The sequence below is a fragment of the Perlucidibaca piscinae DSM 21586 genome (assembly GCF_000420045.1).
Taxonomy (GTDB): domain Bacteria; phylum Pseudomonadota; class Gammaproteobacteria; order Pseudomonadales; family Moraxellaceae; genus Perlucidibaca; species Perlucidibaca piscinae.
Genome location: NZ_ATUE01000008.1, coordinates 111,969 through 227,311, shown reverse-complemented (window position 1 = coordinate 227,311; position 115,343 = coordinate 111,969). Strand labels below are relative to the sequence as shown.

The following is a 115,343-nucleotide window of genomic DNA, read 5'->3' as shown; positions in this document are numbered from 1 at the left end:
CTACAGCCGGCAAGCGGATGGCAAGCTGGCCCAGGCCACCCAGCTGACCAGCCTGTCGCTGCTCGACGGCCTCAGCGAGAGCCGGCCAGGCTACCTGCTGGCCACCAGCTATCCTTCCCTGATCGGCCTCGGGCTGCACTGGCAGCGTCAGCGCTCGCGCGCACGCACCGTGGTCCACGAGGTCAACACGCAAAGCGGCAGTCACCGCATCGTGTTCTCCGACCCGGGTACCGGCATCAACGCCGTCAGCAGCGCCCGTCGCATGGGCGATCGCCTGTATCTCGGCCAGCTCTTCGATCCCTACCTGCTCAACTGCCCGTGGCCAGGCAGCAACGGCAACCCCGCCGATTCACGCGACGACAAGCCCGCTGCCAACAACTGAGGCGACGCTGTCACCGCCTCGCGAGACGCTGTGCTATGGTCGACCGGACAGTTCTTCTGCCGGATCCCGCCACATGCTGCTGCGCCCGCTCCCCTTGCTGGTTCTCGCCCTGGTCCTGACTGCCTGCGACTCCTCTGAGCCCCCTTCTGCGGCAGATGAGCGCAAGCCGGTGCGCGTGCTTGTCGCCGGCACGGAAACAGCAGCCGCGCACATACGTGCCACCGGGCTGGTGGCCAGCCAGGAGGAGGCTCGCCTCGGCTTCAAGACGGGGGGAGTGATCACGGCCATGCTGGTCGACGCTGGCGATCGCGTGCAACGCGGCCAGACGCTGGCACGGCTGGATGCCACCGAGCTCGAAGGCGCCGTACGCCAGGCGGCAGCGCACCAGGAAAGGGCCGCCCGCGATGTGTCGCGTGCCGAGAAGCTCTATGAACAGGGCGTGATCGCCGAACAGCAGGTGCAGGATGCCCGCACCCAGCTTGCCGTGCTCAATGCCACGCTGGCCAGTGCCCGCTTCAACCGCCAGCAGGCGACGATCACCGCACCCGGCCCGGGCATCGTGCTGCAGCGGCTGGCAGAAGCGCGCGAAGTGGTTGCCCCTGGCGCCCCGGTACTGGTGGTCAGCCGCGATGATCTGGGCTGGACACTCAAGGCCGGCCTGGGCGAGCAGACAGCGACCCGCATCCGCGTCGACGACCCGGCCGAGATCGTGCTCAAGGCCTATCCGGAGCGGCGCCTGACCAGCCGCGTGCAGGACATCGCCGGCGCCACGGATCGCCAGACCGGTACCGTCAGCATCACCCTGCCCCTTCCCGCCAGCGCCGGCGTGCAGTACCGGGCGGGACTGGTCGGCGAGGCGATACTGCGACCGACCCCGATCCGTGGCGAACAGCTGAGCCTGCCGCTGGGCGCCCTGCTGGAAGCGGATGGTCGCCAGGCGCGCATTTTCGTGATCGGTCCCCGGCAGACCGCAAGCCTACGCACCGTGACGCTGGGTGACATCAACGCGGATCGCGTGGTGATCCTGGCCGGCCTGAAAGCTGGCGAACGTGTCGTCAGCGAAGGCGCCGCCTGGCTGAATGCCGGCGATCACGTGCGCATCCTGCGCTGAGGCCGCCCGATCATGCGCCTGGCAGCCTTCTCGGTTCGCAACTTCCAGTTCACCCTGGTGCTGTTCGCGCTGCTGTCGGCGGTCGGCTGGCATGCCTGGCAGAACATCCCGCGCGGCGAGGATCCGCACTTCCCGATCCCGGTGGTCACCGTGGTGGCGGTCTATCCCGGTGCCGATCCGGCCGACATGGAGAAACTGGTCGCCGATCCGCTGGAAGACGCCATCAACCGCATCGATGACGTCAAGAACATCTGGAGCGACAGCGAGGACGGACTGGCCATCGTCCGTGTCGAATTCGACTGGAGCAAGGATCCGGAAAAGAAGTACGACGAGGCCCTGCGCGAGATCAATGCCGTGCGTGCGGAGCTGCCGGACGGTCTGGCCAGCCTGGACATCACCAAGGCCAGCCCGGGCCTGGTCAACATCCTGCAACTGGCGCTGGTCGGACCCAACGGTGATCCACGCGCCATGCGCGAGGTGGCAGAGCGTCTGCAGGATCGCCTCGAGCAGGTCAAGGGCATACGCGAGGTCGAACTCTGGGGACTGCCGGAAGCCGAGGTGCAGATCGCGCTGGACCTGGCACGGCTTGCGCAGTACCGCATCCCGGTCAGCCGCGTTGCCGACATCCTGGCCAGCGAGAACCGCAACATACCCGGTGGCGCCATCGAGGCCGGCAGCCGTCGCCTCAATGTGCGCACCACCGGCAGCTACCAGTCGCTGGACGAGATCGCCGACACCGTGATCAGCAGCGATGGCGGGCGCATCCTGCGCCTGGGCGATGTCGCCAGCGTGACCTGGGGCTATGCGGAAGAGACCCACCGCACCCGCTTCCAGGGCCGCCAGGCGCTCTTCATCACCGTCAACCAGAAGGATCAGCAGAACATCTTCGCCGTGCGCGATGCCGCCATGGCCGAGATCGAGAGTTTCCGGAAAACCCTGTCGCCGGACTACCGTCTGGAAGTCGGCTTTGACCAGTCGCGCAATGTCGACAAGCGCCTCGGCCGCCTCGCCACCGACTTCATGATCGCCATCGGCCTGGTCATGATCACCCTGCTGCCGCTGGGACTTCGCGCGGCCGGCGTGGTCATGGTGTCGATCCCGCTGTCGATGGCCATGGGCATGGCGATGCTGCACTTCAGCGGCTTCTCGCTGAACCAGCTGTCCATTGCCGGCTTCGTGCTGGCCCTGGGCCTGCTGGTCGACGACTCCATCGTGGTGACCGAGAACATCGCCCGCCACCTGCGTCTGGGCTACAGCCGCAGCCAGGCCGCGATTGTCGCGACACGGCAGATCAGTCTCGCCGTGCTCGGCTGCACCGCGACCCTGCTGTTCGCCTTTCTGCCCCTGTTCTTTCTGCCGGAAGGCGCCGGCAAGTTCATACGCTCGCTGCCTGCGGCCGTTGCCTACACCGTGCTGGCCTCGCTGCTGGTCTCGTTCACCATCATTCCCTTCCTCGCCAGCCGCTGGCTGAAACGCGACGAGCACCCCGACGGCAATCGCCTGCTGCAGGCCGTGATGCAGGGCATCCATCGTGTCTACCGGCCGTTGCTGCACTGGTCGCTGACGCATCCGCGCAAGACCCTCGGGCTGGCCGGCACCGGCTTTGTCGCCACCCTGGCGCTGGTGCCCGGACTGGGCTTCAGCCTGTTTCCGAACGCCGACGTGCCGCAATTCCTGATCACCGTGGAAACGCCACAGGGCAGCTCGCTGGAAGAGACCGACCGCGCCGTGCGCCACGTCGAATCGGTGCTGCTGGCCGCGCCGGAGGTGCAGACGGTGTTCGCCAATGCCGGACGCGGCAACCCGCGCGTGTTCTACAACGTGTTTCCGCGCGAGACCCGGGCCAACGTCGGCGACCTGTTCGTGCAGTTGAAGCGCTATGACGGCACGACGACACCCGGTTTTCATCAGAGCCTGCGCAAGACATTTGCCGACTATCCCGGCGCACGCATCATCGTGAAACCCTTCGTCAACGGTCCGCCCATCGACGCGCCCATCGCCATCCGCCTGATCGGACCGGAGCTGGATACCCTGCGCGAACTGGCCCTGCAGCTGGAACAGACCATGGCCGCGCTGCCGGGCACACGCGACGTGGTGAATCCGGTTCGTCTGCTGCGCACCGATCTGGATCTGGGCATAGACAGCACCAGGGCCTCGCTGCTCGGCATTGCCTCGGCCGAGGTTGACCGCACCGCGCGCCTTGCCATTGCCGGCGAGACCGTGGGGGACTTTCGCGAAGCCGACGGCGACGAATTTCCCATACGCCTGCGTCTGCCCTTGCAGGACGGTCATGCGCGTCTCGCCAACCTCGAGCAGATCTACCTGAACTCGGCCAGTGGCGCGGCCGTGCCGCTGCAGCAACTGGCCAGCCCGGCCTTTGCCACCGCCCCCAGCCGCATCGCCCATTACCAGCGCCAGCGCTCGGTCATGGTGAGCAGCTACGTCAGGGACGGCTACAACACCGAGAAGGTCACCGCCGCACTGATCGAGCGGCTGGATGCCATGACCTGGCCGGAAGGCTATCGCTACAAGGTCGCCGGTCAGGTCGAGGCTCGCGAGGAGAGCTTTGGCGGCATCGAGACGGCTGCCCTGGTGGCGGTGTTCGGAATCCTTGCCGTGCTGATCCTGGAGTTCGGCAGCTTTCGCAGCACCGCCATCGTGGCGGGCGTGATTCCGCTCGGCATCATGGGTGGCCTGATCGCCCTGTTCTGCGCCGGACTGACCATCTCCTTCACCGCCATGATCGGCTTCATCGCCCTGATCGGCATCGAGATCAAGAACTCCATCCTGCTGGTCGACTTCACCAACCAGCTGCGTGAACAGGGCAAGGGATTGCTGGAGGCCATCCAGGAGGCTGGCGAGATCCGCTTCCTGCCCATCCTGCTGACTTCACTGACCGCCATTGGCGGCCTGCTGCCGCTGGCCCTGCAGGGCTCGCCGCTGTATGCCCCGCTGGCCTGGGTGATCATCGGCGGTCTGCTATCATCCACCTTCCTCGCGCGTCTGGTGACGCCGGTGATGTATCTGGTGATGGCGCCACCGCTGCGCCCGCCTGTCGATGACGAGACTGCCTGATGAGCGCTGAACCCCTGCCGAGCCATGACGACGACCAGCAACGCCGCTTCGTCGGGGTCGCTCGCGTCTATGGCGAACAGGCCTTGGGCCGCCTGAGCACCTCGCATGCCGTGGTTGTCGGGCTTGGCGGGGTCGGATCCTGGGCGGCCGAGGCACTGGCCCGCCAGGGACTGGGGCGTATCACCCTGATCGATCTGGACGTGATTGTCCCGTCCAACGTCAATCGCCAGCTGCATGCCCTGACCGAGCACTTCGGACGCGGCAAGGCCGAGGCCATGGCAGAGCGTCTGCGTGGCATCAACCCGCGCGCCGAGATCCGCGTCATCGATGACTTCCTGACCCGTGACAATGCCGCCGACTGCCTGAGCCCTCAGCCGGACATCATTCTCGACTGCTGTGACGATGCCAAGGCCAAGCTCACCCTGGTGCTGCATGCGCGCCGGCATCGCAACGTCCTGGTGGTCTGCGGCGCCGCTGGCGGCAAGATCGATCCGACCCGCCTCGCCGTCGAGGACCTCGCGCGCACCGAACAGGATCCCTTGCTGGCGCGCCTGCGCAAGCGACTGCGCAAGCATCACGGCTACCCGGAAGAGCCTGGCAAGTCGTTCGGCATCACCTGCATCTATTCGGACGAACCCATTCACGCGCCGGATGGCGTCTGCGACACAGGGGCAGCGCTGTCATGTGCCGGCTACGGATCGGTGGTGACGGTCACGGCCAGCATGGGACTGCTCGCCGTCAGCACCGCCATTGCCCAGCTGCTGAGGCGAAGCCGGCGCACCTGAAAAAACGAAGAGGCCCGCAGGCCTCTTCGCGCATCACGACATCAACGACGTGACTTATTTAGCCGGTGCGCAATCCGCCATGGCGCCTGCATTTTCAGCCACGGCAGCCGCCGTGCCGGCCACTTCAGCACTGACACCCGGCACCATGCCCGACTTCAGCATGTTGCCCGCCATCTTGCCGAACATGCCGCCCAGGCCAGCCGTTTTCGACTGCGCCGGCTGGCAGGGGGTCGTGGCAGCAGCTGGCGCCTGGGCAGACACCTGGGCCTGGGCTTGTGCCTGAAGCTGAGCCTGGGCCGCTGCCAGTGCCTGCGCCTGGGCTGCCTGGTACTGCGCGCGCTGGGCCGATGTCATGGCATTCACGCGTGATTGCGCCAGTGCCTGCAGCTGTTGCGGCGTCAATGACGGTGCCTGCGACAGGACCTGGAGCTGCTGGGCCGTGATGCCTTGCTTGATCAGGGCCTGCTGCTGGGCAACGCTCAACTGGGCCGACACGCCATAGCTGCCAGCCGATGCCTCGGCATAGGCCTGTGCCAGAGCCTGCTGCTGAGCTGGTGTCAGCGTGGTGCCGCTGGCCTGGGCGCGTGCCTGCAGAAGCAGGCCAAGATTCTTCTGGATGGTCGCCGGATCACTGCCCAGGTTGGCCTGGGCCTGCACCGCCGCCTGGGCCGATGCATTCGCCGCAGCCTGTGCAGCCGCCTGCTGAGCAGCCTGGGTTGCGGCTTGCTGAGCTTGCGGAGTCGTCACGCCAGCCTTCTGGGCCGCAATGTTGGCCGCCGCGTTGATCAGACCGCTCCAGTCAGCCCACAGTGCCGGAGAGGCCAGCAGAATGGCCGATGCCAGCAGAGTCTTCTTCATCATGATTCCTTCTCCGGGAAACGGAACACAAAAAACAAAGGGTATTGGTGCTGCCACCAATACCCTTTGCGTGAAGCGCTTGCAAGCAGTCCGGGCGCTTAGTGACCGCCGCCCGTCACGCCCTTGACCATGTCCTCGAGCACCTTCTTGGCATCGCCAAAGATCATCATCGACTTGTCCATGTAGAATAGGTCGTTGTCGAGACCGGCGTAACCGGCAGCCATCGAGCGCTTGATCACCATGACGGTGCGTGCGCGATGGGCTTCCAGGATGGGCATGCCGTAGATCGGCGAGCTCGGGTCATCCTTGGCAGCCGGGTTGACCACGTCGTTGGCGCCGATCACCAGCACCACGTCGGTGGACGCGAAGTCGCTGTTGATCTCTTCCATTTCGCAGACGTCCTCGTAGGGCACGTCAGCTTCGGCCAGCAGCACGTTCATGTGACCCGGCATACGACCGGCCACCGGGTGAATGGCGTAGCGCACGGTGACGCCCTGCTCCTTGAGCACGGTGGCCAGTTCCTTGACGGCATTCTGGGCACGGGCCTGGGCCAGGCCGTAACCGGGCACGATCACCACGGAGTCGGCGTTGGCCATCATGAAGGCGGCATCTTCCGCGGAACCGGACTTGTAGTTCTTTTCCTTGCCGTCACCCTCGCCGCCGGCAGCCGCGGAGGCCGTGCCGAAGCCGCCGAACAGCACGTTCAGCAGCGAGCGGTTCATGGCCTTGCACATGATGTAGGACAGGATGGCACCCGACGAACCCACCAGCGAGCCGGCGATGATCAGCATCGAGTTGCTGAGCGTGAAGCCGATGCCGGCAGCAGCCCAGCCCGACAGCGAGTTCAGCAGCGACACCACCACCGGCATGTCACCACCACCGATCGGCGCGATCCAGAAGTAGCCGAACACCAGCGCGATGGCGGTCATGATCAGGAAGGAGCTGACCGATTCAGTGACGAAGTAGTGCACGCCGAAACCGATCATGGCCAGGAAGAGGGCAGCCTGAACCGGCTTCACCCAGGCGCCCTTGAGCGGCTTGGCACCCAGCTTGGCGGACAGCTTGCCCCAGGCGATGACCGACGCGGTGAAGGTCACGGCACCGACGAAGCAACCCACGAACAGCTCGAAGCGGTGCACGCCGTCCTTGCTGAAGTCCGGGTTGAACACGGCCGCGATGGCGATCAGCACGGCAGCCAGACCGACCAGCGAGTGCATCATGGCCACGGTTTCGGGCATCTGGGTCATCGGCACGGTACGTGCGCGATGGATGCCGATGATGGCACCCAGCACCATGGCACCGACGATCAGGCCCAGGGCCGGGCTCGGCGCCACGAAGAACGTGGTGGCGATGGCCAGCGCCATGCCGATCATGCCGTAGCGGTTGCCCATGATCGCGGTCTTCGGACCGGACAGGCCGCGCAGGGTCAGAATGAAGAGAACCGCACCGACCAGGTAGGCCCAGTCAGCGTGTTGCGCGAGGCTGTTGACGAGAGAATCCATCGAATCGGCTCCTTACTTCTTCTTCTTGAACATGTCGAGCATGCGTTCGGTGACCGCGAAGCCGCCGAAGATGTTGATGCTCGCCAGAAGAACGGCGACAGCGCCGAGAATGGTGGTCAGGGTGATCTCGCCATCAAAGGTGACGGCCTGCAGCATGGCGCCGACAACAATGATGCCGGAGACGGCATTGGTAACGGCCATCAGCGGCGTGTGCAGCGCCGGGGTGACGCTCCAGACCACGTAGTAGCCGACGTAGATCGCCAGCACGAAAATGGTGAAGACGCTGACGAAAGGAACGCCGGCGGCATGTTCAACGGCCTCGACGGCCTGGGTTGCAACAGTCATGTCCATGTCGGAACTCCGGATCAATTCGGCTTCTTGTAGACGACGGTGCCGGCATCGACGACCAGCGTCGGCTTGACCATGTCGTCCTCGCGGGCCAGCACCAGCTCCTTCTTCTCCTTGTCGAACATGGGCGACAGGAAGTTGAGCATGTTGCGGGCATAGAGTGCGGAGGCCTCGGTGGCCACCAGCGCCGGGATGTTGCCGATGCCGACGATACGCACGCCGTTCTCGGTGACCACGGTCTGATCCAGCGCGGAACCTTCGACGTTGCCGCCGCTGCCCACCGCCATGTCGACGATGACCGAGCCCGGCTTCATCTTGGCCACGGTATCGGCTTTGACCAGCACCGGTGCCTTGCGACCCGGAATCTGGGCGGTGGTGATGACGATGTTGGCTGCAGACACGGCCTTGTCGACGACAGCGGCCTGGTCACGAATGTACTCCGGCGACGGGGTCCAGGCATAACCGCCGGTACCCAGGGCCTTGGCCTTCTCTTCATCGGACATCGGCACATCCAGCCAGCGACCGCCCAGCGATTCGACCTGGTCACGGGTAGTCGGACGCAGGTCGGAGGCTTCCACCACGGCACCCAGGCGCTTGGCGGTTGCAATGGCCTGCAGACCGGCCACGCCGACGCCGAGAATGACAACCCGGGCCGGCTTGATGGTACCGGCAGCGGTCATCATCATCGGGAACAGGCCGGCATACTCGTTGGCGGCCATCAGCACGGCCTTGTAGCCGGCGAGGTTGGCTTGGGAGGACAGGATGTCCGAGCTCTGCGCGCGGGTGATGCGCGGGATCAGCTCCATCGCCACGCAGGTCAGGCCACGCGCGGCATAGGCATCAAGATGCGGGTTGGCGTGCGGGGCAAAAGCCGCCAGTACAGTGGCGCCCTGCTTGATCAGGGCAGCCTCGTCGGCGGTCGGCGCAGTCACGCGAAGCACGAAGTCAGCATTGCCGACAGTGTCGGCGGCGGTGGCGGCAATCTTTGCACCAGCGGCCTCGTAGGCGGCATCGGTGCAGCTGGCAGCGAGGCCGGCACCGGCCTGCACCACCACATCCAGACCCATGGCCACGAACTTCTTCACGGTTTCCGGGGTGGCTGCGACGCGTGTTTCGCCGGCCAGCGTTTCCGCGGGAATACCAATCTGCATGGTCAGTCCTCTTGTAATGGCTTCCATTCGCCCCGGGGCAAACGGACTTGAACGGTGCAGGCACGAGGGTGGGTGCCCGCACAAACCGGCGGATTGTACGGCATTCAATACGCCTTTTGTCGAGTGACCGACGGGTTTTTTGCCATTACAAAGAACCAACAAATCTTGTCAAAACACGCGCTAATGACGGTCACCGTTTACAAAACTCGTGCTAAATTCAGACCCAAACGGATTGATTAGAAAAAGAACTTTCACGAGGGAATGCCATGACTACATTCAAGCAGAAGCTGTTGTGCAGCCTGATCTGCGCCCTGCCCCTGCAGGCAATCGCCGAAGAAGCCGCCACGCCACCAGCTGCCGGGCTCTACCACATCTACATGGGTGCGCTGTACAGCCACACCGACAACAGCCGCGACCTGGTCAAGTACGGTCGCGGCTTCACCGGTGCACTGGGCATTCCGCTGAACTTCCTGCCCGGCCTGCACCTGGAGCTGGGTGGCAGCACCCAGACCCTGGTCACCGATGACAGTCTCGCCACCAACTTCTTCCGTCACGAAGTGACGGGCTCGCTGATGTACTCCTTTGGCGACCGGGACCACCTGACCCCGTTCGTGCGCGCCGGCATCGGCATGGTTCGCCTGGATACCGACATCGAGAACACCAACGACTTCACCGCACACATCGGTGCCGGTCTCACCCACCTGCTCTGGAACGGCGTGCGTGGCCGCGCCGAACTGCGCGGTGTCTATGACGAGAGTGATCCGGACTCCGTATTCGATGGCGTGATCAGCGTGGGCGTTGAAGTGCCGTTGGGCCGCAAGGAAATCGTCGAGGTAAAGTCCCCGCCCCCACCGGCTGAAATCATCGAGCGCCAGGTTGAGGTGATCAAGGAAGTTGCGCCGGTTGACAGCGATGGCGACCGCATCGCCGATGCCGACGACAAGTGCCCGGGCACCTTGGCCGGCATCCGCACCGACAACACCGGCTGCGCGATTGCCCAGAGCATCACCCTGGGCAACATCCAGTTCGAGACCAACAAGGCCGTTCTCACTGACGCCAGCATGGAAACCATCCGCAGCGCGGCATCCTTCTTTGCCCAGCAGCCCAACCTGCGCGCGATCATCGCCGGCCATACCGACGATGTCGGTGCCGACAAGCACAACCTGCGCCTGTCCCAGGCACGCGCCGAAGCGGTTGTTCGTGCACTGGCCACTGAAGGCCTGGACGCATCCCGCTTCCGCCCGGTCGGGCTGGGTGAAAGCATGCCGGCTGTCGCCAACGACAGCGTCGAGAATCGCGCCCTGAATCGCCGTGTCGAGTTCATGCTCAGCACGGGCGCATCGGGCGCAGCAAGCAACTGAGTCTGCCACGGGAAGGACAACAGACCATGAACATCAAACACGGAAAAGTCCTGCTGCTGGCAGGCTTTGCAGCGGTCTCGCTGACATTGGCGGGCTGCGATGATGCGAAGAACGGGAGCCGAGACAACGGCTCGCCGACACAGCCGGAAATCGACAACGACGCCGACAATGACACGGTGCTCGACAACGTCGACAACTGCCGCACTGTCTTCAATCCCCTGCAGGAAAATGCTGATGGCGATGCTGCCGGCGATGCCTGCGACTCGGACGATGACAACGACGGCACGCCGGACGGGGAAGACAGCTGTCCGCTCGTTCAGGGCACAGGCGCTGTCTGCGCCAATGACACGGATGGTGACACCATCCCTGACAGTACTGACAACTGCCGTGCCATCCGCAACACCAACCAGCTCGACAGCGACAGCGATGGCTTGGGCGACGCCTGTGACGACTCCGACAGCGACGGCTTCGTCGATGCGGCGGACAACTGCCCGCTGGTGGCGAACCCCAGCCAGCTGGATACCGATGGCAATGGCGAAGGCGATGCCTGCGACGGCGATCTCGATGGCGACACCATTGCCAACGACAGCGACAACTGCCCGCTGATTGCCAATACCAGCCAGCTGGATGCCGACAATGACGGACGCGGCAACGCTTGCGATACCGACAACGATGGTGACGGCATCGATGACACCAGTGACAACTGCCCGAATGTCGCCAACCCGGATCAGAAGAACCTGTTCGGTACCGCGAAGGGCGATGCTTGCGAAGACTCTGACAACGACGGCACCAATGACAACATTGACTTGTGCCCCGGCATCAGCGCGCCGCAGATCGACACTGACGGTGACGGCCGCGGCAACGACTGCGACGACGACAAGGATGGTGACACTGTCCTGAATGGTGCTGACAACTGCCCGCTGGTGGCGAATACCAATCAGGCCGACCTGGACAATGACGGCATCGGTGACGCCTGCGACAGCAACTTCGATGGCGACAACGTCGGCAACGAAACGGACAATTGCCCGTTCGTTCCGAACAACGACCAGGCCGACCAGGACAAGGACGGCATCGGTGATGCCTGCGACAGCACGTTCACCTGCGGTCCGGACACCGAGTTCGGCGACTGCCCGACCACGCCCGAGATCCGCACCGGGTACACCTGCACCTCTGGCGCTCCGGCCGGCAGCACCGTGACCGCGATCAAGACCGGCGGGCTCTGCCAGCTGGGCAGCCTGCTGCTGAACGGCTCGCTGGTCGACATCTGCGGCGTTTCTTCGCCGGCCTCGGCCGCCGATGGCAATCTCGACACGTTCTCCGGCGTGACAAACTCGGTGGCGCTGGCTGACGGCCTGTTCACCGACGGCGCCCTCACCGGCCAGGTCGGTGTCGAAGTCAGCTTCGCCAGCCAACAGCCGGCGAATTCGCTCGCAGCCTTCGTGGTGCGCGTACCGCGCAGCCTGGTCGAGCTCAGCCTCGGCAAGGGCATCACGGTGACCACCGATGGCGGTGAGCAGTTCGGCGGCCTGGAACAGACGGGTGGTTTTGCCCTGGAGCTGCTGAACAACGGCTATGACGGCAACACGGATCCGCTGGGTGTCGACAACCTGACCAGCCAGACTCCGAAGTACGTGATCGGCGGTTACGCCACACGTCCCTTCAGCAAGCTGTCGATCACCGTGGGCGGCGCGCTGTCGGTTGATCTGGGAACCTCCATCGAGGTCTATGACACCTGCAGCGATCTGACCACAGGTGCGCCGGCACCGGGCATCAGCGATGGCGGCCTGCCGCTGCCTGGTGCCGATGGCGGCCTGCCCATCCCGATGCCGGAGGGTGACAATCCTCTGGCAGATGGCCTGGCACTGGTCACCGAACCATTGGGCGATGCACTGGCACCGCTGACCAGTCAACTGGATCCGGTTGCCGACCCGCTCACGGAGGCGCTCAGTGACAATCTGGGCGACACCCCGCTGGGCTTCGTGGCCGACGCCGCTGACAGTCTGCTGAACGGGGCTTCAGATGAGCCTGGCAGCGGACCCGAAGCCATGATCATTGAGCTCTTCGAGCCGTTTATTGCGGCCTTTGAAAGCCTCATGCCGGAGGGTGGCATACCAGAAGCACCGCAGACCGCCTTTGAAGAGCTCATCGACAGTTTCATGGAGTTCGCTGGTCAGGAATTCCTGGTAGAGCCGGGTACGGTAGGTGGCTTGCTGGGCTTCTCGTTCAATGGCGGTGCGTGACACATTCGCCCGTCATGTCATGCATGAAAAAAGCGCCAACTGGCGCTTTTTTCATGCATCACAAGAAGGTCATCGTGGTTGCCGGTACAGACGATAGATACCATGCAATGGCCGCCAGACTGCCCAGGCAATGACCACGGCACGCAACACTGAACGGAGCTCGCCCTCAAAACACAGTCGGATCATCAGCAAGAACACGAAAGTGATCACCAACGTGATCACCTGACTGATGCCATGTTGACGGTATGGCGGAGCACCGCATCGCCACAACCAGAGCGCAAGACCACATGCCACCATTGCCACCGGTCCTAGATACAGTCCGACCAGCAGACTGGCATACCCGGCAAACGCGATGTGCCGGCTGTGGCGATGCACGACTCAGCTCTCCGGACGCATGTGCGGGAACAGGATCACATCGCGTATAGACGGCGCGTCGGCGAACAGCATCACCAGGCGGTCAATGCCGATACCCTCGCCCGCCGTCGGCGGCAGGCCGTATTCCAGCGCACGGATGAAGTCGGCGTCGTAGTGCATGGCCTCGTCGTCGCCGGCATCCTTCTCGCGCACCTGCTGCATGAAGCGCTCGGCCTGGTCCTCGGGATCGTTGAGCTCGGAGAAGCCGTTGGCGATCTCGCGACCGCCGATGAAGAACTCGAAACGGTCGGTGATGAACTCGTTGTCGTCGTTTCGGCGCGCCAGCGGCGACACCTCGGCCGGATACTCGGTGATGAAGGTCGGCTGACGCAGCTGGGTCTCGACGGTCTCCTCGAAGATCAGCGTGTGCAGCTTGCCGATGCCCCAGATCGACTTGACCTCCATCTTCAGCTGCTCGCGCACGACCTTGGCGGCCTGCTCATGATCCCAGAGCTGCTCGCGGGTCAGGTGCGGGTTGTACTTGAGGATGGCATCCACCATCGAGAGACGGGCAAACTTCGCGCCGAAATCGAAGGTCTCGCCCTGGTAGTTCACCAGCGTGGTGCCGAGAATGTCCTGCGACAGCGTGCGCAGCATGTCCTCGGTGAGGTCCATCAGGTCGCGGTAGTCCGCGTAGGCCTGGTAGAACTCGATCATGGTGAACTCGGGGTTGTGCCGTGCCGACACGCCTTCGTTGCGGAAGTTGCGGTTGATCTCGAACACGCGCTCGAAGCCGCCCACGACCAGGCGCTTGAGGTAGAGCTCGGGAGCGATGCGCAGGAACAGCGGCATGTCCAGCGCGTTGTGATGGGTCACGAAGGGCTTGGCTGCGGCGCCGCCGGGAATGACGTGCATCATCGGCGTCTCGACTTCCATGAAGTCGCGCGCGGTCATGAAGCGACGGATGCCGTCAATGACCTGGGAGCGGATGCGGAAGGCGCGCCGGGTGTCTTCGCTGACGATAAGGTCGACATAGCGCTGACGGTACTTCATCTCCTGGTCGGCCATGCCGTGGAACTTGTCCGGCAGCGGACGCAGCGACTTGGTCAGCAGGCGCAGCGTGGTGACGTGCAGCGACAGCTCGCCGGTGCGCGTGCGGAAGACATGGCCGGTGGCGCCGAAGATGTCGCCGAGGTCGGACTGCTTGAAGGCCGCGTAGGTCTCCTCGCCCACCGCGTCACGCGAGATGTAGAGCTGGATGCGGCCGCGCATGTCCTGCACGGTGGCAAAGCTGGCCTTGCCCATGACGCGCTTGAGCAGCATGCGGCCGGCGATGGAGAAGGTGTGCTTTTCGGCTTCCAGCGTCTCGGCATCCGTCTCGGCAAAGCGCGCCTGCAGATCAGCGGCATAGGCGTCACGACGGAAATCGTTGGGGAAGGCATTGCCCTTCTCGCGCAGGCCAGCAAGCTTCTGCTTGCGCTCGGCAATCAGCTTGTTTTCATCCTGGGGAGCAGCGGTTTCCGGGGTGATGTTCTGGTCGGTCATGGTCGGCAATCCGCTTACAGGCCCATCTTGAGCGAGGCTTCGATGAATTCGTCGATATCGCCATCGAGGACGGCGTTCGGGTTGGAGTTTTCGATGTTGCTGCGCAGATCCTTCACGCGTGACTGGTCGAGCACGTAGGAACGGATCTGGTGACCCCAGCCGATGTCGGACTTGGTGGCCTCGAGTGCCTGCTTGGCCTCGTTGCGTTTCATGATTTCCAGCTCGTAGAGCTTGGCGCGCAGCATCTTCCAGGCACGGTCACGGTTGGCATGCTGCGAACGCTCGTTCTGGCAGGCCACCACTGTGTTGGTCGGAATGTGCGTCAGACGCACGGCTGAGTCGGTCTTGTTGATGTGCTGACCGCCGGCACCACTGGCCCGGTAAGTGTCGGTGCGGACATCCGACGGATTGATGTCGATCTCGATGTCGTCGTCGATTTCGGGCGACACGAACACGGCCGTGAAGGAGGTGTGGCGACGGTTGTCGGAATCGAACGGCGACTTGCGCACAAGTCGATGGATGCCGGTCTCGGTGCGCAGCCAGCCGAAGGCATACTCGCCCTCGATGCGCAGCGTGGCCGACTTGATGCCGGCAACTTCACCATCCGAGACTTCCATGACTTCGGCCTTGAAACCGTGCTGGTCGGCCCACTTCAGGTACATGCGCATGAGCATGCTGGCCCAGTCCTGGGCCTCGGTACCACCGGCACCGGCCTGAATGTCGAGGAAGGCGTGGCTGGCATCCATCTCGCCAGCGAACATGCGGCGGAACTCGAGGTCGGAGACCAGCTTCTCGAGACTGTCGAGCTCGCTCTGGACATCGCCCAATGTGCCTTCGTCGTCTTCCTCGACGGCCAGATCGAGCAGCTCGCGGGCATCAGCCAGACCCGAGGTCATGGTGTCGATGGTGACCACGATGCCTTCCAGCGTGGTGCGTTCCTTGCCGATGGCCTGGGCCTTCTTGGGGTCATTCCACAGCGTGGGATCCTCGAGTTCGCGCAGGACTTCCTCCAGGCGCTCCTTCTTCAGATCGTAGTCAAAGATACCCCCGGAGCGACTCGGTGCGCTCGGTGAGGTCTTTCATGCGGTTCAGGTACGGGTTGATTTCCATGGTGCAGGCGGCCCGGCAGGCAATGTCAAAGCGCAAAATTATACCGTAAAAGCGGTAACCGTGGTCGCGCCGAGAGGATGTCCGCTGGCTGGACATCCTCTCGGCGCAATCACATTCGTGCGGATTTGCGGCCAGACCACGCGGAGGACGAGGGTGAGCTTGCTGAGTAGCGGACCGTCACACGCCATGGATGGCGTGTGCGAGCCCCCATGGACGGGTTCACGGCGTGTCCGAGACTCAGCAAGCTCACCCTCGTCCTCTACCGCTACTGCCTCTGAGTCCTCACGCCGGCTGCAGATCCTCGACTCGCAACTGCAGCGTCTCCATGCCGCGGAACTGGTTCAGATCCAGCCGGTAGGCCAGGCGCACGCGCTGGCAGCCGGTGCGCGGCCACACGCTGCGATCGACACCGAAGGCGATGGCATCCAGCACCCGGTTGCTGTCAGGGTGGCAGACGCTCATCTTGAGGTGGCGCTCCTTGAGCAGACGCTGTTCAAGCAGCAGGAACTCGCCAACGAACAAGGGTTCGGGGAAGCCCTGTCCCCACGGGCCGGCGTCACGCAACAGGCGGGCGGAGGCATCGGTGATCTCCGCCGGCCCCAGCTCGCCGTCATGCAGCAGCACGGCTTGCAGGAGCTCGGGACTGACCCAGTCGGCGAGCACCCGGGTGAAAGCCTCGCGGAACGCCGCCAGATTCTCCGATGGCAGACTCAGGCCAGCTGCCATGGCATGACCGCCAAAACGCGTGATGAGGCCGGGATGACGCGTGGCAACGGCATCCAGCACGTCACGGACATGGACGCCGGGGATGGAACGTGCCGAACCCTTGAGCTCGGCAGGCATCTCGCCATGTGCCGGCGGCTGCGCCGGTGCGAAGGCGATCACGGGCCGGTGGTAGCGCTCCTTGATGCGCCCGGCGAGGATGCCGATGACACCCTGGTGCCAATGGCGGTCATAGAGCACCAGACCGTCCGGCAGCGTGTCAGCGGTGAACTGCAGGGACTGCAGCACGGACATGGCTTCCTGCTGCATGCCGCCCTCGATGTCGCGACGCGCCAGATTGAGGGCATCAAGCTCGCGGGCCATGCGCAGGGCCTGGTCCGGGTCGTCACTGAGCAGGCAGTGAATGCCCTCTGCCATGTCATCCAGCCGGCCGGCGGCGTTCAGGCGCGGCGCCACGACAAACCCCAGGTCGCTCGCCACCAGACGCGAGGGGTCACGCTCGGCCACCTTGAGCAGCGCCGTGATGCCGGGGCAGCAGCGTCCGGCACGCATGCGCGCCAGCCCCTGCTGCACCAGGAGACGGTTGTTGGCATCGAGACTGGCGACATCGGCGACCGTGCCCAGTGCCACCAGGTCGAGATGATCGGCCATGTTGGGCTCGGCCAGACCGCGCTCGACAAACCAGCCCTGCTGACGCAGACGCGTTCGCAAGGCCGAGAGCAGATAGAACACCACCCCCACACCGGCCAGATGCTTGCTGGGGAAGTCGCAGCCAGGCTGATTGGGATTGACGATGGCATCGGCTGCCGGCAGCGTGTCGCCAGGCAGGTGGTGATCGGTGATGAGCACGCGCACGCCGGCCGCCTGCGCCGCTGCCACGCCGTCATGACTGGCGATGCCGTTGTCGACGGTGATGATCAGATCTGGCCGCTTCTCGCGCAGCGCCTCAGCAACGATACCCGGTGTCAGGCCGTAGCCCCAGGTGAAGCGGTTGGGCACCAGAAAATCGACATGCCTGGCGCCCAGCGCGCGCAGGGCGCGCACCGACAATGCCGTGCTGGTGGCACCGTCGGCATCGAAATCGCCAATGATGAGGATGCGCCAGTCCTGGCGCAGAGCCTGTTCGAGCAGCGACAGCGCCGCATCCAGGCCGCGCAGCGCGGCGGCCGGCGCGAGACCGGCCAGTCCGCCAGCCGGCAGCGAGTCAGCCGTCACGCCGCGCGCGGCATACAGGCGCGCCAGCAGTGGCGGCAGGCCGGGAAGCGCCGCCGGGGCGGACAGTTCCCGGGCTTTCCAGACGCGTTGCATCAGATCCTCCGAGGCAGCATCAGGACGACAGTCAGAACCAGGCTCAGCAAGACGAAGGCCGCCCGAAGGCGGCCCTGGTCACGGCGACATGGCGCGCTGCTCAGAGGCTCATCGCCTGCAGGATGCTGTCGCGAACCTGGTCGAGACGAGCATCGATGGTCTTCACCACGGCGCTCTGGCACTGGCCGATGGCCGTGTCCGGGTCCTTGAGACCGTTGCCGGTCAGCGTGCAGACAATGGTCGAGCCTTCCGGGATCCGGCCCGACTTGATGTCGCGGATGGCGCCGCCCAGCGAGGCCGCCGAGGCCGGCTCGCAGAACACGCCTTCGCTCATGGCAAGCAGACGCTGGGTATCGAGGATCTCCTGGTCACTGAGCTCGTCGAACCAGCCGCCGGATTCGCTCATGACCTTGAGCGCGGCGTCATAGCTCTGCGGATTGCCGATGCGGATGGCGGTTGCCACGGTCTCCGGATTGGCCACCGGGCCGCCGCGCATGAACGGAGCGGAACCAGCGGCCTGGTAACCGATCATCTTCGGGCGGCTGCCGATCACCGGGCCGCCGGCATAGCGGCAGTGGCCCTTGCAGAACGAGCAGGACTCGGTGACTGTCTGACCGGCCGGCGTCGAGTACTCGCAATAGCCGATCCAGTGCGCGGTGATGTTGCCGGCATTGCCGACCGGGAGGCAGTGGTAGTCCGGGGCGCGACCCAGCTCCTCGACGATCTCGAAGGCAGCGGTCTTCTGACCCTGCAGACGGTACGGGTTCACCGAGTTGACGATGGTCACCGGAGCCTGCGAGGCCACCTGCTTGACCAGCTCCATGCCGTCGTCGAAGTTGCCGCGGATCTGCAGCGTGATGGCGCCGTACATCATGGCCTGGGCCAGCTTGCCCATGGCGATCTTGCCTTCCGGGATCAGCACGAAGGCCTTGATGCCGGCACGCGCGGCATAGGCGGCAGCGGCTGCCGAGGTATTGCCGGTGGATGCGCAGATGATGGCCTGGCTGCCCTCTTCCACGGCCTTGGTCACGGCCATGGTCATGCCGCGGTCCTTGAAGGAGCCGGTCGGGTTCAGGCCTTCGTACTTGACGTAGATGTCCACGTCCTTGCCGATCAGCTTGGGAATGTTCTTGAGGCGGATCAGCGGCGTGTTGCCCTCGCCCAGCGAGATGATGCGGGTGTCATCGGACACCGGCAGGTGATCGCGATAGCGGTTGATGAGGCCGGTGTAGCGGTTGCCGAAGGTCATGCCAGGGACTCCATGCGAATGCGGGTGACGGGGCCGGCGATGTCGCTCAGCGCCTCGAGTTCGGCGATGGCGCGATTCATTTCGCGCTCGACCACCGGCTTGGTGAGAAGAATGACGGACACGGCATCGCCATCCTGCGACGGCTTCTGCACGATGGCCTCGATGCTGATGCCGTGGCTGCTCAGGATGCGCGTCACGTCAGCGAGCACGCCGGGCTTGTCCAGGGCCTGCAGGCGCAGGTAGTACGAGGTCACCACCGACTCCATCGCGAGAATGGGCGTGTCGGCGATGGCGTGCGGCATGAAGGCGAGGTGCGGCACGCTGGGCGCCGATTCGGCAGTCAGCGCACGCACCACGTCGACGATGTCGGCCACCACGGCCGAGGCAGTCGGGCCGGCGCCGGCGCCGGCACCGTAGTACAGCGTCGGTCCGACCGCGTCGGACTGCACCAGCACGGCATTCTTGACGCCGTTGACGTTGGCGATCAGGCGATCGGCCGGAATCAGCGTCGGGTGCACGCGCAGCTCGATGCCGCTGTCGGTGCGGCGGGCGATGCCGAGGTGCTTGATGCGGAAGCCCAGCTCCTCGGCATAGGACACGTCCTCGCGAGTCAGCTGGGTGATGCCCTCGGTGTAGGCCTTGGCGAACTGCAGCGGAATGCCGAAGGCCAGCGAGGCCAGGATGGTCAGCTTGTGGGCGGCGTCGATGCCTTCCACGTCAAAGGTCGGATCAGCCTCGGCGTAGCCCAGCGCCTGCGCTTCGGCAAGCACGTCGGCAAAGGCGCGACCCTTGTCACGCATCTCGGTGAGGATGAAGTTGCCGGTGCCGTTGATGATGCCGGCCAGCCAGTCGATGCGGTTGGCCGCGAGGCCTTCGCGCAGCACCTTGATGATGGGCACGCCGCCGGCCACGGCAGCCTCGAAGGCGACATAGACGCCCTTGTCCTCGGCAGCGGCGAAGATCTCGTTGCCGAACTCGGCGAGCAGCGCCTTGTTCGCGGTGACCACGTGCTTGCCGTTGGCGATGGCCTTGAGCACGACCTCGCGTGCCGTGGTGGTGCCGCCGATGACTTCGACGACGATGTCCACGGCCGGGTCGTTGACCACGGCAAAGATGTCATTGCTGACGGTGATGCCGGTCAGTTCGAGATCCGGCTTGGCACGACGGATGCCGACATGCGAGACCCGGATGTCGCGGCCGGTACGACGCGACAGCTCGGCCGCGTTGTTGCGTAAGAGATTGAGCGCACCGCCGCCGACGGTACCCAGACCCACGATGCCTACATTGACCGGTTTCACAGCACCACCTGAAGCGCAAGATGCCTTGGCGGCCATGAACCGCCAGGGCAAGGAATTGGGAGCGGCATTATAGCGGGCAGCGCCCGGAAGTCGAACCTCCGTGCGCAGCGACACACGATCCGTCAGCGCAGGCCAAGCACCTTGCCGAGCTGGGCTGCCGTCATGTAGCCGCCAAGCTGCTCGCCCTTTTCACTGAACACCGCTGGCGTGCCACGCACCCCGAGCTCACGGCCAAGCGCGAACTGGGCAGCGATCGGCGCCTTGCAGCCCGCCTTGCCTTCCGGCAGGTCACCCCCCTGCTTGGCCAGCGTCATGGCCTGCTCGCGATTGGGGCTGCACCAGATCCGCCCCATCTCGCGGCTGGTGCCGGCATTGAGGCCGGCACGCGGCAGGTCACGCGGATAGGCCAGGTAACGCACCTCGACACCCATGCGGTTCATGGCCGGAACCTCCTGGTGCAGCTTGCGGCAATAGCCGCAGTCGGTGTCGGTGAACACGGTGATCACCGCTTTCGGCTTGCCCTGGGCCGGAAACACCACGGCCTGGCGAGGATCGACAGCCTTCAGCAAGGCGGCACGACGCACCGACAGCGACTTCTCGGAGAGATTGACCACCGACTTGCCCTGCAGATGCAGCAGATCGCCCTGCACCACGAACTGGCCATCCGCCGTGGCATAGGCCACACCACCGGCAAATGCCACCTCGTAAAGCCCCGGTGCCGCGCTGGGCTTGACGGATTGCACGGTGATCTCGGGCACCGCCTGCTGGAAGCGTGCACGGATCTGCGCCTCCTCGCCAGCCGCGTGGACCGTGCCAGCCGCCAGCACTGCCAGCCAGACCATCCCCTGCCTTCCCCAATGACCGTACTGCATGTCCTGTCCCTCGTGATGCCCGGTGAACAGGCGATAACGCCTGCATGATCGCGCGAGTGTACGGGAAGCGACCGCCAGCGTCAGCCGCGCGGATGGTGCTGCGCATGCAGCGCCTGCAGGCGCTGGCGGGCGACATGGGTGTAGATCTGGGTGGTGGACAGATCGCTGTGGCCCAGCAGCAGCTGGATCACGCGCAGATCGGCACCGTGGTTGAGCAGGTGCGTGGCAAAGGCATGGCGCAGCGTGTGCGGCGACACCGGCGCACTGATGCCGGCCTGGAGCGCGTAGCGCCTGATCAGATGCCAGAAGTTCTCGCGGGTCATGGCGGCACCGCGCTGCGTCACGAACAGGGCTGCCACCCCGGCCGTTGCCAGCAGCGGCCTTGCCTCGGCCAGATAACGCTCGACCCAGACCAGCGCGGTCTCGCCCAGCGGCACCAGACGCTCCTTGCGGCCCTTGCCAAGCACGCGCAGATAGCCGCCCTGGCGCTGCACGGCCGCCAGCGGCAACCCGACCAGCTCGCTGACACGGAGACCGCTGGCATAGAGCACCTCGAGCATGGCACGGTCACGCAGGCCCAGCGGCTGGCTGACATCCGGCGCGGCCAGCAGCGCCTCGACATCACGCTCGGACAAGTCCTTGGGCAGGGGTCTGCCAATGCGCGGGGATGCCAGTCCGACAGTCGGATCCTGCACCACCTGGCCGCGTGCCAGCAGACCCTGCCAGAAGTGCCGCAACGCCGACTGCAGGCGCGCCACCGAGCGCTGCTGGCGCGCACGCACGCCGTCACTGGCGAGATAGGCCGCCAGATCGTCATGCTGAAGATCGCCGAGCGCGCGCGGGGACGCCCAGGACGCGAGCGCGGACACGTCCGAGACATAGGCACGGCGCGTGTGCAGGCTCAGGCCCTCGGCGGCCAGCTGGTGACGAAAGGACTGCAGCAGTGCCTCCGACGCTGGCGGCATGCAGGGGGCATCAGGCGATGACGAAGGAATGTCGGACATGTCGCCAAGTGTAGGCGAAACGTGCACGAACCGAGACATGGCGATCCGCAAATGAAAAGGCCCGCCTTGCGGCGGGCCCTTCCGGCTGACAGCGCTGAAACTCAGTTCGCGCGCGGGGTCAGCTTTTCCTTGATGCGCGCGGACTTGCCCGAACGCTCTCGGAGGTAGTACAGCTTGGCGCGGCGGACATCACCACGACGCTTGACTTCGATGCTGGCGACGACCGGGGAATGGGTCTGGAAGACACGCTCCACGCCGATGCCGTTGGAAATCTTGCGCACGGTGAATGCCGAGTTCAGACCGCGGTTCTTGATCGCGATGACCACGCCTTCATAGGCCTGCAGACGCTCGCGGTCGCCTTCCTTGACCTTGACCTGGACGATCACGGTGTCGCCGGGGGCGAATGCCGGAACGTTGGTCTTCAGCTGGGCGTTTTCAACGGCCTGAACCAGGGGATGCTTGCCACTCATGTTGTTTCTCCACTTTCGGCTGCAGAGGCTGTCTCGCATGCAGCTCATCAAATCGGATCACAGAGGCTAAGGCGCATGTGACCCCCTCGCACGCCACCACATCAGGTCTTGTCGGCCTGATCCAGCAACATCCGTTCTTCCTTGCTCAGCGTGCGCCCGGCCAGCAGATCGGGGCGGCGCGCACGCGTGCGCAAAACGCTTTGCTGCAGGCGCCAGCGACGAATAGCCGCATGGTCACCACTGAGCAGCACGGAAGGCACTGCGTCACCCTCGTACACCTCGGGACGGGTGTAGTGCGGGCAATCGAGCAGACCGTCCGTGAACGAGTCCTCGTCAGCCGATGCCCCGGTGTTGAGCACTCCGGGCAGCAGCCGCGCCATCGCGTCGATCATGACCATGGCCGGCAGCTCGCCACCGGACAGCACATAGTCACCGATCGACCATTCGGCATCGACTTCACGCGTGATCAGGCGCTCGTCGATGCCTTCGTAGCGGCCGCAGAGCAGGATCACGCCCTGCTCGCCATGCGACGCCACCAGTTCCTGCACACCCGGCTGATCCAGCCGACGCCCCTGCGGCGACAGGTAGATCACCGGCGCCGCCAGCCCGCGGGCGGCAGCTTCGGCACGCGCCGCGACGATGGCGCGACGCAGCGGCTCGATCAGCATCACCATGCCGGGGCCGCCACCATAGGGGCGATCATCGACACGGCGATAGTTGTCCTCGGTGAAATCCCGGGGATTCCAGCTTTGCAGCGTCAAGCGGCCGGTGGCCACGGCACGCGCCGTGATGCCCGATTCGCTGAGCGCCCGGAACATCTCGGGAAACAGGGTGATCAGGCCAACCCACATGGTCTTGCCGCCTCCCGTGCGTCAGTCACCCGAACCACGATGCCGAGTGACATGGCTGGCTCAGTAATCCGGCTGCCAGTCCACCGTGATGCGGCGGTTGACGCGATCCACGAAACGCACCACGCGTCCCGGCAACCAGGGCAGCAGGCGCTCTTCCCGGTCGACACTGCCCTCGCAGGCACGCACCACGATGACATCGTTGGCGCCGGTTTCCATCATGGCATGCACCTGACCCAGCAGCAGACCCTGCTCGGTGATCACCTGCATGTCGATCAGCTCGGACCAGTAATACTCGTCCTCTTCCAGGGTCGGCAGCGCGCTGCGCGGCACCCAGATCGTCGCACCCAGCCAGCTGTCGGCGGCATTGCGATCGTCACATCCTGCAAACTGCGCCACCAGGCCCTTGCCCTGTGGTCGCTGCCCGGCGAGTCTGACCTCGCTCAGGACACCCGCACGCTCCAGATACCACGGGGCGTACGAGAAAATGTTGGCAATGGGCTCGGTCCGGGACATGACCCAGACCCAGCCCTTGATGCCGTAGGCGGTGTGCACATGGCCGACCTGGATCAGGTCGGCGCGGTCGGGAACGGCCGGTGTCACCGCCAGCACGCTCAGGCAGCGCTCTTCTGCGCTTCCTTGACCAGCTGGGCCACGCGGTCAGAGGCCTGGGCACCGTTGCTGATCCAGTAGGCCAGACGCTCCATGTTCAGACGCAGGCGCTCTTCCTGACCACGGGCGACCGGGTTGAAGAAGCCGACGCGCTCGATGAAGCGGCCGTCGCGGGCATTGCGGCTGTCGGTGACGACGATGGAGTAGAACGGACGCTTCTTGGCGCCGCCACGGGCGAGACGAATGGTGACCATGATCAGGTTCCTTGACTGGGTTTCCGTAGTCTGTCGACACGTCGCGGGCGCTACGGAAATCGACCCGGGACGAAAGGTCGCGAATTGTACGGGAATCGCGCGCGTTTGGCCAGAACCCTGTCAGGAGCGAATCTGCTAGGCTTCGCCGCGTTCACGACGAGGTCCGCATGCGCTACCAGGCACCGACACAATCCATCCCGCGCGGGCTCGCGCTGCTGACCCTGTCGGCGCTGCTGTTTTCCGCCATGGGCGTGCTCATCCGCTATGCCTCGCACACGGTCAGCAACGAGATCATCGTGTTCATGCGCAACCTGACCGGCTGCGTCATGCTGCTGCCACTGCTGGCCGTGCACGGTCGCGGCCTGCTGCGCACACGCGTGCCGCTGCAGCACCTGTGGCGCGGCGTGGTCGGCCTGGCGGCGATGTACGGCTTCTTCTACGCCATCGCCCACCTGCCGCTGTCCAGCGCCATGGTGTTCACCTATTCCTCACCGGTGTTCATCCCGCTGATTGCCTGGCTGTTCCTGCGCGAACGCCTGACCTGGCGCATGGGCATCGCCGCCCTGATGGGCTTCGCCGGCGTGCTCATGGTATGCCGGCCCGATCTTGCCGGCGCCGGCTGGATCACGCTGGTCGGACTGTCTGCCAGCCTGCTGGCCGCTCTTGCCTTCGTCACCGTGCGTGCGCTGTCCGCTACCGAACCGACAACCCGCATCGTGCTCTACTTCAGCCTGATCTCGGCAGCGGTGTCAGCGGTGCCCATGCTCTGGGCCTGGCGACCGCTGACCTGGAGCGAGCTGGGTTTCACCGTCGGTGCCGGCATTCTCGCGACCCTGAGCCAGCTCGCCATGTCGCGTGCCTACAGCCTGGCACCGGCCGGGCGCATCGGCCCGGCCGCCTACCTCGCCATCGTCTTCGCCGGCTTCTGGGCCTGGCTGCTCTGGGGCGAGGTGCCGGATGCCGTGGCCGTCACCGGCATCGTGGTGATCTTCCTGGCCACCTTGCTGTGCCTGCAGCGCACGCCTGCGGACGCACTCAGAAGTAGCGAGTCGTGAACTCGCACTGCCCCTGCGGCAGCCAGTCCGGAAACTGGTAGAAGCGCTCGCGCACCGGCACCAGCACTTCGGCATGGTAGCGGGCATAGTTGAAGCCGCGTCCGATGACAAACTCGAAGTCCAGCCCGCGATGGCTGATGCTGAAGCGCTCGATGCGGCTGAACCAGGGCACCAGGTCGTCCGCTTCGCGGTCACGGCGAATGGCAACCAGGATGTCGCGGCCGTCCAGCGCCCGGAAGTCGGTCCAGCTGTCATCCTGACGGGCATACTTGGAACCCTGGCCGATGACCATCACCGGCCTGTCGACCTGATACGCCAGTACCGAGGCCGCGCTGTAGCCCAGCATGGCCAGCGGCAACCGGCCGCTGACCGCCTCGGCCTGCGCCAGGATCTCCGGCGCCTCGGTGGCTGACACCAGATCACGCTGGATCTTCGGCTTGCCATCCCAGGCCGATACCGGCAACAGCAGCACCGTCAGCAGTACCACCACGTGCAGCAGGCTGACGGCGACTGTCAGACGCAGCAGATGACGCCACACGCTCACGCCCTGCGGCCACAGCAGCACCAGCACCATGGGGTAGAACCACAGCACCCAGTGCAGGCCGATGGCCTTGCTGGTGCTGACCAGCAGAAACCCGGCCGCTGCCGTCACCACCACCACCCGGGCCAGGGCAAGAACATCCGCCACCACCGGATCACGCTGATGCCGTCCTCGCCACAGAGCCAGCCAGATCCATGGCAGCACGACGTAGGCCATCATGGCGACATAGCCGAGCACCAGCAGCGCATCGAAGCGGCCATCGGCGTTGCGGTTGACCAGGTTGAACAGCACATTGCTCCAGCAATGCGTGTAGTTCCAGTACAGGTTGAGCAGACCGAAGGGCAGCGCTGTCAGCAGCACCACCAGGCCCAGTCGCCACTGCGACGGACGCAGCACCAGAAAGTGAATCAGGTAGGCCAGGCCCAGGAACACCGCGAAGTACTTGGACAGGAAGGCCAGCCCCAGTCCGGCACCGGCCAGCACGGCCCAGCCGGCTGCGGCACGGCCCTGCTCTGACTGCACCGCACGCGCTGCCGCGACGAAAGAGGCAGCGGCAAACAGCATGCAGCCCGTATCGGTGAGCGTGAAGGCAAAAATCAGGCTGAGCGGGCTGAACAGGAACAGCAGCGCCAGCAGACGTGCCTTGTCGGCATCGTGACGCCGGAACAACCCGTGCAGCCAGAGCGCGATCAGCAGCTCGGTGAAAATGCCGGGCATGCGCACCCAGACCGGATGATCCGACAGCTGGAGCTGCAGCCAGGTCATCCAGCCGGCCATCGGCGGATGATCGTAATAGCCGAAGTCGAGGTGACGACCCCAGAGCACGAAATAGGCCTCGTCACCGGTAACCGGCAACAGAGAGGCAATCACCAGCTTGACGGCAAACACCAGCACCAGTGCCTGCACAAGACTCAGGGAGGCAAGTCGCTGCAGCAGTCTCATCGGGACATCTCCTCTGCGGCAGGTGGCGCCGGCAAGGTCAGCACGGCCAGCAGGCCGAGGATTACCGCGAACCACAGGGTCGCGAGACGAATGATCACCGTGGCTGCCACCGCCTCGGGAAGCGGCAAGCCCTCCAGCACCAGCAGGCCGGTCATGGTGGCCTCGGTACCGCCCAGCCCCCCGGGCATGAAGCTCAGAGCACCCACCAGCATGGCGAAACCGTAGATGAACAGCGCCATCTCGAAGTCCACCGGCACGCTGAGCTGGCGCAGGATCAGCCAGGCACCCACGCCCTCGGCAAACCAGGCTGTCAGACTGAGCAGCAGCACCCACCAGAACAGTCTCCCCTGCCAGTAGGGACGGCTGCTGGCCGCCACCTCGGCAAGCCAGCGCCCGGCCGCCCGGGCACCCGCCAAACGACGCAGGATCCGTTCTGGCCAGGTCGTGCGCAGCAGCAGCAAACCGGCCACCAGGACCAGCACCAGCGCCGCATAGACCCACTCTCCCTGATGAAAGCGTCCCAGCCCGGCCGCCGTCAGACAGACAATCGCCACCAGATCGGCCAGGCGCTCGCTGAAGAACATCGCCGCTGACTGGTGGAAGCGCACGCCATAGGGCGCCAGAAAGAGGCTGCGTATCATCTCGCCAGCCTTGCCGGGCGTCGTGGTCAAGGCAAAGCCGGCCCAGTAGATTCGCGTATTCAGGCGCCAGGACAGCAGATGACCCGCCTGGGCTAGATACTCGCGCCAGCGCTCGCCGCGCAGCAGATAATTGAGCAGGGACAGTGCCAGCGCCACGGCAATCGCCGTGGCACCAATGCGCTGCATCGCCAGCCCGACCTCGCGCCAGCCTGACCAGAGCGCGAACACCAGGTAACCGGCCGCACTCAGCGCCACCGACAGCCACAACAGGCGCTGCTGACGTGATGTCAGCGTCATGTCACCAGCACCAGGGTGATGAGCAGCCAGAGACCGCCTGCCACCAGAATGTGCCGGTCCTGCAGCAGCTCGCGCGACGGATCGCCGCCACCGGACTGCTGATGCAGCAGGAACAGATAGCGGAAACAGGCATAGATCACGAAGGGCACGGTGAACAGCAGCGAATCCGTGTCATGGATGCGGCGCACGTCCGGATCCATGGTGTAGAGACTGTAGCTGAGGATCATGCCGGTACAGGTGATGCCGATGAGCTTGTCGAGCAGTTCCGGACCGTAGTCGCCCAGCACCTTGCGGTGATCGGCACTGCCTTCCTGCAGTGCCAGCAATTCGGCGCGGCGCTTGATGAAGCCGAGGAACAGCGTGGCCCAGAGGCCGCAGAACAGCAGCCAGTTCGACGGCGGAATGTCGACACCGTCCGTGCCGGCGAGAATGCGCAACATGAAGCCGGCCGAGATGCAGAAGATGTCGAGCAGCACAACCTGCTTCAATCGCAGCGTGTAGGCCACGTTCAGAACCAGATAGGCCAGCACGTAACCGGCCACGCTGGGCTGCGCCTCCCAGCCCAGCCACAGCGCCGCCAGGGCCAGGCCCGCTGCAAGCAGCCATGCCCGCCCCACGGGTACCGCCCCGGAGGCGACGGGCCGACGACACTTGACCGGGTGCAGACGATCCTGCTCGCGATCAAACAGGTCGTTCAACACGTAGACACTGCTGGACGCCAGACAGAAGGCGACAAACGCCATCAGTACCGTGACCACCAGGGCCGGCTCCTGCCAGCCATGGCCGAAGACCAGGCCGGTGAAGACAAAGCCGTTCTTGATCCACTGATGTGGACGCATCAGCTGCAGCAGCGCCATGCGCGCCTCCCGATTCATCGCCATGGCCTGTAATACGGGTGAGCTGCCATCGCCAGCATCTCGGTGTCGCCTTCGCTGTCGCCATAGGCACTGTGGATGCGATCACGCCCGAGGTGGGCCTGCAGGCGTCGCGCCTTCTCGGGCCCGTAGCAGTTGGGGCTGGCCAGCTCGCCGGTGAGGCGGCCCTGGGCATCGACCGCCAGCTCGGTGGCCAGCACCTCGTCAAATCCGGCCTGCTCGGCCCAGGGGCGCAGATAGAGCGCCAGCGTGGCACTGACCAGAATGCAGACATGGCCCTGCTTCTGGTGGCCGCGCAGTCCGGCAAGGGCTTCCGGACGCACCGTGCGCGGAATCACCTTGCGCGCAAACTCCTCGGCCAGGGGCGCAACCTCGCTGAGCGGACGTCCGCGCAGAAAATGACGCAGCACGATGACCTTGGCCGTCTCGTTGTCCTTCCAGCCCAGCAGATAGCTGGCGATCGTCGGAGCGCTCAGGACAAAGGCCCCCACGAAACGCGGCAGCGGCGTGACATGACGCAGGAAGCGGAAGAACGACTCGCCACGGGTCAGCGTGCCGTCAAAATCGAAGGCGGCCACGGTGGGCTCGCGCACTATCACTGTCATAGCGACAACCGTTTGAAAAGAAATTCAGGCACATGACGAATGATCAGCATGATCAGTCGCCAGAAGCCCGGAAGATAGACCTCGTTGCGCCCCGCCGCCTGTGCCGCCACGATGCGCTCGCCGACCCAGGCCGGATCCGCGACCAGGAACAGGCCCGGCAGACCGAAGGTCATGCGGGTGTCGACAAAGCCCGGCTTCACCGTCAGCACCGGCACGCCGACCTTGTCGAGCCGGTTGCGCAATCCGGCCAGATAGATCGTGAAGCCGCCCTTGGCAGCTCCGTAGAGGTAGTTGCTCTGGCGGCCACGATCCCCGGCCACCGAACTGATGCCGACAATGAAGCCGCTGCGACGACGCTCGCAGAGATCGGCATAGGCATTGATCAGGGCCACCGGACCGGTCAGGTTGCGCTGCAGAACCTGCAGCGCGGGCTCGCCATGACGCATGGTTTCGCTGTCAGGCATCCAGCCGGCCGCACAGAGCAGGCCGTCGATGGTGCCGTGACGAAACTCGAGCTCGTCGAACCAGTCCTCGCGTGCCTCCGTCTCGTCCAGATCCACGGCCACGACGCGCGCCTGGACCCTGAAACGAACACCGATGTCGCGCGCCAGCCGCTGCAGCTCCTCGCCATCGCGCCCCGCCAGCAACAGGCTGTGGCCCTGCTGAGCCCAGGCCATTGCCGAGGCACGCGCCATCGCCGACGTCGCCCCCACCACCAGAATCAGGGCCATCAGCACATCTCCAGGCGACGACCGAGGGCCGACACGAACAAGCCGTCCGGATCCAGACGGGAGCGCAAGGCCTGCCAGGCAGACAGATTCGGATACATCGCCGGCAGTGCCGCCGCGGCAAGGCGGGCATCCTTGGCCAGGTAGACACGACCGCCAAAGTCGCTGACCAGGACATCGAGCGTATCGAGCAAGGTCAGCGTGCCGGACCGCAGCGGCAGATCCAGGGCCAGGGTGTAGCCCGGCATCGGGAACGACAGCAGACCGGGCCCCTGCTCCCCCAGACGCTTGAGCACGGCAAGAAAGCTGGCGTTGCCGCTCTGCGCCAGACGGCCGAGCACCGCCGTCAGTCCGTCGCGCGCAGTCTCGTGCGGCAGCACGAACTGGTACTGCACGAAGCCCGGCTTGCCATAAAGGCGATTCCAGTCGCGAATGCCGTCAAGCGGGTAGAAGAACGGGGCGACCCCGGACAGGAACGGCTGCTGGCGCGCGCCTTCGCGGCGGTAGTAGAGGCCGTTGAAGGCCGAGACGCTGGCCCGGTTGAGCACGAAGGCAGGCAGATCAACGGGCAGGCGGCGGCGTGCCGGCAGGGGCGCGGACAAGGTCTCGCCGCCCTCTTCCCGCGAGGCATGATGCCCGCGCATGAACACCGAGCGACCCAGCGCGGCACCACTGGCCAGACAGTCGATCCAGGCCACGGTGTACTCGTCGTCACGGGCCGGATCAGCCATCAGCTCCAGAACGGTGGCCAGATCCGGTGCGGGCACATGCTGCACCTGCAGGCGATCATTGTGAATCCGGCGCAGCTGCAGGGTGACCTCGCCGATCAGGCCGGTCATGCCCATGCCGCCGACCGTGGCATGAAAGATGTCGGCGTTCTCGATGGCAGAGCAGTGGAACTGGCCGGTGGATGTGAACAGCTCGATGCCGGTGACGAAGGCACTGAAACTGCCGACATGGTGGTGATTCTTGCCATGCACGTCGGCAGCGACGGCACCGCCCAGCGTCACGTAGCGGGTGCCCGGGGTCACCGGCAGGAACCAGCCCTGCGGCATCACCACCTGCAGGATCTCGTCGAGCGTGACACCGGCCTCGGCACGCAGCACGCCCGTATCGGCATCAAACGCCAGGAAGCGGTTGAGACGGGAGGTCAGCACCGTGGTACCGGAGGCGCTGATGGCGGCATCACCATAGGCGCGGCCCATGCCACGCGCCAGGCTGGCCTGCGCCGCCCATTGCTGCAACTCCAGGTAACGCTCGGGCCGAGCCAGCACGGCATCCACCACGGGGTATCTGCCCCAGCCCGAGAGCGGGGTTTTCACGGTCGCCTGCGACATCCGTCCATCCTGTGTTCTTGTTGTCGGTACGTGGAGCAGTCAGTGGCGACTCAGCGTTTCTTGAAGCCCGGCGGCAGGCTGCCGAGCCCTCCCGGCAGGGCAGGACCGCCCAGTCCGGGCAGGCCGCCAGGGAAGCCGCCCTTGCCAGGCAGGCCCGGTGCCGCTCCGGCACCCGCCCCCGGCAGCCCCGGCATGCCCTCGAGCATTTCCGGCGGCAGCTTGCCGCGCATGCCCTTGAGCATCTTCATCATGCCCGCCGGATTGGCGAACTTCTTCATCATCTTTTCCATCTGCGCGTGCTGCTTGAGCACGCGGTTGACGTCCTGGATCTGGGTACCGGAACCGCTGGCGATGCGGCGCTTGCGCGAGCCGTTGATGAGGTCGGGCTTGCGACGCTCGGCAGCGGTCATCGACTGGATGATGGCCTCCATGCGCTTCATTTCCTTCTCCGGCGCACCACCGGCCATGGCCTGCTGCACCGCTGCCGAGTTCATGCCCGGCAGCTTGTCGAGCAGGCCGCCCATGCCGCCAAGGTTGCGCATCTGCTGGAACTGCTCGAGCATGTCCTGGAGGTCGAAACCTTTGCCTTTCTGCAGCTTCTTCGCCAGCTTCTCGGCCTTTTCCTTGTCGATCTTGCGCTCGACCTCCTCGACCAGCGACAGCACGTCGCCCATGCCGAGAATGCGCTGCGCGACCCGGTCCGGGTGGAACAGCTCGAGCGCATCGGTCTTTTCACCGACACCGATGAACTTGATGGGCTTGCCGGTGATGGTGCGCACCGACAGCGCGGCACCACCACGGGCATCACCATCGGCCTTGGCCAGCACCACGCCGGTCAGCGGCAGCGCCTCGTTGAACGCCTTGGCCGTGTTGGCAGCGTCCTGGCCGGTCATGGCATCCACCACGAACAGGGTCTCGACGGGATTGATCGCGGCATGCAGGCGCTTGATCTCGGCCATCATCTCGTCATCGATGGCGAGGCGGCCGGCGGTGTCGATGAGCACCACGTCAGCGAACTTCAGCTTGCCTTCGGCAATGGCGCCACGCGCGATGGCTACCGGATCCTGGCCGATGTCGGAGGGGAAGAACATCACGTCGATGTCCCTGGCCAGGGTTTCCAGCTGCTTGATCGCGGCCGGTCGGTAGATGTCTGCCGATGCCACCAGCACGGTCTTCTTCTGCGCCTTCAGGTAGCGCGCCAGCTTGCCGACCGTGGTGGTCTTGCCGGCGCCCTGCAGGCCGGCCATGAGGATGACCGCGGGCGGCAGCGTCGACAGGTTAAGACCCTCATTGGCTTCGCCCAGGGTACGCACCAGCTCGTCATGGACGATCTTGACGAAGGCCTGCCCGGGCTGCAGCTGTGACAGCACCTCCTGCCCCAGCGCCTCGGTCTTGATGCGCTCGATGAAGTCCTTCACCACCGGCAGCGCGACATCGGCCTCCAGCAGCGCCATGCGCACTTCGCGCAGGGTGTCCTTGATGTTGTCCTCGTTGAGCCGGGCATTGCCGCCAATGGCGCGCAGGCTGTGACTGAGGCGTTCGGTAAGATTGTCAAACATGGCAGCGGCTGTCCGTGCAGGCCGTGATCACGGCAAAGATGCCCGATTATAGGCATGACCGGCGGCTGGCGCACGATCCGCAGGCTGTGCCACACTGATCCGTCCTCATTCCCTACCGGCTGTTCGTCGCCATGGATGCGTTGACCGCTACCCTCGCCCTGCTTTCCGTCTCGTTCTACTTCATTGCCGCAGCCACGGTGGCGCGAAGCCTGGGCCGTCGCGACGCCATTCCCGGCGCCCGCGTGCAGATGCTGGTCGTGCTCGCCCTGCTGCTGCACGGACTGGTACTGAGCGACATGCTGTGGCGTCCGGAAGGCTTGCATGTCGGCCTGTTCAGCATTGCCGGCCTGCACGGCGCCCTGCTCGCCCTGCTTGCCCTGCTGGTCAATCTGTACCGGCCGGTACACGGGATCTACCTGATCGCGACGCCGCTGGCCGCGATCGAGCTCAGCCTGGGCGTGGCCGGCCATGATCCGACGCCACCGATGACCGCCCCCACACCCGGCATGGAGCTGCACATCCTGCTGTCACTGCTGGCCTACAGCGTGCTCAGCATTGCCGCCCTGCAGGCGATTCTCGTGCACTGGCAGGAGCGCGCGCTGCGCGTGCATCGCCGCGGCCTGCTGATGGCCCTGCCGGCACTGCAGACCATGGAGCGCATGCTGTTCGAGCTCATCGCCCTGGGCTTCGTGCTGCTCAGCATCGCCATCGCCACCGGCGCCTTCCTGCTCGACGACCTGTTCGCCCAGCATGTCGCACACAAGACCGTGCTCACGCTGATGGCATGGCTGGTCTTCGCCATCCTGCTGCTGGGCCGGCACTGGCGGGGCTGGCGTGGCCGCACCGCCGTGCGCTTCACCTTGACCGGCTTCCTGCTGCTGCTGATCGGATTCATAGGCTCCAAGTTCGTGCTCGAGCTGGTGCTGCCACGGAGCCTCTGAATCATGTGGCTCTGGCTTGCCGGCGTGACCCTGGCGATCGTGGTGATCGCCATCTGGCAACTTCGACGCCACCCGCACTGGCTGCGCCGCCTCGCGGCCCGGATCGGACGCGGACGCGGCTTTCGACGCTGGCTCAGCCGCCTGATCGGGCAGCTCCTGCTGCCGCCACTGCACAGCCGCCTGCTGCAAGGCCTGCTCGAACTCGACAACTGCACGGTCAACGACATCATGATTCCACGCCAGGCGGTCACCGGCATCGATCTCGACGACGACGTCGACAGCATCGTGCAGACGCTGCGCACCACCCAGCACACGCGCCTGCCGGTCTATCGCGGCGACCTCAACCACACCGTCGGCATCCTGCATGTACGCAATGCCACACGCTTCCTGGGGCGCGAGCAGCTGCGCAAGGCCGAACTCATGCAGCTGACCCGCGCGCCCTATTTCCTGCCCGAGCGCACGCCGCTGCCGACGCAGCTGCTGGAATTCCAGAAGCACCGGCGGCGACTCGGCCTGGTGGTCAATGAATACGGCGACGTGCAGGGCGTGGTGACACTGGAGTCCATCCTCGAGGAGCTGGTCGGCGAGTTCACCACCCGCGCCGCAGACCGGCACCCGGACATCACCGCCCAGCCCGACGGCAGCTACCTGATCGACGGCTCCGCCAGCCTGCGCACCATCAATCGCAGCCTGGGCTGGTCACTGCCCACGGATGGTGCCCGCACCCTCAACGGCCTGCTGCTGGAGCGCCTGGAAACCATTCCGGAGGCCCCCGTTGGCATCGCCCTGGGCAGCTACCGGATCGAGGTGCAGCAGTTGCGGGGGCATCTGATCAAGACGGCGCGCGTGTGGAAGATCACCAGCTGACACGGTGGTTACGTCCGGAGGCTGGGTGCCCGCGAAAACACGCCGTGAATACATCCCTGTAGGCTCGGCTCGGCATCCATGCCTCGCACGGTTTTCCCGGGCACCCAACCTCCGGACGCGGCATGTGAGCGCTGACCTGCAATGCGACGACATCACCGAAACGCGATACTGGCACAGTCCGTTTGAACGCCGTGGTGGGCGGGGGACTTCGGAAAACCGTCTCACGCCATGGATGGCGTGAGCGAGCCTACAGGGATGTATTCACGGCGTGTTTTACGAAGTCCCCCGCCCACCACGGCGCAACCACTGTGAATGTGTCAGAGCTGCACCTGCACCTGCTCGATGACCCGCCGTGCCGCCGCTCGCGCACCGTCGATGTCATCCGCACGCGCCAGTGCCACGCCCAGCCGGCGCTGACCGGCGACTTCCGGCTTGCCGAACAGCTTGAGATCCGTGTCCGGCTCGGAGAGCGCTGCAGCCAGATTGCCGTACTGCATCTGCGTCGAGTTGCCTTCAACCAGCAACACGCAGGACGCGGTCGCGCCAGCCTGGCGTATGACCGGAACCGGCAGACCGAGAATGGCGCGGGCATGCAGGGCGAACTCGGACAGGCTTTGCGACATCAGGGTGACCAGACCGGTGTCATGCGGGCGGGGCGAGACCTCGCTGAACCAGACCTGGTCACCTTTCACGAACAGTTCGACGCCGAACAGGCCGCGACCACCGAGGGCGGTGGTGACCTTGGCCGCGATGTCCTGGGCGGCCGCGAGCGCCGCCGCCGTCATCGGCTGGGGCTGCCAGGACTCGCGGTAGTCACCTGCGATCTGGAGATGGCCGATGGGGTCACAGAACGAGGTCATGGTGCCGCCCGCGCCATCGTTGTGGCGCACGGTGAGCAGCGTGATCTCGTAATCGAAGTCGATGAAGCCCTCGACGATGACACGGCCGCCCCCGGCACGACCACCGGACTGGGCATAGTCCCAGGAGGCCTGCCAGTCCGCCTCGCTGCGCACCACGCTCTGGCCCTTGCCCGAGGACGACATGATGGGCTTGACCACGCAGGGCATGCCGACCTGGCGGATGCCGGCCACGAAGGCCTCGAAGGTGTCGGCAAAGACAAAGGGTGACGTCGCCAGACCCAGGGTCTCGGCAGCCAGACGACGAATGCCTTCGCGGTTCATGGTGAGCTGGGCGGCACGGGCCGTCGGCACCACCTGCCAGCCCTCCTGCTCGAGCTTGACCAGCTCATCGGTGGCAATGGCCTCGATCTCGGGCACGATCAGCGCGGGACGCTCGAGCTCGACCAGACGGCGCAGAGCCTCTCCGTCGAGCATGGAAATGACATGACTGCGGTCGGCGACCTGCATGCCGGGCGCATTCGCGTAGCGGTCCACGGCAATCACTTCACAGCCCAGGCGCTTGAGCTCGATGATGACCTCGCGGCCAAGCTCGCCGGAGCCCAGCAGCATCACGCGGGTCGCAGTGGAAGAAAAAGGGGTGCCTAGTACGGGGGCGATGGCGCCCGTGCGCTCAACCGTCATGTCTCAGTCCTGGGGTTCGAGGTGATCGCGGAAATGGCGGGCATTGTCCACGTAATGCTGTGCCGACATCAGCAGGCCGGCGCGCACGCTGTCATCCAGGGTGCGCACCACCTTGCCGGGAGACCCGACAACCAGGGAATTATCCGGGATTTCCCGGCCTTCCGGAATCAGTGCACCAGCACCGATCAGGCAGTTGCGGCCGATGCGGGCACCGTTGAGCACGACGGCCTGGATGCCGATCAGGCTGCCGTCGCCGATTTCGCAGCCATGCAGCATGGCCTGGTGTCCGACGGTGACGTTGTCGCCGATGATCAAGGGCTTGCCGGGATCGGCGTGCAGCACGGCGCCATCCTGGATGTTGCTGCGCACGCCGATGCGAATCTCCTCGCAGTCACCCCGGATCACCACGTTGAACCAGACGCTGCTGTCGTCACCCAGCGTGACGGCGCCGATCACCGATGCATTGTCAGCGATCCAGACGTCCTTGCCGGTGACGACCTCGCGGTCGCCGAGACGGTATTTCATGACAGGCTCCTTGCGCGCCGCGTTCAGGCCGGCGTCTTCGTGGCCGGCACCAGAATGCCGGGCAGGATGGGCGGCCAGGGATAGTCGATGTGATGGTCAAAGCCCTGGCGCATGAACTCGACCAGCATGTAGGCGGTCAGGCCCCAGATGATGAAGCCCTGGTAGCGGAAGCAGGGCACGACCAGGTCAATGCCGCGGAAGTTGATGCGATGATCCCGGGCCGGGGCATGCTCCATGAAGAACTGCAGCGGAACCCGGAAAATGCTTTCGACCTCGTCAGGGTTGGCGGTCAGTTCCGGATCGCCATGCACCAGCCCCACCACGGGCAGCACCCGGATGCCGCTCTTGGCCCGGGCCGGGGCCAGTGCGCCAATGATCTCGACATGCGCGGACGCCAGCGACACCTCTTCGCGACTTTCACGCAAGGCCGTGGCCACCAGGCTGTCATCCTCGCGATCGCGCTTGCCGCCGGGAAACGCCACCTCTCCGGCATGCGAGTTCATGTGGGCAGGCCGCCGCGTCAACAGCACATGCGGCTCCGGCCCCAGCATGACGGGGATCAGCACCGCGGCTTCCGGACCGTCGGCCGGCGCCGGCTGGGTGGCCATGCGGTTGCGCAGAATCTGGATCAAGGCATGTTCGCTCATGTCCGGATCATACACAGTCGGCGTTGTATACTGCGACCAGTCAACAGGAGCAGCGGCATGAAATTCTGCAGTGAGTGCGGGCACGCGTTGGAGCACCGGATTCCCGAGGGCGACAGCCGCCTGCGTCATGTCTGCCCGTCCTGCCAGACCATCCACTACCAGAACCCGCGCATCATCGCCGGATGCCTGCCGATCTGGGGCGAGCGCGTGCTGCTCTGCCGACGCGCCATCGAACCGCGTCACGGTTACTGGACCCTGCCCGCCGGCTTCATGGAAAACGGCGAGACCGTGGCTGAAGGCGCCGCGCGCGAAACCTGGGAAGAAGCCGAGGCCGACGTCAGCGACCTGCAGCTGTACACGGTCTTCAACATCGCGCACATCAACCAGGTCTACATGCTGCACCGTGGCGAGCTGGTCAACGGCGCCTACGGCGTCGGCAGCGAATCGCTGGAATGCCGGCTGTTCGAGGAACACGAGATCCCCTGGGACGAGCTGGCCTTTCCTTCGGTCAAGCGCACGCTGCAGCTGTACTTCAAGGACCGTGTCAGCGGCGTCTTTCCGGTCCACGTCAACGACATCAAGCCGATTCGCCGCGACTGACCGGTCAATCTGACGGAACGGACTGTCACCACGGTCAATGATGGCCGACACTTCTTGGGCATGATCGAGAGGAGATTTCCTCCTAACCCACGACCATGCCGGGAGTGAACATGAACGCTGGCGACATTCAAGGATTGGGCCTGCGCGCCCTCAGCCACTTTGCCCGCTCCGATATCGCCGACCGCCTGCGCCTGCGCAAGCCGGTCGAGCGCCTGCTCTACCAGGGCAGCAAGTCCGGCTTCCGCCTCGCCGGCGCTGCCGCCCGCGTCTTTGCGCCCTCGTCCTCTGGCGGCCGTCAACGCCTGCCCGGACGCAGCGATCGAGGTCTGTTCGATCTCAGCCTGAGCGACGAACAGCAGATGATGCGCGAAACCCTGCAGCGCTTCGCCGCCGATCAGCTGCGGCCGGCGGCCCATGCCGCAGACCATGAGGCGCGTCTGCCGGAAAACCTGCGTGCCGAGGCCCAGGCCCTGGGTCTGGCCTACTACGCCGTGCCCGAGGCATTGGGCGGCGTCGCCAGCGAACAGGCCACGGTGACCCAGATGCTGGCTGCCGAGGACCTGGCCCATGGTGACTTCACCTTGGCCGCCACCCTGCTTGCCCCGATTGGCGTGGCCAATGCCATCACGCGCTGGGGCAGCGCCGAACAGCAGGCACGCTACCTGCCAGCCTTTGCCGGCGAACAGCCTCCGGTGGCCGCCATTGCCGTGGCCGAGGCACGTCCGCTGTTCAATCCCGTGGCGCTGGAAACCACGGCGCGCAGACAGGGCGGGGACTATCTGCTGCAGGGCAGCAAGAGCCTGGTGCTGGCCGGGCAGGACGCCGAGCTCTTCATTGTCGCCGCACAGCTCGACGGCCGTCCGGCGCTGTTCATCGTCGAGGGCGGCAGCACCGGGCTGAGCTTCCGCGAATCACCGGCCATGGGCCTGAAGGCGGCTGCCACCGTCGACATGGCGCTGGATGGCGTACGTGTCCCGGCTGCCAACCGTCTCGGCGAGGACGACCTGGACTACCAGGCCTTTCTCGACTACGGCTACCTGGCCTGGTGTGCGCTCGCGGTTGGAACCTGCCAGGCCGTGCTCGATTACGTCGTGCCCTACTGCAACGAGCGTGTCGCCTTTGGCGAGCCGATCTCGCACCGCCAGGCCGTGGCGTTCATGATCGCCGACATTGCCGTCGAGGTGGACGCCATGCGCATGCTGACCTGGCGCGCCGCCGCCCTCGCCGAGGCTGGCCAGCCCTTCCACCGCGAAGCCTACCTGGCACGTCTTCTGTGCGCCGAAAAGGCCATGCAGATCGGCACCAACGGCGTTCAGCTGCTGGGCGGACACGGTTTCACCAAGGAACACCCGGTGGAGCGCTGGTACCGCGACCTCCGTGCCGTGGCGATCGCCCACGGCGGCCTGCACCTCTGACCGGCACTGACCTGGAGCACATGACATGAATCTGGAAGCCCCCAAGAAGTTCGCGATGCTGGTCGAACAGGCCAAGCAGGTGGCCGACAACTTCTACCGCCCGATCTCGCGCAAGTATGACAAGGCCGAGCATGCCTATCCCAAGGAACTGGACATGCTGGCCTCGCTGCTGGACGGCATGAACGAAGGTGCCAGCGAGTCGGTTGGTGCCGGCAGCGCGAGCAAGCGCAGCGGCGCGGCGGAAAGCGGTGGCGTCAAGAATGGCGGCAACCTGTCGGCGGCACTGGGCGCGATGGAACTGTGCCGTGGCGACGTCGGCCTGCTGCTGGCCATCCCGCGCCAGGGCCTGGGCAATGCCGCCATCGCCGCGGTCGCCAACGAGGAGCAGCTGGAACGCTTCAAGGGCACCTGGGCCGCCATGGCCATCACCGAGCCGGGCTGCGGCTCCGACTCGGCCGCCATCCGCACCACGGCGGTGAAGGACGGCGACCACTACATCCTCAACGGCGAGAAGATCTACGTGACCTCGGGCGCCCGTGCCGACAGCGTGGTGGTCTGGGCCACCCTGGACAAGTCGCTGGGCAAGGCCGCGATCAAGTCCTTCGTGGTGGAGAAGGGCACGCCGGGCATGGAGGTCACACGTCTCGAGCACAAGCTCGGCATCAAGGCCTCCGACACCGCTGCCATCACCTTCACCGACTGCCGCGTGCCTGCAGCCAACCTGCTCGGCAGCCCGGAGATTGATCTCAAGAAAGGCTTTGCCGGTGTCATGGAGACCTTCGACAACACACGTCCGCTGGTCGCCGCCATGGCCGTGGGCGTGGCTGCTGCCGCCATCGAACGCACCAAGGAACTGCTGGCCGGGCACATCGATGCCAACTACGGCACGCTGCCGCTGAACGCCTCGCATGCCGAAGCCACGCTCTACCGCCTGGAAGCGGAATGGGAGGCGGCGCGTCTGCTCACCCTGCGCGCGGCCTGGATGGCCGACAACCGCATTCCCAACTCCAAGGAGGCCTCGATCTGCAAGGCCAAGGCCGGTCGTGTCGGCAACGAGGTCACGCTCAAGTGCGTCGAGCTGGCGGCGTCGCTGGGCTATGGCGAGGATGAGCTGCTGGAGAAATGGGCACGCGACTCCAAGATCCTCGACATCTTTGAAGGCACCCAGCAGATCCAGCTGCTGATCATCGCGCGCCGCGTGCTGGGCAAGAGCTCGGCGGAACTGAAGTGACGCCGGGACGGATGCCGTGAACACGCTGCCGGAGCCGCTGCAGGAGCAGCCGGGTCTGCGTGCCGGAGATCTGCCCGGCCTGGCCCCTGCGCAGCATGAACAGCTGCTGGCACTGATCCGTGCCAGTCATGTGCGCCAGGAACAGGACTATGCCGATGCCCTCGAGCATGGCCTGGGCCTGGTGCCGGCTTTCCTGCGCGGCACGGTACGCCGCATGATTCTCGGATGAGCACAGGCCCATGACCGACTTCCGGCAGCAGGCCGAACTGGGGCGACTGGCCAGGCTGCTGCATGTGCCGGAAACCGGCCTGGAATTTCTGCACACGGCGGACGTCGATTCGTTGCGCCAGTTGCGCACGGCAGCCAGCCGACTGCTGCTGGACAGCCGACGCACGCTGTTCGGACGCATCGCCGCCGCCAGCAAGCTGTTGCCGACCGCACTGGTGGCACGGATTGCCGAGCACAGCATGGGCCCCCTGCTCTGTGCGCGTGTCGCCGGCGAGATGGCTACGGCACGCGCCATCGATATTGCCCGCCACCTGAAACCGGAGTTCCTCGCCCGGGCGGCCGTGCACCTGGAAACGCAGCGCGCCTGCGAGCTCACTGCCGCGCTGCCGATCGAGCGCGTCGCGGCTGTGGCGCAGGAGCTGATCCGGCGGCGCGAATACATCGTGCTGGGCGAGCTGGTGGACACCCTGCCACTGTCCATCGTGCAGGCCATTCTTCCCGCCATCGACGATGGCGAGGCGTTGCTGCGCAGCGCCTTCTTCCTCGAGCATACCGGGCGCATTGCCGACATGCTGGCCGTCCTGCCCGAGCCAACCCTGCACACGGTGATCCGCACGGCGGCTGCCGAGGACAGCGACCTCTGGCCGCATGCGCTGGCCCTGCGTGATGACGAGGCCACCCTGGGCAGCATGGTGCGGGGGGTAATCCGTCATGCCCTGTGGGATGTCGCCCTGCCCCTGCGGACGTTGATGCCGGCGTCAGATCGGCGGCGGCTGGTCAACCTGCCGGCACTGCACGACGATGCCGTGCTTGGCGAACTGCTGGCAGCCGCACGTGACCACGACCTCTGGCATGCCCTGCTGCCACTGGTCTCGGTCATGGACACGCCATTGCGCGAACGCACAGGGCGCCTGCTGGACACGCTTGACGAAGACACGCTGCATCACCTGCTGATCGTGACTGAAACCCATGCGCTGTGGTCGCCGGCATTGATCCTGGTGCTGCACATGAGCGACACGCGACGTGGCGACATCGCCCGCCTGATGGCGGCGGCGTCTGACACGTCCGTGGAGCGTCTGCTGACCGACATCAATGAGCGCGAGGAATGGCTGGCGCTGATGCTGCTGTTCGGCCTGCTGGATGAGGACATGCGGCGACTCTGGCTGCAGCGACTGTTGACGCTGCCGGCCTGAGTCCGGAAAGGCTCAGGACAGCTCGATGCCGGCCTTGGCAGCCGCACGCGCGGCCGCCAGCTGTTCCTGCTTGCGCTTGCGGTACTCGATGGGCGTCTCGTTGGTCCAGCGCTTGAAGGCACGATAGAAGGTGCTGGGCTCGGCGAAACCGGTGAGGTAGACGATCTGCTCGATGCTCTCGTCGGTACGGGCCAGCAGGCGCCGAGCCAGCCGTGACCGGTAATCGGCGAGCACGTGATTGAAGCTGGTGCCGGCCTCTTCAAGCTCGGTGCGCAGGCGACGGGGCGGCATGCCGAGTCGCCCCGCCACGGCCTCCAGGCTGGTCTCGCCCGACTCCAGCATCTCGCCGATGGCACGCTTGACCTCGCCGACCAGATCGAGACGCTCGAGCTCCGCCATCTTCTCGTTGGCCATCTTCTCGTGCAGGCGCAGCAGACTGGGCTCGGCATGCCAGACCCGGTGCCCGAGCACCGCCGGATCGAAATAGATGCGATTCTCGCGACAGCCCAGCGTGACCTTGCAGCCGTAGACACGCTCGTATTCGCTGACCGGCGCCCCTTCGACATGGGTGAAGTGCACCGCCAGCGGCTTGAACTGGCCATCGGTGAGCGAGCTGAAGAAACGGATGACGCCGATCACCAGGGCCTCGGCGAAATGGCGCTGCTCGCTGGAGTCTGTCAGGTCAGCGAGACAGACCTGATCGCCCTCCTGCACCAGACGGGCACTGATGGCATCGCTGAGCAGACGCTGGTAGGCCAGCGAACGACGCAGGCCTTCTCCGAAGGTGGGACTGGAGGAAATCAGGTACTCCAGCACCTGGCCACGATACACAGGCAGATGCTCGCCCAGATGCAGACCGATGTGCGGGTCGCCGGAGAACTGCTCGAGGGCTTTCCAGAACGCGGCCTGACCGGCGAACGGGGTGCGCTCGGAGGCCTGGACGTCAAGCAGCGCCGGGGAGATTCTGGCCTGCGCAAGAATGTCATCGACAGGCAGCCCCGACTTCAGCATGGCCTGATAGGCCAGTCGCAACAAGATGGGCGCGTCGGTGCGCTGGGCCATGGGGAAACCGTTCCTGATGCTGAGCGGCACGCCAGTGGGCATACGCTGTCAATTGACCCTTTTTACCGTGAAACGTGTCAAACCGGCAACACCGCGACCACGTCGTAGGCCGGCGTCTCGTAGGGATGCGCCGTTTTCAGTGCCGCGATGACCGCTTCCAGCACGGACTCATCCAGCACCATTTCGACACGCCATTCCGGCACCACGGTGACGCTGCCGACATCACCGATGAAAGGCCGGGCGCCATCGCATGGCCGGAACTGCCCCTGGCCCAGCACCTGCCAGGCACAGCCGTCGTAGCTGCCGATGCGGCCGGCGCCGGCGGCAAACAACGCCGCCTTGACCGGTTCGAGATGACTGTCCGGGATGTAGACCGTCAGCTTCAGCATGCGCTTTCCCGGCCTCAGCCGACAAAGCGGCGGGCGTTGCGGAACATGCGCGCCCAGGGACCATCCTGCTGCCAGTCATCCGGACGCCAGCTGTGCTGCACGGCACGGAACACGCGCTCGGGGTGCGGCATCATGATGGTGGCGCGGCCGTCGGACGAGGTCACGCCAGCAATGCCGAACGGCGATCCGTTGGGATTGAGCGGGTACTGCTGGGTACGCTGACCGGCGTGGTCGACATAGCCCAGCGCGACCAGACCACTGCCGGCCAGGCAGGCAACCCGGGCGTCGCTGTCCTGCACGCGGCCCTCACCATGGGCAACGGCAATCGGCATGCGCGAACCGGCCATGCCGGCCAGGAAGATCGATGGCGATGCCGGCACTTCCACCAGCGTGGTGCGCGCCTCGAAGACCTCGCTGCGATTGCGCACGAAGCGCGGCCACAGCTCGGCGCCGGGAATCAGGTCCTTGAGTTGCGAGAGCATCTGGCAACCGTTGCAGATGCCCAGCGAGAAGCTGTCCGGACGCGCGAAGAAGCTGGCGAACTGCTCGCGCACGCGCTCGTTGAAGAGCACGGTCTTGGCCCAGCCACCACCGGCGCCCAGCACATCGCCGTAGGAGAAGCCGCCACAGGCCACGAGGCCGGCGAACTGCGCGAGATCGACGCGCCCGGCGACGAGGTCGCTCATGTGCACGTCGACGGCGGTGAAGCCGGCCATGTCAAAGGCAGCCGCCATCTCGACATGACCATTGACGCCTTGCTCGCGCAGGATGGCCACCTTCGGGCGCACGCCGCTGGCAATGAAGGGCGCCGCGATGTCGTCATTCAGGTCATAGGACAGCTGCGCGTTGAGACCGGCCGAGGGCAGGACGATGGCCTCGAACTCCTCGCGCGCACAGTCGGCGTTGTCACGCAGCGCCTGGATGCGGTAGCTGGTTTCCGCCCAGCGCTGCTGCGCCTCGGCACGGTCCAGACGCAGCAGCTCACCACCGGCGCGCACGAACACCAGCTGCTCGTCACGGGTGACCGCACCGAGCGTGTGAACATGACCGGCCAGCGTGGTCCCGGCAAAGGCGGCCTGGACTGCACCGACATCGGCCGTGCGAACCTGCACCACGGCGCCCAGCTCTTCGCTGAACAGTGCCGCCAGCGCATCGCTGCCGACACGGGTGAGGTCGGCGCGGAAGCCGGCGCGACCGGCAAAGGCCATCTCGGCCAGGGTGGCGAACAGACCGCCGTCACCACGGTCGTGATAAGCGATCAGCGTGCCGGCGGCATTGAGGCGCTGGATGCCGTCAAAGAAGTCCTGCAGCAGGGCCGGGTCGTCGACGTCCGCCGGTTGCTGGCCGATCTGGCCGGTGACCTGGGCCAGTGCCGAGGCGCCGAGACGATTCTGGCCGCGACCGAGGTCGATGAGCAGCAGACGCGTATCGCCAAGGTCGCTGCGCAGCTGCGGCGTCAGCGTGGCGCGCACGTTGGTGACCGGTGCAAAGCCGGTGACGACCAGCGACAGCGGCGAGGTTACCGACTTCTTCTCGTCGCCATCCTGCCAGACCGTGCGCATGGACATGGAGTCCTTGCCGACGGGGATGGTGAGGTTGAGCGCCGGACACAGCTCCATGCCGACCGCGTGCACGGCGTCAAACAGGTTCTCGTCTTCCTTGCCGGCACCGGCGGCGGCCATCCAGTTCGCCGACAGCTTGATGTCGGACAGCTTGGCGATGGGCGCGGCAGCGATGTTGGTAAGGGTCTCGCCCACGGCAAGGCGCGCCGAGGCGGCGGCATTGAGCACGGCCACCGGGGTGCGTTCACCCATGGCCATGGCTTCGCCGGTCTCGGTGCGGAAACCGGTGGCGGTGACGGCGACGTCGGCAACCGGCACCTGCCAGGGACCGACCATCTGCTCGCGCGCCACCAGGCCGGTCACCGAGCGGTCGCCGATGGTGATCAGGAACTGCTTGGACGCGACCGCTGGCAACGCCAGCACGCGCTCGGCCGCCTCGCGCACGCTCAGGCCGGCAAGATCCAGGGCAGCCTGGGCCACCGACTGGCGGGTGAAGCTGCGCTGCATCTTCGGCGTCTTGCCGAGCAGCACCTGCATCGGCATGTCGACCGGCGCATTGCCGAAGTGCGGGTCATTGACGGTCAGGTGACGCACCTCGGTCGCCTCGCCCAGCACCGCGAACAGGGCGCGTTCGCGCTCACAGATGGCCCGGAACTGTTCCAAGCTGTCCGGGCGAATGGCGAGCACGTAGCGCTCCTGCGCCTCGTTGCACCAGATCTCCACCGGCGCCATGCCCGGCTCGAGGCTGGGCACGGCACGCAGGTCGAGGACTGCGCCAAGCTCGTGGTCGTTGACCAGCTCGGGCATGGCATTGGAGAGGCCGCCAGCGCCGACATCGTGGATGGCGACGATGGGGTTGCTCTCGCCCATGGCCCAGCACACGTCGATGACTTCCTGGGCACGACGCTCCATTTCCGGGTTGTCACGCTGCACCGAGGCGAAGTCGAGGTTCTCGCTGCTGGCGCCGCTGGCCATGGACGAGGCCGCACTGCCGCCGAGACCGATGAGCAGGGCCGGTCCGCCGAGCACGATGAGCAGGTCGCCGGGCTGGATGGCGTTCTTCTGCACATGGCCTTCGCGGATGTTGCCGTAGCCGCCGGCGATCATGACGGGCTTGTGGTAGCCCGCCACTTCCGGGCCGGCGACGCCGTTCACAGTCATCTCGAAGGTACGGAAGTAGCCGCACAGGGCCGGACGACCGAATTCGTTGTTGAACGCCGCGCCGCCCAGCGGGCCCTGGATCATGATGTCCAGTGGCGTGACGATGCGACCGGGCTTGCCGTAGGCTTTTTCCCAGGGCTGCTCGAAGCCGGGGATGTTGAGGTTGGACACGGTGAAGCCGGTCAGACCGGCCTTGGGCTTGCCACCGCGACCGGTGGCGCCCTCGTCGCGGATCTCGCCACCGGAACCGGTGGAAGCGCCCGGGAACGGTGAAATGGCGGTCGGGTGGTTGTGCGTTTCCACCTTCATCAGGATGTGCACCGGCTCGTTGACGTAGCCGTAAGTCGTGCCGCCACCGACACGGAAGAAGCGGTCGGCCTGATGGCCGACGATGACGGCCGCGTTGTCCTTGTAGGCGGACAGGATGTCGGTGCTGTGGTGCTGGTAGGTGTTCTTGATCATGCCGAACAGCGACTTCGGCGCCGGCTGGCCATCGATGGTCCAGTCGGCGTTGAAGATCTTGTGGCGGCAGTGCTCCGAGTTGGCCTGCGCGAACATCATCAGCTCGATGTCGTTGGGATTGCGGCCGAGCCGGGTGAAGTTGTCAACGAGGTAGTCGATCTCGTCCGGGCTGAGGGCAAAGCCCTGTTCGCGATTGGCCGCCTCCAGTGCCGCCTTGCCGCCAGCGAGAATGTCCACCGATGCCAGCGCGCGCGGCGACTCCTGCGAGAACAGCACGGCGGCCTGCTCGGGGGCGTCCAGCACGACCTCGGTCATGCGATCGTGCAGTCGTGCGGTGACGGCCTGCCAGGTCACGGCATCGAGCGCGTCCGCACCATCCAGCCAGTAGGCCGTGGCACGCTCGAGACGCTGCACGTCACGCAGACCGGTGTTGTGCGCGATGTCGGTCGCTTTCGATGACCAGGGCGAGATCGTGCCCGGGCGCGGCACCACCACCGCCAGCCGGCCCTGCTCGCTGCCATCGAAGTCATCACCGTAGGTGAGCAGCTCGATCAGGCGCGGCGAGGCCTCGGCGGCATCGCTGGCGACCAGGTGCAGCCAGCGCGCGGACAGACCGCTGAGCGTGGGGGCAATCTGTTGCAGATCCTGCAGAAGACGGTGTTGACGAAACGCGGACAGCGCACGGGCGCCAGGCAGGATCAGCATGGGTTGGTCTCTCAGATCAGCGCATGGAGGGCAAAACGCAGCATATTGTAGCGAAAAGCCGCTGCTTCAGGTTAGTCCGGTGTGCCAGCAACCGTCATGCCACCCCATAAATTGTCTGACAATAAGACCAGTTTCATCGCCCTGGCATGGACGACTGCCCCCCCAGGCTTCTATAGTCGGCAGATGACCGCATCGCAGAATGCGTCGAACACGCCGCACAGGCACTGAAAACCCCCTAAGGGACAACGCCAGGACATGCCCTCTGCCGCACGCTGCCGCAGCGACATGTCGCAACGAACAACCGACCGAGGTCTCACGATGACTGGCCGCAAGAAGACGCCACGCACCCGCCTGCACCGCAAGGCCCTGAAGCTGTTCAAGCGTGTCGGCAAGCGACACGCCAAGGCAGCGGCCGTGGGCACGCTGGCCATCACCACGCTCAGCCTGCAGCCGGTGCAGAACGCCCTGCAGGAAGTGCGCGCCTCCGGTGAACTGCACCTGGTCGGCATCAGCAGCCCGAGCACGTTCTACCATCAGGACGGCCATACCCATGGCCTGCAGTACGAGCTGGCCCAGCAGTTTGCCCAGGAACTGGGGGTCAAGCTGGTGATCGATCCGGTGGAAAGCCCGCAACGCGTGCTGCATGCCATTCGTCGCAATCAGGCACAGCTGGCGCTGACCGGCCTGACCTCGGCCGACCCCCGCCTGAATCGCCTGCGCATCAGCGACCCCGTGCTGCAGGTTCAGCAGCAGCTGATCCAGCGTCAGGGTGAGTTTTCACCCGAATCGGCTGCCGACCTCGCCAATCGCACCATTGCGGTGGTGGCTGGCAGCGCCGAGGCGCGGGCCGTGAGAAGCGAATTCGCCAACGTGCCCGGCCTGCGTCTGGTCGAAGTCAGCCAGGGCCGCAGCCTCGACCTGCTGACCTTGCTCGACGAGGGCAAGGTCGACTACGTGAGCATGAGCTCGCAGGATTTCGACGCCTACCGTCCGCTCTTCCCCAACCTGCGTGACGGCTACACCCTGGCCAACCCGGATGCCGTGTCCTGGGTCTTCATGAAGTCGGCCGACCAGAGCCTGTATCAGGCCGCCCAGGAGTTTCTCGCCCGCAAGCAGGCTGACGGCACGCTGGAACGCCTGGCCGCCTTCTACAGCAATGGCGACGCCTTCGACAGCTACGGCGCGAAAAGCTTCAACCGCGACATCGCCCAGCGCCTGCCGCGCTACCAGGGTGACTTCGAGAAGCAGAGTGCGGAAAACGGCGTCGACTGGCGCCTGCTCGCTGCCATCGCCTACCAGGAATCGAAATGGGATCCGGATGCGGTGTCCCCGACCGGCGTCAAGGGCCTGATGATGCTGACCCAGGACACCGCCGAGATGATGGGCGTGAAGAACCGCACCCATGCCGGACAGAGCATTCGTGGTGGCGCCACCTACTTCAAGCGCATCCTCGACAAGGTGCCGGCCAGCGTGCCGGAACCGGATCGCACCTGGATGGCGCTGGCCGCCTACAACATGGGGCCCGGCCACATGATCCAGGCGCGCAAGCTGACGGCCCGCCTGAATGGCAACCCGGACAGCTGGCTGGAAGTCTCGCGCAACCTGCGCCAGCTCGCCCAGGACAATCGCCGCAAGGGCAAGGCGGCCCCGGATGTCGGCCAGGCACTGCACTATGTGCAGCAGGTGCGCCGCTACTACGACGCGATTGCGCTCAACACCAGCTTCGAGCGTGACGACGCGCGCATGGCCGCGCTGGACTATCGCATTCGCAGCAGCGAGAACCTGAACTGATCATCGGGCGGACGGGCTGAGCTCAGCCCGTCACCTGCGCCGGGATCGCCTCATTCCCCGAGATAGGCTGCCCTGACGCGCGGATCGGCGGCCAGTTCGGCGGCCGGCCCCGACAGGGTGATCTGACCCGACTCCATGACATAGGCCCGCGAGGCAATCGACAGCGCCTGGCGGGCGTTCTGCTCGACCAGCAGCAGCGCCACGCCTTCGGAGACGATGCGCTGGATGATCTCGAAGATCTGTGCCACCAGAATGGGGGCCAGACCCATGGACGGCTCGTCCAGCAACAGCAGACGCGGCCGGCTCATGAGCGCACGCGCCATCGCCACCATTTGCTGCTCGCCACCGGACAGCGTGCCGGCGAGCTGACGACGACGCTCCTTGAGACGCGGGAAGAGCGCCATCATGCGCTCGAGATCGTCAGCCACGGCGCGGTTGTCGTGCCGGCAGTAGGCCCCCATCTGCAGATTCTCGAGCACGGTGAGGCGCGAGAAGATGCCGCGCCCCTCGGGCACCAGCGCCAGTCCGCGGGAGACGCGGGCATGGGCAGGCAGATCGAGCAGGTTGCCGCCGGCATACTCGATGCGTCCGGCTGCCGGTGTCACCAGTCCGCCGATGGCACCCAGCGTCGATGACTTGCCGGCACCATTGGCACCAATCAGCGACACCAACTCGCCCTCGCCCACGGTCAGGCTGATGCCGCGCACCGCCTCGATGCCGCCATAGCGCACGCCCAGTCCGTCCACGCGCAGCAGGCTCATGCCGCACCTCCGAGATAGGCCGCAATCACCGCCGGATCACGACGCACCGCCTCCGGCTCGCCTTCGGCCAGCAAACGCCCGAAATCGAGCACGGCGACGCGATCGCACAGCCCCATGACCAGCTTCACGTCATGCTCGATGAGCAGGACGGTGATGCCATCACGACGCAGGCGCTCAAGCAGCTCGCGCAGCCCCTCGGTCTCGGTCGGGTTCATGCCTGCCGCCGGCTCGTCCAGCGCCAGCAGCAGCGGGTCGGTGGCAAGCGCGCGGGCAATCTCGAGGCGGCGCTGGTCGCCGTAGGAGAGTTCATGGGCGTGGCGGTTCATGGCCGCCGGCGGCAGACCGACATAGGACATCAGCTCGAAGGCGCGGTCGCGGATCGCGGCCTCTTCGCGCCGGGCTGACGGGGTGCGCAGCAGTGCGCCCCAGACGCCGGTGCGGGTACGCACATGACGCGCCACCATGACGTTTTCCCAGGCCGTCATGAAGTCGAACAGGCGAATGTTCTGGAAGGTGCGGGCAATGCCGCGCTCGACGATGACACTGGCCTTCATGCCCAGCGGCATGTCCTCGCCGGCAAAGCGGCGCTTGCCGGCATTGGCGGGATAGAGACCGGTGATGACGTTGAAGAGCGTGGTCTTGCCAGCGCCATTGGGACCGATCAGGCCGTAGATGCTGCCGGCAGGAATCGACAGATCGACACCATCCAGGGCCTTGATACCGCCGAACTGCTTGCAGATGCCGCGCAATTCGAGCAGTGGCTGGCCGGCAGCCAGCACCGGCTTACTCGTCATGGCTGAGCTCCTGCTGGCGGCGGCGCGAGGGCCACAGGCCGGCCGGGCGGTACAGCATGATGGCGACCATGGCCACACCGAACAGCAGCATGCGCAGGTTTTCCGGATCCACCACCATGCGTCCGAACAGTTCGCGCTGCAGCGGATTGATGACCTCGCGCAGCAGTTCGGGGGTCAGCGTCAGCAGCACGGCGCCCAGCAGCACGCCCGGAATGTGGCCCATGCCGCCGAGCACCACCATGCACAGCACCATCACCGATTCCATCAGGGTGAAGCTTTCCGGACTGACAAAGCCCTGGAAGGAGGCGAACAGGGCCCCGCCGACGCCGCCGAAGACCGCTCCCATGGCGAACGCCAGCAGCTTCATGTTGCGCGTGTTGATGCCCATGGCCTGGGCCGCAATCTCGTCCTCGCGGATGGCCACCCAGGCGCGCCCGATGCGTGATGTCTCCAGGCGTCGGCAGAGCACGATCGCGAGCACCACCAGCGCCAGCAGGAGATAGAAGTAGAGCTGGGCCGAGCTCAGCGTCAGACTGCCGAGATGCAGCGAACCACCCAGCGACACACCGGCGACCGAGAGCGGATCAATGCCGCTGATGCCCTGGGGGCCGTTGGTGATGTTGATCGGGCGGTCGAGGTTGTTCATGAACAGGCGCACGATCTCGCCGAAGCCCAGGGTCACGATGGCCAGGTAATCGCCACGCAGCCGCAGGGTCGGCGTTCCCAGCAGGACGCCGGCGAAGCTGGCTGCAATCGCCGCCAGCGGCAGGATCATCCAGCCAGACCAGTGCAGGTCGAAGTGTGGCGACGCCAGCAAGGCGAACACGTAGGCACCGACCGCATAGAAGGCGATGTAGCCGAGATCGAGCAGACCGGCGTAGCCAACGACGATGTTCAGCCCCAGCGCCAGCAACGCATAGAGCAGGCAGAAATCGAGGATGCGCACCCAGTAGGGACCGAGCAGGCTGCCAACCAGTATCGGCGCCGCCAGCGCGAACACGACGAGCAGCAGGAGCGTGATGCGCTGATTGACCAGGCCTCCCTGACGGAGGCGACGCGAGATGGCATTCATGGTCTGTCCGCCACCCGCTCACCGAGCAGCCCGGAGGGACGGAACACCAGCACCGCGATCAGTACCAGGAAGGCAAACACGTCCTGGTACTGGCTGCCCAGGAAACCGCCGGTAAGATCACCGATGTAGCCGGCGCCGAGACTTTCGATCAGCCCCAGAAGCAGACCGCCGACGACGGCGCCGGCAAGGTTGCCGATACCGCCCAGCACCGCCGCCGAGAAGGCCTTGAGGCCAAGCATGAAGCCCATGTAGGCATGGGCCTGGCCGTAGTTGGCCGAGACCATGACGCCGGCCACGGCCGCCAGCACGGAGCCGATGACAAACGCGCTGGCAATCACGCGATCGACCGGAACCCCCATCAGCTGCGCCACCGACGGCGACTGCGCGGTGGCACGCATGGCGCGCCCGAGCCGGGTTCTGTGCACCAGCACCAGCAGGCCGACCATGAGCACGGCCGACAGAAGCACGATGGCCGCCTGCACCGGCAGGAAGGTCACCGGCCCCAGGTGGATGGGGTCATGCGGCAGGATATCGGGAAAGCGCACGTACTGGCGCCCCCAGATCATCATGGCCAGGTTCTGCAGGATGATGGAGACACCGATGGCGGTGATCAGTGGCGCCAGACGCGGCGCATGGCGCAGCGGACGGTAGGCCAGACGCTCGATGCCGGCACCCAGCAGGGCGCAGACCGGAACGGCCATGAGCAGGCTGGCGCCGATCAGCAGCACCGGCGACAGGTCCGGGTTCATGCCCAGCAGCCAGACCAGGCAGCTGATGGTGACCATGGCGCCGATCATCACCACTTCGCCATGGGCGAAGTTGATCAGGCCGAGAATGCCGTAGACTAGGGTGTAGCCCAGCGCGATCAGGGCATAGATGCTGCCCAGGATCAGCCCGTTGACCAGCTGCTGCGCCAGAATGTCCATGCTTACTCGGACTCGACCGTCTTCAGCTTCTGCCAGTCACCGTTGGCGACCTGGTAAACGGTGATGGCACCGGCACGAAGGTCGCCCTTGTCATCGAAACGGATGCGCGCGGTGACCCCCTGGTGGTCCGTGTTCTTGAGCTCGGCAATGACCTTGGCCGGCTCGGTGCTGCCGGCACGCTGCATGGCGCGAGCCAGCACCTGCATGGCGTCATAGCAGTACGGGGCATAGAGCTGGATGCGGCCGTATTTCTGCTCGAAACGGGTCTTGAAGTCGGCGCCCTGCGGCAGATCGGCCAGCGGACGGCCGGGCAGCGAGGCGACAACATTCTCTGCCGCCGGGCCGGCCAGCTTCATGAACTCGGCGGTGTTGATGCCATCACCGCCCATGAGGCGCGAGGTCAGACCCAGCGAGCGCATCTGGCGGGCCAGCGGGGCGCCCTGCCCGTCCATGCCGCCAAAGAAGATCGCATCCGGCTTCAGGCCCTTGATCTTGGTCAGGATGGCGGTGAAATCCGACGCCTTGTCACTGGTGTACTCGCGCACCACGATCTTGCCACCGGCAGCCTTGGCGGCCTTCTCGAACTCGTCAGCGAGGCCCTGGCCGTAGGCGGTGCGGTCATCGATGATGGCAATGTTCTTGAAGCCCAGCTCACCGACCGCGAACTGGCCCAGCACCTTGCCCTGCTGAACATCGTTGGCCATGACCCGGAAGGCGTTGGCAAAGCCCTGCTGGGTGTAGCGCGGCGTGGTTGCTGATGGCGAGATCTCGACGATGCCGGCGGCATTATAGACACGTGATGCCGGCATCGTGGTGCCGGAGTTCAGGTGACCGATGACGGCCTGCAGGCCGTCATCGACAAACTTCTGCGCCACCGTGGTGGCCATGCGCGGGTCAGCCTGGTCATCCTGGGAGTCCATCTCGAAATGCACGGGCTGGCCGGCGATGGTGAAACCGGACTGGTTCAGGTCCTCGATGGCGAGGCGCACGCCATTCTCGTTGTCCTTGCCGATGTGGGCCTGCGGACCGGTCAGTGGCGCGGCATGGCCGATGACGATGATGCGTTTGCCGTCCGGCGTGGTGCTGGCCACGGGTTCGGACTTGCTGCATCCAGTGATCAGCGCGGCGGTGGCGAGCAGAGCGGGAATCAGGGCGGGTCGAAATGGTCGCATGTCATCTGTCCTGTGATGAGCGGGCTACGCCAAGCGGCGCATGCCAAGCGCGCATTATTGCGGTTGCGACGGCGAGTGGAAAGGGTATTCCACGAAAGCTGCCGCTGTTCGGCTGACGTGACCCATGGCGACGGCTAGAATGCCAGCATTCCTGATCCGGCCTGCACCATCCTGGAGCCTCATGACCACTGCCCCGCTCTCCCCGACCCTGGACCTGACCCTTCAGCTGATCCGCGAGCCCTCGGTCACGCCCTTCGATGCCGACTGCCAGACCCTGATGATCCGGCGTCTGGAGGCCATCGGCTTCCGCGTCGAGCGCCTGCGCTTCGGCGATGTCGACAACTTCTGGGCCCGGCGTGGCAGCGACGGTCCGGTGTTCTGCTTTGCCGGCCACACCGACGTGGTGCCGACCGGTCCGCTGGAACAGTGGAAGGTGCCGCCGTTCGAGCCGCTCATCGAGAACGGCGTGCTCACCGGCCGCGGCGCTGCCGACATGAAGGGATCGCTGGCGGCCATGGTGGTTGCCTGCGAGCGCTTCGTCGCCGAGCATCCGGAACACCGCGGCTCGATCGCCTTCCTGATCACCAGCGACGAGGAAGGCGTGGCCGTGGACGGCACCGTCAAGGTGGTGGAAACGCTGGAGGCACGCAACGAGAAAATCACCTGGTGTCTGGTCGGCGAACCGTCCAGCACGACCCGGGTGGGTGACGTCATCAAGAACGGCCGCCGCGGCTCGCTCGGCGGCATCCTCACGGTGAAGGGTCGTCAGGGCCATGTCGCCTATCCGCACCTGGCCGACAACCCCATCCACCGTGCCGCACCGGCACTGGCCGAACTGGCCGCCGAGGTCTGGGACCACGGCAATGCCTTCTTCCCGGCCACCAGCTTCCAGATTTCCAACATCCATGCCGGTACCGGCGCCAACAACGTGATTCCCGGCAGCTGCGAGGTGGTGTTCAACTTCCGCTTCTCCACCGAGCTCACCGAGACCGTGCTGCGCCAGCGCACCGAAGCCATCCTGGATCGCCACGGCCTTGACTACCAGATCGACTGGCGCCTCAGCGGCCACCCCTTCCTGACCGCCGAGGGCGAGCTGGTGGCAGCCGCCGTCAGCGCCATCCGCGAGGAGACCGGACATGACACCGAGCTGTCCACCAGCGGCGGCACCTCCGATGGTCGTTTCATCGCGCCCACCGGTGCCCAGGTGCTGGAACTGGGCCCGGTCAACAAGACCATTCACCAGATCAACGAATGCGTCAGCGTCGCCGATCTGGATACCCTGACCAGACTGTACGAGCGCATTCTCGTTTCGCTGCTTGCCGCCGACTGACCAGTCGTCAGCCCCTGCCCGCCACTCGGTGCCTGACCGTCGGCATCGGGTGGCGAACTCGCCTCAAGACTGCTTCCTTTGACCAGCCTCACTCATCGTCAAGGAAGACATCATGAGCCAACCACCCCGACAGTCCGTATCCAGCTGTGCGTTCAGCTGCTACCTGCGTGATGTCAGCCGCCATCCCCTGCTCTCGGCAGATGAGGAGCGTGCGCTCAGTCTCGCCCTGCAGACGGGATGCCCCGAGGCACGCCAGCGCCTGATCCAGTGCAATCTGCGCCTGGTGATACACACCGCAAGGCAGTACCAGCGCCAGAGCATGGCCATCGATGACCTGGTCGAGGAAGGCAATCTTGGCCTGATGCATGCGCTGGAGAAATTTGATCCGCAGCGCGGCTACCGCTTCTCCACCTACGCGATCTGGTGGATACGGCAGTACATCGAACGCGCCATCATGAATCAGTCCCGCACCGTGCGATTGCCGGTACACATGGCCAAGCGCCTGAACACGCTGCTTCGTACACGGCGGCAGCTGTCACAGAAATCCTATCGCGAACCCTCGCTGGAGGACCTCGCCTGCTGCAGCGGGCGCAGCCTCAACGAGGTCCGCGAGCTGCTGCCCTGGACGGAAGCGAACACCTCGCTGGACAGCGTCGGCAGCGCCGATGGCAGCGGCTGGGATATCTGCGACCCGAAAGCGGACAACCCGGAGAACACCACGGCCGTCCTCGACCTCAACCATGCCCTGCAACGCCTGCTGCAGCGCCTGACGCCTCGTGAACAGCGCGTGCTTTGCCTGCGCTTCGGCTTCCCCGATGGCGACCCGCTGACCTACGAAGCCATCGCCGATGCGGTGGGCCTGACCCGCGAACGCGTGCGCCAGATCAACCTGGAGGCCCTGTTCAGACTCAAGACCTGGATGCAGGATGAGCGGCTTGATGCCGGCTGCGTTGCCGAGGATTGAGCGCCCGCAGCCAAGCTTGCCGACATGCCGGCGAAGCAGAAGATTTACCGCCAGCGTTTAGGCTAGAATCCGCTGCGCAGTGTCTATGCCCTCGTAGCTCAGCTGGATAGAGCAGCCCCCTCCTAAGGGGCAGGTCGGACGTTCGAATCGTCTCGAGGGCGCCATCATCACGCTGACGGCACGTGCCGTCAGTCAATGCAGGCAGCGCAGCTCAACGGCCTGCACGTCCGCGTTGCGCGCATCGTTCTCTTCCTTGCGCTCATGACTCGGCTCGAACCGATCCTGCAGCCCGCTGGGCCAGTGACAGCGTGAAACGCAGGGACAGGTCTGTCGACAGCCGAAATGCGGACGACAGACGAACTCCTGATGCCGTGCCGTGGTGCTCATGGGCACGCCCTCCAAACGGATATCCAGACGTCATCGTAACGCCGGCCGCCAGCGCATCAACGGCAATCAGGTTGACATTGCTCGTCCGCCTGTAATGAAGTGTGATTTCCTGTCACTGCCATCAGACACCCGGCCGGCGGCCGTACTGTTGCAACCACGTCCTCTTCGAGAGCTGCCGATGAAAACCCTGGCCTTCGTGCACCGCAACGATACCCGGTTTGCCGTGGGTGACTTCTCGCCCGTGCTGTCCGTGTTTTCCTACCACGAACTCGGCACAACTCCGTCGCCATTCCTGCTGCTCGATCATATCGGCCCGGGCCGTCTGCTGCCGGGCCGACCGCCCGGAGGTGTGAATTCACACCCGCATCGGGGCTTCGAGACCGTGACCCTGGTCTACGCCGGCGAGCTCGCCCACAAAGACTCCACGGGCGGCGGCGGCGTCATCCGGGCTGGCGATGTGCAGTGGATGACGGCGGGCTCGGGAATCATGCATGAGGAGCGCTTCAGCGCGGATTTCGCACGCGAGGGCGGTGCGTTCGAGATGATCCAGCTCTGGGTGAACCTGCCTGCCCGGGACAAGATGACCCCTCCCGCCTACCAGGCGCTGACCCGCGAACGCATTCCCTGTCTGACCCTGGAGGATGGCGCCGGCGAGGTCCGGATCATTGCCGGCTGCTTCCGCGACCTGACCGGACCGGCCCGCACCCGGACACGAATGACGGTTCTGGACATTCATCTGGCAGCGGGACGGAGCCTGACCCTGCCCGCCGAGGACGGCGACACGGCGCTGCTCTACGTGCGCGCCGGCACACTCCAGCTGGCAGATGACGAAAACGTGGAGGATGGCGGCCTGGTCGTGCTTTCCAGCCATGGCCGCGACATCTCGCTGAGCACGCGCACCGGTTGCAGACTGCTGGCACTGAGCGGCGAACCCCTGGGCGAGCCGCTCAATGGTCACGGACCGTTCGTGATGAACACCTACGACGAGATTCTTGCCGCCTATGACGACATCCGGTCAGGCCGCTTCGCGATCACGCAACCGGCCTGACGGATATCGCAGCCAGCGTGACGATCAGGCCGGCACGGGCTCGCGGACGCGCTTTCCCTGCCCGCGCACACGGGACGGGAAGGCATGGCGAAGGATGCGCCAGGTCACCTGGGCGGCCTGGCCCGGGAACGAACCGGTGTTGTAGTGGATGCCGTAGCGCTGGCAGATCTCGCGAACCGCAGGCGCCATGCGGGAATAGCGCCAGGCCGGAATGTCCGGATACAGGTGATGTTCGATCTGGTGGCTGAGATTGCCTGACAGCAGGTCGATGACCGGACCGCCGGTCAGGTTCGACGAACCGCGAATCTGGCGGTAGTACCAGTGACCACGGGTCTCGTCCTTGAGCACGGACTTGGGGAAGATCTCGGCATCACGGGTGAAGTGCCCGCAGAAGATGATGCTGAAGGTCCAGACATTGCGGATGCCGTTGGCAATCAGGTTGCCCGCCGCCACCGTGAGGAAATGCGGACCCGCCAGCAACGGGAACACCAGGTAGTCCTTGACCAGCTGGTAGCGTGCCTTGTGCGCCACCGGCGCCAGCTCGCGACGGAACCTGGGCCACGCCTTGCGGCCCTTGAAGAGCTGGCCGAGGCGCAGTTCCTGGATGGCAACACCCCACTGGAACAGCAGCGCGAAGATCACCGAGTAGAACGGCTGGAACAGGTACATCGGCTTCCAGCGCTGCTCGGGGAACAGACGCAGAACGCCATAGCCGACGTCGTCGTCGACTCCCTTGATGTTGGTGTAGGTGTGGTGCATGTAGTTGTGGGTCTGGCGCCAGTTGTCGCTGGTGCCGACGATGTCCCACTCGAAGGTCTTGCCGTTGAGATCGGGATCATTGAGGAAGTCATACTGGCCGTGCATGACGTTGTGACCCAGCTCCATGTTGTCGAGGATCTTCGAGAGGCCGAGCAGCAGCACGCCGGCAACCCACAGCCAGGGCATGAAGATGCCGGCATAGATCAGGCCGCGACCGGCAAACGCGGTCCAGCGCACGGCAGCATAGATGCGGCGGATGTAGCGGGCATCCTTCTCGCCCAGATCGGCGACCTCGCGGGCGCGCACGGCATCCAGCTCGACCGCGAGCTGGTCAAGCTGTTCGGGGCTCAGGGAACGACTGACAGTCTGACTCATCATGACCTCGGTATTAGCAATCCAGGACCAGCGCCGAACGAGCGGCACTGACACACAGCTTGAGAGCCGACGACGGCTCCTGGCTGACCTCGCCGGTCAGCAGATTCTCCACCACGCCCTCGGGCATGGCACAGGCACAGGTGTTGCACACACCCATGCGGCATCCGAACGCCGGCTTCACGCCTGCGGCCTCCAGTGCCGGCAGCAGCGCCTGACCGGCAGGAATGCTGAGCTCGCGCCCGCTGCGCAGCAGACGCACGCGCACTGGCTCTCCCGCCTCCCCCTGGGCAGGCGGACTGAAGGCCTCGCCCAGGCAGGTCACGCCCAGGGCCGAGGACAGGCCATGCGCAGCGCTCACGAAACCCGCCGGGCCGCAGGCCAGGACCGCCGCCGATGCGGCATGGCGACCACCCAGCCAGTTCGCCAGGTCGGCGGCAGACAGGCGTGAGGCAGCAGCGCTGTCCGCCGGATCACCCGTGACCCGGAGCTGCCAGCGAAAACCCGGCAGACTGCGGGTCAGCGCGTCCAGCTCGTCGGTGAAGCAGGCACTGGCACGATCACGCACCCAGTACAGCAGAGTCAGCGACTCCTGCCCGGACCGAGGCGACAGCGCCAGTTCGCGGAGCTGGGCGATGAACGGCGTGATGCCGCTGCCCGCGGCCAGCAGTAGGGTGTGACGGGCATGCGTGGCCGTGGTCATGTCACCGAATGCGTCGCCCAGCTCGATGAGATCCCCGGCCGCTGCCTGATCGCAGAAATAGCCGCTGAGACGACCTCCCGGCACGCGCTGCACGGTGATCGCCAGGCACTCGGGGGCGTCTGGCAGTCGCGACGGACTGTAGCTGCGCGTGTGACGGACACCATCCAGCGTGACATGCACGGCGAGATGCTGACCGGCAACGAACCCGGCAAAGCGGCGATTCGGCTTCAGCACCACGGTCACGGCATCCCGCGAGGCGGGTGTCACGGACTGCACACGGGCGCGCACGCGCGACAGCGACCAGGCCGGATTGATCAGACCTGCCCAGTAATCCAGCGTGTCCGGCGGAAAAACACCCTGCCAGAACGGCCGTGTCACGGTGACCGGTTTGCGCATGCTACGCCCCATCATGTGTTCTCGATGCAATTATTATACATATGTCTATACAACTGTCCATACATGCGTTCTGGTCTTGGTTGTGGAATCATTTTCATCGCGTCTATACTGATGATTCACCGTCCCTTTCTGCCTGACGGTTGTGATGACTTCATGACTGATGCCCTGACTGCCGCCACACCCGCTGCAATCGCGCTGCCTCCCCGCGTATCCCAGGGCCGCAAAGCCGTGATTTCACGCGAGGAACTGATTCGCGCCGCCATCAAGCTGCTCGGCGCCAGTCGCAGCGTGTCCACGCTCAGCCTGCGTGAAGTGGCACGCGAGGCCGGCATTGCTCCCAACAGCTTCTATCGTCACTTCCGCGACATCGACGAGCTGGCCATTGCCCTCATCGAGCTGTCCGGCAGCAGCCTGCGCCAGATCTTCAGCCAGGCCCGCGAACGCGCCGCGACCACTGGCAGCGTGGTCCGCGCCTCGGTCGAGGTGTTCATGGAACAGCTCACCGCCGAAGAAGGCTATCTGCCCATCCTGCTGCGCGAGGGAAAAGTCGGGTCAGTGGCCTTTCGCCAGGCCGTCGGTCGACAGCTCACCTTCTTTGAAGACGAGCTCCAGCGTGATTTGTTACGCCTGAATCGACATTTGAACATCACGGTGCATCAGCCGGCGCTGGCCGCGAAGGCCATCACGCGACTGGTGTTCGCCATGGGAGCGGTGGCGGCAGATCTGCCGCGTGAGGAATATCCGCGCGTGGTCGAGGAGACCATCATCATGGTGCGCATGATCCTGGCTGGTGCCCGCGTCGAACATACTGCCTGAGGCCGGCAATCTGTCCGGTTTCAGCGGGAAATTCCGCTTGGAACCTCACCACCGAACAGGGCACGGTGTCACGGTGCAACGGGACGCAGACGTAGCAGGCGGCCATGCGGACTGTCGGTGAGCACATGCAGCCAGCCATCCGGACTCAGCCGGACATCGCGCAAGCGCTCCCCGAGCGCGGCCAGCAACGGTTCGCGCTCGACGATACGGTTGTCCACGACGCGCAACCGCCACAGCGCCTGCCCCGCCAGCGCGCCCGAGAACAACTGCCCTTCCCAGCCCGGATAACGCCCGCCCGTGTTGAAGGCAAGACCGCTGGGCGCAATCGAGCGCGGCAACCATACCGTGAGCGGCTCTTCCATGCCGGCCTGCCGGCTGCGCCCGATAGGTTCGCAGCTGCCATACTCGCAACCCCGGGTAACCAGTGGCCAGCCATAGTTGCGACCGGGCAGGACGCGGTTGATCTCGTCCCCGCCCTGGGGGCCATGCTCGCTGATCCAGAGCTCGCCGGTCAGCGGATGCAGTGCCGCCCCCTGCGGATTGCGATGCCCCAGACTCCAGTGCCAGGGCCGGCCCTGCCAGCGGCTGCCCGATGATGCCACTGCAACGCCGGACGTGCCCTGGAACGGATTGTCGGCAGGGATGCGGCCATCCGGCAGGAAGCGCACCACCTTGCCATGATCTCGCGTCGGGTCCTGGGCCCGGCCACGCTCGTCATCCCGCTGGCGATCACCCAGCGTCAGCAGCAGCGAGCCGTCATCTCGTTGCACCAGGCGCCCGCCAAAATGCCCGCTGCTGGCCACCGCAGGCGACTGGCGAAAGATCACGCGCTGCTCCGTGAGGCGCAAACCGGCCTGGTCCAGCCGCGCCGCCATGACGGCGACCCCGTTGCGGGAGGGGTCCTCAGGATCAGCCTCGGCGTAGCTGAGATAGACACGTTGATTGCGCGCGAAATCCCGGTCCGGCAGCACATCGAACAAACCGCCCTGCCCTTGCGCCACCACTGCCGGCACACCTGCCAGCGGGGCGCTGAGCTGCCCCGGCTGGCTGACGGCACCCGTTGCATCGGCATCCCAGACCGCCGCGCGCAGGCGACCGGAGCGCTCCGTGATCAGTGCCTGATTGGCTGACAGGAAGGCCACGCTCCAGGGGTGCTCGAGCCCGCCAATGACGGTTTCCACCAGCAGACCATCCACCACGGTGGGTGAGGGATCGGGCGGCAGCCATTGCCTCAGGAGAGCGGGTCCGCGCTGCCAGGCCAGGCCAGCGACCGCGATGGCGACCAGGCTGGCCAGCCCCCATTCACGCCGGGTCATACCCAGTGCACCACGGCATACCAGCCCAGCACGCTCATGACCACCGTATACGGCAGCGCCATCCACACCATGCGGCCGTAGGACAGGCGAACCAGCGGGGCAATCGCCGACGTGAGCAGGAACAGGAAGGCGGCCTGGCCATTGGGCGTCATCACGCTGGGCAGGTTGGTGCCGGTGTTGATGGCAATCGCCAGCCATTCGAAATGCTCACGCGAGATGGTGCCGGCATCGAAGGCCGCCTTGACCTCGCTGATGTAGACGGTGGCCACGAACACGTTGTCACTGATCGCTGAGAGCAGACCGTTGGCGATGAAGAACATGCCCGGCTGATCGGCTTCGGGCAGCGCCAGCACGCTGGCAATGATGGGGGCGAACAGGTGCTGGTCATGAATGACCGCCACCACGGCAAAGAACACCACCAGCAGGGACGTGAATGGCAGTGCCTCCTGGAAGGCCTTGCCGATCTGATGCTCGTCGGTGATGCCATTGAATGACGTGATCAAAATGATGATGAGCAGACCGATGAAGCCGACCTCGGCAACATGCAGCGCCAGGCCAAGCACCAGGATAACCGCAGCCAGTGCCTGCACCAGCAGGCCGGCGCGCTCACGACTCGTGCGTGAGCGACGCTCCTTGTCGGCATGCGCCTTGAGCACGTCACGGACACTGGGCGGCAAGGTGGCGCCATAGCCGAACCAGCCGGTTTTCTCGAGCAGCGCACACGTGACCAGGCCGGCAATCAGCACCGGCAGGCTCACCGGCGCCATGACCTGGAAGAACTGGGCAAAGTCCCAGCCCACGACCTTGGCGATCAGCAGGTTCTGCGGCTCGCCAACCATGGTGCAGACCCCGCCCAGCGCCGTACCCACCGCCGCGTGCATGAGCAGGCTGCGCAGAAAGGCACGGAACTGTTCGAGATCCTGCTTGTGCTTGTCATCCAGGGAGTCGTCATCGCTGGCATCGTGCGCAGCCTGATGCGCCAGCCGCGAGGCCGAACGGTGATACACGGCATAGAAGCCGACCGCGACCCCGATGATCACCGCCGTCACGGTCAGTGCGTCAAGAAAGGCGGACAGCACGGCGGCGACGGCGCTGAACAGCAACGACAACAGCACCTTTGAGCGGACTTCCAGCAGCAGGCTGGTGAAGGTGACCAGCAGCAGACCGCGCATGAAGTAGATGCCGGCCACCATGAACATCAGCAGCAGCAGCACCGGCAGATTCAGCGCGACCTCCTTGTACACCGTATCCGGACTGGTCAGCCCGATAAGCACCGCCTCGACGGCAAGCAGGCCTCCCGGCAGCAAGGGGTAGCATTTCAGGGCCATGGCCAGCGTGAAGATGAACTCGGCAATCAACAGCCAGCCCGCCACCGTGCCACCCAGCATCGAGAAAACCAGGGGATTGATCAGCAGAAAGGCAACGATGGTGAACTTGTACCAGTCAGGCGCATGGCCCAGGAAATTCGCCAGGAAGGGGTTTTGCGTGTTGCGCGTGCTCATGAAGGCGGTCTCGTCCGTTGCGGGCAGGACCACAGGTCACACCTGCCTCGATGCCGAAAACTAGCACGCTGGCAGAATGCAGGCGATAGCAGCGGGAGATGGCAGACGAACAGCAGAATGATGCGGGGTCAGAGATCTTCTTCGAGCGGGCTGGTCGGCTGCTCGGTCTGGATGCGCTGATAGATTTCTTCGCGGTGCACGGCGACATCGCGTGGCGCATTGACCCCCAGACGAACCTGGTTGCCCTTCACACCAAGCACGGTGACGGTGACTTCATCACCCACCATCAATGTTTCGCCGACACGGCGCGTCAGAATCAGCATGTTCAACTCCACGTTATGCCGTGACGATGCCAGAAAACTCGACAATTGTCAGCCGTGGCCGGACCGATTGCGCGTTTTCTGACGTGTCACGTCATCAGATCTTGCTCGGGATCAAGCCGCCGGCGCATCCAGATCGAAGGCCGTGTGCAGTGCGCGCACGGCCAGCTCCAGATACTTCTCCTCGACCACCACGGAAATCTTGATTTCCGAGGTCGAGATCATCTGGATGTTGATGTTCTCGCGCGCCAGCGTGGCGAACATCTTGCTGGCGACACCGGCGTGCGAGCGCATGCCGACGCCCACCAGCGAGACCTTGCAGATCTTGTCATCCGCGACCAGCTCGCGGGCGCCGATGTCACGGGCAACCTGCTCGAGCACGGCAACCGCCTTCTTCATTTCGCCACGAGCGACAGTGAAGGTGAAGTCGGTGGAGCCGTCTGCCGAGACGTTCTGCACGATCATGTCGATCTCGATGTTGGCATCGCCGATCGGGCTGAGGATGCGCGAAGCCACGCCCGGGGTGTCAGGCACGCCACGCACCGTGAGTTTGGCTTCGTCGCGATTGAACGCGATACCCGAGATGACCGGCTTTTCCATATCGTCCTCTGCATCAACAGTAATCAGGGTGCCATTGCCTTCCTTGAAGCTGGACAGCACGCGCAAGGGCACGTTGTATTTGCCTGCAAACTCCACCGAGCGGATCTGCAGAACCTTGGAACCGAGCGATGCCATTTCCAGCATCTCCTCGAAGGTGACCGTTTCAAGGCGACGCGCCTGCGGCACCACGCGAGGATCGGTGGTGTAGACGCCATCGACATCGGTGTAGATCTGGCATTCGTCCGCCTTCAGCGCAGCGGCCAGCGCCACGCCGGAGGTGTCCGAGCCGCCACGTCCGAGAGTGGTGATGTTGCCTTCCGGATCAACGCCCTGGAAGCCGGCCACGATGACAACCTTGCGCTGCGCGAGATCGGCGCGAATGCGGGCGTCATCGATGGACTCGATGCGAGCCTTGGTGAAGGCGCTGTCAGTGCGGATGGCGACCTGGGCACCGGTGTAGGAGCGGGCGGCGACACCACGCTTCATCAGGGCCATGGCCAGCAGGGCAATGGTGACCTGCTCGCCGGTCGATACCATGACATCAAGCTCGCGCGGATCCGGATCGGGAGTGATGGCCTTGGCCAGGGCGATCAGACGGTTGGTCTCGCCGCTCATGGCGGACAGCACCACGACCACGTCATGCCCCTCACCGTGCCAGCGCTGCACGCGGTCCGCGACCGCTTCGATGCGCTCGGTGGTGCCCACCGAGGTGCCACCGTACTTCTGAACAATCAATGCCATCTTTGTCCGTCCTCTGGCCACCAGGGCCTGAATCAATCCTGCCCGGGCACTCAGCCCAGACGCTCTGCCACAAATGCCTTCACCGACGCCAGCGCGGCAGGCAGCGCGGCAGCATCGCTGCCACCCGCCATCGCCATGTCAGGACGTCCGCCGCCCTTGCCACCCACTTGCGCGGCAACATGACTGACCAGCTCGCCGGCCTTGACGCGAGCGATCACGTCCGGGCTGACACCCGCCACCAGACTGACCTTGCCGTCCGCCACGGTGGACAACAGCACCACCGAACTGCCGAGCTTGTTGCGCAACTGGTCGACCATGTCACGCAGGGCCTTGGCCTCGACACCATCGAGACGTGCTGCCAGCACCTGGATGCCGCCAACCTGCTCTGCCTGGCTGACCAGATCGGAGCCAGCTGCTGCAGCCAGCTTCTGCTGCAGACGCTCGGCGGCCTTTTCCAGCTCGCGCTGACGCTCGAGCGCCTGACGCACCTTGCCAACCACGGACTCGCGATTGCCTTTGACGGCCTCGGCGATCTCGGCCAGCGCCTGCTCACCCTCATTCAGCCAGGCCAGCGCGCCTTCGCCAGTACGCGCCTCGATGCGGCGAACGCCTGCGGCCACGCCGGCCTCGCTGGTGATGCGGAGCAGACCGATGTCGCCGGTACGCGACACGTGGGTGCCACCGCAGAGCTCCACCGAGAACCCGTTCTGGCCCATGCTCAGCACGCGCACCTCATCGCCGTATTTCTCGCCGAACAGCGCCATGGCGCCTTGGGCACGTGCGGTGTCGATGTCGGTGACCTGGGTGCCGACCTCGCTGTTGGCGAGGATCTGGCCATTGACACGATGCTCGATGCGGCGCAGCAGATCGCCCGGGATGGCTTCCGGATGCGAGAAGTCGAAACGCAGGTAATCGGCGCAGACCAGCGAGCCCTTCTGCTGGACATGGCTGCCGAGCAGCTCGCGCAGGGCGGCATGCAGCAGGTGGGTGGCCGAATGGTTGCGTGCGGTGGCCTGACGCAGATCGGCGCGCACGTCGGCATGCACGGCATCACCGACACGCAGATGGCCCAGTGTCACCAGCGCCTGGTGCACGTGGTGGCTGCCGGCCTTGGTGGTGTCCTGCACCTCGACCGTGGCCTGCTGGCTGCGCAGATAGCCGCTGTCGCCGACCTGCCCGCCCGACTCGGCGTAGAACGGGGTCTGATCCAGAATGATGGCAACGCGGTCGCCCTCGCGGGCCTCGTCGACGGCCTGGCCGTCACGGTAGATGGCACGCACCTGGCCACTGCCGCGGGTGTCGCCATAGCCGGTGAACACGGTCTCGCCATCGACACGGATCAGGCTGTTGTAATCGACATCGAAGCGCGAGCTGGCGCGGGCGCGCTCGCGCTGCGCCTGCATGGCACGCTCGAAGCCCTCGTGATCCAGGCTGAGGCCGCGCTCGCGCGCGATGTCGCCGGTGAGATCCACCGGAAAACCGTAGGTGTCATACAGACGGAACACGGTATCGCCCGGGATCACCGTGCCTTGCAGGCCGGCGAGGTCGGCATCGAGGATGCGCAGGCCCTGCTCCAGGGTGCGAGCAAACTGCTCCTCTTCCTGCTGCAGCACGCGCATGATGCGCATCTCCTCGCGCACCAGCTCCGGATAGGCCTCGCCCATCTCGGCAACCAGCGCCGGCACGATGCGGTAGAAGAAGGCGCCCTGGGCACCGAGCTTGTTGCCATGGCGGCAGGCGCGACGAATGATGCGGCGCAGCACGTAGCCGCGACCCTCGTTGGAAGGCACCACGCCATCGGCAACCAGGAAGGCACAGGAACGGATGTGGTCGGCCACGACCTTGAGCGAGGCCTGCGCCTCGTTGGCACAGCCGATGGCATGGGCAGCTGCCTTCAGCAAGGCCTGGAACAGGTCGATCTCGTAGTTGGCATGAACATGCTGCATGACCGCCGAAATGCGTTCCAGCCCCATGCCGGTGTCGACGCTGGGCGCCGGCAGCGGATGCAGGACACCGTCTGCGGTGCGGTTGAACTGCATGAAGACATTGTTCCAGATCTCGATGAAACGGTCACCATCCTCGTCCGGCGAGCCGGGCGGGCCGCCAGCGATGTCGGCACCATGGTCGTAGAAGATCTCGGTGCAGGGGCCGCAGGGGCCGGTGTCACCCATGGCCCAGAAGTTGTCGGAGGCATAGGGCGCACCCTTGTTGTCACCGATGCGGATGATGCGCTCGACCGGCACGCCGATCTCGTTCTGCCAGATGGCATAGGCCTCGTCATCGCTGGCGTAGACGGTGACCGTGAGCTTGTCCCTGGGGATGGCCAGCCACTGCGGCGAGGTCAGGAACTCCCAGGCATAGTGGATGGCATCACGCTTGAAATAGTCACCGAAGCTGAAGTTGCCCAGCATCTCGAAGAAGGTGTGATGACGTGCGGTGTAACCCACGTTCTCGAGGTCGTTGTGCTTGCCACCGGCGCGCACGCACTTCTGCGAGGACGCGGCGCGCGTGTACGGACGCTTGTCGACACCGAGGAAGCAGTCCTTGAACTGGTTCATGCCGGCATTGGTGAACAGCAGGGTCGGGTCATTGCCCGGAACCAAGGAACTGGAGACGACACGGGTGTGCCCCTTTTCCTCGAAAAAACGCAGGAAGGCTTCGCGAATGTCAGCGCTTTTCATCAACCACTCCGACCGACGGCAGAGCGGTGTTTCGACCAGCTCCTGCCCGACTGTGACCAGGACAGCAAAAGACCGGGGAGTATAACGTCAAGTCATGCGCTTAGGCAGCACCCGTGGCGTCGTTCTCGAGATCGCCCTGCCTGCGCAGGGCAGCCAGTGCCTGGGAGAGCGAGAAACCCCGGTATTGCAGAAAGCGGACCCGTCTGGCGCGCTCACGGTCGTCGCTGGCCGGCGCATCGCCAAAGCGGCGCCTCAGCACGTCCGTTGCCTGGGCAACCCAGTCGAGACCGGCAAGTGCCTCCGGCTCCAGCACCTGCTCGAGACCGGTCTGCTGCAGCTTCTGGCGAATGGCACGCTGGCCGCGCCCTCGTGCTAGCTGCTGACGCAGATGCAGGCTGGCCGTGCGCTGATCGTCCTGCAGACCCAGCTCGGCGAGGCGATCCAGCAGGGCATCGACATCAAGCAGGTGCAATGGTGCACCCGCCCGCTGCAGCTTGCCCAGCAGCTCGTGACGACTGTGCTCGCGACGCGCCTGCCAGGCCAGCAGACGCCCCCACCAGCGCTGGCGCTCGACCTCCGGATCCGCGACGGTGGCGGAATCCGGGTCGGTCAGATCCGGCTCAGAAGCCGGCTTCTTCGAAATCCGGCTCATCGGCAGTTTCCGGCAGCGCACCCACCGGCCCGATCAGCTGGTCACGGATCTGCGACTCGATGGTGCGCGCCACATCCGGGTTCTCCAGCAGGAACTTGCAGGCATTGCTCTTGCCCTGCCCGATCTTGCTGCCTTGGTAGGCATACCAGGCCCCCGACTTGTCGACGAGCCCGAGCTTGACGCCAAGGTCGATGATCTCGCCCTGACGATTGATGCCCTGACCGTAGAGAATCTGGAACTCGGCCTCCTTGAAGGGTGGAGACACCTTGTTCTTGACGACCTTGACGCGGGTTTCCGAGCCGATGACCTCTTCGCCTTCCTTGACCGCGCCAATGCGGCGGATGTCGAGACGGACCGAGGCGTAGAACTTCAGCGCATTGCCGCCCGTGGTGGTTTCCGGGCTGCCGAACATGACACCGATCTTCATGCGAATCTGGTTGATGAAGATGACCAGGCAATTGGAGCGGTTGATGTTGCCGGTGATCTTGCGCAGCGCCTGCGACATCAGGCGGGCCTGCAGACCGACGTGCATGTCGCCCATCTCGCCCTCGATCTCGGCCTTGGGCGTCAGCGCGGCAACCGAGTCGACGACAATGATGTCGACCGAGTTCGAGCGCACCAGCATGTCGGTGATTTCCAGCGCCTGCTCACCGGTGTCCGGCTGCGACACCAGCAGGTTCTCGATGTCGACACCGAGCTTGGCGGCATAGGACGGATCGAGCGCATGCTCGGCGTCAACGAAGGCAGCCGTGCCACCGGCACGCTGGCAGGCGGCAATGACCTGCAGGGTCAGCGTGGTCTTGCCCGACGATTCCGGACCGTAGATCTCGACGATGCGCCCCTTGGGCAGACCACCGATGCCGAGCGCGATGTCGAGACCCAGTGAACCGGTGGAAATGGCCGGGATGGCTCCCTTCTCGGGCTGATCGCCGAGGCGCATCACCGAGCCTTTGCCAAACTGCTTCTCGATCTGGGCCAACGCGGCATTCAGGGCCTTCTGCTTGTTTTCGTTCATCGGCGGATCCTCGCAAAGGGCGTCTCCGGAAAGGGGATCATCCGGAATGACTGTCTATGTGTACAGTATTATGGCACAGGGCATGGCGCATCGCCAGTCGACATTCATGCCAATCGTCGCAACAACCCCTGCAGGGCATGCGCCACGGTGGCACGGCGAATCTGCGCACGATCTCCGGGAAACACGCAGGACTCCGTGTCGACACCCAGCGGCCCTGCCCAGGCGAACCAGACCAGCCCCACCGGCTTGTCCGCTGTGCCGCCATCCGGCCCGGCAATGCCGCTGACGGCAATGGCCCAGTCGGCACCGGCATGCCGGCCCGCCCCCGCCGCCATGGCGGCGGCAACCGGCGCCGAGACGGCACCATGCACGGCAAGATCCGCGTCGGCGACGCCCAGGGCAGAGACCTTGGCGGCATTGCTGTAGACCACCCAGGCCTGGCGAAACCAGGCCGAGCTGCCCGCCACCCGGGTGATGGCCTCGGCAATGCCGCCCCCCGTGCAGGACTCGGCGGTGGTCACGGTGAGCGCCCGCTGCCGCAGGCGCTGTCCCAGCATTGCCGCCAGTTCCGTGATGTCACTTTCGCGGGTCATGCCGCGTCCTCCTGTCAGCTGTCCGTCGGCGCGGATAAATGGGTATGCTCGTGCTCCAGGAAAATCCCGTTGCGACCTTCTTTGCGCACTGTTCGTGAGGCTACCCGATGTTGAACTTCAGCTACCAGAATCCCGTGAAAGTGATCTTCGGCAGTGGCGTGACCGCCCAGCTCGCCCGCGAGGTGCCTGCCGGCAGCCGCGTCCTGGTGACCTATGGCGGCGGCAGCGTGGTCAGCAACGGGACCCTGGCCGAGGTACGCGCCGCCCTGACCGCCTGCCATGTCGTGGAGTTCGGCGGCATCGAGCCCAATCCGCACATCGAGACCCTGCTGCGCGCGGTCGAGGTGGTGCGCGCCGAAGCCATCGACTTCCTGCTTGCCGTGGGCGGGGGGTCGGTGATGGACGGCACCAAGTACATCGCGGCGGCAGCCTGCCACGACGGTGACGTCATGGAGATCACCCGCACGCGCGGACGCTGCATCCGTCGCGCCCTGCCCCTGGGCGTGGTGGTCACGCTCGCCGCCACCGGCTCGGAAACCAACAACGGCGGCGTCGTCACCCATGCCGCCACGCACACCAAGTCGGCCTTCTTCAGCCCGCTGCTGTTTCCCCGCTTCGCGGTGATGGACCCGGCACGCACCCTGACCCTGCCGGTGCGCCAGGTCAGCAACGGCGTGGTGGATGCATTTGTTCACGTCATCGAGCAGTACCTGACCTATCCGGTCAACGGCAAGATCCAGGACCGCTTTGCGGAAGGCATTCTGCTGACCCTGATCGAGGATGGCCCCAAGGCGCTGTCACAGCCCGACGATGTCGAGGTGCGCGGCAATCTGATGTGGGCCGCCAGCCAGGCGCTCAACGGACTGATCGGCGCCGGCGTGCCGCAGGACTGGGCCACGCACATGCTCGGCCATGAGCTGACCGCCCTGCACGGGCTGGATCATGCCCAGACCCTGGCTGTCGTGCTGCCGGCCATGCTCGAGGCGCGACGTGACGCCAAGCGCGCAAAGCTTCTGCAGTATGCCGAACGTGTCTGGGGGCTGATGCCGGTTGATGACGAAGGCGCGGACGGCGAGGAGCAGCGCATCAGCACCGCGATTGCCCGCACGCGTGCCTTCTTCGAGTCGCTGCAAGTGCCGACCCGTCTGTCGGCCTACGGCATCGGTGCCAACGCCATCGACGCCCTGGTCGCGCAACTTGAGGCACATCGCATGACCGCACTGGGCGAGCGTCAGGATGTCGATCTGGCGCTGTCTCGCCGGGTCTACGAGGCCTGCCTGTGATGGCCGGCTTCCGTTTCGCGACCTGTCCGCGCCTAGTCTGCGAACAGGGTGGCAGTGCCCAGCTCGGCAGCCTCGCCAGCGAGCTGGGGCTGCGTCATGCCTTCGTGGTCACTGACCGCTTCCTGCATGACCAAGGTCTGCTGGGGCCGGCGCTGACCAGCCTGGAGCAGGCCGGCATCCGCGTCACTCTCTACCACGACGTGCAGGCCGATCCGCCGGAAGGCGTGGTGCAGGATGCCGTCGCTCGCGCCACCAGCGCCGGCATCGATGGCGTCATCGGCTTCGGTGGCGGCAGCTCGCTGGATACCGCCAAGCTGGTCGCCCTGCTCGCGCGCAGTCCGCAGGACATCGCGTCCATCTACGGCGTGGACCTGGCGCGCGGGCCGCGCTGGCCGCTGATCCAGGTGCCGACCACGGCCGGCACCGGCTCCGAAGTCACCCCCATCGCCATCCTGACCACCCCGTCCGACGAGAAGAAGGGGGTGGTATCGAATGCCCTGTATCCGGACATCGCCGTGCTCGACAGCACGCTGACCCTGGGCCTGCCTGCGGCCATCACCGCCATGACCGGCATCGACGCCATGGTGCATGCCATCGAGGCCTACACCAGCCGGCACCGTAAGAATCCGGTGTCGGATGCCCTCGCCCGCCAGGCCCTTGCCTCGCTCTACCACAACCTGCCTCGCGTGCTCGCCGACGGTCGCGATGCCGCGGCCCGGGAAGCCATGCTGCTCGGCTCGCTGCTCGCCGGCATGGCCTTTGCCAACGCGCCGGTGGCGGCGGTACATGCCCTGGCCTATCCGCTGGGCGGCCTGTTCCATCTGCCGCACGGCCTGACCAACGCCCTGGTGCTGGCGCCGGTGCTGGCGTTCAACCGTGAAGCGGCATGCGCCGCCTATGCCGAGCTGGAACGCTGCCTGGACCCCGATGCCAGCCGTGATGACCAGATCGCCTCGCAGGCCTTCGTGGCACGCATGACGGCACTGGTTGCCGCCATGCCCTTCGGCCGGCACCTGAGCGACCACGGCGTGACCGAAGCTGACCTGCCACGTCTCGCGCGCGATGCCATGGCCGTGCAGCGCCTCCTCGTCAATAACCCGCGCGAGGTCACCGAAGCCGACGCGCTGGCGCTCTACCGCGCCGTGCTCTGAGACCGCCACATGTCACTCAAGACCCTGACCCGCGCCGACTTCCGGCATGTCCAGCGCATCGACACGCGCTGGATGGACAACGACATCTACGGTCACGTCAACAACGTGAACTACTACAGCTACTTCGACACCGCGGTGAACCGAACCCTGATCGAGGCCGGCGTGCTCGACATCCATCGCGGCGTGGTGGTCGGCTTCGTGGTCGAGACCCAGTGCCAGTATTTCCGCCCGATGGCGTTTCCGGACATCGTGCATGCCGGCATACGCGTGACCCAGCTCGGCAGCCGCAGCGTGCGCTACGAAGTCGGCCTGTTCCGCAATGACGAAGACACGCCATCGGCCGCCGGCCACTTCGTGCATGTCTACGTGGATCGTGCCAGCGGGCAGTCGACGGCGATTCCTGCCGCTACCCGCGACTTTCTCGCCACGCTGCTCGTAGACACGCACGCGACACCAGAGGCCACGACATGACTGCCTGCAACAACCCGCTGCTGCGTGACCTGGCATTCATCGGCGGCCACTGGCTGCCCGCTGCGGACGGTGCTCGCCATGCCGTGCACAATCCGGCCACCGGCGAGCTGCTGGCCGAGGTCCCGGACTGCGGTCATCGCGAGACGCAGGCGGCCATCGATGCTGCCAGCGCCGCCTTCCCGGCCTGGCGTGAACTGGCCGCCAAAGAGCGTGGCCGCGTGCTGCGTCGCTGGCATGACCTGGTGATGGCGAACCAGGAGGATCTGGCCACGCTGATGACCCTGGAACAGGGCAAGCCGCTGGCCGAGGCACGTGGCGAGGTCGCCTACGGGGCCGGATTCATCGAGTGGTTCGCCGAGCAGGGCCGGCGCCTGCAGGGTGATGTCATGGCCGCGCCCGTGGCCGACAAGCGCATCGTCGTGCTGCAGCAGCCAGTCGGCGTCACCGCCGCGATCACGCCCTGGAACTTTCCGGTCGCGATGATCACCCGCAAGGCCGCACCGGCACTGGCCGCCGGCTGCGCCATGGTGATCAAGCCCGCCGAGGCCACGCCGCTGTGCGCCCTCGCGCTGGCGGCCCTGGCCGAGCAGGCGGGCATTCCGGCCGGCGTGCTCAGCGTGGTCACCACATCACGTCCGGCCGAGGTCGGTGCCGTGCTCACGAGCGATGCGCGCGTGCGCAAGCTGTCCTTCACCGGCTCCACCGCCGTCGGCAAGCGCCTGATGGCCGACTGCGCCGGAACCGTCAAGCGCCTGTCGCTGGAGCTGGGCGGCAATGCCCCGTTCATCGTGCTAGCGGATGCCGATCTGGACGCTGCCGTGCAAGGCGCACTGGCCTCGAAATACCGCAATGCCGGCCAGACCTGCGTCTGTGCCAACCGCTTCCTGGTTCACGAGAGCATCCACGACGCCTTCGTCGACAAGCTGGTCGCCGCTGTCGCTGCACTGCCGGTTGCCCAGGGCATGGATCCGGTCAGCCGCATCGGCCCGCTGATCAATGCCGCCGCCGTGGCCAAGGTCGAGCGCCTGGTGCAGGCAGCCCTGCAGGAGGGTGCCGTGGCCCGCCTGGGTGGCACCCGGCACCCTGCCGGCGCCTTGTTCTACACCCCCACCGTGCTCACCGACGTGCGCGCCGACATGGCGGTGATGCGCGAGGAAAGCTTCGGCCCGGTGGCTCCGGTACTGCGCTTCAGCACCCTCGACGAGGCCGTGGCACTGGCCAATGACACCCCGGCCGGCCTCGCTGCCTACCTCTACGGCAATGACCTGCGCACGGTATGGCGCCTCGCCGAGCGTCTGGAATACGGCATGGTCGGCATCAACGACGGCATCATCTCCAACGAGGTCGGTCCTTTCGGCGGCGTCAAGGAATCCGGCCTCGGCCGCGAGGGCTCGGTCTACGGCATCGAGGAATACGTCGAGAAGAAGACCCTCTGCCTGGGCGGTTTCTGAGCGGATGAACTTGCCGTGCTGCAGCCTGCCCTGGTGGCGACTGCGTTGATCCTGTGGCGCGGGTGGGCCGGAGGCGGGTGAAACCGTGCGAGGCATGGATGCCGAGCCGAGCCCCAGGGATGGGTTCACGCGTGTTTCACCCGCCTCCGGCCCACCCGCGCCACTTTCCTCTGCAGTCGTCAGGCAAGCAACCACCAAAACACGATGATTGTTACAGTTGACAATGGCACATAGCGCCGGTACCGTCTGCTCATCGGTGACTGCAGAGTCACTTCACGCGAGACGACAGACCATGACCCGCTCCACCATCGCCACCCCCGACGTGATCACGATCAAGCCCACCCGCATGGACTTCACCTTCGATGCCGACACGGTGCCGGATTACTGGGCGTTCAAGGATCCGTTCTGCACCCATTTCATGGGCGCGCTGTCGACGCTGTTCCCGGTCGGCGAACGCTTCTTCGTGGATTCGGTGCGGGCGCTGCACGAGCACGCCGGTGGTGCGGTGACGAGCAAGGACATTTCCGGCTTCATCGGTCAGGAAGCCATGCACTCGCTTGAGCACGTCAGCATGAACGCCATGCTCGAAGCCAAGGGCCTGCCGGCACTGCAGGGCGAGAAATTCACCCTCGGCCTGCTCAACCTGGCCCGTCGCATCCTGACCCCGCGTCAGCAGCTGGCAGTGACCGTGGCGCTGGAGCATTTCACCGCCATCATCGCCAACCGACTGCTGACCGATGCCAACATCATGGACAACCTCTCCGACGAGATGCGTCCGATCTGGATGTGGCATGCCATCGAGGAAACCGAACACAAGGCCGTGGCCTTCGACCTCTACCAGAACGTGCCGGGTAACAACCACGCCGAACGCGTGGTGTTCCAGGTGCTGGCCACGGTGATCCTGGCGGCGGTGGTGGCTGCCTTCCAGGTCTGGTTCATGGCCCGCGACAAGCAGCTGTTCAACCTGCGCAGCTGGGCTTTTGGCCTGAAGACGCTGTTCAACGGCCGTGCCGGGGTGCTCAGCGGCCTGGCTGGCGAATACCTAGATTTCTTCAAGCGCGACTTTCATCCCTGGGAGCACGAGAACAGCGCGCTGGTGGCCTACTGGCGTGAACGTCTGGACGGCGCGCGCGCGCAGGCTGCCTGACCGCCGCGCGTCGCCCCATGAAAAAGCCCCGGCCCGCTGCGGTGGACCGGGGCTTTTTCGTTTCAGGGCTGGCGGCTGCCCTGGGGCGACTCAGGCGCGACGGGCGTTGTCGACCAGTGCCGTGGTGATCGGCTGCCAGACGCCAGCCGGCAGGTCATGCCCCATGCCATCGATCATCACCAGTCGTGACCCCGGGATGGCCCTGGCAACCGCCTTGCCGCAGGCTGGCCGCACCAGCGGATCCTGGGTGCCGTGGATCACCACGGCGGGCTTGCGGATGCGCTGGCTGAAGGGCTTCAGGCTTCCGGTACCGAGAATGGCATTGAACTGGCGCACCACACCCGCAGGATGGTAGCTGCGCTGGTAGAGATCCGAGGCCATCTCGTGCAGCTCGTCTTCCGTGAACGGATAGCGCGGGCTGCCGATCAGCCGCATCAGCCGCTTCGACGAGGCGATAATCTGCTCCGGCGTCGCGTCCTTGCCCGGACCGGTCATCAGCGCCTTCAGTGCCCACAGCTTCGGCAGCGGCAGCATGGCCTCGTTGGTGCTCGAGAAGATGATGCCCAGCGAACGCACGCGCTGCGGGTAGGTGGCCGCAACCAGCTGCGAGATCATGCCGCCCATGGAGCCACCGACCAGATGCACGGAGGGCAGTTGCAGGAACTCGATCAGGCCGTTCACGTCGGCAGCCATGTCATGCAGGGTATAGGGAACCGGGCTGGACAGGCCGAGCTGGGCGCGCACGAAGCGCTTCCACACCGGACCGCGCACGCGCAGATGTGACAGCCGCGAGGACAGGCCGATGTCGCGGTTGTCGAAGCGGATGACCCGGAAGCCCTGCTCAACCAGCTGACGGCAGAAACCGTCCGGCCACAGCGTGAGCTGGGCGCCCAGCCCCATCACCAGCAGCAGTGGCGGATGCAGCACATCACCCATGTCCTCGTAGGCCAGTTGCAGGCCGTTGGTCTCGGCGATGCCGCGACGGATTTCCATGTCATTGCCTCCCGGGCACGGTAGCGGGCGGCACCCAGCCACCCAGATCGGTTTGCAGCGCCAGCGCCACTGCCAGCCCCAGATGGTCGTTGCCTTCGGCGGCGATGACCTGGACACCGGTCGGCACGCCGTCGCCATTGAGGCCGGTCGGCACCGAGGTGCCGGGCAGCGAGAGCGCGTTGAAAATGGCGCAGTTGACGAAGTTGAACGGCGGCAGCATGGCCTGGTAGTGGCGCGGCGCCACCGTCGGGTACGGCGGCGTGATCAGTACGCCGTCATCACCCAGCGCGTCCTCGAGCTGGCGCTTGAGGGTCAGTGCCTGGTCACGCAGCTTGCGGGTGCGGCCCGGCGTCCACTCCGGCAGCCGTTCGAACAGGGTCAGGGCAATGAGCGGGAAGGTGTGCTGCGAACGACCGATCGCGAACCGGCCGAGCTCGCGCAGCGGAACCCGGGGATCGCGCGATCCGAACATGTGATCGGCAAAGGTGTTCTCGCTGTTGGCAGTGGCCAGCATCGCCGTCCACAGGTCCAGGGCCTTGGCCATCAGCGGCAGATGCACGGCCTCGACACGGGCGCCGCGCTCGACAAGCGCACGCACGGCACGGTCACGCGCGCCGAGCTGATCCTCGTCCGGCGTGATCGCCAGCTCGCGGGCGAACTGCAGCACGCGCAGACGGCTGACATCGACGGCGTCGACCGGCTTCAGGCGATCGCCATCGGCGCCGGCAAGAATACGCAGCAGCGGCTCCAGATCCTCGGCACGACGGCACAGCGGCCCGGTGGACAGGTGCCGGTCGATGTCACCGGACGGCCCCGGGAACTGGCCCTCGTTGGGCACCAGACCGGGCGAGCACTTGTGGCCGAAGACGCCGTTGAAGAAGGCGGGCATGCGAATCGAGCCGCCGACATCGCCGCCGAGGCCGAACGGTGACGCGCCGCTGCCGACGATGCAGCCCTCGCCGCCGGAGGAGCCGCCGACGGTGCGGGTGACGTCATACGGGTTGTTGCTGCGGCCGTAGACCTTGTTGAAGCTCTCCATCCACATGCACAGCTCGGAGGTGTTGGTGACGCCAAGCGGGATGGCGCCGGCGGCACGCAGACGCGCCACGGTCGGGGCGTCCTCGGCGACCTTGCGGCCGATGCGGCTGACCAGGCCGGCGGTGTTGGGCATGCCGGCGAAATGGAAGTTCTCCTTGATCGTGCAGGGCACGCCAAGCAGCGGCGACAGCTGGTCCTGGCTGCCGGTGGCACGTGCGTCAGCGAGTTCGGCATCAGCGGCGCGGGCCTCGTCGCGGGCGGCGGCGAAGCGGTCCGCCACCACCGCGTTGAGCGCCGGATTGACCGTGCGGATGTATTCGATGTGGGCATCAACCAGCGCCAGCGAGGTGGTTTCACCCGCGCGCAGGCGACGCGCCAGCTCAGTCGCGGAAACCCGGAAAATATCAGACATGGATTATTGCCAGAATGAAAGACCCGTCGACTTTGCCGCAGTCGCCGGCACGATGCAATAATCCCTGACTTCTTTCACCCGGGCGCCCTGCTGCCATGTCCGACGCCGAGCGTATCCGCCTCATCGATGCCCTGCTGCCGCAGACCCAGTGCGGTCAATGCGGGCATCCCGGCTGCCGCCCCTATGCCGAAGCGATTGCCGCCGGCGAGGCCATCAACCACTGCGTGCCGGGCGGCCAGGCGACCATCGATGCGCTGTCCGACCTGCTGCAGACGCCCAGCCTCGCGCTGGATCCGGAATACGGCGTGGCTCCGACGCAACGCCTGGTGGCGTTCATCCGTGAAGCCGAGTGCATAGGCTGCACCAAGTGCATCCAGGCCTGCCCGGTGGATGCCATCGTCGGCGCCGCCAAGCGCATGCACACCGTGATGGTAGATGAGTGCACCGGCTGCGACCTGTGCCTGGCGCCCTGCCCGGTCGACTGCATCGACATGGTACCCGGGCCCGCGGTGCCGCTGACCTGGCATGCCCCGGCAAGGATTGATCCCCGAAGCGGCATCGCCAGCCTGCCACCGGCCACGCCCGATGCCATGCAACTGGCGGCCCGGGCTCGCGCCGAACGCGCGCGGCAGCGCTTCGAAACGCATCAGGCACGGGTGGCACGACAGCAGGCGCAACGCCGGCGACCGGGCGCCGTGGCCACGTCACAAAATCCGCTCACGGCAGCCACGGCAGGCAGCGAGACGCGACCGGATACCGGCCCTCTGCTGATTGCCGCTGCCATGGCGCGCAGTCAGCTGCGCAAGCTGGAAAAGCAGCGTGCCGCGCTGCAGGCGCGTGGCGCCGACACGCAGGCGCTGGATGCGCAGATGCCGGCACTTCAGGACGCCGTGACGACAGCCGAAACCGCGCTGGCCGCTGCGGAGCGCGGGGACCTGCCAGCGGGCGTGACGATCACGACGGACACGCTGCCAGCATCCGGTCTCGCAACCGATGCGCCATATGCCGCCACATCGGCTCAGCCCCCCCGCAGCGGCCCCGGTCGGCACCGGGTGCGCACGACCGGGGAAATCCGCTGACCGCGAGAGCGCTCAGCGTCAGTTCACCATGCGTGCGCGCATGCTGACGAGGTAGCGCAGACGCTCCGGCAGGTGCTTGGTGAACGACGACACCGCCTTGTTGACCACGCCCGGCACGCAGATGGACTCGCCGGCGCAGACTGCCTGCCAGCCCGCCTTGACCACCGTGTCGGCATCCTGCCAGAGAATGCGGGGCAGCCGGTTGGCCCAGTCGCGGGTGCCCTGGGTGTCATGGAACTCGGTCCAGGTGAAGCCCGGGCAGAGCGCGGTGACATGCACGCCAGCGGGCTTCATCTGCAGGTCCAGGGCCTGCGACATGTTCAGCACGTAGGACTTGATGCCGGTGTAGAGCATGCCCGGCGAGTTCGGCGCGAACGCCGCCAGTGACGACACGTTGATGATGCGTCCCCAGCCGCGCGTGACCATGCCGCGTCCGAAGCGATGGCAGAGTTCGGTGAGGCCGGTGACCATGACTTCCAGCATGGCGCGCACATCCTCGACCGGGTAGTTGAGGAAGGACACGGGCTCGGCCAGACCGGCATTGTTGATGAGGATGTCGACGGTGAACTGGTGCGCGCTGGCCTGGGCCTCGATCATTGCCGCCGCCTGCGGCTGACCCAGATCCAGCGGACAGACCAGCACCCGAATGCCATGCTTTCCCGACAGCTCGTCCGCCAGCGCCTGCAGGCGATCAGCACGGCGCGCGACCAGCATCAGGTCATGGCCCTCGGCAGCCAGCAGGCGGGCAAAGGCCTCGCCCAGACCGGCGGAAGCGCCGGTGATGAGTGCACCGCGTTTGCTTGTGGTCATGTCTCATGTCCTCGTCATGGCTTGCGGAAGATGTCGAACGTTACCACTGTTCGTGGGCGGACTGATGCGTAGAATGCGATCATCTGACCACGCGACATGTCCAACATGATCACGCTGCCTGCCGTCTACGGACTCTATCTGCTGACCCTGATGCGTGACCGCGGTCACGACCCGGACAGCCTGCTCGCCGGCACCGGTCTGGATGCCACCCGCCTCGGTGAACAGAGCGAGCGCATCAGCGGTGCGCAGTACGCGACCCTGCTGGTGAATGCCGTGCGCATCAGCGCTGATCCCGGCCTGTGTTACGAGCTGGGTCTGCGCAGCCCGCTGACCAAGCACGGCTTTGTCGGCTTCGGCCTGATGAGCTGCGCCAATCTGCGCGACGCCATCGATCTGGGGCAGCGCTACCTACATGCCCGCGTTCCGCTGTTCGACACCCGGGTCAGCATCGAGGATGCCCAGGTCGTTGTTGATCTGCAGCCACGCGTCGACCTGGGTCCGGCACGCGAGTTCACGCTCAGCCTGGTGGTGATCGAGCTGTGCTGCCTGTTCAGCCGCCTGATCAGTGATCACAAGCCTCCTGCCAGCTGGCGCAGCGAGATTCATCTGCCCTTTCCCGAGCCGGCCCACCATGCCGCTTGGCGTGACCGGCTTCCGCCCATGCACTTCAACCGGGCGAGCACGCAGATACGCTTTCCGGAAGCGCTGCTGGACCAGCCTATCGCCACTGCCAATCCGGTGGCTGCCCAGATGGCCATCGCCCAGTGCGACCAGGAGCTGGCGAGTCTGCAGAGCGGCAGCGGCCTGCATGACCAGGTCTGCCGACAGCTGGTGTGCCAGGATGGTCGCTACCCGGATCTGGCCACCGTGGCGCGCCAGCTCTGCCTGTCCGAGCGCACCCTGAAGCGCCGGCTGCAGCTGGAAGGTCTGGGCTTCCAGACACTGCTCGACCAGGTCCGCGAACGTGACAGCAAACGCCTGCTGGCCCGCCCGCAACTGTCGGTTGATCAGGTCGCCGAAGCCGTGGGCTACCGGGATCCGGCCAATTTCACGCGCGCCTTCCGCAAATGGACGGGGATCTCGCCACGCGCCTGGCGGCAGCAGCCAGACCTGGCTGAGCACCGTGACACTGGCCCGAAATGACAGTTATTCGACCTGATTTCCCCTCACGGTGACCTGCGCACGCGACTAGCCTGTGTGACAAGCCCCCATGAGGAACACCCGTGATGTCACTCCCGCTGGATCCCGCCCGCATGACTGATGCGGAAAAAGCCGAACACATCAAGTCCACCGTGCTGGCAGCCGGTGTCGCCCTGCGTCAGCGCCATCCCTGGTTGCGCCACCAGGACGCCATCGGTGCCGGCATCCTGGTTCTCTCCCTGCTGGGCATGATCGCCAGCGGCAGCCTCTACGTGCAGGGCCTGATCCCCTGGTGGCTGTGCGTGCCGCTGACCGCGCTGTTCGCGTCATTCATCCATGAGCTGGAGCACGACCTGATCCACCTGATGTACTTCCGCAAGACGCCTTGGGCCAACAGCCTGATGCTGGCCCTGGGCTGGCTGGCGCGCGCCAGCACAGTGAGTCCGTTCGTGCGCCGCAAGCTGCACTTGCATCATCACAAGTTCTCCGGCACCGAGTCCGACCTCGAGGAGCGCGGCATCACCAATGGCGAGCGCTGGGGACTGAAGCGCCTGCTCATGACCGGTGACAACATGCTTGCCGTGTACTTGCGACCGCTGACGATGGTGAAAGCCACCAAGGCCTACATCAAGGCGCAGAAGCCGGCCTCGCTGGCCGAGGCACGGGCCATGGGAAGGCAGCAACTGCATGCCTACTTCCCGCTGGGCAACCTGTACTACCTGCTCTTCCACACCTGGGTGGTCAGCCATGTCGTGCTGTTCCTGCTGCCACTGGCCGGCGTGACCGTGGCCCTGCCCGCCATGGCGGAAAGCCTGCTGGCCTTCCTCGACGTGTTCGCGGTGGTCTATGCCCTGCCCTGCCTGCTGCGCACGTTCTGCCTGCACTTCATCAGCTCCAACATGCACTACTACGGTGATGTCGAGGCGCGCAACGTCATGCAGCAATGCCAGGTACTGAACGTCTGGTGGCTGTTCCCGCTGCAGCTGTTCTGCTTCAACTTCGGCAGCACGCACGCCATCCACCACTTCGCGGTCAAGGAGCCGTTCTACATCCGCCAGTGGAATGCGCGCATCGCGCACCAGGTCATGCGCGAGATGGGCGTGCGCTTCAACGACCTTGGCACCTTCCGGCGCGCCAACCGCTTTCACGGCGCGACCCAGGCCCGTGTCGAGACACCGGTCACCACTGCCTGACACAACGGGCTAGAATGGGTGCCTGTCTTGAGCACGGCACCCGTTCATGAACCGCGACAAACGCCACGCCATCTTCACCCGTCTGCGCGCGCACACCCCCGAGCCGCGCACCGAACTGAACTACGACACGCCTTTCCAGCTGCTGATCGCCGTGCTGCTGTCAGCGCAAGCCACGGATGTCAGCGTCAACAAGGCCACCGGCCCGCTGTTCGCCGTCGCCGGCACACCGGAAAAGATGTTGGCGCTGGGTGTCGATGGCCTCAAGAGCTACATCAAGACCATCGGCCTGTTCAACACCAAGGCCGAGAACGCCATCAGGACCTGCGAGATCCTTCTGCGCGAGCATGGCGGCCACGTGCCGCAGACGCGGGAGGCGCTCGAGCGCCTGCCCGGCGTTGGTCGCAAGACCGCTAACGTGGTGCTCAACACCGCGTTCGGGCAACCCGTCATTGCCGTCGATACGCACATCTTCCGGGTCAGCAACCGCATTCCGCTGGCGCGCGGCAAGGATGTCGATGCCGTCGAGGCCGGCCTGATGCGCCATGTGCCTGCCGAATTCAGGCAGGATGCACACCACTGGCTCATCCTGCACGGACGCTATACCTGCATTGCCCGCAAGCCTCGCTGCGGCAGCTGCGTGATCGAAGACCTTTGCGAATACCGGGAAAAGAACCATGACTGAGACCGTCACGCCGCGTGCGCAGGCCACACCGAACTCGCCCCCCGTGGCTGCCGACGGCACGGCACCGGCCCGCCCCGCACCGCCTCGCCGCAAGCGCTGGTTCTGGCGCATCCTGCTCGCCAGCATCGTGCTCTGGCTGGGTCTGGTCACAGCTGCCGAACTGATCTGGCCGGACTGGGTGGAGAAACGCATATCGCAGGAACTCAGCCAGCGTCTTGGCGTGACCATTTCCCTGGACAAGGTCACCACGGACGCACTGGATGGCGTCCTGCACCTGCATGGCCTGCAGATATCCGACCAGGGCAAGCCGCTGGCCGGATTCGATGAGATGCGACTGGACTACTCCTGGCTCAGCCTGTTCAGCCCGGTGGCCCTGATCGAGGATGCCACGCTGGTCGGCCCGCGCATCCATGCCCACCTCGATGCACAAGGACAGCTCAACCTGCTGCGCCTGCTGCCGGAGCCCAGCGCCGAACCCGCTGAACCGGCACGCTGGCACATCGCCCGCCTGCGCATCCGCGACGGTCTGCTCGACATCCGGGACTTCCGGGTCGCGCCGGCGCGCAGCTTCACGCTGACGCCATGGTCATTCGAGCTTGTCGACATCGGCACTGAGTCCGCCAACGGACTGGCCGAGCTGCATGGCGACCTCGCCGATGGCGGACGGCTGGACTGGACCGGCAAGGTGACACTGCAGCCCTTCCAGTCCTCAGGACGCCTGCAAGTGCAGAACATGGCGCTGCCGGAGCTGATGCGCTGGATTCCGGATGGCATCCCGGTACGCATCGCCAATGGCCGCCTGAGCGTGGACCTGGGCTACGAGGCCGCGCTGGAGCCGACACCGAACCTGAAGCTCATCGACAGCGGCATTGCCCTCGATGATCTCGAGGTGGATGCCGAAAGCCGCGATCTGGCCCGGCTGCAATCCTTGCGCGTCAACGGCATCGGCCTGTCATGGCCGGAGGCGCTCTGGTCGGTGGACAGCATCCTCGTTGACGGTGGCAGCTTCCTGCTCGAGCGCGACAGCAACGGACTTTTCAGCCTGCAGAAGATTCTGGCCAGCGCTCCGGCCCGTCGCGACGTGACACCTGCCAGCAAGCGGGAATCCGCCGGACCGGCCTGGAAAGGCAGCCTGAAAAATGCCCGCATCAGCGACATCATGGTGCGCTTCCGGGACGCCAGCACCCGCCCGCTGACCGAAATGACGCTGGGGCCGCTCAGCATGTCGACCACGCCGGGGCGCAGGAACAACCAGGACACCCTGGCACTGCTGCTGGATACCCGACTCAACGAGACCGGGAGCCTGCGTCTGGACGGACTCGTTGGCATGCCCTCGCCCCTGCCTGATGGCAGGGCCGCCTCGCCGTTCTTCAAGGGTGACCTGCGTCTGGCCGATGTCGCCCTCAACCGGCTGCAGGGTTACATCACGCCACTTGCCCATGTGCGCATGCAGAGCGGCGCGCTGGGGCTGCAGGGACAGGCAAGCTGGCAGGCCGCCGGCAATCCGGCCTGGCAATGGCAGGGAGACATCGGGCTGAGCGATCTGCAGCTGCAGGACAGTCGCAGCAATACTCCGCTGCTGCGTGCACGAGCCCTGCGCGCCAACGGCCTTTCGGTGCAGGGAGAACCCAACCGGGTACGCCTGCAGCAGCTGCTGCTGGACCAGCCCTTCCTGCGTGTCGTTCAGCAGGCTGATGGCCAGATCAATCTCGCCACGCTGGCAAGGACTGCAGCGGCTGCATCCCCTGCCTCGGCCGCTACCACGCTGACCGCCGCCGGTCGTACAGGTACGGGCAACGGTGACTGGCCGGTACAGGTCGATGCCGTGGTCATGCGCAATGGCAACGTGGTCATCCGTGACCAGGCCATCACGCCGGAGTTCGCCTTCAACCTGCGTCGCATCGATGCACGACTCGGCAACATCCGTCTGCCCGCATCACAGCCGGTCAGCATCGATCTGCAGGCACAGCTGCCACCACTGGGACGCATCCAGGTCAGCGGCAAGGCGGTCGCTGATGGCGCAAAACCGGAAATGGACCTCACCCTGAAGGCCAGCGACCTGGATCTTACCAGCCTCAGCCCCTACACCGGACGTTACGCGGGCTACCGGGTCGAGAAAGGTCGACTCGACGCAGGCCTCAAGTACGCGATCAGCAACCGCAGGCTGACCGCCGAAAACGACATTCTGCTCAAGGGCTACACCTGGGGCGACAAGGTCGAGTCAGCCGATGCCACCGGTCTGCCGGTGCGCCTGGCCGTGGCTCTGCTCAAGGACGTCAACGGCAACATAGACATCAACCTGCCCCTGTCAGGCAGTCTGGATGACCCCCAGTTCAAGGTCTGGCCGCTGGTCTGGCAAACGCTTGGCAACCTGATCACCCGTGCTGCGGCTGCCCCGTTCAAGATGCTCGCCAGCCTCGCCGGTGGCGGCAGCGATGAAGATGTCGGACAGATAGGCTTTGCCGCCGGCAGCAGCACACTGGATGCCACTGCCCAGGCACGCGTGACCAAGCTTGCGGACGCGCTGAAATCGCGCCCTGGCCTGCAGCTGGAAGTGGCAGGCATGGCCGACCCGACTGCCGATGCTGCCGCCATCCTCGCGCAGCGCCAGGCTGCCGGCGAGAAAAAACCGCAGCTGGATGGCTCCGAACTGCCACGCCTGGCCCAGGCGCGTGCCAACCAGATTCTGTCGGCACTGACCACGGCGGGCGTTCCCAGCGAACAGATCTTTCGACTGGACAGTGGCGAGACCAGTGCCAGCAACGGCGTGGTCAATCTGGCCCTGAACGTGCGGGTGCCATGAATCCGGCGTGTTGACTCAGGGCTCGACGACTGATCAGGCTGTGCGCCAGGCGGAGTGTCCTCAGCTCATCTGGTAACACCAACACTGGGTTGAAGCCAACGTTGGTGTTACCAGATGCAGTGGCACAGCATCCCGACACAGTAACGGACTCCCGTCACCCACCCTCACGCGCACCCCATAAAAAAACCGGCCTGCAAAGGCCGGTTTTTTTATGCGCAGGAATGCGACGCTTACTTGAGCAGGGCGCGACCGTTGTTGGCGGCGATGCGCATGCGCAGGGCGTTGAGCTTGATGAAGCCGGCGGCATCGGCCTGGTTGTAGGCGCCACCATCATCTTCGAAGGTCGAGATGCGGGTGTCGAACAGCGAGTTCGATTCGCTCTTGCGGCCGACCACGATGACATTGCCCTTGTACAGCTTCAGGCGCACCATGCCGTTCACGTGCACCTGCGACTCGTCGATCAGGCCCTGCAGCAGCAGACGCTCCGGCGACCACCAGTAGCCGTTGTAGATCAGCGAGGCGTAGCGCGGCATCAGCTCATCCTTGAGGTGAGCGACTTCGCGGTCCAGGGTGATCGATTCGATGGCGCGGTGGGCACGCAGCAGGATGGTGCCGCCCGGAGTTTCGTAGCAGCCGCGCGACTTCATGCCGACGTAGCGGTTCTCGACCAGGTCGAGACGGCCGATGCCGTTGGCGCCGCCGATCTGGTTCAGCTTCGTCAGCACGGTGGCCGGGCTCAGGCGCTCGCCGTCGATGGCGACGACATCGCCGTTCTCGAAGGTCAGGTCGATGTAGGTGGCGACATCCGGTGCCTTTTCCGGCGACACCGACCAGCGCCACATGGACTCTTCGCACTCGGTCCACGGGTCTTCCAGCACACCGCCCTCGTAGGAGATGTGCAGCAGGTTGGCGTCCATGGAGTACGGCGACTTCTTGCCGGCCTTGGCGAAATCAATGGGGATGTCACGCTTCTGCGCGTAGGCCATCAGCGTCTCGCGCGAGGTCAGGTCCCACTCGCGCCACGGTGCGATGACCTTGATGCCGGGCTTGAGTGCGTAGGCGCCAAGCTCGAAACGCACCTGGTCATTGCCCTTGCCGGTGGCGCCGTGCGAGATGGCATCGGCGCCAGTCTCGTTGGCGATCTCGACCAGGCGCTTGGCGATCAGCGGACGCGCGATCGAGGTGCCGAGCAGGTACTCGCCCTCGTAGATGGTGTTGGCACGGAACATCGGGAACACGAAGTCGCGCACGAACTCCTCGCGCAGGTCCTCGATGAAGATGTCCTTGATGCCCATGGCCTGGGCCTTGGCACGCGCCGGCTCGACTTCCTCGCCCTGACCCAGGTCAGCGGTGAAGGTGACGATTTCGCACCCGTAGTTGTCCTGCAGCCAACGGACGATGACGGAGGTATCCAAACCCCCGGAATAGGCCAGAACCACTTTCTTGATATCAGACATGTCGGACTCGCGGGAAGACGAAAGGCGGCGGAGGCGCCGGGTAAGCAGGCGCGAATTGTACGCGAAAGCCGCGACGCGTGAAATCGCCCTGCGGCGAGATCACGCCACATGCCTAGAGGGGCTCGGCAACCATCACGCGATGACGTCCGCCGGTCTTGGCGGCATACAGCGCCTTGTCGGCGCGGTCGATCAGCTGCATCGGCGCCATGTGATCATCAGGTACCACCGTCGCCACGCCCAGGCTCAGCGTGACATGACGCCCCACGCTGGAGGCCTTGTGCGGCATTGCGGCGCGATCAACCGCCTGCAAAAGCTGGGTGGCCAACGCCTGCGCGCCCTCCGTGTCGGTATTCGGCAGCAGCATCACGAACTCCTCGCCACCATAACGCGCCGCCAGATCGGTAGGCCGCGTGGCGACCTGACGCATCAGGCCACCGACCTGCACCAGGGCCTTGTCGCCAGCGATATGCCCGTGGTTGTCATTGTAGGCCTTGAAGTGATCGACATCGGCCAGCACCAGTGACAGCGGCTGGTGCTCGCGACGGGCGCGCTCCCACTCGATCAGGAAACTGTCATTGAAATGCCGGCGGTTGGCGAGACCGGTGAGACCGTCCTCCCGCGCCAGCTGCACCAGGCGCTCCGACAACCGGTTGAGCTGGCGGCGCTCCAGATCGAGCAGGCGAGATTGCAGGAACAGCCGACGCTGTCGCACCTCGATCACGTAACCGGTACCTATGCCGACGAAGTTGGCCAGACCCGCATACTGGGCGAACAGCCACCAGTCAAAGCGTAGATCCATTCCCCAGATCAGCAGGCTGGACAGCAGCATGCCGCCAATGCCGATGAAGGCCGTCACCGCCAGCGGCAGGCTCGACACGCCATAGACCAGCTGCAGCACGAAGATGACCACATAGGTGCTGCCTTGCCGCAAGGACTCGTCAAGCAGACTCGCGGTAGTGAGGTTGACCATCACCAGCAGGCCCGTAATCACGCAGAGGGTCACCGGCACGAAGAAACGCTGCAGCCAGGGCTGCTGCACGGCCATCACCATGGCCAGCAGGCCGAGAGCAGAGCCGAAACCGTTCACCAGCAGAAGATGCAGATCTTCCGGTGGCGCGATCCAGATGCCGCCGACAATGTACTTGGACACCAGCATCAGGGTGATGGCAACCACCATCATGAACAGAAGTCCGTAGTTCTCGCGTATGGTGTTCATGGCCTGGCTGAGCATGGTGCGCTGCAGGTGCGGCTCCAGCGCCGGCGGGAAACGCAGGGGCATGAACTTGCGCGACAGCAGATCCCGAACCTGGTCGTACTCGGCCTCCCAGGCCGCTGCACTGCTCTCTCGCCCCGCCTTGTCCGCCGCCATGCTTTTCTCTGCTGCCATGGTGTCTCCCGCTTTGCCCCTGACCCGGCATCCGGTAGCCTATGCCCCTTTGCCGCATTTGACGAGTCCGGACAGGCCATGAATCAGCTCACTATCACCCGACCCGATGACTGGCATGTGCACCTGCGTGATGGCGACCTGCTGACGCATACCGTTCCTGCCATGGCACGCTACTTCGGCCGCGCCATCGTGATGCCCAACCTGGTGCCGCCGGCGGTCAATGCAGCCCAGGCCGGCGCCTACCGCGAACGCATCCTTGCCGCCCGTCCGGCCGGCTCCCGCTTCGAGCCGCTGATGGTGCTCTACCTCACGGACAGCACCTCCGCCGAGGACATACGCGCGGCCAAGGCCAGCGGCTTCGTGCATGCCGTCAAGCTCTATCCGGCCGGCGCCACCACCAACTCGCAGTCCGGTGTCACCGACATCCGCAAGGTTGACGACGTGCTGGCGGTGATGGCCGAGGTCGGCATGCCGCTGCTCATCCATGGCGAGGTCACCCACAGTGACATCGACATCTTCGAACGCGAGAAGGTTTTCCTGGATACCATCCTGGCACCGTTGGTGGCCCGTCACACGACGCTGCGCGTGGTGCTCGAGCACATCACCACCGGCGATGCCGTCGACTTCGTGATGAGCGCGCCGGACCGCGTCGGCGCCACCATCACCGCGCATCACCTGCTGTTCAACCGCAATCACATGCTTGCCGGCGGCATACGCCCGCACTTCTACTGCCTGCCCATCCTCAAGCATGGTCGCCACCAGCGCCGCCTGATCGAGGCGGCCACCAGCGGCAACCCGAAGTTCTTCCTCGGTACCGACAGCGCGCCGCACGCCAAGGGCGCCAAGGAAAGCGCCTGCGGCTGCGCCGGCTCCTACACGGCGCACGCTGCCATCGAGCTCTATGCCGAAAGCTTCGAGCAGGCCGGTGCACTCGACAGGCTGGAAGGCTTTGCCAGCCACTTCGGCGCCGACTTCTACGGCCTGCCCCGCCACCAGGACACCATCACCCTGGTCAAGGACGCCTGGCCGGTACCGGCCAGCTACCCGTTCGGGAGCAGCGAGGTCGTGCCCGTGCGCGCCGGCGAGTCGATTGCCTGGCGCGTGCTGTCGTGAGACGACTGCGATGACCGACATGCCGCTGGGCATGACCCTGACGCCGGCACCGGATGACGCGGCAACGCCGGACTGGGCCGCCGTGCGCGAGCGCTTTCGCGGCTTTCTGCCCATCGTGGTGGATGTCGAGACCGGCGGCTTCGAATCCGGGCGTCATGCCCTGCTGGAGATTGCCGCCGTGGCCGTGCTGCCCGATGCCAACGGGCAGTGGGCACCGGCACAGACCTTTCAGGCCCATCTGGTTCCCGAGCCCGGCCTCGAGCTGGATCCGGCCGCGCTGAAATTCAACGGCATCAATCCCTCCCACCCGCTGCGCTTCGCGGTCAGCGAACATGACGGCCTGCATGCCCTGTTCGCCAGCCTGCGCAAACTGCAGAAGGACGCCGGCTGCAAGCGCTGCATCCTGGTCGGGCACAACGCGCACTTCGACCTGGGCTTCGTCAATGCCGCCATCGCGCGCCAGGGCTTGAAGAACCAGTCACCCTTCCATCCGTTCTCGGTGTTCGACACCGTCACCCTGGCCGGCCTGGCACTGGGCCAGACCGTGCTCGCCAAGGCCTGCGAGGCCGCCGGCATCGCCTACAGCCACGGCGAGGCGCACTCGGCGCTCTACGACGCCGGCGTCACGGCCGAGCTGTTCTGCCACGTGCTCAACCGCTGGCCAGCGGCGGCAATACCGGCAAGCGCGTGAAGGTGTCGCGCAGTCCGCGCGACCAGGCCTGACGAATCTCCCGGTAATACGCATCGTTCTCGTCGAAACGCCGGCGCTGGCGCGTGTCGAAGCTGTCACGCAGGTACAGCATCAGGTCAATCGGCAGACCCACCGACAGGTTGGAACGAATGGTCGAGTCAAACGAGATCAGCACGCAGGTAGCGCCCTCCGGCAACGCCGTGTCGTAATCCACGACGCGGTCGATGATGGGCTTACCGTACTTGGACTCGCCGATCTGGAAATAGGGCGTATCGGGCGTGGCCTCGATGAAGTTGCCTTGCGGGTAGACATTGAACAGGCGTGGCGCCTCGCCGGCTATCTGTCCGGCCACCAGAAAGGAGCTGCCGAAGTCGATGCCCGCATTCATGCCCGTCGCCGAAGCATCGCGTGCAACCACCTCGCGCAACACCGCCCCCACCATGACCGCCGCCTCGTATAGGGACGGCACCGAGACGATGGCCGGCAAGCCGTCTTCGCCGCGCCGCCCCTGCAGCAGCGACAGCACGCTCTGCGTGGTGGCGAGATTGCCCGCCGACATCAGCACCACGACTGCCTGCCCCGGCTTTTCCAGCACGCGCATCTTGGTGAAGGTGGCGATGTGATCCACCCCGGCGTTGGTGCGCGTGTCCGAGGCCAGCACCAGACCCTCGGCCAGGTTCAGCGCCACACAATAGGTCATGACAACGTCCTAGCTTGCTGCCCAGTAGGCATTCTGCACGTCATCGCCAATGGCAGCCAGTGTCTCCAGCCAGGCATCCAGCGCCTGCAGCGGCTGCCCGGTGAAGTCCTGCTGCCAGTCGCCGGTACGCAGCTCGGCCAACGCCACCGCAACACGCCGGCGCAGCAGGCGTCCGGTCTCGCCGGGAATGCTGGCAAGCGCATCATCCATGGCCTGCACACAAGCACGCAGCGAGCGCGGCAGCGCCTCGCAGAAGATCAGCAGCTCACCGGTCTCGGCCAGATTAAGGCTGTCGCGATAGCGATCGCGGTAGGCCTCGAAGGCTGAGAGGGCACGCAGCAACGCCGTCCAGACGTAATAGGACGGACGCCCGGTCTCGTCAGGCTCGGCAAAGGCCTCGAGATAGCTGCGCAGCAGGCGCACGGTGTTGTCGGCACGTTCCAGATGCATGCCCAGCATGGCAAACTGGTAGGCGTCGTCGCGCTGGCTGGAGCCCAGCAGCACGCCGCGGGCAAGATGGCCACGCTCCTTGACCCAGTCCAGCGACTGCGTCAGCCCCACGCTGGCCAGCCTCTCCGGCGTCATCGCGCGCGCTTCCAGCCAGGTCGCGTTGAGCACCTCCCAGAGCTCGCTGTTGATGGTGCCGCGCACCACATGCGCGTTCTCGCGCGCCAGCCGCAGTGCCGTGTGAATGCTGTAGGGGCTGTCGCCATTGAGCAGCAGGTAACGCGCCACCGACTCGGCATCGGCGGAGGCTCCGGTGGCCTCGTAGGCCGGAATGATGTCGAGGATGGCCAGGGGCAGCGTGGCCACGCGCGCCTCGGTCTCCGGCATCAAGCCGAGCTGCTGGGTGACATCAAGCAGGCGCGCCATGCTTTCAGCACGCTCCAGGTAGCGTGCCATCCAGAACACGCACGCTGCGGTACGACTCAGCATATGCCCTCTCCCGTGCCATGCCCGTTGAGCACCCAGGTGTCCTTGGTGCCGCCGCCCTGCGAGGAATTGACCACCAGCGAGCCCTGCTTGAGCGCGACCCGGGTCAGCCCGCCGGGCACCATCACCACCTCCTTGCCGGACAGCACGAACGGTCGCAGATCGAGATGGCGCGGCGCCACCCCGCTGTCGACAAAGGTCGGGCAGGTTGACAGCGACAAGGTCGGCTGCGCGATGAACTCGGCCGGATTGGCCAGGATGCGCTGCCGGTAGGCGTCGATCTCGGCCCTGGAGCTGGTCGGGCCGATCAGCATGCCGTAGCCGCCGGAGCCATGCACCTCCTTGACCACCAACTCGGGCAGGTGATCAAGCACGTACTTGAGGTCATCGGGCTTGCGCAGCAGCCAGGTCGGCACGTTCTGCAGGATGGGCTCCTCACTGAGGTAGAAGCGGATCATGTCCGGCACGTAGGGATAGATCGACTTGTCATCAGCCACGCCGGTGCCGACCGCATTGGTGATGGCGACGCGCCCGGCACGGTAGGCCTCGACCAGACCGGGCACGCCCAGTACCGAGTCCTTGCGGAAGCTCAGCGGGTCGAGATAGTCATCGTCAATGCGCCGGTAGATCACGTCCACGCGCTGCGGGCCCGTGGTGGTACGCATCCATACCCAGCCATCACGCACGAACAGATCCGGCCCCTCGACAAGCTCGACGCCCATCTGCTGGGCCAGGAAGGCGTGCTCGAAATACGCCGAGTTGTAGCGTCCGGGCGTCAGCACCACCACCACCGGCTGCGCAACATCTTCCGGCGCAGCGGCCTGCAAGGTCTCCAGAAGCAGCGCGGGATAATGATCAACCGGCGCCACGGCATGGCGAGCGAACAGCTCCGGAAACAGCCGCATCATCATCTTGCGGTTTTCCAGCATGTAGGACACGCCGCTGGGGGTTCGCAGATTGTCCTCCAGCACGTAGTACGCACCATCCTGGTGCCGCACCAGGTCAATGCCCGCAATATGCGCATAGACCCGGTTGGGCAATGTCACGCCCTGCATCAGGGTGCGGTAGTCGGCATTGCCGAGAATCACCTCGGCCGGAATCACGCCGGCACGCAGGATGTCCTGACCGTGATAGATGTCATGCAGGAACATGTTCAGGGCGGTGGCGCGCTGACGCAGACCGGCCGCCAGCTGTGTCCACTCCTGGGCGGGAATGATGCGCGGCAGGGCATCGAAGGGAATCAGGCGCTCGGCACCGGCTTCATCGCCATAGACGGCAAAGGTGATGCCGACACGGCGAAACAGCAGGTCGGCCTCCTGGCGCTTGCGGGCAAGCTCATCGGGTGCCCGCGCTGACAACCAGCGGGCATAGTCATGGTAATGCGGTCGTATGGCCTCGGGGCCGGCATACATCTCGTCGTACATGTGCATGACTCGTGTTCGGGCTGCCATATGGCTGCATATACCGAGCAAGGCGCGTGCCAGAGCGCGTCTGTCGTGATGCCGTGCGTGTCAGGCCGCAGACACGGAACCACTGTACGAGCACCGGGCAGAAATGAAAACGGGCCCCGAAGGGCCCGTCAGCACGATCACGCCAGCGCGATCAGAGCTTGTCGGCGTTGGCCGACAGGTAGGCGGCAACACCTTCCGGCGAGGCATTCATGCCGGCATCGCCCTTCTTCCAGTTGGCCGGGCAGACTTCGCCGTGCTCGGCGTGGAACTGCAGGGCGTCGAACAGGCGCAGCAGCTCTTCCATGTTGCGACCCAGCGGCAGGTCGTTGACGATCTGCGAACGCACGATGCCGTTCGGATCGATCAGGAAGGCACCACGGAAGGCCACGCCACCGGCAGACTCGACGTCATAGGCCTTGGCGATTTCATGGGTGATGTCAGCGGCCAGGGTGTAGTTGACCTGACCGATGCCGCCATCATTGATGGCGGTGTTGCGCCAGGCGTTGTGGGTGAAGTGCGAGTCGATGGACACGCCAACCACTTCCACGTTGCGGGCCTTGAAGTCCGGAATGCGGTGGTCAAGAGCGATCAGCTCGGACGGACACACGAAGGTGAAGTCCAGCGGATAGAAGAACACCAGGGCGTACTTGCCCTTGGTGGCGGCGCTGAAGCTGTAGCTGTCAACGATGGAGCCGTCTGCGAGAACGGCGGGAACGGTGAAATCCGGGGCGGGCTTGCCAACGAGAACGGCCATGGGCTGACTCCTGATAGGGGATGGGATGAAACGGAACGTGCCGTAGCATGCGCGGCCGGCGAGCCGTTTTCAAGCGTGCAGTCGGCAGGCACCCGTCACACCGGGTCGCAAAGGCGCCCGGTCAGCGCACGCGCCGGCCGGCTCAGCCAGCTTCCTTCACGGACAGCGGCTCGACCAGCAGCACATTGCCTTCCATCGCCTTAACGCGCACCCGTGTGCCCGGAGCACAGTCCGGACCGCGCACGGTCCAGAAACTGTCGTCCACAGACACCCTGCCCTCGCCGCCGACCAGGCCGTCAGGCAGCACGAACTGGCGTCCGACCCAGCGCGAGCTGCCGCGGTTGAGGTGGTTGCTGGCCGGCTTCAGCAGCCTGGGCTTGTGCCGGTACCAAGCGAAGCACAAGGCCATGGCCAGCAGCGAGAACAGCGTGACCTGACCACTCCAGCTGTCCAGGCCGAGGTGCACGGCCAGCGCCGTGGCGGCAGCGGCTGCCGCCAGCATGAGCACGAAGAAGGTGCCGGTGACCAGCTCGATGACGCCCAGCGCCAGCGCCACGGCCCACCACGTCAGAGCGGTCATGCTTTCTCCTGAATCGCCTTGACCAGCTCGCCGATGCCGCCCACGGTACCGACCAGCTGCGTCGCCTCCATGGGCATCATGATGACCTTGCTGTTGGTCGAGGCAGCGAGCTGACTGAAGGCCTCGACATACTTGAGCGCCACGAAGTAGTTGATGGCCTGGATGTTGCCCTTGCCGATGGCGTCGGACACCACGGCGGTGGCATTGGCTTCGGCCTGGGCCTGGCGCTCGCGCGCCTCGGCCTCAAGGAAGGCGGCCTGACGCTGGCCTTCGGCCTTGAGGATCTCGCCCTGCTTCTCGCCCTCGGCGGTGAGAATCTCGGCCTGGCGACGCCCCTCGGCCTCGAGGATGGAGGCACGCTTCATGCGCTCCGCCTTCATCTGCGATGCCATGGCCTCGACCAGATCGGTGGGCGGCGTGATGTCCTTGATCTCGACACGGGTGATCTTCACGCCCCAGGGGCCGGTGGCCAGGTCAATCGCCGACAGCAGGCGGCTGTTGATCTGGTCACGCTGCGACAGCATCTCGTCAAGATCCAGCGAGCCGATCACGGTACGCATGTTGGTCTGCGCCAGATTCTGGATGGCATAGGCCAGGCTCTGCACCTCGTAGGCCGCCTTGGGACTGTCGATGACCTGGTAGAAGCACACGGCATCGATGCGCACCATGGCGTTGTCACGCGAGATGACTTCCTGCGCCGGGATGTCGAGTACCTGCTCCATGACGCTGAGCTTGCGGCCGATCTGGTCGAAGAACGGCATGATGAAGTGCAGACCCGGACTCAGGGTGTGGGTGTAGCGTCCGAAGCGCTCCACCGTCCACTCGTAGCCCTGCGGCACGGTCTTGACGCTGAGCACGACCACCAGCACGGCCATGAACAGCAACACCAGCAAAAGAATCTGCAGCACCATCACACCACCTCCGTGTCAGTCATCGACCTGCCGACACGATGCCGGCAGGCACAGCTTCTGTCGCAGCAAACGCCGGCCATCCTGCCGGCGCTGACAACATTGAGGCCGGCTTACTCGGCCGCCTTGCCGGCCGCTTCCTTGATCAGCGGGGCCAGCTCGCCTTTCTGCACCATGTCCATGACGATGTCGCAGCCACCGATGAGCTCGCCCTTGACCCAGAGTTGCGGAAAGGTCGGCCAGTTGGCAATGCGCGGCAGCGTGGAACGGATTTCCGGGTTTTCGAGAATGTTGACGTAGGCGAACGGTTCACCCACCTGCACCAGCGCCTCGACGGTGCGCGCCGAGAAGCCGCACTGCGGAAACTGCGGCGTGCCCTTCATGTAGAGCAGGATGTCGTTGTCGGCGATTTGCTTCTTGATCAGGGTTTCGATGTCCATGACAGGCCTCGATGAGTACGTGAAAAACGATGGCCGAATGGTAGCAGACTCCGCCCGTTCTTGGCGAAAACCCGCGCAAACGCTACACTCGGGGATTGCCCGCAGTCCCCGTTCGAGTCCTCGCCATGACCACCTCGTCGTCCAGCCGTCCGATTCCCGGCACCCTCATGCCCACCTATGCCCGCCAGCCGGTGGCCTTCGTGCGCGGTGAAGGCGCCTGGCTCTTCGACGAGGATGGCAAGCGCTACCTCGACACCACGTCCGGCATCGCGGTTTGCGGTCTCGGCCACGCTCATCCGGGGGTTGCCGCCGCCATTGCCGACCAAGCCGCGACGCTGGTGCACACCTCCAATCTGTACCGCATTCCGCTGCAGGAAGAACTGGCCGAGCGCCTCTGCGCCGTGTCCGGTATGAGCCGCGCCTTCTTCGGCAACTCCGGTGCCGAGGCCAACGAGGCTGCCATCAAACTGGCACGTCTTTACGGACACAAGAAAGGCATCGCCCTGCCGACGGTGATCGTCATGGAGAACAGCTTCCATGGCCGCACCCTGGCGACCCTGACCGCCACCGGCAATGCCAAGATCCAGGAAGGGTTCGGCCCGCTGGTCGAGGGCTTCGTGCGCGTGCCTTTCGATGACATCGAGGCCATCGAGCAGGTGGCAGCCAGCAACCCGAACATTGTCGCGGTGCTGGTCGAACCCATCCAGGGCGAAAGCGGCGTACGCACCGCCACCAAGGGGTTCGGCTACCTCAAGGATCTGCGCGAGATCTGTGATCGCCACGACTGGCTGCTGATGATCGACGAGATCCAGACCGGCAACGGCCGCACCGGTAAGCACTTCGCCTATCAACATGCCGGCATCCTGCCCGACGTGCTGAGCACCGCCAAGGGGCTGGGCAACGGCTTCCCGATCGGTGCCACGCTGGTCGCCGGCAAGGCCACCGAGCTGTTCAGCCCGGGCAAGCACGGCACCACCTATGGCGGCACGCCGCTGGGCTGCCGCGCCGCACTGGCCACCCTCGACGCCCTGCTCGACGGCGTGGTCGACAATGCTGCGGTCATGGGCGAGCGCATCATGCAGGGGTTCCGCGAACGACTGGGCGCCTACGGGGTCTGCGTCGAGGGCGCCGGCCTGATGATAGGCGTGATCCTGCCCGTGGCCTCGGCCGCATCGCTGGTCGCGCTCGCCCGCGAGGCCGGCGTGCTGCTCATCGTCAGCGCCGAACATCGCATCCGCCTGCTGCCGCCGCTGACGCTGACCGCTGCCGAGAGCGATGAGCTGGTGGCCCGCATCAGCGACCTGGTGGTGGACTTCCTGAAGGCCGAAGGCGTGGTGGCAGCATGACGGTACGCCACTTCCTGACCCTGCTCGACTTCACGCCTGCCGAACTGCAGGCCGTGCTCGAGCGCGCCATCGAGCTCAAGCGCATGCTGCGTGCGGGTGTTGTTCACGAGCCGCTGAAGAATCGCGTGCTGGCGATGATCTTCGAGAAGTCATCAACCCGCACACGGGTATCGTTCGAGGCCGGCATGGCGCAGTTCGGCGGATCGGCCATCTTTCTGTCTCCACGCGACACCCAGCTCGGCCGCGGCGAACCCATCGAGGACTCGGCACGGGTCATCTCGCGCATGGTGGACGCGGTGATGATCCGCACCTTCGAGCACAGCACCATCGAACGCTTTGCCGCCTACTCGCAGGTGCCGGTGATCAACGCCCTCACCGACGACCATCACCCCTGCCAGCTACTTGCCGACCTGCAAACCTTTCTTGAGCACCGTGGTCCGCTGGCCGGCAAGACCTTCGCGTGGATCGGCGACGGCAACAACATGTGCAACAGCTATGTGCACGCCGCCCACCAGTTCGGCTTCCAGCTGCGCATCGCCTGCCCCTACGGCTTCGAGCCAGACCCCGAGCTGCTCGAGCAGTACAGCCACTGCGCGACGCTGGTGAAACATGCCGAAGAGGCCGCCGAAGGGGCCCACCTGGTCGCCACCGACGTCTGGACCAGCATGGGCCAGGAGTCCGAGCAGAGCGTGCGCAAGCGCCGCTTCGCGATGTACCAGGTCAATCCGCGCCTGCTGGACCGCGCTGCCGACGACGTGCTCTTCATGCATTGCCTGCCGGCGCATCGCGGCGAGGAAATCTCGGAAGACATGCTCGACGATCCGCGCGCCGTGGTCTGGGACGAAGCCGAGAACCGCCTGCACGCGCAGAAAGCCTTGCTGGAATTCCTGCTGGTGGGGCTGCCCTCAGCCTGAGCGCCGGCTACGGCCTCAGTAGCCGTCCGGATTTCGCGACTGCCAGCGCCAGTGATCCGCACACATGGCCTGCTGATCGCGTGTCGCCTGCCAGCCCAGCTCGATGCGGGCGCGCTCGGGATCCGCGTAGCATTGCGCGACATCGCCCGGTCGGCGCGCCACCAGCTCGTAGGGAATCTCCCGGTCTGCCGCCGCGGCAAAGGCCTTGACCATGTCCAGCACGGAGTAGCCGCGCCCGGTGCCCAGGTTCACGGTCACCAGGTTGCCGGTGGCTTCGCCGGTCACCGCGGCGGCTCCGCGCTGCAGCCGCTGCAGGGCCTTGAGATGGCCATCCGCCAGATCTTCGACATGGATGTAGTCACGTACGCCGGTGCCGTCCGGCGTCGAATAGTCACTGCCGAACACCCTTAGCCGCTGCAGACGACCGCTGGCCACCTGGGCGATGTAGGGCATCAGGTTGTTGGGGATGCCATTGGGGTCCTCGCCGATCTCGCCACTGGCGTGCGCCCCCACCGGATTGAAGTAGCGCAGGATGGCGATGCGCCACGTATCGGGCCAGGCACGATGCAGGTCGCGCAGCATGTCCTCGATGTGCAGCTTGGTGGCACCGTAGGGATTGGTGGTGTGCAGCGGAAAATCCTCGGTGATCGGCACCGCATGCGGGTCACCATAGACGGTGGCCGACGAGCTGAACACCAGCTGATGCACGCCCGCTTCGGCCATGACCTCCAGCAGCCGCACGCTACCGACGACATTGTTGTCGTAATAGCGCAGCGGCTCGGCGACCGACTCGCCAACGGCCTTGAGACCGGCAAAGTGGATGACCGCCTCGACATCGGCATGTGCCGTGAAGGCAGCCGTCAGCGCCACCTTGTCACGAATGTCACCCTGCACCACCGTCAGAGGCACACGCCCCTCCGGCATGCCCAGGGCCTCTGCCGCCAGCCGGCGCACACGCACCATGGCCTCCGGCTTGCTGTTGCTGAAGTTGTCGTAAACAACCACGGAGTCACCGTTTTGCAGCAGCTGCAGCACGGTGTGCGAGCCGATGTAGCCGGCGCCGCCGGTAACAAGAATCCGCGTCATGCCGGCAGATCCGAAGACACGCGCCGCACCGCATCCAGCCAGCCGGCATAGAGCTGCTCGCGGCGATCCGACGCCATCACCGGCGAAAAGCGGCGCTCGCGATGCCAGAGCGCGGAAATGGCGTCCAGGGAATCAAACACGCCGACCTGCAAGCCGGCCAGGAAGGCCGCGCCCAGCGCCGTGGTTTCGGTGACGCTGGGTCTGTCCACTGGCACACCGAGAATGTCGGACAGCGACTGCGCCACCCAGTTGTTCACCACCATGCCGCCATCGATGCGTAGCGTGGTGACAGCAGCGGCACCATCGCGGGTCATGGCTTCCATGAGGTCACGAGTCTGGAAGCACACCGACTGCAAGCCGGCCGTGACGATCTCGCCGATGCCGGTATCACGGGTCAGACCGAAGATGGCGCCACGGGCGCGCGGGTCCCAGTAGGGCGCACCCAGCCCGGTGAAGGCCGGCACCATGTAGACACCACGCGCATCACCCGTGGCCTCGGCAATGGCCTGGGTCTCGGCGGCGGAGTGGATAAGCTTGAGACCGTCACGCAGCCACTGGATGGTCGCCCCGGCGACGAAGATGGAGCCTTCCACGGCGTAGGTCGGCTTGCCATTCAACCGGTAGGCCACCGTCGACAGCAGCCGGTTGGAGGACTGCACCACGTTGTCGCCCGTGTTCAGGATCAGGAAGCAGCCCGTGCCGTAGGTGCTCTTGACCATGCCCGGCGCGAAGCAGGCCTGCCCCACCAGGGCAGCCTGCTGATCACCGGCAATGCCGCAAATCGGGACCGCAGCGCCGAGAAAATGCGGGGCCGCCATGCCGAAATCGGCACTGGAGTCACGCACATCCGGCAGCAGCGCACGAGGGATTTTGAACAGCGCCAGCAGCTCCTCATCCCACTGCTGGGCATGGATGTTGAACAGCAAGGTACGCGAGGCGTTGGTGGCATCGGTGGCATGGACCTGGCCATGGGTCAGCTTCCACAGCAGCCAGCTGTCGATGGTGCCGAAGGCCAGTTCGCCACGCTCGGCGCGCTCGCGGGCACCCGGCACGTTGTCCAGCAGCCAGGACAGCTTGGAGGCGGAGAAATACGGGTCCAGCAACAGACCTGTCTTCGCCTGCACCATGGCCTCGTGGCCGGCCTGCTTGAGCGCCAGACAGGCGGCGGCGGTGCGGCGGTCCTGCCAGACGATGGCCTTGTGCACCGGCATGCCATTGACGCGATCCCAGAGCACGGTGGTCTCGCGCTGATTGGTGATGCCGATGGCGGCGATGTCACGGGCATGCAGGCCCTGCTTGCGCAATACCTCGCGGCAGACCTGCTCGGTGGCCCACCAGATCTCCATGGCATCGTGCTCGACCCAGCCGTCGGCCGGGAAATGCTGGGGCAGCTCGACCTGGGCCATGGAGCGCTTGGCGCCGGTCTGGTCAAAGAGGATGGCACGCGTGCTGGTGGTGCCCTGGTCAATGGCGAGCAGATACTGTGTCATGAGCTGTTCTTCTTGTGCGTCCCGGTGTTCAGACAAGACTGCAGTGTATCGACTTGCGTCAAGACTGGCGACGCACCTGGGCAATGTCCACGCTGATGCGCTGCACCTGATGCAGCAGTGTCAGCAGCAGAACGACCCGGCGCTCGCCATCGGCTTCGGCGCAAACCGCGTCCAGGCCAGCCAGCGGCCCGTCAATGATGGACACGCGATCGCCCACGTGGAGCAGCCGCTGCACGTTGCCATCTTTCTCGCCACTACCCTCTTCAACCTGACGTGTTCTCAGCCCGGCCACCAGATCATCCGGCACCGCCAGCGGCAGCTCGCCAAAACGGACAACGCGAGCCACGCCACGCGTCGAGCGCAGCGGCGCCCAGTTGTCGGCGACGTCACTGAGAAGCAAAAACAGGTAATGCGGGAACAGCGGCTCGGTGACGACCTCGCGACGGCAACGTCGCACGACCTCACGCCGCAACACCGGCAGAAAGGTCTCGTAGCCCTGTTTGGCCAGATGCTCCCGCGCGCGAAAGGCCTCGCGCGGCTTGCACTGGACGAGGTACCAGCGCCGGGCAGGTGCCGGCTGTTCAGAAGCGTTCTGTGCAGTCACGTCCATGTGTCCCTGTCGAGGAAACGCTGCAGCGCCTGACGGGCCTGCAGCCCGAGACTCGTCTCAGGCGCTGATCAGGGCTTTCAGCCAGTCGGTGCGCGCGCGCAACAGCGCGGCATCGCCACGGGTTTCCACATTGAGACGCACCACCGGCTCGGTGTTGGAGCGGCGCAGGTTGAAGCGCCACTGCGGAAACTCCCGACTCAGACCATCCAGCGCGGACTCGGCCACCAGGGTTTCGCGACCGGCGGCGAGCTCGGCCTGCACGGCAGCCTCGACCCGCGCGATGGCGACGCCGGCGTCGGCGACCTTGAAGTTGATCTCGCCACTGCAGGGATAGGCCGACTGTGCCTCGGCGACCAGCGCCGACAACGGCTTGCCCTCCTCGAGCAGGCGCTCGAGCAGCAGCAGCCAGGGAATCATGCCGGAGTCGCAGTTGAAGAAGTCACGGAAGTAGTGGTGCGCAGACATCTCGCCACCGTAGACGGCGCCGGTCTGGCGCAAGGCGGCCTTGATGAAGCTGTGCCCACACTTGCTGACCGTGGCCACGCCACCGGCTGCCTCGACCTGCGCGATGGTGTTCCAGGTCATGCGCGTGTCGTAGATCACCGTGCCGCCCGGGGCATGGTGCAGCAGCTGGGCGCCAAGCAGGCCGACCAGGTAGTAGCCTTCGATGAAGGCGCCGGTCTCGTCGAAGAAGAAGCAGCGATCGAAGTCGCCATCCCAGGCAATGCCCAGATCAGCGCCTGCGGCACGCACGGCCTCGGCAGTCTGCTCCTGACAGCGCGCCAGCATGGGGTTGGGCACGCCGTTCGGGAACTGGCCATCCGGGGTGTGGAACAGACGCGTGACGTCCCAGTCCAGCCCCTCGGCAATGGCATCGAAGACCGGGCCGGCGCAACCGTTGCCACCGTTGACCACGACCTTGAGCGGACGTCCGCTGGCACGACGCGCCGACAGGCCCGCCGAAATGGCGGCAATGTCGACAAAGCGGCGCACGGTGGCAACGTAATCGGCAAACAGATCGAGGCGCTGGTGCAACTGCGGGTCTGGCTGGTACAGGCTGCCATCGCCCAGGGCCTCGCCCGCGTAGTTCTCGAGCTGCCCGCGCAGACCCGCTTGCTCGTTGAGCCAGGCACGGGTCTCGCGCTCGATGTCCTGCAGGCCGTCATCGGCGCTGATCGGTCGTGCGTCGGCACGCACCATCTTGAGTCCGTTGTCACCCACCGGGTTGTGGCTGGCCGTGATCATGATGCCGCCGCCCATGCCGGCCTGCCCCGCTGCGTGGTAGACCATCTCGGTGCCGCCCAGCCCGATGTCTCGGGTGGCCACGCCCTCGCTGTTGAGTCCTGCGGCCAGGATGCGGGCAAAGGCCTCGCTGCTGTCGCGGATGTCATAACAGATGGCCACCGGACCCTGGGGCCGGATCACGCGGGCATAGGCCCGGCCGATGGCATAGACCATGTCGCCATGCAGCTGCGCCGGCACCGGGCCGCGCACGTCATAGGCCTTGAACGCGGGAAGGGGGGAAAGCACCGACATCACATCACCTCGAAAGAAAACACGCGTCAGGCGCGGCCGCGACCGACGCCGTAATAGACAAACCCCAGCGCCTGCATGGTCGCCGGCTCAAAGACATTGCGACCGTCGATCAGCACCGGCTGGCGCAAGGCGTTCAGCAGCTGGTCGTAATCCGGATTGTGATACTCCGGCCAGGCGGTCAGCAGCAGCAGCGCATCAGCCCCCTGGGCGGCCTGCAGCGGCGTGGCGGCGACATGAACCTGCGGCTGCGGAAAGGCATGGCGCAGGGCTGGCAGCGCCTTGGGATCATGCACCGTGACCTCGGCGCCCTGGGCCAGCAAGGCTGACAGGATGGGCAGGATGGCCGACGACTCCACGCTGGCCGCACCCGGCTTGTAGGCTGCCCCCCAGATGGCGATGCGACGCCCACGCAGCTGTCCTCCGAAATGCCGCCAGAGCTGACGGAACGGCAGCTCGCGCTGCTCGGCATTGATGCGCAGCACGGCGTCCAGCACCCCGGGCTGGCCGCCCGCCTCGCGCAAGGTTTCGGCAAAACGGAACAGGTCCTCGGTGAAGCTGGGGCCACCGAAGCCGCAACCGGGCTGCAGGTAATCCGGACCGATGCGCGGATCGGCGGCCATGCCCAGACGCACCAGCTCGATGTCGACCTTCATGCGCGAGGCCAGACCGGCCAGCTCGTTCATCAGGCTCAGACGCGAGGCCAGCATGGCATTGACAGCAAACTTGGTGAGCTCGGCGGCCGCCAGCGGCATGCGCAAGCTTTCGCGAGCCTGGCGACTGTAGGGACGCAAGGCGTCATGCACCCGATCACCGGCTCCCGGCACCGGTTCGCCGAGCAGCAGCAAGGCGGGCGCGGCAAAGTCGTCCAGCGCCTGGCCGGTGCGAATGAACAAGGGCAGTGCCAGCACCGTGATGACACGGCCCGGAGCCTGCGCTGCCAGCCGGGCCTGCAGGGCATCCAGCGTACCGACCGCGGTGGCCTGCAGCACCACCAGCGTGAGCGCGCCCTGGGTCGATGCCAGCACGGCCTCGGCACGCTCGATGAGCGGCTCCGTGGCGCTGGAGGCCAGCGCCAGGAAATGCGTGGCGGGCAGGTGCTCGGGCAGCACCGAGATCTGACGCAGCAGTCCTTCACCACTCAGGGCCTGGGCACGTGACTCCAGACGCGGCTCGCGGCGCACTTCGTCATCCGGCTCGCTCTCGCAAAGCAGCGTGACCTCGTGCCCCGCCGCCGCCAGCTGCACCGCCGTCACCCAGGCATACAGGGAACGTCCATGAACCATGCACTGCATCATGCGTTCTCCTGCAGGGCGCGAATGTGTGCCACCAAGGCCAGCGTGGAGCCGTCAGCCCGCGCGGAGGGGTCGCCGCCGCACAGCAGGCGTTCAGCCTCGCCCGCCATCTTCTTGCCCAGCTCGACACCCCATTGGTCAAACGGATTGATGTCCCAGACCGCTGCCATCACCGCCACCTTGTGCTCGTACAAGGCCACCAGAGCCCCCAGCGCATGCGGGGTCAGCTCATCCAGCAACAGCGTCGTCGATGGCTGATTGCCGGGATAGCGACGGTGCGGTGACGGATCCGGTGCCGGCAGGCAGCCATCGCCAAAGGCCAGCACCTGGCTCTGCGCCAGACAGTTGGCCAGATTGAGTCGGTGCTGGGCCTGCAGCCCTTCGGCGGCATGCTGATAGCGACGCACTGGGGCGATGAAGTCGGCGCTCACGGCCTGAGTGCCCTGATGCAGCAGCTGATAGAACGCATGCTGGGCATTGGGACCGATCTCTCCCCAGAGCACCGGGCAGGTCGCGTAGTTGACCGGCACGCCGGCGCGCGTCACCGACTTGCCGTTGCTCTCCATCTCGAGCTGGGTGAGAAAGGCGGGAAAGCTGGCCAGACGTCCGTCATAGGGCAGCACGGCATGCCCGCGCAGACCGAGGAAAGTGGAGTTCCAGACGCCGATCAAGCCCAGCAGCACCGGCAGATTGTCGATCAGCGGTGCCTCCAGCGCATGCTGGTCCATGAAGGCGGCGCCGGCCAGCAACTCGCGGAAGCCGTCCATGCCGAGCAGCAGCGCGATCGGGAAGCCGATGGCGGACCACAGCGAGAAGCGTCCGCCCACCCAGTCCCAGAACAGCAGCTGATTCTCGGGAGGAATGCCGAATTCGGCCATCTTGGCCGGCGTCGCCGAGATGCCGATGACATGATGGCGCATGGCTTCCTCGGTCGATGGCACAGCACGCGCCAGCCAGTCCAGCGCGGTGCGGGCATTGGCCAGCGTGTCACTGGTGGTGAACGACTTCGAGGAAATCAGGAACAGCGTGGTCTCGGGCCGCAACCTGCGCAGCAACTTGGCGAGCTGGGCGCCATCGATGCTGCTGACGAAATGGATGCCGAGTGTGCGCCCCTCCGGACAGGCAGCATGCGTCAAGGCATCACAGACCATGCGCGGACCGAGGTCGGAGCCGCCGACACCAATGTTGACCACATCGCGGATCGGGTAGCCGGTGCTGCCGCGCCACTGGCCATGGTGAATCTGCGCCACGATCTCGCCCATGCGCTGCAAGGAGGCCTGCACCTCGGGCAGTGGCTGTGTCGCGCGCAATGCCGTGTGCCAGGCAGCGCGCCCCTCGGTCAAATTGACCGGCTCTCCGCCAAACTGGCGACGCAGCACGCCACGCACATCGGTGGCCTCGGCGAGGTCCAGCAGGTCCGACAGGGCCTCGGCATCGAGACGCTGCTTGCCCAGATCCATCAGCACGGGGCCGGCACGCGTCAGCCAGCGACCGGCACGCTCCGGATCCGCAGCCCAGAGATCGGCAATGCGGGTATCAGCCAGGCGCAGAGCCTGTTGCTGAACGGCCTGCCAGGCAGGCAACGCGCTGGGCAATGACAGCAGGTCTTCAGAGTGATCCACGGCACGAGTTTCAGACATCACAGCCACTCCGAGCTGCACCGTGCAAAGCGCTTGAAATCATCCAGATGCTCCGTGGCAATCGCGAACACGATCTCCCAGCGCACTGCTTCGTAGCTGTGCACCGCGAGATTCCGAAACCCCACTGACTTGCGCAAACGCGCAGCCAGATCGACAGGCAGAAGCCCGGCCTCCGCCAAGGCCTCAAAAGCCTGCCCCATGGTGTCGGGCAATGAGATCTGCCGATTGGCAAGACCATGCAAGGCAATATCAACACACAGCTGAACCGCACGGCTCAAATTCAGAACCAGCACGTCCTGCGCATCAATGTCCGCCTTCAACTGCTCCAGCGAAGGCGGACAGCGCTCGCTGACGCGCTGAATGCACCGCGCCAACGACTCCAGCTTGCGAGTGATCAGGAGTTGATCCATGCGTCACGCCGCTCCTTCAAGGCTCGCTGCAGCAAAGGCACGAAATCAGCCATGTCGAGGACATGGCGCATGCCGAGGTCGGCCCAGTCACCGTCAGAGCCCCACAGCCGTATGCCATGGCGAATGACCTGGCCACGCAATGGCTCCCCGGCAACACGCAAATCAATCAGATCGACAGGACGTCCGGTCACCTCGGCCAGCCAAGCAGTCAGACTGATACGCTGCTCGGCAGACAATGCCCGGCGACACTGCAGGGCAAGATCGAGGTCACTGTCAAACCCCGCACTGCCCGCCGCCACGGAGCCAAACACCACCACCAGCTGAGGCTGCTCAAGCTGCTCAAGCAGTGCCGGCAAGGCCTCTCGAAGGCGCATCAGGGTGTCGCTCACAGCACCTCCGGCAGCCAGGCGCGCAGCGGTGCGGCCAGAGCCGGGTCGCGCAGCGCCAGGGCGATGTTGGCCTGGGCGTAGCCGAACTTGCTGCCGCAGTCGTAGCGCACGCCGGCGAAACGATGCGCCTGCACCTGCTCGTCGGCCAGCACGGCAGCAATGCCGTCGGTAAGCTGAATCTCGCCGCCCGCCCCCGGCTTGACGTGATCCAGAGCCGTCATGACGGCGGCGGGCAGCACATAGCGGCCAACCACGGCGAGGTTGCTGGGCGCGACTTCGGGTGCCGGCTTCTCGACCATGGCGGTGATGCGCTCACCGGCCAGCGACACCACGCCATAGCGATTGGTGTGCTCGCGCGGCACTTCCTCGACGGCCAGCGACCAGGCTCCCGTGCGCGCCTGCAACGCGACCATGTCAGCCAGGCAGCCGGGGCCCGTGGTGTCATCGATGAAGTCATCGACCAGCATCACGGCGAAGCCCGGCTCACCGGCCACCGCCTCGCGTGCGCACCACACGGCATGACCCAGACCCAGCGCCTGAGGCTGCATCACCACGGTGACCTTGAGCCCCTCGGGCACGGCCCCCAGCAGGGCGTCCAGCAGATCCTGCTTGCCCTTGGCGGTGAGCTCGGCGACCAGCTCGGGATCGGCCGGACGCAGGTGCGCCTCCAAACCGGCCTTCTTCGGCGAATTGACCAGCACCACATGACGGATGCCGGCGCGCCAGGCCTCCTCGACGGCGTACTGCAGCAACGGCTTGTCGACTACCGGCAGCAGCTCCTTGGGAACCGACTTGGTGGCGGGCAGGAAGCGGGTGCCGAGACCGGCGACGGGGAGAATGACGGTGGAGATCACGGGGCAATCCGGAGAGCTGACGATCAGGCGATGATAGAGGCCCGGAGCACCGATAAACAAATGATTGGCGACAAATGCACAGCGACTGGCGGCATCAGGCGGTTTCACCAGCGACGCCAGCTCGCCGCGCCTTGAAAAAAGCCTGCAGCATGGCCGCCGACTCGTCCGCCAGCACGCCACCCTGCCAGGCAAAGCGGTGATTGAAATAGCCGCTGACATCGGGGTTCATGAGCTGGCGCTGACTGAGCAAGGAGCCGGCCTTGGGCTCGCTGGCGGCAAACACCACGCGCGCCAGACGCGCATGCACAAGCGCGCCCACGCACATGGTGCAGGGCTCCAGGGTCACGTACAGGGTGCAGCCATCAAGACGATAATTTCCCAGCACCTGAGCCGCCATGCGTGTCGCCAGGATCTCAGCATGCGCGGTGGGGTCGTCACTGCCAATCGGCTGGTTGTGCGCCTCAGCAAGCACGGTGACGCCATCCGGCGCCACCACCACGGCACCGACCGGCACCTCGCCGCTGGCTGCGGCCAGTCCGGCCTGCGCCAGCGCGCGACGCATGAACGACTCGTCGTTTGCCGCGACGCTCTCCCCCTGGGGTGCAGGGGTCGCGAAGACCCCTGCACCCCAGGGGGAGAGCTCACCAGCCATCGCTCACTCCCACTCGATGGTCGCAGGCGGCTTGGAGCTGACGTCGTAGGCGACGCGGGAAATGCCGCTGATCTCGTTGATGATGCGGTTGCTGACCGTCTCCAGCAGTTCGTAGGGCAGATGCGCCCAGCGCGCGGTCATGAAGTCGATGGTCTCGACGGCGCGCAGGCTGACCACCCACTGGTAGCGCCGGCCGTCACCGACCACGCCCACGCTCTTCACCGGCAGGAACACCACGAAGGCCTGCGAGGTCTTGTGGTACCAGCCGGCCTTGTGCAGCTCCTCAAGGAAGATGGCATCGGCCTCGCGCAGGATGTCGGCGTATTCCTTCTTCACCTCGCCAAGAATGCGCACGCCCAGGCCCGGCCCAGGGAACGGGTGACGGTAGACCATGTCGTAGGGCAGCCCCAGGGCGAGGCCGAGCTTGCGCACCTCGTCCTTGAACAGCTCGCGCAGCGGCTCCACGAGCTTCATTTTCATGTCGTCGGGCAGGCCGCCGACATTGTGGTGCGACTTGATGACGTGGGCCTTGCCGGTCTTGCTGGCGGCCGACTCGATGACATCGGGATAGATGGTGCCCTGGGCCAGCCAGTTGACGCCGCCTTTCGCGAGCTTGGCGGATTCGCGGTCAAAGACCTCGATGAAGGTGTTGCCGATGATCTTGCGCTTGGCCTCCGGGTCGGACACACCGGCCAGCTTGCCGAGGAACTCGGCCTCGGCATCGACGCGGATGACCTTGATGCCCATGTTCTGCGCGAACATGGCCATGACCTGGTCGCCCTCGTTCTTGCGCAGCAGGCCATTGTCGACGAATACGCAGGTGAGCTGGTCGCCGATGGCCTTGTGCAGCAGTGCCGCCACCACCGAGGAGTCGACACCGCCGGACAGGCCGAGCAGCACCTGGTCACTGCCGACCTGTTCGCGCACGCGGCGCACGCTGTCCTCGATGATGTTGGCCGGCGTCCACAGCGCCTGGGTCTGGCAGATGTCGTGGATGAAGCGCTGCAGCAGCGCCCCGCCCTGCCGGGTATGGGTCACTTCCGGGTGGAACTGGACGCCGTAGAAGTCACGCACCTCATCGGCCATGGCCGCGACCGGGCAGCTGGGGGTGGCCGCGGTGACGCGAAAGCCGTCAGGGATCTGGGTGACCTTGTCGCCATGCGACATCCAGACATCGAGCACGGATTCGCCGTCAACGGTCTTGCGATCGCTGAGGTCGCCGAAAAGCGCGTCATGACGAGTGTCGGCGGCATTGTTCTGGCACTGGCGCAGGTCCGAGACCAAGGTCACGGCGGCATAGCCGAACTCGCGCAGGTCGGAGCTCTCGACACGGCCGCCGAGCTGCTGGGCCATGGTCTGCATGCCGTAGCAGATGCCAAGTACCGGCACGCCCAGCGTGAACACCACCTCGGGGGCGCGCGGGGTGTCGGCAGCGGTCACGGTTTCCGGGCCACCGGACAGGATGATGCCCTTGGGCGCGAAGGCACGGATCTCGTCCTCGCTCATGTCGAAGGCACGCAGTTCGCAGTAGACGCCGAGCTCGCGCACGCGACGGGCGATGAGCTGGGTGTACTGCGAGCCGAAATCGAGAATGAGGATGCGGTGCGCGTGGATGTCCTGGGTCATGGTGTTCTCAATTCAGCCGACGCGGTAGTTCGGCGCTTCCTTGGTGATGGTGACGTCGTGGACGTGCGATTCCTTCATGCCGGCCGAGGTGATCTTCACGAACTTAGGCTGGGTGCGCATGGTCGCGATGTCGGCGGAGCCGGTGTAGCCCATGGACGAGCGCAGGCCGCCGATGAGCTGGTGGATGATGCCGCTCATGGGGCCCTTGTAGGCGACTCGGCCCTCGATGCCTTCCGGCACCAGCTTCTCGACACCAGCCGAGGCATCCTGGAAGTAGCGGTCGGCGGAACCGCCGCCACGTTGCGCCATGGCGCCCAGCGAGCCCATGCCGCGATAGGCCTTGTAGTAGCGCCCCTGGAACAGCTCGACTTCGCCCGGTGCCTCTTCGGTGCCGGCCAGCAGGGAGCCGACCATGATGCTGCTGGCACCGGCGGCGATGGCCTTGGCGATGTCACCGGAGAAGCGGATGCCGCCGTCGGCGATCAGCGGGATCTGGTTGTTGAGCGCGCGCGCCACCATGTCGATGGCGGAGATCTGCGGCACGCCGATGCCGGCGACGATGCGGGTGGTGCAGATGGAGCCCGGACCGATGCCGACCTTGACGGCATCGGCACCGGCGTCGAGCAGTGCCAGCGCCGCATCACCGGTGGCGATGTTGCCGCCGATGACCTGCATGGCCGGGAAGTTCTGCTTGATCCAGCGCACGCGGTCGATGACACCCTGGCTATGGCCATGGGCGGTGTCCACGACCAGCACGTCCACGCCAGCCTCGATCAGCGCCTCGACACGGGCCGGCGTGTCGGCACCCGTGCCGACGGCAGCGCCAACGCGAAGACGGCCCTGGCTGTCCTTGCAGGAATTCGGAAAACGCTCGGCCTTCTGGAAGTCGTTGACCGTGATCAGGCCCTTGAGGCGGAAGTCGTCATCAATGACCAGCACCTTCTCGATGCGGTGCTCGTGCAGCAGCGCCTTGATGCGCTCCGGCGACTCGCCTTCCTTGACCGTGACCAGCTTCTGCTGCGGCGTCATGATCGCCGAGACCGGCAGATCCATGCGCGTCTCGAAGCGCAGGTCGCGGCTGGTGACGATGCCGACAACCTGATCGCCCTGCATGACCGGAACACCGGAGATGCGATTGGCCTTGGTCAGCTCGATGAGTTCACCCACCGTGGTCTTGGGGCTAACGGTGATGGGGTCCTGGACGATGCCGGCCTCGAACTTCTTGACCCGCCGCACTTCAGCCGCCTGGCTGCCGATATCCATGTTCTTGTGCAGGATGCCAATGCCGCCTTCCTGTGCGATGGCAATGGCCATGCGCGCCTCGGTCACCGTGTCCATGGCCGCGGAGACCAGGGGAACGTTGAGCTGGATGCCGCGCGTCAACTGCGTCTTGAGGCAGGCATCCTTGGGCAGGACATTGGAGTAGGCAGGCAACAGGAGCACATCGTCAAAGGTCAGCGCTTCCTGGACAATATCGAGCATCGCACCACTCCGGGACAGGGAACTGCCCGGGGCCAGCAGGGGCCATCGGGCCGATCACATGAGAAGAAATTAGCCGCGCAGTATACAGCCTCTGCGACTTCCCGTCTCGTGGCCCGACACAATCACGATGCACGCCGCATTCCTGGGACGTACACATCCCCTTTGCTGACTCAGCATCGATCGCATCTACTCCATGGCCCATGACATGTCATCCTCGGCGCGATCGCCGGTATTGACCCAGAGCCGCCAGACCAGGCTGTCACCCGGCTCCGGCGGCCAATGAACGGGCTTGGGGATGGGTGAGTAGAGAAACCCCTCTACCAGCGCCTTGAGCGCGCCATACAGGGGCGAATCCGGATTGGCGTTGTATTCCAGCGTCCCGCGGCGACGCTCGGACAGACGCGCGCGAATCAAGTCGGAAATCAGCAGATTCATGATCTCCCGCTGCGTCGCTCCCATGCCCATCTGACCAATGCGCAGGACATCGACCTGACGAAACCAGCGCTCGGGAAACAGGAAAAACAGCACCAGCAGCTTTTGTCGTGCACGCGGAAACAGTGCATCCGACACCGACCGGCGCGGCGTCACATGCGGTGTTATCCGCGCCACGCCGGGCCCGCCCAGGCGCGGCGGACGATGAAACTGCGGCCAGTCGAACAGCAGCATGGGGTCCGTGCAATTCTGCCGCAGGCAATGCATCTGCTCGCTGGTCAAGCCACGCACCGTGCCATTGCGGCGACGCCAGGGATTCGGTGCCAGCGGATCAACTGGCTCATAGGGATAAATCATCAAACCACCTCCGGCCTTGTGCTTTCCAGTACAAAGGGGGTAGCTCATGATCAGGCGTTCTCGCCATCTGCGCCGACGAACTGACCAACGGGACTGGAACGCACGCCGCATGCCACCCGAATACCTGGTCCGGCAGCAGATTTTCAGCGCATATGGCAACACCAACGCTGGGTGCTCACGCCATTGCTCCCTAAAACTGGGCCCTGCTTGCGCTATCATCCTGCTGAACATGACGCCTGCCGGCAAAGCCGCGCAGTCAAGGCATCCATACCCGGGCATCTCCCATGACATCCTCTCCCGCTCCCGCCGTACTCACGGTCAGTCAGCTCAACGGCAGCGTGCGCGAGCTGCTGGAGTTCAACTACGGCAGGGTCTGGCTGCGAGGAGAGATATCGAACCTGTCGGCACCCAGCTCCGGGCACCTCTATTTCACCCTCAAGGACGACGAGGCACAGGTACGTGCTGCCATGTTCAAGGGGGCTCGCACGGCGTCTCGGCTGCAGCAGCCGCCACGCCACGGACAGCAGGTGCTTGTGCGTGCCCGGGTCAGCCTGTACGCGCCGCGCGGGGACTATCAGCTCATCGTCGAGCATCTTGAGGACGCCGGCAAAGGCGCGCTGCAGCAGGCCTTCGAGATGCTCAAGGCACGTCTTGCCGCTGAGGGTCTGTTCTCTGCCGAACGCAAGCGCGCACTGCCAGCCAGTCCGCGCGGCATTGCCGTGGTGACATCGCCCAGCGGTGCCGCCGTGCGCGACATCCTGCAGGTGCTCGGACGCCGGGCGCCGGGCATTCCCGTGCACGTCTGCCCGGTGCCGGTCCAGGGCAGCGATGCACCACCCGCGATCGTGGCCGCCCTGACCCTGCTGCGCGAGCTGCATCAGAATGATTTCCGCGACGCTGAAGGCCGGAGCGTGGCGCCCTTCGATGTCGTCATCATTGCCCGTGGCGGGGGCTCGCTGGAGGATCTCTGGGCCTTCAATGAAGAGGCCGTGGTCAGAGCGCTGGCCGACCTGCCGGTACCGGTGGTCAGTGGCATAGGCCATGAAATCGATTTCACCATTGCCGACTTCGTCGTCGACGTTCGCGCGCCCACCCCCTCGGCAGCGGCAGAGCTGGTGAGCCCCGACTGGCAGCAAGGGCTTGAGCAGATACGCCAGGGACAGATTCGTCTGCAGCGCGGCATGCTGCGCCAGCTGCAGCAACGACGCGACCAGCTGCAGCAGCTGGCCCGTCGGCTGCGCAGCCCGGCCAGACTGCTGCAGGATCAGCGCCAGCACGTGGATGACCTCGAGCTGCGCCTGAACCGTGCCATGCAGCGACAGCTCCTGCTCAGCAGACAGCAGCATGCCGTCTTGCGGCAGCGTCTGCAGACCGGACATCCCGGACGCCGGCTGACGGAACTGCGACCGCGACTGCAGCAGCTGCAGGATCGCCTGCAGCGCCTGATGCAGCGTCAACTCGAACAGCAGCGCTTCCGTTTCCAGTCCCTGGTGATGCGCGCCGAGGCCGTCAGTCCGCTGGCCGTGATGACCCGAGGCTATGCCATCGTGACCACTGACGACGGGCAGCTCCTGCGCTCGTCAGCGGCAACCGCTCCCGGCCAGCACATCGCCATTCGCTTGCAGGAAGGTCGCCTGCAAGCCACCGTGACGGCCTGCCAGCCGCCTGATCTGAACCCGACCTGAAAGAGACATGCCAGACATGCCCATCCGCAACACGTTTCCCGTGCTGTTTGCCACCGCCATCAGCATGCTTGGCGTCCTGGCTTCCGAACCGGTTCACAGCACCCCGATTGCAGCAGCCGCGCTCGCGGCGCAGACACCCGACCCTGTGCCTGAGCTGACACCGGCATTGGCGGCACTGGACGATGCGCTGCGCATCCGTGACGAGGTCACACCAAATGTTCGCCAACGCAGCGCCATGCCACGCCATGCACCAGTCAATGGCGGCGTGGCCATCGTGCCGCTGCCGGACTCACTGCCCCTGACACTGCACTACCAGGGCCAGCCGGTGTGGACCGGACATGTGCAGAGCGGAGGCCCGCGCGTTGCCGTTGTCGGGCTGCCCTTGCAGGCCGAGGGAGAACAGCAGCTGACTGACGCCGAAGGGCGGGTCGCAGCACGCTGGCTGGTGACGCGAAAAACCTATCCCGAACAGCGTCTGGTGCTCAAGGACACGCGCTATGTCACCCCGGACGAAGAGCAGCTGGCACGCTTTGCCCGCGAAGCCGAGCTGCAGAAGCAGACCTACCGGCAGTTCAGCGCTGCACCTGGCAGGGCAATGCAGCAGCCGCCCTGGCCGGTTTTCCGCTGGCCGCTGTCGGGTCGTCTGAGCAGCCCCTTCGGCCTGCAGCGCTTCTTCAACGACGTGCCCAGGGCACCACACCTCGGGCTGGATATCGCCGGCCGTACCGGCGAACCCGTGATGGCACCGGCCGATGGCCGCGTGGCGCTGACCGGCGACTTCTTTTTCAACGGCCGCACCGTCATCCTTGACCACGGACAGGGCCTGTTTTCCATGCTCTGCCATTTCGACGAAATCCGCGTGCAGCAAGGCGACATGGTCACTGCCGGCACGACTGTGGGCACGGTAGGAGCCACCGGGCGCGCCACCGGCCCGCACCTGCACTGGACCGTCAGCCTCAACGATGCCCGCATCGACCCGCGCTGGCTGCTGACCGACAAATAGCGTCAGGCAATCAGGGGCGTCAGCACACCCAGTAGGTGCTGACGTCGCAGCGGCTTGATCAGCACCGACTCCAGACCCGCCGCCTGGTATTCGGCAACACGCAACGGATCACTGTGTGCGGTCATGGCCACCAAGGCGCATGCCGAGTTCGCGCGCCGTGCCTGCTGACGCAGCTGCTGCCAGCGGACAGCA

Annotated in this window: 103 protein-coding genes, 1 tRNA gene and 2 pseudogenes (2 of these 106 cut by a window edge); 36 read left to right on the top strand and 70 right to left on the bottom strand. The window is 65.5% G+C overall.

Features of this window, described 5'->3' with window-relative positions; translation table 11 throughout:
- The 4 genes from F595_RS0110275 to F595_RS0110260 all read left to right on the top strand — a co-directional run.
- Positions 1-382, top strand: partial view of an SMP-30/gluconolactonase/LRE family protein gene (locus tag F595_RS0110275; protein WP_156873862.1) — the end only. The gene continues 542 nt to the left of window position 1, outside the view; only the last 382 of its 924 coding nucleotides appear in the window; its start codon lies off the left edge, out of view; the stop codon is at positions 380-382.
- Positions 383-455: 73 nt separating this feature from the next.
- Entirely contained in the window at positions 456-1,493 is a 1,038-nt protein-coding gene (locus tag F595_RS0110270) for an efflux RND transporter periplasmic adaptor subunit (protein ID WP_022956786.1), read from the top strand.
- A gap of 12 nt (positions 1,494-1,505) precedes the next feature.
- Entirely contained in the window at positions 1,506-4,568 is a 3,063-nt protein-coding gene (locus F595_RS13755) for an efflux RND transporter permease subunit (protein WP_022956785.1), read from the top strand.
- Positions 4,568-5,353 carry a tRNA threonylcarbamoyladenosine dehydratase gene (locus F595_RS0110260; protein ID WP_022956784.1) on the top strand — a complete coding sequence of 262 codons (786 nt, stop codon included), beginning with the start codon at positions 4,568-4,570 and terminating at the stop codon, positions 5,351-5,353. The genes F595_RS13755 and F595_RS0110260 overlap by 1 nt, the downstream gene beginning before the upstream one ends.
- Positions 5,354-5,407: 54 nt before the next feature.
- Here the strand turns inward: F595_RS0110260 and F595_RS0110255 are convergent, their stop codons facing one another.
- The 4 genes from F595_RS0110255 to F595_RS0110240 all read right to left on the bottom strand — a co-directional run bounded on the left by F595_RS0110255 (position 5,408) and on the right by F595_RS0110240 (position 9,212).
- Positions 5,408-6,214 (bottom strand): hypothetical protein, encoded by an 807-nt coding sequence (locus tag F595_RS0110255; protein WP_022956783.1) that lies wholly within the window; start codon positions 6,212-6,214, stop codon positions 5,408-5,410.
- 95 nt (positions 6,215-6,309) lie between these two features.
- On the bottom strand, positions 6,310-7,713 hold the full coding sequence (locus tag F595_RS0110250; RefSeq protein ID WP_022956782.1) for an NAD(P)(+) transhydrogenase (Re/Si-specific) subunit beta: 1,404 nt from the start codon (positions 7,711-7,713) through the stop codon (positions 6,310-6,312).
- A 12-nt stretch (positions 7,714-7,725) separates the two neighbouring features.
- Positions 7,726-8,058, bottom strand: a complete 333-nt coding sequence (locus F595_RS0110245; protein WP_051144697.1) for a proton-translocating transhydrogenase family protein — start codon at positions 8,056-8,058, stop codon at positions 7,726-7,728.
- A 20-nt stretch (positions 8,059-8,078) separates the two neighbouring features.
- Positions 8,079-9,212 (bottom strand): Re/Si-specific NAD(P)(+) transhydrogenase subunit alpha, encoded by a 1,134-nt coding sequence (locus F595_RS0110240; RefSeq protein WP_022956780.1) that lies wholly within the window; start codon positions 9,210-9,212, stop codon positions 8,079-8,081.
- A 266-nt stretch (positions 9,213-9,478) separates the two neighbouring features.
- Between F595_RS0110240 and F595_RS14270 the strand changes: the two genes are divergently transcribed.
- Positions 9,479-10,573, top strand: a complete 1,095-nt coding sequence (locus F595_RS14270) for an OmpA family protein (protein WP_022956779.1) — start codon at positions 9,479-9,481, stop codon at positions 10,571-10,573.
- A 26-nt stretch (positions 10,574-10,599) separates the two neighbouring features.
- The gene (locus F595_RS13745) at positions 10,600-12,813 is read left to right on the top strand and encodes a thrombospondin type 3 repeat-containing protein (RefSeq protein WP_022956778.1); all 2,214 of its coding nucleotides are present in this window, start codon (positions 10,600-10,602) and stop codon (positions 12,811-12,813) included.
- A 378-nt stretch (positions 12,814-13,191) separates the two neighbouring features.
- Here the strand turns inward: F595_RS13745 and lysS are convergent, their stop codons facing one another.
- The 11 genes from lysS to rpsP all read right to left on the bottom strand — a co-directional run bounded on the left by lysS (position 13,192) and on the right by rpsP (position 24,460).
- Positions 13,192-14,712: a lysine--tRNA ligase gene (lysS, locus tag F595_RS0110225; RefSeq protein WP_022956777.1), complete on the bottom strand. Its 1,521-nt coding sequence runs from the start codon at positions 14,710-14,712 to the stop codon at positions 13,192-13,194.
- Positions 14,713-14,726: 14 nt separating this feature from the next.
- A protein-coding gene (gene prfB, locus F595_RS0110220; RefSeq protein ID WP_228126955.1) for a peptide chain release factor 2 occupies positions 14,727-15,822 on the bottom strand; the annotation gives its coding sequence in 2 pieces (ribosomal slippage) (positions 14,727-15,758 and positions 15,760-15,822; 1,095 coding nt in all).
- Between the two features lie 282 nt (positions 15,823-16,104).
- The gene (gene recJ / locus F595_RS0110210) at positions 16,105-17,853 is read right to left on the bottom strand and encodes a single-stranded-DNA-specific exonuclease RecJ (protein WP_022956776.1); all 1,749 of its coding nucleotides are present in this window, start codon (positions 17,851-17,853) and stop codon (positions 16,105-16,107) included.
- 100 nt (positions 17,854-17,953) lie between these two features.
- Positions 17,954-19,102 carry a threonine synthase gene (gene thrC / locus F595_RS0110205; RefSeq protein WP_022956775.1) on the bottom strand — a complete coding sequence of 383 codons (1,149 nt, stop codon included), beginning with the start codon at positions 19,100-19,102 and terminating at the stop codon, positions 17,954-17,956.
- Positions 19,099-20,400: a homoserine dehydrogenase gene (locus F595_RS0110200; RefSeq protein ID WP_022956774.1), complete on the bottom strand. Its 1,302-nt coding sequence runs from the start codon at positions 20,398-20,400 to the stop codon at positions 19,099-19,101. The genes thrC and F595_RS0110200 overlap by 4 nt, the downstream gene beginning before the upstream one ends.
- A gap of 122 nt (positions 20,401-20,522) precedes the next feature.
- The gene (locus tag F595_RS0110195; protein ID WP_022956773.1) at positions 20,523-21,242 is read right to left on the bottom strand and encodes a DsbC family protein; all 720 of its coding nucleotides are present in this window, start codon (positions 21,240-21,242) and stop codon (positions 20,523-20,525) included.
- Positions 21,243-21,352: 110 nt separating this feature from the next.
- On the bottom strand, positions 21,353-22,237 hold the full coding sequence (gene xerD / locus F595_RS0110190; RefSeq protein WP_022956772.1) for a site-specific tyrosine recombinase XerD: 885 nt from the start codon (positions 22,235-22,237) through the stop codon (positions 21,353-21,355).
- A gap of 140 nt (positions 22,238-22,377) precedes the next feature.
- A complete protein-coding gene (rplS, locus tag F595_RS0110185) occupies positions 22,378-22,746 on the bottom strand; it encodes a 50S ribosomal protein L19 (RefSeq protein WP_022956771.1) in 369 nt (122 codons plus the stop codon).
- A 101-nt stretch (positions 22,747-22,847) separates the two neighbouring features.
- Positions 22,848-23,597 (bottom strand): tRNA (guanosine(37)-N1)-methyltransferase TrmD, encoded by a 750-nt coding sequence (gene trmD / locus F595_RS0110180; protein ID WP_022956770.1) that lies wholly within the window; start codon positions 23,595-23,597, stop codon positions 22,848-22,850.
- A gap of 60 nt (positions 23,598-23,657) precedes the next feature.
- Entirely contained in the window at positions 23,658-24,197 is a 540-nt protein-coding gene (gene rimM / locus F595_RS0110175) for a ribosome maturation factor RimM (protein ID WP_026913490.1), read from the bottom strand.
- A gap of 11 nt (positions 24,198-24,208) precedes the next feature.
- The gene (rpsP, locus tag F595_RS0110170) at positions 24,209-24,460 is read right to left on the bottom strand and encodes a 30S ribosomal protein S16 (RefSeq protein WP_022956768.1); all 252 of its coding nucleotides are present in this window, start codon (positions 24,458-24,460) and stop codon (positions 24,209-24,211) included.
- Between the two features lie 167 nt (positions 24,461-24,627).
- Here rpsP and F595_RS0110165 point away from each other — a divergent pair, with 167 nt between their 5' ends.
- The gene (locus F595_RS0110165; RefSeq protein ID WP_022956767.1) at positions 24,628-25,515 is read left to right on the top strand and encodes a DMT family transporter; all 888 of its coding nucleotides are present in this window, start codon (positions 24,628-24,630) and stop codon (positions 25,513-25,515) included.
- Here the strand turns inward: F595_RS0110165 and F595_RS0110160 are convergent.
- The 7 genes and pseudogenes from F595_RS0110160 to ffh all read right to left on the bottom strand — a co-directional run.
- Entirely contained in the window at positions 25,496-26,998 is a 1,503-nt protein-coding gene (locus F595_RS0110160) for an ArnT family glycosyltransferase (RefSeq protein ID WP_022956766.1), read from the bottom strand. The two genes, F595_RS0110165 and F595_RS0110160, sit on opposite strands and share 20 nt — an antisense overlap.
- Positions 26,995-27,936, bottom strand: a complete 942-nt coding sequence (locus F595_RS0110155; protein WP_022956765.1) for a lysylphosphatidylglycerol synthase transmembrane domain-containing protein — start codon at positions 27,934-27,936, stop codon at positions 26,995-26,997. Before F595_RS0110155 ends, F595_RS0110160 begins: the two co-directional genes overlap by 4 nt.
- Positions 27,933-28,793: a decaprenyl-phosphate phosphoribosyltransferase gene (locus F595_RS0110150; RefSeq protein ID WP_022956764.1), complete on the bottom strand. Its 861-nt coding sequence runs from the start codon at positions 28,791-28,793 to the stop codon at positions 27,933-27,935. Before F595_RS0110150 ends, F595_RS0110155 begins: the two co-directional genes overlap by 4 nt.
- Before the next feature lie 14 nt (positions 28,794-28,807).
- Complete coding sequence (locus F595_RS0110145) at positions 28,808-29,416, bottom strand: HAD-IB family hydrolase (protein WP_022956763.1); 609 nt, start codon at positions 29,414-29,416, stop codon at positions 28,808-28,810.
- Entirely contained in the window at positions 29,413-30,147 is a 735-nt protein-coding gene (locus F595_RS0110140) for an SDR family oxidoreductase (protein WP_022956762.1), read from the bottom strand. Before F595_RS0110140 ends, F595_RS0110145 begins: the two co-directional genes overlap by 4 nt.
- Positions 30,147-31,481 carry an FAD-binding oxidoreductase gene (locus tag F595_RS0110135; RefSeq protein WP_022956761.1) on the bottom strand — a complete coding sequence of 445 codons (1,335 nt, stop codon included), beginning with the start codon at positions 31,479-31,481 and terminating at the stop codon, positions 30,147-30,149. Before F595_RS0110135 ends, F595_RS0110140 begins: the two co-directional genes overlap by 1 nt.
- Before the next feature lie 212 nt (positions 31,482-31,693).
- Positions 31,694-33,040, bottom strand: a pseudogene (gene ffh, locus F595_RS13740) (signal recognition particle protein); the annotation flags it as partial.
- 131 nt (positions 33,041-33,171) lie between these two features.
- On the opposite strand from ffh, the gene F595_RS0110125 reads away from it, so the two are divergent.
- Positions 33,172-33,981, top strand: coding sequence for a cytochrome C assembly family protein (locus tag F595_RS0110125; protein ID WP_022956759.1), 810 nt, complete (start codon positions 33,172-33,174; stop codon positions 33,979-33,981).
- Between the two features lie 3 nt (positions 33,982-33,984).
- A complete protein-coding gene (locus tag F595_RS13735) occupies positions 33,985-34,848 on the top strand; it encodes a transporter associated domain-containing protein (RefSeq protein ID WP_022956758.1) in 864 nt (287 codons plus the stop codon).
- A gap of 317 nt (positions 34,849-35,165) precedes the next feature.
- On the opposite strand, the gene purT is transcribed toward F595_RS13735, so the two are convergent.
- From purT to F595_RS14530, 3 genes are read right to left on the bottom strand one after another with little or no spacing between them, the layout of a single operon-like run.
- On the bottom strand, positions 35,166-36,389 hold the full coding sequence (gene purT / locus F595_RS0110115) for a formate-dependent phosphoribosylglycinamide formyltransferase (RefSeq protein ID WP_022956757.1): 1,224 nt from the start codon (positions 36,387-36,389) through the stop codon (positions 35,166-35,168).
- Between the two features lie 3 nt (positions 36,390-36,392).
- Entirely contained in the window at positions 36,393-36,914 is a 522-nt protein-coding gene (locus F595_RS0110110; protein ID WP_022956756.1) for a gamma carbonic anhydrase family protein, read from the bottom strand.
- A gap of 23 nt (positions 36,915-36,937) precedes the next feature.
- Positions 36,938-37,561, bottom strand: coding sequence for a CoA pyrophosphatase (locus tag F595_RS14530; protein ID WP_022956755.1), 624 nt, complete (start codon positions 37,559-37,561; stop codon positions 36,938-36,940).
- A gap of 57 nt (positions 37,562-37,618) precedes the next feature.
- Between F595_RS14530 and F595_RS14680 the strand changes: the two genes are divergently transcribed.
- From F595_RS14680 to F595_RS14265, 5 genes are all read left to right on the top strand, one after another.
- Complete coding sequence (locus F595_RS14680; RefSeq protein WP_022956754.1) at positions 37,619-38,161, top strand: NUDIX hydrolase; 543 nt, start codon at positions 37,619-37,621, stop codon at positions 38,159-38,161.
- Positions 38,162-38,271: 110 nt separating this feature from the next.
- Positions 38,272-39,576, top strand: a complete 1,305-nt coding sequence (locus F595_RS0110095; RefSeq protein WP_040568536.1) for an acyl-CoA dehydrogenase family protein — start codon at positions 38,272-38,274, stop codon at positions 39,574-39,576.
- Between the two features lie 25 nt (positions 39,577-39,601).
- Positions 39,602-40,807, top strand: coding sequence for an acyl-CoA dehydrogenase family protein (locus F595_RS0110090; RefSeq protein WP_022956752.1), 1,206 nt, complete (start codon positions 39,602-39,604; stop codon positions 40,805-40,807).
- Positions 40,808-40,823: 16 nt separating this feature from the next.
- On the top strand, positions 40,824-41,036 hold the full coding sequence (locus F595_RS13725; protein ID WP_022956751.1) for a hypothetical protein: 213 nt from the start codon (positions 40,824-40,826) through the stop codon (positions 41,034-41,036).
- Between the two features lie 10 nt (positions 41,037-41,046).
- A complete protein-coding gene (locus tag F595_RS14265) occupies positions 41,047-42,228 on the top strand; it encodes a hypothetical protein (RefSeq protein ID WP_022956750.1) in 1,182 nt (393 codons plus the stop codon).
- Between the two features lie 12 nt (positions 42,229-42,240).
- Here F595_RS14265 and F595_RS13715 read toward each other — a convergent pair whose 3' ends face one another.
- The 3 genes from F595_RS13715 to purL form a co-directional block, all read right to left on the bottom strand.
- Positions 42,241-43,290 carry an AraC family transcriptional regulator gene (locus F595_RS13715; RefSeq protein WP_022956749.1) on the bottom strand — a complete coding sequence of 350 codons (1,050 nt, stop codon included), beginning with the start codon at positions 43,288-43,290 and terminating at the stop codon, positions 42,241-42,243.
- Positions 43,291-43,367: 77 nt separating this feature from the next.
- Complete coding sequence (locus F595_RS0110070) at positions 43,368-43,679, bottom strand: Nif3-like dinuclear metal center hexameric protein (protein ID WP_022956748.1); 312 nt, start codon at positions 43,677-43,679, stop codon at positions 43,368-43,370.
- Between the two features lie 14 nt (positions 43,680-43,693).
- Positions 43,694-47,569: a phosphoribosylformylglycinamidine synthase gene (purL, locus tag F595_RS0110065; protein ID WP_022956747.1), complete on the bottom strand. Its 3,876-nt coding sequence runs from the start codon at positions 47,567-47,569 to the stop codon at positions 43,694-43,696.
- A 318-nt stretch (positions 47,570-47,887) separates the two neighbouring features.
- On the opposite strand from purL, the gene mltF reads away from it, so the two are divergent.
- Positions 47,888-49,360, top strand: coding sequence for a membrane-bound lytic murein transglycosylase MltF (gene mltF, locus F595_RS0110060; RefSeq protein WP_022956746.1), 1,473 nt, complete (start codon positions 47,888-47,890; stop codon positions 49,358-49,360).
- Positions 49,361-49,410: 50 nt separating this feature from the next.
- Here mltF and F595_RS0110055 read toward each other — a convergent pair whose 3' ends face one another.
- Genes F595_RS0110055 through F595_RS0110035 form a run of 5 tightly spaced genes read right to left on the bottom strand, consistent with a single transcriptional unit; the run spans position 49,411 to position 54,085 of the window.
- The gene (locus F595_RS0110055) at positions 49,411-50,121 is read right to left on the bottom strand and encodes an ABC transporter ATP-binding protein (protein ID WP_022956745.1); all 711 of its coding nucleotides are present in this window, start codon (positions 50,119-50,121) and stop codon (positions 49,411-49,413) included.
- Positions 50,118-50,915 carry an ABC transporter ATP-binding protein gene (locus tag F595_RS0110050; RefSeq protein ID WP_022956744.1) on the bottom strand — a complete coding sequence of 266 codons (798 nt, stop codon included), beginning with the start codon at positions 50,913-50,915 and terminating at the stop codon, positions 50,118-50,120. Before F595_RS0110050 ends, F595_RS0110055 begins: the two co-directional genes overlap by 4 nt.
- Positions 50,905-51,987, bottom strand: coding sequence for a branched-chain amino acid ABC transporter permease (locus tag F595_RS0110045; RefSeq protein WP_022956743.1), 1,083 nt, complete (start codon positions 51,985-51,987; stop codon positions 50,905-50,907). The genes F595_RS0110050 and F595_RS0110045 overlap by 11 nt, the downstream gene beginning before the upstream one ends.
- Entirely contained in the window at positions 51,984-52,913 is a 930-nt protein-coding gene (locus F595_RS0110040) for a branched-chain amino acid ABC transporter permease (protein WP_022956742.1), read from the bottom strand. The genes F595_RS0110045 and F595_RS0110040 overlap by 4 nt, the downstream gene beginning before the upstream one ends.
- 2 nt (positions 52,914-52,915) lie before the next feature.
- Positions 52,916-54,085, bottom strand: coding sequence for a branched-chain amino acid ABC transporter substrate-binding protein (locus tag F595_RS0110035; protein WP_022956741.1), 1,170 nt, complete (start codon positions 54,083-54,085; stop codon positions 52,916-52,918).
- 181 nt (positions 54,086-54,266) lie between these two features.
- On the opposite strand from F595_RS0110035, the gene dapE reads away from it, so the two are divergent.
- From dapE to F595_RS0110020, 3 genes are all read left to right on the top strand, one after another.
- The gene (gene dapE, locus F595_RS0110030) at positions 54,267-55,415 is read left to right on the top strand and encodes a succinyl-diaminopimelate desuccinylase (RefSeq protein ID WP_022956740.1); all 1,149 of its coding nucleotides are present in this window, start codon (positions 54,267-54,269) and stop codon (positions 55,413-55,415) included.
- Between the two features lie 112 nt (positions 55,416-55,527).
- Positions 55,528-56,379, top strand: a complete 852-nt coding sequence (locus tag F595_RS13710) for a sigma-70 family RNA polymerase sigma factor (protein ID WP_022956739.1) — start codon at positions 55,528-55,530, stop codon at positions 56,377-56,379.
- An 87-nt stretch (positions 56,380-56,466) separates the two neighbouring features.
- Positions 56,467-56,543: transfer RNA gene (locus F595_RS0110020), tRNA-Arg, on the top strand.
- 28 nt (positions 56,544-56,571) lie between these two features.
- On the opposite strand, the gene F595_RS0110015 is transcribed toward F595_RS0110020, so the two are convergent.
- Positions 56,572-56,766 (bottom strand): hypothetical protein, encoded by a 195-nt coding sequence (locus F595_RS0110015; protein WP_022956738.1) that lies wholly within the window; start codon positions 56,764-56,766, stop codon positions 56,572-56,574.
- Between the two features lie 178 nt (positions 56,767-56,944).
- On the opposite strand from F595_RS0110015, the gene F595_RS0110010 reads away from it, so the two are divergent.
- Entirely contained in the window at positions 56,945-57,814 is an 870-nt protein-coding gene (locus F595_RS0110010; protein ID WP_022956737.1) for a pirin family protein, read from the top strand.
- A 24-nt stretch (positions 57,815-57,838) separates the two neighbouring features.
- Here F595_RS0110010 and F595_RS0110005 read toward each other — a convergent pair whose 3' ends face one another.
- Both F595_RS0110005 and F595_RS0110000 read right to left on the bottom strand, forming a co-directional pair.
- Entirely contained in the window at positions 57,839-58,948 is a 1,110-nt protein-coding gene (locus F595_RS0110005; protein ID WP_026913481.1) for a fatty acid desaturase family protein, read from the bottom strand.
- A gap of 13 nt (positions 58,949-58,961) precedes the next feature.
- On the bottom strand, positions 58,962-60,044 hold the full coding sequence (locus F595_RS0110000; protein ID WP_022956735.1) for a flavin reductase family protein: 1,083 nt from the start codon (positions 60,042-60,044) through the stop codon (positions 58,962-58,964).
- A gap of 153 nt (positions 60,045-60,197) precedes the next feature.
- Between F595_RS0110000 and fabR the strand changes: the two genes are divergently transcribed.
- On the top strand, positions 60,198-60,860 hold the full coding sequence (fabR, locus tag F595_RS0109995) for an HTH-type transcriptional repressor FabR (protein ID WP_040568579.1): 663 nt from the start codon (positions 60,198-60,200) through the stop codon (positions 60,858-60,860).
- Positions 60,861-60,928: 68 nt separating this feature from the next.
- On the opposite strand, the gene F595_RS13705 is transcribed toward fabR, so the two are convergent.
- From F595_RS13705 to F595_RS0109955, 8 genes are all read right to left on the bottom strand, one after another.
- Positions 60,929-62,176, bottom strand: a complete 1,248-nt coding sequence (locus tag F595_RS13705; protein ID WP_022956733.1) for a PQQ-dependent sugar dehydrogenase — start codon at positions 62,174-62,176, stop codon at positions 60,929-60,931.
- The gene (gene nhaB / locus F595_RS0109985) at positions 62,173-63,678 is read right to left on the bottom strand and encodes a sodium/proton antiporter NhaB (protein ID WP_026913479.1); all 1,506 of its coding nucleotides are present in this window, start codon (positions 63,676-63,678) and stop codon (positions 62,173-62,175) included. The genes F595_RS13705 and nhaB overlap by 4 nt, the downstream gene beginning before the upstream one ends.
- A 128-nt stretch (positions 63,679-63,806) precedes the next feature.
- Positions 63,807-64,001 (bottom strand): carbon storage regulator CsrA, encoded by a 195-nt coding sequence (csrA, locus tag F595_RS0109980; protein WP_022956731.1) that lies wholly within the window; start codon positions 63,999-64,001, stop codon positions 63,807-63,809.
- 111 nt (positions 64,002-64,112) lie between these two features.
- Complete coding sequence (locus F595_RS0109975) at positions 64,113-65,339, bottom strand: aspartate kinase (RefSeq protein ID WP_022956730.1); 1,227 nt, start codon at positions 65,337-65,339, stop codon at positions 64,113-64,115.
- Positions 65,340-65,389: 50 nt separating this feature from the next.
- Positions 65,390-68,020 carry an alanine--tRNA ligase gene (alaS, locus tag F595_RS0109970; RefSeq protein ID WP_022956729.1) on the bottom strand — a complete coding sequence of 877 codons (2,631 nt, stop codon included), beginning with the start codon at positions 68,018-68,020 and terminating at the stop codon, positions 65,390-65,392.
- A gap of 100 nt (positions 68,021-68,120) precedes the next feature.
- On the bottom strand, positions 68,121-68,672 hold the full coding sequence (locus F595_RS0109965; RefSeq protein WP_022956728.1) for a regulatory protein RecX: 552 nt from the start codon (positions 68,670-68,672) through the stop codon (positions 68,121-68,123).
- Positions 68,641-69,687, bottom strand: a complete 1,047-nt coding sequence (gene recA, locus F595_RS0109960; protein WP_022956727.1) for a recombinase RecA — start codon at positions 69,685-69,687, stop codon at positions 68,641-68,643. Before recA ends, F595_RS0109965 begins: the two co-directional genes overlap by 32 nt.
- A 104-nt stretch (positions 69,688-69,791) precedes the next feature.
- The gene (locus F595_RS0109955; RefSeq protein WP_022956726.1) at positions 69,792-70,280 is read right to left on the bottom strand and encodes a CinA family protein; all 489 of its coding nucleotides are present in this window, start codon (positions 70,278-70,280) and stop codon (positions 69,792-69,794) included.
- Between the two features lie 107 nt (positions 70,281-70,387).
- Here F595_RS0109955 and F595_RS0109950 point away from each other — a divergent pair, with 107 nt between their 5' ends.
- The 5 genes from F595_RS0109950 (at position 70,388) to F595_RS0109930 (ending at position 75,783) form a co-directional block, all read left to right on the top strand.
- Positions 70,388-71,563: an iron-containing alcohol dehydrogenase gene (locus F595_RS0109950; protein WP_022956725.1), complete on the top strand. Its 1,176-nt coding sequence runs from the start codon at positions 70,388-70,390 to the stop codon at positions 71,561-71,563.
- Complete coding sequence (locus F595_RS0109945) at positions 71,563-72,714, top strand: iron-containing alcohol dehydrogenase (RefSeq protein ID WP_022956724.1); 1,152 nt, start codon at positions 71,563-71,565, stop codon at positions 72,712-72,714. The genes F595_RS0109950 and F595_RS0109945 overlap by 1 nt, the downstream gene beginning before the upstream one ends.
- A 9-nt stretch (positions 72,715-72,723) precedes the next feature.
- Positions 72,724-73,185, top strand: a complete 462-nt coding sequence (locus F595_RS0109940; protein WP_022956723.1) for an acyl-CoA thioesterase — start codon at positions 72,724-72,726, stop codon at positions 73,183-73,185.
- Positions 73,182-74,636 carry an NAD-dependent succinate-semialdehyde dehydrogenase gene (locus F595_RS0109935; protein ID WP_022956722.1) on the top strand — a complete coding sequence of 485 codons (1,455 nt, stop codon included), beginning with the start codon at positions 73,182-73,184 and terminating at the stop codon, positions 74,634-74,636. The genes F595_RS0109940 and F595_RS0109935 overlap by 4 nt, the downstream gene beginning before the upstream one ends.
- A 292-nt stretch (positions 74,637-74,928) precedes the next feature.
- The gene (locus tag F595_RS0109930; RefSeq protein ID WP_022956721.1) at positions 74,929-75,783 is read left to right on the top strand and encodes a metal-dependent hydrolase; all 855 of its coding nucleotides are present in this window, start codon (positions 74,929-74,931) and stop codon (positions 75,781-75,783) included.
- A 90-nt stretch (positions 75,784-75,873) separates the two neighbouring features.
- Here F595_RS0109930 and F595_RS0109925 read toward each other — a convergent pair whose 3' ends face one another.
- Both F595_RS0109925 and F595_RS0109920 read right to left on the bottom strand, forming a co-directional pair.
- Positions 75,874-76,776 carry an alpha/beta fold hydrolase gene (locus F595_RS0109925; protein WP_022956720.1) on the bottom strand — a complete coding sequence of 301 codons (903 nt, stop codon included), beginning with the start codon at positions 76,774-76,776 and terminating at the stop codon, positions 75,874-75,876.
- A 1-nt stretch (position 76,777) separates the two neighbouring features.
- Complete coding sequence (locus F595_RS0109920; protein ID WP_022956719.1) at positions 76,778-78,226, bottom strand: amidase; 1,449 nt, start codon at positions 78,224-78,226, stop codon at positions 76,778-76,780.
- Between the two features lie 95 nt (positions 78,227-78,321).
- Between F595_RS0109920 and rsxB the strand changes: the two genes are divergently transcribed.
- Complete coding sequence (gene rsxB, locus F595_RS13700) at positions 78,322-79,305, top strand: electron transport complex subunit RsxB (RefSeq protein ID WP_022956718.1); 984 nt, start codon at positions 78,322-78,324, stop codon at positions 79,303-79,305.
- 18 nt (positions 79,306-79,323) lie between these two features.
- Here rsxB and F595_RS0109910 read toward each other — a convergent pair whose 3' ends face one another.
- A complete protein-coding gene (locus F595_RS0109910) occupies positions 79,324-80,115 on the bottom strand; it encodes an SDR family NAD(P)-dependent oxidoreductase (protein ID WP_022956717.1) in 792 nt (263 codons plus the stop codon).
- A gap of 96 nt (positions 80,116-80,211) precedes the next feature.
- Between F595_RS0109910 and F595_RS13695 the strand changes: the two genes are divergently transcribed.
- From F595_RS13695 to F595_RS0109890, 4 genes are all read left to right on the top strand, one after another.
- On the top strand, positions 80,212-81,258 hold the full coding sequence (locus F595_RS13695; RefSeq protein ID WP_022956716.1) for an AraC family transcriptional regulator: 1,047 nt from the start codon (positions 80,212-80,214) through the stop codon (positions 81,256-81,258).
- A gap of 110 nt (positions 81,259-81,368) precedes the next feature.
- On the top strand, positions 81,369-82,448 hold the full coding sequence (locus F595_RS0109900; protein WP_228126954.1) for a fatty acid desaturase: 1,080 nt from the start codon (positions 81,369-81,371) through the stop codon (positions 82,446-82,448).
- Between the two features lie 46 nt (positions 82,449-82,494).
- Complete coding sequence (gene nth / locus F595_RS0109895) at positions 82,495-83,130, top strand: endonuclease III (protein WP_022956714.1); 636 nt, start codon at positions 82,495-82,497, stop codon at positions 83,128-83,130.
- Positions 83,123-85,933, top strand: coding sequence for a DUF748 domain-containing protein (locus tag F595_RS0109890; protein WP_022956713.1), 2,811 nt, complete (start codon positions 83,123-83,125; stop codon positions 85,931-85,933). Before nth ends, F595_RS0109890 begins: the two co-directional genes overlap by 8 nt.
- Positions 85,934-86,163: 230 nt before the next feature.
- Here the strand turns inward: F595_RS0109890 and F595_RS0109885 are convergent, their stop codons facing one another.
- Entirely contained in the window at positions 86,164-87,390 is a 1,227-nt protein-coding gene (locus F595_RS0109885) for an argininosuccinate synthase (protein WP_026913475.1), read from the bottom strand.
- 112 nt (positions 87,391-87,502) lie between these two features.
- Entirely contained in the window at positions 87,503-88,777 is a 1,275-nt protein-coding gene (locus F595_RS14260; RefSeq protein ID WP_084682979.1) for a GGDEF domain-containing protein, read from the bottom strand.
- Between the two features lie 78 nt (positions 88,778-88,855).
- Between F595_RS14260 and pyrC the strand changes: the two genes are divergently transcribed.
- Both pyrC and rnt read left to right on the top strand, forming a co-directional pair.
- Positions 88,856-89,890: a dihydroorotase gene (pyrC, locus tag F595_RS0109875; RefSeq protein WP_022956710.1), complete on the top strand. Its 1,035-nt coding sequence runs from the start codon at positions 88,856-88,858 to the stop codon at positions 89,888-89,890.
- 31 nt (positions 89,891-89,921) lie between these two features.
- The gene (rnt, locus tag F595_RS0109870) at positions 89,922-90,581 is read left to right on the top strand and encodes a ribonuclease T (RefSeq protein ID WP_051144696.1); all 660 of its coding nucleotides are present in this window, start codon (positions 89,922-89,924) and stop codon (positions 90,579-90,581) included.
- Here the strand turns inward: rnt and F595_RS0109865 are convergent.
- From F595_RS0109865 to grxD, 7 genes are all read right to left on the bottom strand, one after another.
- Entirely contained in the window at positions 90,541-91,281 is a 741-nt protein-coding gene (locus tag F595_RS0109865; protein WP_026913474.1) for a proteasome-type protease, read from the bottom strand. The genes rnt and F595_RS0109865 overlap by 41 nt on opposite strands.
- Before the next feature lie 9 nt (positions 91,282-91,290).
- On the bottom strand, positions 91,291-92,217 hold the full coding sequence (locus F595_RS0109860) for an alpha-E domain-containing protein (protein ID WP_022956707.1): 927 nt from the start codon (positions 92,215-92,217) through the stop codon (positions 91,291-91,293).
- Positions 92,211-93,638 carry a circularly permuted type 2 ATP-grasp protein gene (locus F595_RS0109855; protein ID WP_022956706.1) on the bottom strand — a complete coding sequence of 476 codons (1,428 nt, stop codon included), beginning with the start codon at positions 93,636-93,638 and terminating at the stop codon, positions 92,211-92,213. Before F595_RS0109855 ends, F595_RS0109860 begins: the two co-directional genes overlap by 7 nt.
- Positions 93,639-93,816: 178 nt before the next feature.
- The gene (locus F595_RS0109850; protein WP_022956705.1) at positions 93,817-94,419 is read right to left on the bottom strand and encodes a peroxiredoxin; all 603 of its coding nucleotides are present in this window, start codon (positions 94,417-94,419) and stop codon (positions 93,817-93,819) included.
- Positions 94,420-94,561: 142 nt separating this feature from the next.
- Positions 94,562-94,999, bottom strand: a complete 438-nt coding sequence (locus tag F595_RS0109845; RefSeq protein ID WP_022956704.1) for an NfeD family protein — start codon at positions 94,997-94,999, stop codon at positions 94,562-94,564.
- Positions 94,996-95,874, bottom strand: a complete 879-nt coding sequence (locus tag F595_RS0109840) for an SPFH domain-containing protein (RefSeq protein ID WP_407635953.1) — start codon at positions 95,872-95,874, stop codon at positions 94,996-94,998. The genes F595_RS0109845 and F595_RS0109840 overlap by 4 nt, the downstream gene beginning before the upstream one ends.
- 146 nt (positions 95,875-96,020) lie before the next feature.
- On the bottom strand, positions 96,021-96,347 hold the full coding sequence (gene grxD, locus F595_RS0109835; protein ID WP_022956702.1) for a Grx4 family monothiol glutaredoxin: 327 nt from the start codon (positions 96,345-96,347) through the stop codon (positions 96,021-96,023).
- A 125-nt stretch (positions 96,348-96,472) separates the two neighbouring features.
- On the opposite strand from grxD, the gene F595_RS0109830 reads away from it, so the two are divergent.
- On the top strand, positions 96,473-97,693 hold the full coding sequence (locus F595_RS0109830; protein ID WP_022956701.1) for an aspartate aminotransferase family protein: 1,221 nt from the start codon (positions 96,473-96,475) through the stop codon (positions 97,691-97,693).
- Positions 97,690-98,607 carry an ornithine carbamoyltransferase gene (gene argF, locus F595_RS0109825; protein WP_022956700.1) on the top strand — a complete coding sequence of 306 codons (918 nt, stop codon included), beginning with the start codon at positions 97,690-97,692 and terminating at the stop codon, positions 98,605-98,607. The genes F595_RS0109830 and argF overlap by 4 nt, the downstream gene beginning before the upstream one ends.
- Positions 98,608-98,622: 15 nt before the next feature.
- Here argF and galE read toward each other — a convergent pair whose 3' ends face one another.
- From galE to F595_RS14255, 13 genes and pseudogenes are all read right to left on the bottom strand, one after another.
- Positions 98,623-99,693 (bottom strand): UDP-glucose 4-epimerase GalE, encoded by a 1,071-nt coding sequence (gene galE, locus F595_RS0109820; protein WP_022956699.1) that lies wholly within the window; start codon positions 99,691-99,693, stop codon positions 98,623-98,625.
- The gene (glpK, locus tag F595_RS0109815; RefSeq protein WP_022956698.1) at positions 99,690-101,183 is read right to left on the bottom strand and encodes a glycerol kinase GlpK; all 1,494 of its coding nucleotides are present in this window, start codon (positions 101,181-101,183) and stop codon (positions 99,690-99,692) included. Before glpK ends, galE begins: the two co-directional genes overlap by 4 nt.
- A gap of 58 nt (positions 101,184-101,241) precedes the next feature.
- Positions 101,242-101,787, bottom strand: coding sequence for a transcription/translation regulatory transformer protein RfaH (gene rfaH / locus F595_RS0109810; protein ID WP_026913471.1), 546 nt, complete (start codon positions 101,785-101,787; stop codon positions 101,242-101,244).
- A 63-nt stretch (positions 101,788-101,850) separates the two neighbouring features.
- Positions 101,851-103,329: a phosphohexomutase domain-containing protein gene (locus F595_RS0109805; protein ID WP_022956696.1), complete on the bottom strand. Its 1,479-nt coding sequence runs from the start codon at positions 103,327-103,329 to the stop codon at positions 101,851-101,853.
- Positions 103,330-103,355: 26 nt separating this feature from the next.
- On the bottom strand, positions 103,356-104,612 hold the full coding sequence (locus F595_RS0109800; protein WP_169447013.1) for a UDP-glucose/GDP-mannose dehydrogenase family protein: 1,257 nt from the start codon (positions 104,610-104,612) through the stop codon (positions 103,356-103,358).
- 8 nt (positions 104,613-104,620) lie between these two features.
- Complete coding sequence (gene pgi / locus F595_RS0109795) at positions 104,621-106,261, bottom strand: glucose-6-phosphate isomerase (protein WP_051144695.1); 1,641 nt, start codon at positions 106,259-106,261, stop codon at positions 104,621-104,623.
- On the bottom strand, positions 106,261-106,671 hold the full coding sequence (hepT, locus tag F595_RS0109790) for a type VII toxin-antitoxin system HepT family RNase toxin (RefSeq protein WP_022956693.1): 411 nt from the start codon (positions 106,669-106,671) through the stop codon (positions 106,261-106,263). The genes pgi and hepT overlap by 1 nt, the downstream gene beginning before the upstream one ends.
- Positions 106,656-107,060 (bottom strand): type VII toxin-antitoxin system MntA family adenylyltransferase antitoxin, encoded by a 405-nt coding sequence (gene mntA / locus F595_RS0109785; protein ID WP_022956692.1) that lies wholly within the window; start codon positions 107,058-107,060, stop codon positions 106,656-106,658. The genes hepT and mntA overlap by 16 nt, the downstream gene beginning before the upstream one ends.
- Positions 107,057-107,914, bottom strand: coding sequence for a UTP--glucose-1-phosphate uridylyltransferase (locus F595_RS0109780; protein WP_022956691.1), 858 nt, complete (start codon positions 107,912-107,914; stop codon positions 107,057-107,059). Before F595_RS0109780 ends, mntA begins: the two co-directional genes overlap by 4 nt.
- A 94-nt stretch (positions 107,915-108,008) precedes the next feature.
- Positions 108,009-108,494: pseudogene (tadA, locus tag F595_RS0109775) on the bottom strand (tRNA adenosine(34) deaminase TadA); the annotation flags it as partial.
- A 75-nt stretch (positions 108,495-108,569) separates the two neighbouring features.
- A complete protein-coding gene (guaA, locus tag F595_RS0109770; RefSeq protein WP_022956689.1) occupies positions 108,570-110,192 on the bottom strand; it encodes a glutamine-hydrolyzing GMP synthase in 1,623 nt (540 codons plus the stop codon).
- Positions 110,193-110,204: 12 nt separating this feature from the next.
- On the bottom strand, positions 110,205-111,674 hold the full coding sequence (gene guaB, locus F595_RS0109765; protein WP_022956688.1) for an IMP dehydrogenase: 1,470 nt from the start codon (positions 111,672-111,674) through the stop codon (positions 110,205-110,207).
- Between the two features lie 186 nt (positions 111,675-111,860).
- Positions 111,861-112,574 (bottom strand): hypothetical protein, encoded by a 714-nt coding sequence (locus tag F595_RS14255; protein ID WP_156873859.1) that lies wholly within the window; start codon positions 112,572-112,574, stop codon positions 111,861-111,863.
- Between the two features lie 173 nt (positions 112,575-112,747).
- On the opposite strand from F595_RS14255, the gene xseA reads away from it, so the two are divergent.
- Positions 112,748-114,148 (top strand): exodeoxyribonuclease VII large subunit, encoded by a 1,401-nt coding sequence (xseA, locus tag F595_RS0109755; protein WP_022956686.1) that lies wholly within the window; start codon positions 112,748-112,750, stop codon positions 114,146-114,148.
- A 235-nt stretch (positions 114,149-114,383) separates the two neighbouring features.
- The gene (locus F595_RS13680) at positions 114,384-115,151 is read left to right on the top strand and encodes a peptidoglycan DD-metalloendopeptidase family protein (RefSeq protein ID WP_456107046.1); all 768 of its coding nucleotides are present in this window, start codon (positions 114,384-114,386) and stop codon (positions 115,149-115,151) included.
- Positions 115,152-115,153: 2 nt separating this feature from the next.
- On the opposite strand, the gene F595_RS0109745 is transcribed toward F595_RS13680, so the two are convergent.
- Positions 115,154-115,343, bottom strand: the final stretch of a protein-coding gene (locus F595_RS0109745) for a histidine kinase dimerization/phospho-acceptor domain-containing protein (RefSeq protein WP_084682970.1). It continues 1,085 nt past the right edge of the window; only the last 190 of its 1,275 coding nucleotides appear in the window; its start codon lies off the right edge, out of view; the stop codon is at positions 115,154-115,156.

Coding starts and splice junctions, on each gene's coding strand:
- fabR (WP_040568579.1), top strand. CDS start 60,198: ATGACTGATGCCCTGACTGCCGCCACACCCGCTGCAATCGCGCTGCCT.
- F595_RS14680 (WP_022956754.1), top strand. CDS start 37,619: ATGAAATTCTGCAGTGAGTGCGGGCACGCGTTGGAGCACCGGATTCCC.
- F595_RS0109940 (WP_022956723.1), top strand. CDS start 72,724: ATGTCACTCAAGACCCTGACCCGCGCCGACTTCCGGCATGTCCAGCGC.
- grxD (WP_022956702.1), bottom strand. CDS start 96,347: ATGGACATCGAAACCCTGATCAAGAAGCAAATCGCCGACAACGACATC.
- pgi (WP_051144695.1), bottom strand. CDS start 106,261: ATGTCTGAAACTCGTGCCGTGGATCACTCTGAAGACCTGCTGTCATTG.
- F595_RS13710 (WP_022956739.1), top strand. CDS start 55,528: ATGAGCCAACCACCCCGACAGTCCGTATCCAGCTGTGCGTTCAGCTGC.
- F595_RS0109855 (WP_022956706.1), bottom strand. CDS start 93,638: ATGTACGACGAGATGTATGCCGGCCCCGAGGCCATACGACCGCATTAC.
- F595_RS0109900 (WP_228126954.1), top strand. CDS start 81,369: ATGACTGATGCGGAAAAAGCCGAACACATCAAGTCCACCGTGCTGGCA.
- F595_RS0109925 (WP_022956720.1), bottom strand. CDS start 76,776: ATGGAAATCCGTCGCGGCATCGCCGAGACCAACGGCCTGCAACTGGCC.
- F595_RS0110055 (WP_022956745.1), bottom strand. CDS start 50,121: ATGAGCCTGCTGCGCGTGGACGGACTGGGCGTGCGCTATGGCGGCATC.
- F595_RS13680 (WP_456107046.1), top strand. CDS start 114,384: ATGCCACGCCATGCACCAGTCAATGGCGGCGTGGCCATCGTGCCGCTG.
- F595_RS0109885 (WP_026913475.1), bottom strand. CDS start 87,390: ATGTCTGATATCAAGAAAGTGGTTCTGGCCTATTCCGGGGGTTTGGAT.
- F595_RS0109865 (WP_026913474.1), bottom strand. CDS start 91,281: ATGACCTATTGTGTGGCGCTGAACCTGGCCGAGGGTCTGGTGCTGGCC.
- F595_RS0110045 (WP_022956743.1), bottom strand. CDS start 51,987: ATGAATGCCATCTCGCGTCGCCTCCGTCAGGGAGGCCTGGTCAATCAG.
- hepT (WP_022956693.1), bottom strand. CDS start 106,671: ATGGATCAACTCCTGATCACTCGCAAGCTGGAGTCGTTGGCGCGGTGC.
- F595_RS14265 (WP_022956750.1), top strand. CDS start 41,047: ATGACCGACTTCCGGCAGCAGGCCGAACTGGGGCGACTGGCCAGGCTG.
- F595_RS0110090 (WP_022956752.1), top strand. CDS start 39,602: ATGAATCTGGAAGCCCCCAAGAAGTTCGCGATGCTGGTCGAACAGGCC.
- F595_RS13695 (WP_022956716.1), top strand. CDS start 80,212: ATGTCCAACATGATCACGCTGCCTGCCGTCTACGGACTCTATCTGCTG.
- F595_RS0110155 (WP_022956765.1), bottom strand. CDS start 27,936: ATGACGCTGACATCACGTCAGCAGCGCCTGTTGTGGCTGTCGGTGGCG.
- F595_RS0109965 (WP_022956728.1), bottom strand. CDS start 68,672: ATGAGCCGGATTTCGAAGAAGCCGGCTTCTGAGCCGGATCTGACCGAC.
- F595_RS0110125 (WP_022956759.1), top strand. CDS start 33,172: ATGGATGCGTTGACCGCTACCCTCGCCCTGCTTTCCGTCTCGTTCTAC.
- rnt (WP_051144696.1), top strand. CDS start 89,922: ATGACCCTGACGCCGGCACCGGATGACGCGGCAACGCCGGACTGGGCC.
- F595_RS0109800 (WP_169447013.1), bottom strand. CDS start 104,612: ATGGTTCATGGACGTTCCCTGTATGCCTGGGTGACGGCGGTGCAGCTG.
- F595_RS0110140 (WP_022956762.1), bottom strand. CDS start 30,147: ATGGCCCTGATTCTGGTGGTGGGGGCGACGTCGGCGATGGCGCGTGCC.
- F595_RS0110095 (WP_040568536.1), top strand. CDS start 38,272: ATGAACGCTGGCGACATTCAAGGATTGGGCCTGCGCGCCCTCAGCCAC.
- F595_RS0110000 (WP_022956735.1), bottom strand. CDS start 60,044: ATGCGCAAACCGGTCACCGTGACACGGCCGTTCTGGCAGGGTGTTTTT.
- F595_RS0110260 (WP_022956784.1), top strand. CDS start 4,568: ATGAGCGCTGAACCCCTGCCGAGCCATGACGACGACCAGCAACGCCGC.
- F595_RS0110165 (WP_022956767.1), top strand. CDS start 24,628: ATGCGCTACCAGGCACCGACACAATCCATCCCGCGCGGGCTCGCGCTG.
- F595_RS0110255 (WP_022956783.1), bottom strand. CDS start 6,214: ATGATGAAGAAGACTCTGCTGGCATCGGCCATTCTGCTGGCCTCTCCG.
- recA (WP_022956727.1), bottom strand. CDS start 69,687: ATGAACGAAAACAAGCAGAAGGCCCTGAATGCCGCGTTGGCCCAGATC.
- xerD (WP_022956772.1), bottom strand. CDS start 22,237: ATGCCGCCAGCGTCGGAGGCACTGCTGCAGTCCTTTCGTCACCAGCTG.
- glpK (WP_022956698.1), bottom strand. CDS start 101,183: ATGACACAGTATCTGCTCGCCATTGACCAGGGCACCACCAGCACGCGT.
- F595_RS0109840 (WP_407635953.1), bottom strand. CDS start 95,874: ATGGCCGTGCTGGTGGTCGTGCTCAGCGTCAAGACCGTGCCGCAGGGC.
- F595_RS13745 (WP_022956778.1), top strand. CDS start 10,600: ATGAACATCAAACACGGAAAAGTCCTGCTGCTGGCAGGCTTTGCAGCG.
- csrA (WP_022956731.1), bottom strand. CDS start 64,001: ATGCTGATTCTGACGCGCCGTGTCGGCGAAACATTGATGGTGGGTGAT.
- rpsP (WP_022956768.1), bottom strand. CDS start 24,460: ATGGTCACCATTCGTCTCGCCCGTGGCGGCGCCAAGAAGCGTCCGTTC.
- F595_RS0109830 (WP_022956701.1), top strand. CDS start 96,473: ATGACCACCTCGTCGTCCAGCCGTCCGATTCCCGGCACCCTCATGCCC.
- F595_RS0110160 (WP_022956766.1), bottom strand. CDS start 26,998: ATGAGACTGCTGCAGCGACTTGCCTCCCTGAGTCTTGTGCAGGCACTG.
- F595_RS0109930 (WP_022956721.1), top strand. CDS start 74,929: ATGACCCGCTCCACCATCGCCACCCCCGACGTGATCACGATCAAGCCC.
- F595_RS0110110 (WP_022956756.1), bottom strand. CDS start 36,914: ATGAAATACCGTCTCGGCGACCGCGAGGTCGTCACCGGCAAGGACGTC.
- trmD (WP_022956770.1), bottom strand. CDS start 23,597: ATGTGGGTTGGCCTGATCACCCTGTTTCCCGAGATGTTCCGGGCGCTC.
- F595_RS0110145 (WP_022956763.1), bottom strand. CDS start 29,416: ATGACAGTGATAGTGCGCGAGCCCACCGTGGCCGCCTTCGATTTTGAC.
- pyrC (WP_022956710.1), top strand. CDS start 88,856: ATGAATCAGCTCACTATCACCCGACCCGATGACTGGCATGTGCACCTG.
- guaB (WP_022956688.1), bottom strand. CDS start 111,674: ATGCTCGATATTGTCCAGGAAGCGCTGACCTTTGACGATGTGCTCCTG.
- dapE (WP_022956740.1), top strand. CDS start 54,267: ATGACCACTGCCCCGCTCTCCCCGACCCTGGACCTGACCCTTCAGCTG.
- F595_RS0110270 (WP_022956786.1), top strand. CDS start 456: ATGCTGCTGCGCCCGCTCCCCTTGCTGGTTCTCGCCCTGGTCCTGACT.
- F595_RS14270 (WP_022956779.1), top strand. CDS start 9,479: ATGACTACATTCAAGCAGAAGCTGTTGTGCAGCCTGATCTGCGCCCTG.
- F595_RS0110245 (WP_051144697.1), bottom strand. CDS start 8,058: ATGACTGTTGCAACCCAGGCCGTCGAGGCCGTTGAACATGCCGCCGGC.
- F595_RS0109910 (WP_022956717.1), bottom strand. CDS start 80,115: ATGACCACAAGCAAACGCGGTGCACTCATCACCGGCGCTTCCGCCGGT.
- lysS (WP_022956777.1), bottom strand. CDS start 14,712: ATGACCGACCAGAACATCACCCCGGAAACCGCTGCTCCCCAGGATGAA.
- F595_RS0110035 (WP_022956741.1), bottom strand. CDS start 54,085: ATGCGACCATTTCGACCCGCCCTGATTCCCGCTCTGCTCGCCACCGCC.
- F595_RS0109890 (WP_022956713.1), top strand. CDS start 83,123: ATGACTGAGACCGTCACGCCGCGTGCGCAGGCCACACCGAACTCGCCC.
- F595_RS0109955 (WP_022956726.1), bottom strand. CDS start 70,280: ATGACCCGCGAAAGTGACATCACGGAACTGGCGGCAATGCTGGGACAG.
- F595_RS14260 (WP_084682979.1), bottom strand. CDS start 88,777: ATGGCAGCAGAGAAAAGCATGGCGGCGGACAAGGCGGGGCGAGAGAGC.
- F595_RS13755 (WP_022956785.1), top strand. CDS start 1,506: ATGCGCCTGGCAGCCTTCTCGGTTCGCAACTTCCAGTTCACCCTGGTG.
- F595_RS0110050 (WP_022956744.1), bottom strand. CDS start 50,915: ATGACGAGTAAGCCGGTGCTGGCTGCCGGCCAGCCACTGCTCGAATTG.
- F595_RS0110150 (WP_022956764.1), bottom strand. CDS start 28,793: ATGGCGCTGCTGCAGCTGATGCGTCCACATCAGTGGATCAAGAACGGC.
- F595_RS14530 (WP_022956755.1), bottom strand. CDS start 37,561: ATGAGCGAACATGCCTTGATCCAGATTCTGCGCAACCGCATGGCCACC.
- xseA (WP_022956686.1), top strand. CDS start 112,748: ATGACATCCTCTCCCGCTCCCGCCGTACTCACGGTCAGTCAGCTCAAC.
- F595_RS0110070 (WP_022956748.1), bottom strand. CDS start 43,679: ATGCTGAAGCTGACGGTCTACATCCCGGACAGTCATCTCGAACCGGTC.
- F595_RS0109805 (WP_022956696.1), bottom strand. CDS start 103,329: ATGTCGGTGCTTTCCCCCCTTCCCGCGTTCAAGGCCTATGACGTGCGC.
- F595_RS0110135 (WP_022956761.1), bottom strand. CDS start 31,481: ATGTCGCAGGCGACCGTGAAAACCCCGCTCTCGGGCTGGGGCAGATAC.
- F595_RS0110005 (WP_026913481.1), bottom strand. CDS start 58,948: ATGAGTCAGACTGTCAGTCGTTCCCTGAGCCCCGAACAGCTTGACCAG.
- F595_RS0109860 (WP_022956707.1), bottom strand. CDS start 92,217: ATGCTGAGTCGTACCGCAGCGTGCGTGTTCTGGATGGCACGCTACCTG.
- F595_RS0109950 (WP_022956725.1), top strand. CDS start 70,388: ATGTTGAACTTCAGCTACCAGAATCCCGTGAAAGTGATCTTCGGCAGT.
- rplS (WP_022956771.1), bottom strand. CDS start 22,746: ATGAGTGGCAAGCATCCCCTGGTTCAGGCCGTTGAAAACGCCCAGCTG.
- F595_RS0109850 (WP_022956705.1), bottom strand. CDS start 94,419: ATGGCCGTTCTCGTTGGCAAGCCCGCCCCGGATTTCACCGTTCCCGCC.
- F595_RS0109845 (WP_022956704.1), bottom strand. CDS start 94,999: ATGACCGCTCTGACGTGGTGGGCCGTGGCGCTGGCGCTGGGCGTCATC.
- purL (WP_022956747.1), bottom strand. CDS start 47,569: ATGCTGATCCTGCCTGGCGCCCGTGCGCTGTCCGCGTTTCGTCAACAC.
- nth (WP_022956714.1), top strand. CDS start 82,495: ATGAACCGCGACAAACGCCACGCCATCTTCACCCGTCTGCGCGCGCAC.
- F595_RS0110010 (WP_022956737.1), top strand. CDS start 56,945: ATGAAAACCCTGGCCTTCGTGCACCGCAACGATACCCGGTTTGCCGTG.
- F595_RS0109945 (WP_022956724.1), top strand. CDS start 71,563: ATGGCCGGCTTCCGTTTCGCGACCTGTCCGCGCCTAGTCTGCGAACAG.
- F595_RS13705 (WP_022956733.1), bottom strand. CDS start 62,176: ATGACCCGGCGTGAATGGGGGCTGGCCAGCCTGGTCGCCATCGCGGTC.
- mltF (WP_022956746.1), top strand. CDS start 47,888: ATGACTGGCCGCAAGAAGACGCCACGCACCCGCCTGCACCGCAAGGCC.
- F595_RS0110240 (WP_022956780.1), bottom strand. CDS start 9,212: ATGCAGATTGGTATTCCCGCGGAAACGCTGGCCGGCGAAACACGCGTC.
- F595_RS0110195 (WP_022956773.1), bottom strand. CDS start 21,242: ATGGTCTGGCTGGCAGTGCTGGCGGCTGGCACGGTCCACGCGGCTGGC.
- argF (WP_022956700.1), top strand. CDS start 97,690: ATGACGGTACGCCACTTCCTGACCCTGCTCGACTTCACGCCTGCCGAA.
- thrC (WP_022956775.1), bottom strand. CDS start 19,102: ATGACCTTCGGCAACCGCTACACCGGCCTCATCAACCGCTATCGCGAT.
- F595_RS13735 (WP_022956758.1), top strand. CDS start 33,985: ATGTGGCTCTGGCTTGCCGGCGTGACCCTGGCGATCGTGGTGATCGCC.
- purT (WP_022956757.1), bottom strand. CDS start 36,389: ATGACGGTTGAGCGCACGGGCGCCATCGCCCCCGTACTAGGCACCCCT.
- guaA (WP_022956689.1), bottom strand. CDS start 110,192: ATGACCCAGGACATCCACGCGCACCGCATCCTCATTCTCGATTTCGGC.
- F595_RS13715 (WP_022956749.1), bottom strand. CDS start 43,290: ATGGCCCAGCGCACCGACGCGCCCATCTTGTTGCGACTGGCCTATCAG.
- rsxB (WP_022956718.1), top strand. CDS start 78,322: ATGTCCGACGCCGAGCGTATCCGCCTCATCGATGCCCTGCTGCCGCAG.
- F595_RS0110040 (WP_022956742.1), bottom strand. CDS start 52,913: ATGGACATTCTGGCGCAGCAGCTGGTCAACGGGCTGATCCTGGGCAGC.
- F595_RS14255 (WP_156873859.1), bottom strand. CDS start 112,574: ATGCGGCGTGCGTTCCAGTCCCGTTGGTCAGTTCGTCGGCGCAGATGG.
- alaS (WP_022956729.1), bottom strand. CDS start 68,020: ATGAAAAGCGCTGACATTCGCGAAGCCTTCCTGCGTTTTTTCGAGGAA.
- F595_RS0109935 (WP_022956722.1), top strand. CDS start 73,182: ATGACTGCCTGCAACAACCCGCTGCTGCGTGACCTGGCATTCATCGGC.
- F595_RS0109975 (WP_022956730.1), bottom strand. CDS start 65,339: ATGGCATTGATTGTTCAGAAGTACGGTGGCACCTCGGTGGGCACCACC.
- nhaB (WP_026913479.1), bottom strand. CDS start 63,678: ATGAGCACGCGCAACACGCAAAACCCCTTCCTGGCGAATTTCCTGGGC.
- recJ (WP_022956776.1), bottom strand. CDS start 17,853: ATGCAACGCGTCTGGAAAGCCCGGGAACTGTCCGCCCCGGCGGCGCTT.
- F595_RS0109920 (WP_022956719.1), bottom strand. CDS start 78,226: ATGTCTGATATTTTCCGGGTTTCCGCGACTGAGCTGGCGCGTCGCCTG.
- F595_RS0110015 (WP_022956738.1), bottom strand. CDS start 56,766: ATGAGCACCACGGCACGGCATCAGGAGTTCGTCTGTCGTCCGCATTTC.
- galE (WP_022956699.1), bottom strand. CDS start 99,693: ATGACGCGGATTCTTGTTACCGGCGGCGCCGGCTACATCGGCTCGCAC.
- F595_RS0110250 (WP_022956782.1), bottom strand. CDS start 7,713: ATGGATTCTCTCGTCAACAGCCTCGCGCAACACGCTGACTGGGCCTAC.